This window comes from uncultured Azonexus sp., from assembly GCF_937982035.1.
Classification (GTDB): Bacteria; Pseudomonadota; Gammaproteobacteria; order Burkholderiales; family Rhodocyclaceae; genus Azonexus.
Window position 1 is genome coordinate 278,004 of record NZ_CALJNI010000004.1, and the last position, 112,137, is coordinate 390,140.

The 112,137-nt window shown below is 64.9% G+C and carries 110 protein-coding genes, 1 pseudogene and 1 riboswitch (2 of these 112 running past the window's edge); of the genes and pseudogenes, 79 read left to right on the plus strand and 32 right to left on the minus strand.

Going from position 1 to position 112,137, the window contains the following annotated elements; genetic code table 11:
* The 10 genes in view from Q0799_RS04085 to hypE are tightly spaced (at most 21 nt apart) and all read left to right on the plus strand, a layout consistent with a single transcriptional unit that may run on beyond the window.
* Nucleotides 1–129 carry the 3' portion of a rubredoxin gene (locus Q0799_RS04085; RefSeq protein WP_298394568.1) on the plus strand. 81 nt of this gene lie to the left of the window's left edge, so the window shows 129 of its 210 coding nt (coding positions 82–210); its start codon lies off the left edge, out of view; it ends in the stop codon at nt 127–129.
* Nucleotides 126–602, plus strand: coding sequence for a [NiFe]-hydrogenase assembly chaperone HybE (hybE, locus tag Q0799_RS04090; RefSeq protein WP_298394570.1), 477 nt, complete (start codon nt 126–128; stop codon nt 600–602). The genes Q0799_RS04085 and hybE (Q0799_RS04090) overlap by 4 nt, the downstream gene beginning before the upstream one ends.
* Nucleotides 599–1,498: a hypothetical protein gene (locus tag Q0799_RS04095; protein WP_298394573.1), complete on the plus strand. Its 900-nt coding sequence runs from the start codon at nt 599–601 to the stop codon at nt 1,496–1,498. The genes hybE (Q0799_RS04090) and Q0799_RS04095 overlap by 4 nt, the downstream gene beginning before the upstream one ends.
* A complete protein-coding gene (gene hypA / locus Q0799_RS04100) occupies nt 1,491–1,832 on the plus strand; it encodes a hydrogenase maturation nickel metallochaperone HypA (RefSeq protein WP_281981569.1) in 342 nt (113 codons plus the stop codon). Before Q0799_RS04095 ends, hypA begins: the two co-directional genes overlap by 8 nt.
* 17 nt (nt 1,833–1,849) lie before the next feature.
* The gene (gene hypB, locus Q0799_RS04105) at nt 1,850–2,899 is read left to right on the plus strand and encodes a hydrogenase nickel incorporation protein HypB (RefSeq protein WP_298395005.1); all 1,050 of its coding nucleotides are present in this window, start codon (nt 1,850–1,852) and stop codon (nt 2,897–2,899) included.
* Nucleotides 2,896–5,193: a carbamoyltransferase HypF gene (gene hypF / locus Q0799_RS04110; RefSeq protein WP_298394578.1), complete on the plus strand. Its 2,298-nt coding sequence runs from the start codon at nt 2,896–2,898 to the stop codon at nt 5,191–5,193. Before hypB ends, hypF begins: the two co-directional genes overlap by 4 nt.
* Nucleotides 5,190–5,687, plus strand: a complete 498-nt coding sequence (hybE, locus tag Q0799_RS04115; protein WP_298394581.1) for a [NiFe]-hydrogenase assembly chaperone HybE — start codon at nt 5,190–5,192, stop codon at nt 5,685–5,687. The genes hypF and hybE (Q0799_RS04115) overlap by 4 nt, the downstream gene beginning before the upstream one ends.
* Nucleotides 5,688–5,708: 21 nt before the next feature.
* On the plus strand, nt 5,709–5,957 hold the full coding sequence (locus Q0799_RS04120; protein ID WP_028993704.1) for a HypC/HybG/HupF family hydrogenase formation chaperone: 249 nt from the start codon (nt 5,709–5,711) through the stop codon (nt 5,955–5,957).
* Complete coding sequence (hypD, locus tag Q0799_RS04125) at nt 5,957–7,081, plus strand: hydrogenase formation protein HypD (protein WP_298394586.1); 1,125 nt, start codon at nt 5,957–5,959, stop codon at nt 7,079–7,081. The genes Q0799_RS04120 and hypD overlap by 1 nt, the downstream gene beginning before the upstream one ends.
* Nucleotides 7,074–8,126, plus strand: a complete 1,053-nt coding sequence (gene hypE, locus Q0799_RS04130; protein WP_298394589.1) for a hydrogenase expression/formation protein HypE — start codon at nt 7,074–7,076, stop codon at nt 8,124–8,126. Before hypD ends, hypE begins: the two co-directional genes overlap by 8 nt.
* Before the next feature lie 7 nt (nt 8,127–8,133).
* Here hypE and Q0799_RS04135 read toward each other — a convergent pair whose 3' ends face one another.
* Nucleotides 8,134–8,334: a hypothetical protein gene (locus tag Q0799_RS04135; RefSeq protein ID WP_281981556.1), complete on the minus strand. Its 201-nt coding sequence runs from the start codon at nt 8,332–8,334 to the stop codon at nt 8,134–8,136.
* Nucleotides 8,335–8,498: 164 nt separating this feature from the next.
* On the opposite strand from Q0799_RS04135, the gene Q0799_RS04140 reads away from it, so the two are divergent.
* From Q0799_RS04140 to Q0799_RS04155, 4 genes are read left to right on the plus strand one after another with little or no spacing between them, the layout of a single operon-like run.
* On the plus strand, nt 8,499–10,175 hold the full coding sequence (locus tag Q0799_RS04140; RefSeq protein ID WP_298394594.1) for a hydrogenase maturation protein: 1,677 nt from the start codon (nt 8,499–8,501) through the stop codon (nt 10,173–10,175).
* On the plus strand, nt 10,172–11,659 hold the full coding sequence (locus tag Q0799_RS04145; protein ID WP_298394597.1) for a sigma-54 dependent transcriptional regulator: 1,488 nt from the start codon (nt 10,172–10,174) through the stop codon (nt 11,657–11,659). The genes Q0799_RS04140 and Q0799_RS04145 overlap by 4 nt, the downstream gene beginning before the upstream one ends.
* Nucleotides 11,656–12,651 carry a HupU protein gene (locus Q0799_RS04150; protein ID WP_028993699.1) on the plus strand — a complete coding sequence of 332 codons (996 nt, stop codon included), beginning with the start codon at nt 11,656–11,658 and terminating at the stop codon, nt 12,649–12,651. Before Q0799_RS04145 ends, Q0799_RS04150 begins: the two co-directional genes overlap by 4 nt.
* A complete protein-coding gene (locus tag Q0799_RS04155) occupies nt 12,648–14,069 on the plus strand; it encodes a nickel-dependent hydrogenase large subunit (protein WP_298394601.1) in 1,422 nt (473 codons plus the stop codon). Before Q0799_RS04150 ends, Q0799_RS04155 begins: the two co-directional genes overlap by 4 nt.
* Here the strand turns inward: Q0799_RS04155 and Q0799_RS04160 are convergent, their stop codons facing one another.
* Nucleotides 14,070–17,393 (minus strand): PAS domain S-box protein, encoded by a 3,324-nt coding sequence (locus tag Q0799_RS04160; RefSeq protein ID WP_298394606.1) that lies wholly within the window; start codon nt 17,391–17,393, stop codon nt 14,070–14,072.
* 115 nt (nt 17,394–17,508) lie between these two features.
* On the opposite strand from Q0799_RS04160, the gene speG reads away from it, so the two are divergent.
* Nucleotides 17,509–18,045 (plus strand): spermidine N1-acetyltransferase, encoded by a 537-nt coding sequence (gene speG, locus Q0799_RS04165; protein ID WP_298394609.1) that lies wholly within the window; start codon nt 17,509–17,511, stop codon nt 18,043–18,045.
* A gap of 18 nt (nt 18,046–18,063) precedes the next feature.
* Here speG and Q0799_RS04170 read toward each other — a convergent pair whose 3' ends face one another.
* Together Q0799_RS04170 and ccoG are read right to left on the minus strand one after the other, a co-directional pair.
* Nucleotides 18,064–19,029, minus strand: coding sequence for an AAA family ATPase (locus Q0799_RS04170; protein WP_298394612.1), 966 nt, complete (start codon nt 19,027–19,029; stop codon nt 18,064–18,066).
* Between the two features lie 101 nt (nt 19,030–19,130).
* On the minus strand, nt 19,131–20,537 hold the full coding sequence (gene ccoG / locus Q0799_RS04175) for a cytochrome c oxidase accessory protein CcoG (RefSeq protein ID WP_298394615.1): 1,407 nt from the start codon (nt 20,535–20,537) through the stop codon (nt 19,131–19,133).
* A 62-nt stretch (nt 20,538–20,599) separates the two neighbouring features.
* Between ccoG and Q0799_RS04180 the strand changes: the two genes are divergently transcribed.
* The 10 genes from Q0799_RS04180 (at nt 20,600) to Q0799_RS04225 (ending at nt 29,461) form a co-directional block, all read left to right on the plus strand.
* Nucleotides 20,600–21,043 (plus strand): Rrf2 family transcriptional regulator, encoded by a 444-nt coding sequence (locus tag Q0799_RS04180; RefSeq protein ID WP_298394618.1) that lies wholly within the window; start codon nt 20,600–20,602, stop codon nt 21,041–21,043.
* A gap of 60 nt (nt 21,044–21,103) precedes the next feature.
* Complete coding sequence (nikR, locus tag Q0799_RS04185; protein WP_028993686.1) at nt 21,104–21,568, plus strand: nickel-responsive transcriptional regulator NikR; 465 nt, start codon at nt 21,104–21,106, stop codon at nt 21,566–21,568.
* A complete protein-coding gene (locus Q0799_RS04190) occupies nt 21,543–22,862 on the plus strand; it encodes an ATP-binding protein (RefSeq protein WP_298394623.1) in 1,320 nt (439 codons plus the stop codon). Before nikR ends, Q0799_RS04190 begins: the two co-directional genes overlap by 26 nt.
* Before the next feature lie 111 nt (nt 22,863–22,973).
* The gene (locus Q0799_RS04195) at nt 22,974–23,666 is read left to right on the plus strand and encodes a DUF4198 domain-containing protein (RefSeq protein WP_298394626.1); all 693 of its coding nucleotides are present in this window, start codon (nt 22,974–22,976) and stop codon (nt 23,664–23,666) included.
* Complete coding sequence (locus Q0799_RS04200; RefSeq protein ID WP_298394628.1) at nt 23,663–24,085, plus strand: hypothetical protein; 423 nt, start codon at nt 23,663–23,665, stop codon at nt 24,083–24,085. The genes Q0799_RS04195 and Q0799_RS04200 overlap by 4 nt, the downstream gene beginning before the upstream one ends.
* Nucleotides 24,082–25,071: a hypothetical protein gene (locus tag Q0799_RS04205; RefSeq protein WP_298394631.1), complete on the plus strand. Its 990-nt coding sequence runs from the start codon at nt 24,082–24,084 to the stop codon at nt 25,069–25,071. Before Q0799_RS04200 ends, Q0799_RS04205 begins: the two co-directional genes overlap by 4 nt.
* A 9-nt stretch (nt 25,072–25,080) precedes the next feature.
* Nucleotides 25,081–25,725, plus strand: a complete 645-nt coding sequence (locus Q0799_RS04210) for an energy-coupling factor ABC transporter permease (RefSeq protein WP_298394633.1) — start codon at nt 25,081–25,083, stop codon at nt 25,723–25,725.
* Nucleotides 25,722–26,276, plus strand: a complete 555-nt coding sequence (locus Q0799_RS04215; RefSeq protein ID WP_298394636.1) for a hypothetical protein — start codon at nt 25,722–25,724, stop codon at nt 26,274–26,276. The genes Q0799_RS04210 and Q0799_RS04215 overlap by 4 nt, the downstream gene beginning before the upstream one ends.
* Entirely contained in the window at nt 26,269–27,063 is a 795-nt protein-coding gene (locus Q0799_RS04220; protein ID WP_298394639.1) for an ABC transporter ATP-binding protein, read from the plus strand. Before Q0799_RS04215 ends, Q0799_RS04220 begins: the two co-directional genes overlap by 8 nt.
* A gap of 121 nt (nt 27,064–27,184) precedes the next feature.
* Complete coding sequence (locus tag Q0799_RS04225; protein ID WP_298394642.1) at nt 27,185–29,461, plus strand: NADP-dependent malic enzyme; 2,277 nt, start codon at nt 27,185–27,187, stop codon at nt 29,459–29,461.
* A gap of 49 nt (nt 29,462–29,510) precedes the next feature.
* Here the strand turns inward: Q0799_RS04225 and Q0799_RS04230 are convergent, their stop codons facing one another.
* On the minus strand, nt 29,511–30,098 hold the full coding sequence (locus Q0799_RS04230; RefSeq protein ID WP_298394645.1) for an SCO family protein: 588 nt from the start codon (nt 30,096–30,098) through the stop codon (nt 29,511–29,513).
* Nucleotides 30,095–31,441 (minus strand): UDP-N-acetylmuramate:L-alanyl-gamma-D-glutamyl-meso-diaminopimelate ligase, encoded by a 1,347-nt coding sequence (gene mpl, locus Q0799_RS04235; RefSeq protein ID WP_298394648.1) that lies wholly within the window; start codon nt 31,439–31,441, stop codon nt 30,095–30,097. The genes Q0799_RS04230 and mpl overlap by 4 nt, the downstream gene beginning before the upstream one ends.
* Before the next feature lie 50 nt (nt 31,442–31,491).
* Here mpl and Q0799_RS04240 point away from each other — a divergent pair, with 50 nt between their 5' ends.
* The 9 genes and pseudogenes from Q0799_RS04240 to Q0799_RS04280 form a co-directional block, all read left to right on the plus strand.
* Nucleotides 31,492–32,082, plus strand: coding sequence for a hypothetical protein (locus tag Q0799_RS04240; RefSeq protein ID WP_298394651.1), 591 nt, complete (start codon nt 31,492–31,494; stop codon nt 32,080–32,082).
* A gap of 39 nt (nt 32,083–32,121) precedes the next feature.
* On the plus strand, nt 32,122–32,604 hold the full coding sequence (gene aroQ, locus Q0799_RS04245; RefSeq protein ID WP_298394654.1) for a type II 3-dehydroquinate dehydratase: 483 nt from the start codon (nt 32,122–32,124) through the stop codon (nt 32,602–32,604).
* Between the two features lie 54 nt (nt 32,605–32,658).
* Nucleotides 32,659–33,111: an acetyl-CoA carboxylase biotin carboxyl carrier protein gene (gene accB / locus Q0799_RS04250; RefSeq protein WP_298394657.1), complete on the plus strand. Its 453-nt coding sequence runs from the start codon at nt 32,659–32,661 to the stop codon at nt 33,109–33,111.
* A gap of 8 nt (nt 33,112–33,119) precedes the next feature.
* Nucleotides 33,120–34,478, plus strand: a complete 1,359-nt coding sequence (gene accC / locus Q0799_RS04255) for an acetyl-CoA carboxylase biotin carboxylase subunit (RefSeq protein ID WP_298394660.1) — start codon at nt 33,120–33,122, stop codon at nt 34,476–34,478.
* 2 nt (nt 34,479–34,480) lie between these two features.
* Nucleotides 34,481–35,371 carry a 50S ribosomal protein L11 methyltransferase gene (prmA, locus tag Q0799_RS04260; RefSeq protein WP_298394662.1) on the plus strand — a complete coding sequence of 297 codons (891 nt, stop codon included), beginning with the start codon at nt 34,481–34,483 and terminating at the stop codon, nt 35,369–35,371.
* The gene (locus Q0799_RS04265) at nt 35,347–36,372 is read left to right on the plus strand and encodes a DUF3426 domain-containing protein (RefSeq protein WP_298394665.1); all 1,026 of its coding nucleotides are present in this window, start codon (nt 35,347–35,349) and stop codon (nt 36,370–36,372) included. The genes prmA and Q0799_RS04265 overlap by 25 nt, the downstream gene beginning before the upstream one ends.
* A gap of 8 nt (nt 36,373–36,380) precedes the next feature.
* Entirely contained in the window at nt 36,381–37,322 is a 942-nt protein-coding gene (locus Q0799_RS04270; RefSeq protein WP_298394668.1) for a carbohydrate kinase family protein, read from the plus strand.
* 79 nt (nt 37,323–37,401) lie between these two features.
* Nucleotides 37,402–38,163 (plus strand): GNAT family N-acyltransferase, encoded by a 762-nt coding sequence (locus tag Q0799_RS04275; protein WP_298394671.1) that lies wholly within the window; start codon nt 37,402–37,404, stop codon nt 38,161–38,163.
* A 200-nt stretch (nt 38,164–38,363) separates the two neighbouring features.
* A pseudogene (locus tag Q0799_RS04280) lies at nt 38,364–38,684 on the plus strand (lysophospholipid acyltransferase family protein); the annotation flags it as partial.
* A gap of 190 nt (nt 38,685–38,874) precedes the next feature.
* On the opposite strand, the gene Q0799_RS04285 reads toward Q0799_RS04280, so the two are convergent.
* Complete coding sequence (locus Q0799_RS04285) at nt 38,875–39,705, minus strand: symmetrical bis(5'-nucleosyl)-tetraphosphatase (protein WP_298394674.1); 831 nt, start codon at nt 39,703–39,705, stop codon at nt 38,875–38,877.
* Nucleotides 39,706–41,529: a glutamine--fructose-6-phosphate transaminase (isomerizing) gene (glmS, locus tag Q0799_RS04290; RefSeq protein ID WP_298394677.1), complete on the minus strand. Its 1,824-nt coding sequence runs from the start codon at nt 41,527–41,529 to the stop codon at nt 39,706–39,708.
* Nucleotides 41,530–41,650: 121 nt separating this feature from the next.
* On the opposite strand from glmS, the gene waaC reads away from it, so the two are divergent.
* Together waaC and waaA are read left to right on the plus strand one after the other, a co-directional pair.
* Nucleotides 41,651–42,604, plus strand: coding sequence for a lipopolysaccharide heptosyltransferase I (gene waaC / locus Q0799_RS04295; RefSeq protein WP_028993665.1), 954 nt, complete (start codon nt 41,651–41,653; stop codon nt 42,602–42,604).
* Nucleotides 42,601–43,869, plus strand: coding sequence for a lipid IV(A) 3-deoxy-D-manno-octulosonic acid transferase (gene waaA, locus Q0799_RS04300; RefSeq protein ID WP_298395008.1), 1,269 nt, complete (start codon nt 42,601–42,603; stop codon nt 43,867–43,869). Before waaC ends, waaA begins: the two co-directional genes overlap by 4 nt.
* Here waaA and Q0799_RS04305 read toward each other — a convergent pair.
* The 4 genes from Q0799_RS04305 to Q0799_RS04320 all read right to left on the minus strand — a co-directional run bounded on the left by Q0799_RS04305 (nt 43,835) and on the right by Q0799_RS04320 (nt 47,707).
* Complete coding sequence (locus Q0799_RS04305) at nt 43,835–45,151, minus strand: TolC family outer membrane protein (RefSeq protein WP_298394682.1); 1,317 nt, start codon at nt 45,149–45,151, stop codon at nt 43,835–43,837. The genes waaA and Q0799_RS04305 overlap by 35 nt on opposite strands.
* Before the next feature lie 8 nt (nt 45,152–45,159).
* Nucleotides 45,160–45,483 carry a rhodanese-like domain-containing protein gene (locus tag Q0799_RS04310; protein ID WP_298394685.1) on the minus strand — a complete coding sequence of 108 codons (324 nt, stop codon included), beginning with the start codon at nt 45,481–45,483 and terminating at the stop codon, nt 45,160–45,162.
* Nucleotides 45,483–46,136 carry a protein-L-isoaspartate O-methyltransferase gene (locus Q0799_RS04315; RefSeq protein WP_298394688.1) on the minus strand — a complete coding sequence of 218 codons (654 nt, stop codon included), beginning with the start codon at nt 46,134–46,136 and terminating at the stop codon, nt 45,483–45,485. The genes Q0799_RS04310 and Q0799_RS04315 overlap by 1 nt, the downstream gene beginning before the upstream one ends.
* Before the next feature lie 98 nt (nt 46,137–46,234).
* Complete coding sequence (locus Q0799_RS04320) at nt 46,235–47,707, minus strand: carbonic anhydrase (RefSeq protein WP_298394691.1); 1,473 nt, start codon at nt 47,705–47,707, stop codon at nt 46,235–46,237.
* A 123-nt stretch (nt 47,708–47,830) separates the two neighbouring features.
* Nucleotides 47,831–47,938: riboswitch (TPP riboswitch) on the plus strand.
* 55 nt (nt 47,939–47,993) lie between these two features.
* On the opposite strand from Q0799_RS04320, the gene thiC reads away from it, so the two are divergent.
* The 10 genes from thiC (at nt 47,994) to mgtE (ending at nt 58,789) form a co-directional block, all read left to right on the plus strand.
* On the plus strand, nt 47,994–49,910 hold the full coding sequence (gene thiC / locus Q0799_RS04325) for a phosphomethylpyrimidine synthase ThiC (RefSeq protein WP_298394694.1): 1,917 nt from the start codon (nt 47,994–47,996) through the stop codon (nt 49,908–49,910).
* A 15-nt stretch (nt 49,911–49,925) separates the two neighbouring features.
* On the plus strand, nt 49,926–51,305 hold the full coding sequence (locus tag Q0799_RS04330) for a chloride channel protein (RefSeq protein WP_298394696.1): 1,380 nt from the start codon (nt 49,926–49,928) through the stop codon (nt 51,303–51,305).
* Between the two features lie 2 nt (nt 51,306–51,307).
* Nucleotides 51,308–51,544, plus strand: a complete 237-nt coding sequence (locus Q0799_RS04335; RefSeq protein ID WP_298395011.1) for a YkgJ family cysteine cluster protein — start codon at nt 51,308–51,310, stop codon at nt 51,542–51,544.
* A 36-nt stretch (nt 51,545–51,580) separates the two neighbouring features.
* Entirely contained in the window at nt 51,581–52,402 is an 822-nt protein-coding gene (locus Q0799_RS04340; protein WP_298394699.1) for an undecaprenyl-diphosphate phosphatase, read from the plus strand.
* A complete protein-coding gene (locus Q0799_RS04345) occupies nt 52,390–52,956 on the plus strand; it encodes a YqiA/YcfP family alpha/beta fold hydrolase (protein ID WP_366940765.1) in 567 nt (188 codons plus the stop codon). Before Q0799_RS04340 ends, Q0799_RS04345 begins: the two co-directional genes overlap by 13 nt.
* Before the next feature lie 7 nt (nt 52,957–52,963).
* Nucleotides 52,964–54,865, plus strand: coding sequence for an RNB domain-containing ribonuclease (locus tag Q0799_RS04350; RefSeq protein WP_298394701.1), 1,902 nt, complete (start codon nt 52,964–52,966; stop codon nt 54,863–54,865).
* 8 nt (nt 54,866–54,873) lie between these two features.
* Nucleotides 54,874–55,749: a TonB family protein gene (locus Q0799_RS04355; protein WP_298394703.1), complete on the plus strand. Its 876-nt coding sequence runs from the start codon at nt 54,874–54,876 to the stop codon at nt 55,747–55,749.
* Between the two features lie 3 nt (nt 55,750–55,752).
* A complete protein-coding gene (gene aroE / locus Q0799_RS04360; protein ID WP_298394705.1) occupies nt 55,753–56,577 on the plus strand; it encodes a shikimate dehydrogenase in 825 nt (274 codons plus the stop codon).
* On the plus strand, nt 56,574–57,269 hold the full coding sequence (mtgA, locus tag Q0799_RS04365) for a monofunctional biosynthetic peptidoglycan transglycosylase (protein ID WP_028993653.1): 696 nt from the start codon (nt 56,574–56,576) through the stop codon (nt 57,267–57,269). The genes aroE and mtgA overlap by 4 nt, the downstream gene beginning before the upstream one ends.
* 77 nt (nt 57,270–57,346) lie before the next feature.
* Nucleotides 57,347–58,789: a magnesium transporter gene (mgtE, locus tag Q0799_RS04370; RefSeq protein WP_298394708.1), complete on the plus strand. Its 1,443-nt coding sequence runs from the start codon at nt 57,347–57,349 to the stop codon at nt 58,787–58,789.
* Here mgtE and sugE read toward each other — a convergent pair whose 3' ends face one another.
* The 4 genes from sugE to Q0799_RS04390 are packed head-to-tail and all read right to left on the minus strand — an operon-like array spanning nt 58,790 to nt 61,890.
* Nucleotides 58,790–59,128, minus strand: coding sequence for a quaternary ammonium compound efflux SMR transporter SugE (gene sugE / locus Q0799_RS04375; RefSeq protein WP_298394711.1), 339 nt, complete (start codon nt 59,126–59,128; stop codon nt 58,790–58,792).
* Entirely contained in the window at nt 59,125–60,408 is a 1,284-nt protein-coding gene (gene hemL, locus Q0799_RS04380) for a glutamate-1-semialdehyde 2,1-aminomutase (protein WP_298394714.1), read from the minus strand. Before hemL ends, sugE begins: the two co-directional genes overlap by 4 nt.
* Entirely contained in the window at nt 60,405–61,040 is a 636-nt protein-coding gene (thiE, locus tag Q0799_RS04385) for a thiamine phosphate synthase (RefSeq protein WP_298394717.1), read from the minus strand. Before thiE ends, hemL begins: the two co-directional genes overlap by 4 nt.
* Nucleotides 61,027–61,890 (minus strand): hydroxymethylpyrimidine/phosphomethylpyrimidine kinase, encoded by an 864-nt coding sequence (locus Q0799_RS04390; RefSeq protein WP_298394719.1) that lies wholly within the window; start codon nt 61,888–61,890, stop codon nt 61,027–61,029. The genes thiE and Q0799_RS04390 overlap by 14 nt, the downstream gene beginning before the upstream one ends.
* Before the next feature lie 224 nt (nt 61,891–62,114).
* Between Q0799_RS04390 and Q0799_RS04395 the strand changes: the two genes are divergently transcribed.
* From Q0799_RS04395 to Q0799_RS04420, 6 genes are all read left to right on the plus strand, one after another.
* Complete coding sequence (locus Q0799_RS04395) at nt 62,115–62,492, plus strand: response regulator (protein WP_298395017.1); 378 nt, start codon at nt 62,115–62,117, stop codon at nt 62,490–62,492.
* A 14-nt stretch (nt 62,493–62,506) separates the two neighbouring features.
* Nucleotides 62,507–62,872, plus strand: a complete 366-nt coding sequence (locus Q0799_RS04400; RefSeq protein ID WP_028993647.1) for a response regulator — start codon at nt 62,507–62,509, stop codon at nt 62,870–62,872.
* A gap of 5 nt (nt 62,873–62,877) precedes the next feature.
* A complete protein-coding gene (locus tag Q0799_RS04405; RefSeq protein WP_298394721.1) occupies nt 62,878–63,390 on the plus strand; it encodes a chemotaxis protein CheW in 513 nt (170 codons plus the stop codon).
* Between the two features lie 39 nt (nt 63,391–63,429).
* On the plus strand, nt 63,430–65,556 hold the full coding sequence (locus Q0799_RS04410) for a methyl-accepting chemotaxis protein (protein ID WP_298394724.1): 2,127 nt from the start codon (nt 63,430–63,432) through the stop codon (nt 65,554–65,556).
* A 19-nt stretch (nt 65,557–65,575) separates the two neighbouring features.
* Nucleotides 65,576–70,972, plus strand: a complete 5,397-nt coding sequence (locus tag Q0799_RS04415; RefSeq protein WP_298394726.1) for an Hpt domain-containing protein — start codon at nt 65,576–65,578, stop codon at nt 70,970–70,972.
* An 88-nt stretch (nt 70,973–71,060) separates the two neighbouring features.
* On the plus strand, nt 71,061–72,620 hold the full coding sequence (locus tag Q0799_RS04420; RefSeq protein WP_298394729.1) for a bacteriohemerythrin: 1,560 nt from the start codon (nt 71,061–71,063) through the stop codon (nt 72,618–72,620).
* Between the two features lie 9 nt (nt 72,621–72,629).
* Here the strand turns inward: Q0799_RS04420 and Q0799_RS04425 are convergent, their stop codons facing one another.
* Nucleotides 72,630–74,039, minus strand: a complete 1,410-nt coding sequence (locus Q0799_RS04425) for a deoxyribodipyrimidine photo-lyase (protein ID WP_298394732.1) — start codon at nt 74,037–74,039, stop codon at nt 72,630–72,632.
* A gap of 38 nt (nt 74,040–74,077) precedes the next feature.
* On the opposite strand from Q0799_RS04425, the gene Q0799_RS04430 reads away from it, so the two are divergent.
* The 6 genes from Q0799_RS04430 to Q0799_RS04455 all read left to right on the plus strand — a co-directional run bounded on the left by Q0799_RS04430 (nt 74,078) and on the right by Q0799_RS04455 (nt 78,171).
* Nucleotides 74,078–74,638, plus strand: a complete 561-nt coding sequence (locus tag Q0799_RS04430; RefSeq protein WP_298395020.1) for a YqgE/AlgH family protein — start codon at nt 74,078–74,080, stop codon at nt 74,636–74,638.
* Nucleotides 74,638–75,063: a Holliday junction resolvase RuvX gene (ruvX, locus tag Q0799_RS04435; protein WP_028993630.1), complete on the plus strand. Its 426-nt coding sequence runs from the start codon at nt 74,638–74,640 to the stop codon at nt 75,061–75,063. The genes Q0799_RS04430 and ruvX overlap by 1 nt, the downstream gene beginning before the upstream one ends.
* Nucleotides 75,050–75,556: a bifunctional pyr operon transcriptional regulator/uracil phosphoribosyltransferase PyrR gene (gene pyrR / locus Q0799_RS04440; protein WP_298394738.1), complete on the plus strand. Its 507-nt coding sequence runs from the start codon at nt 75,050–75,052 to the stop codon at nt 75,554–75,556. The genes ruvX and pyrR overlap by 14 nt, the downstream gene beginning before the upstream one ends.
* Nucleotides 75,549–76,508, plus strand: a complete 960-nt coding sequence (locus tag Q0799_RS04445) for an aspartate carbamoyltransferase catalytic subunit (RefSeq protein WP_281984706.1) — start codon at nt 75,549–75,551, stop codon at nt 76,506–76,508. Before pyrR ends, Q0799_RS04445 begins: the two co-directional genes overlap by 8 nt.
* A gap of 1 nt (nt 76,509) precedes the next feature.
* Nucleotides 76,510–77,754 (plus strand): dihydroorotase, encoded by a 1,245-nt coding sequence (locus tag Q0799_RS04450; RefSeq protein WP_298394745.1) that lies wholly within the window; start codon nt 76,510–76,512, stop codon nt 77,752–77,754.
* Nucleotides 77,755–77,895: 141 nt separating this feature from the next.
* Nucleotides 77,896–78,171 carry a helix-hairpin-helix domain-containing protein gene (locus Q0799_RS04455; RefSeq protein WP_298394749.1) on the plus strand — a complete coding sequence of 92 codons (276 nt, stop codon included), beginning with the start codon at nt 77,896–77,898 and terminating at the stop codon, nt 78,169–78,171.
* Between the two features lie 24 nt (nt 78,172–78,195).
* On the opposite strand, the gene Q0799_RS04460 is transcribed toward Q0799_RS04455, so the two are convergent.
* From Q0799_RS04460 to Q0799_RS04475, 4 genes are read right to left on the minus strand one after another with little or no spacing between them, the layout of a single operon-like run.
* Entirely contained in the window at nt 78,196–78,486 is a 291-nt protein-coding gene (locus Q0799_RS04460; RefSeq protein ID WP_298394752.1) for a DUF167 domain-containing protein, read from the minus strand.
* Nucleotides 78,486–79,019: a YggT family protein gene (locus Q0799_RS04465; RefSeq protein ID WP_298394755.1), complete on the minus strand. Its 534-nt coding sequence runs from the start codon at nt 79,017–79,019 to the stop codon at nt 78,486–78,488. Before Q0799_RS04465 ends, Q0799_RS04460 begins: the two co-directional genes overlap by 1 nt.
* The gene (gene proC, locus Q0799_RS04470; RefSeq protein WP_298394758.1) at nt 79,019–79,834 is read right to left on the minus strand and encodes a pyrroline-5-carboxylate reductase; all 816 of its coding nucleotides are present in this window, start codon (nt 79,832–79,834) and stop codon (nt 79,019–79,021) included. Before proC ends, Q0799_RS04465 begins: the two co-directional genes overlap by 1 nt.
* Complete coding sequence (locus Q0799_RS04475) at nt 79,831–80,523, minus strand: YggS family pyridoxal phosphate-dependent enzyme (RefSeq protein WP_298394761.1); 693 nt, start codon at nt 80,521–80,523, stop codon at nt 79,831–79,833. The genes proC and Q0799_RS04475 overlap by 4 nt, the downstream gene beginning before the upstream one ends.
* Nucleotides 80,524–80,578: 55 nt before the next feature.
* Here Q0799_RS04475 and Q0799_RS04480 point away from each other — a divergent pair, with 55 nt between their 5' ends.
* The 5 genes from Q0799_RS04480 to Q0799_RS04500 all read left to right on the plus strand — a co-directional run bounded on the left by Q0799_RS04480 (nt 80,579) and on the right by Q0799_RS04500 (nt 85,965).
* The gene (locus Q0799_RS04480) at nt 80,579–81,622 is read left to right on the plus strand and encodes a type IV pilus twitching motility protein PilT (RefSeq protein ID WP_028993621.1); all 1,044 of its coding nucleotides are present in this window, start codon (nt 80,579–80,581) and stop codon (nt 81,620–81,622) included.
* Between the two features lie 27 nt (nt 81,623–81,649).
* Nucleotides 81,650–82,786, plus strand: a complete 1,137-nt coding sequence (locus Q0799_RS04485; RefSeq protein ID WP_298394766.1) for a PilT/PilU family type 4a pilus ATPase — start codon at nt 81,650–81,652, stop codon at nt 82,784–82,786.
* A gap of 17 nt (nt 82,787–82,803) precedes the next feature.
* Nucleotides 82,804–83,493, plus strand: coding sequence for a DUF4197 domain-containing protein (locus Q0799_RS04490; protein ID WP_298394769.1), 690 nt, complete (start codon nt 82,804–82,806; stop codon nt 83,491–83,493).
* A gap of 60 nt (nt 83,494–83,553) precedes the next feature.
* Nucleotides 83,554–83,871, plus strand: a complete 318-nt coding sequence (locus tag Q0799_RS04495) for a hypothetical protein (protein WP_028993618.1) — start codon at nt 83,554–83,556, stop codon at nt 83,869–83,871.
* Nucleotides 83,872–83,976: 105 nt separating this feature from the next.
* On the plus strand, nt 83,977–85,965 hold the full coding sequence (locus Q0799_RS04500; RefSeq protein ID WP_298394775.1) for a UvrD-helicase domain-containing protein: 1,989 nt from the start codon (nt 83,977–83,979) through the stop codon (nt 85,963–85,965).
* Nucleotides 85,966–86,014: 49 nt separating this feature from the next.
* Here the strand turns inward: Q0799_RS04500 and Q0799_RS04505 are convergent, their stop codons facing one another.
* Nucleotides 86,015–86,464, minus strand: coding sequence for a c-type cytochrome (locus Q0799_RS04505; RefSeq protein WP_298394778.1), 450 nt, complete (start codon nt 86,462–86,464; stop codon nt 86,015–86,017).
* Nucleotides 86,465–86,679: 215 nt separating this feature from the next.
* Here Q0799_RS04505 and Q0799_RS04510 point away from each other — a divergent pair, with 215 nt between their 5' ends.
* Nucleotides 86,680–87,180, plus strand: coding sequence for a CinA family protein (locus Q0799_RS04510; protein WP_298394781.1), 501 nt, complete (start codon nt 86,680–86,682; stop codon nt 87,178–87,180).
* Between the two features lie 6 nt (nt 87,181–87,186).
* Here Q0799_RS04510 and Q0799_RS04515 read toward each other — a convergent pair whose 3' ends face one another.
* Together Q0799_RS04515 and ubiB are read right to left on the minus strand one after the other, a co-directional pair.
* A complete protein-coding gene (locus tag Q0799_RS04515) occupies nt 87,187–90,468 on the minus strand; it encodes a DEAD/DEAH box helicase (RefSeq protein WP_298394784.1) in 3,282 nt (1,093 codons plus the stop codon).
* Entirely contained in the window at nt 90,468–91,988 is a 1,521-nt protein-coding gene (gene ubiB / locus Q0799_RS04520) for a ubiquinone biosynthesis regulatory protein kinase UbiB (protein ID WP_298394787.1), read from the minus strand. The genes Q0799_RS04515 and ubiB overlap by 1 nt, the downstream gene beginning before the upstream one ends.
* 189 nt (nt 91,989–92,177) lie before the next feature.
* On the opposite strand from ubiB, the gene Q0799_RS04525 reads away from it, so the two are divergent.
* The 12 genes from Q0799_RS04525 to Q0799_RS04580 are packed head-to-tail and all read left to right on the plus strand — an operon-like array spanning nt 92,178 to nt 102,884.
* Nucleotides 92,178–93,677 (plus strand): diguanylate cyclase, encoded by a 1,500-nt coding sequence (locus Q0799_RS04525; RefSeq protein ID WP_298394789.1) that lies wholly within the window; start codon nt 92,178–92,180, stop codon nt 93,675–93,677.
* Between the two features lie 10 nt (nt 93,678–93,687).
* Entirely contained in the window at nt 93,688–94,209 is a 522-nt protein-coding gene (locus tag Q0799_RS04530) for a DNA-deoxyinosine glycosylase (RefSeq protein WP_298394791.1), read from the plus strand.
* A 31-nt stretch (nt 94,210–94,240) separates the two neighbouring features.
* Nucleotides 94,241–96,004, plus strand: coding sequence for an arginine--tRNA ligase (gene argS / locus Q0799_RS04535; RefSeq protein WP_298394794.1), 1,764 nt, complete (start codon nt 94,241–94,243; stop codon nt 96,002–96,004).
* An 8-nt stretch (nt 96,005–96,012) separates the two neighbouring features.
* Complete coding sequence (locus Q0799_RS04540) at nt 96,013–96,612, plus strand: SPOR domain-containing protein (protein WP_298394797.1); 600 nt, start codon at nt 96,013–96,015, stop codon at nt 96,610–96,612.
* Nucleotides 96,613–96,623: 11 nt separating this feature from the next.
* On the plus strand, nt 96,624–97,268 hold the full coding sequence (locus Q0799_RS04545) for a thiol:disulfide interchange protein DsbA/DsbL (protein ID WP_298394800.1): 645 nt from the start codon (nt 96,624–96,626) through the stop codon (nt 97,266–97,268).
* Between the two features lie 6 nt (nt 97,269–97,274).
* A complete protein-coding gene (locus tag Q0799_RS04550; protein WP_366940766.1) occupies nt 97,275–98,039 on the plus strand; it encodes an SDR family oxidoreductase in 765 nt (254 codons plus the stop codon).
* A 4-nt stretch (nt 98,040–98,043) separates the two neighbouring features.
* Entirely contained in the window at nt 98,044–98,247 is a 204-nt protein-coding gene (thiS, locus tag Q0799_RS04555) for a sulfur carrier protein ThiS (RefSeq protein WP_076095695.1), read from the plus strand.
* 13 nt (nt 98,248–98,260) lie between these two features.
* On the plus strand, nt 98,261–99,043 hold the full coding sequence (locus tag Q0799_RS04560) for a thiazole synthase (protein WP_121456534.1): 783 nt from the start codon (nt 98,261–98,263) through the stop codon (nt 99,041–99,043).
* Nucleotides 99,040–99,828, plus strand: a complete 789-nt coding sequence (gene trmB, locus Q0799_RS04565; RefSeq protein ID WP_298394822.1) for a tRNA (guanosine(46)-N7)-methyltransferase TrmB — start codon at nt 99,040–99,042, stop codon at nt 99,826–99,828. Before Q0799_RS04560 ends, trmB begins: the two co-directional genes overlap by 4 nt.
* A gap of 1 nt (nt 99,829) precedes the next feature.
* The gene (locus Q0799_RS04570; protein ID WP_298394825.1) at nt 99,830–100,783 is read left to right on the plus strand and encodes a recombination-associated protein RdgC; all 954 of its coding nucleotides are present in this window, start codon (nt 99,830–99,832) and stop codon (nt 100,781–100,783) included.
* Nucleotides 100,771–101,166 (plus strand): YchJ family metal-binding protein, encoded by a 396-nt coding sequence (locus Q0799_RS04575; RefSeq protein ID WP_366940767.1) that lies wholly within the window; start codon nt 100,771–100,773, stop codon nt 101,164–101,166. Before Q0799_RS04570 ends, Q0799_RS04575 begins: the two co-directional genes overlap by 13 nt.
* Before the next feature lie 8 nt (nt 101,167–101,174).
* The gene (locus Q0799_RS04580) at nt 101,175–102,884 is read left to right on the plus strand and encodes an ATP-binding protein (RefSeq protein ID WP_298394828.1); all 1,710 of its coding nucleotides are present in this window, start codon (nt 101,175–101,177) and stop codon (nt 102,882–102,884) included.
* Between the two features lie 4 nt (nt 102,885–102,888).
* On the opposite strand, the gene Q0799_RS04585 is transcribed toward Q0799_RS04580, so the two are convergent.
* Nucleotides 102,889–103,965, minus strand: a complete 1,077-nt coding sequence (locus Q0799_RS04585; protein WP_298394829.1) for an alkene reductase — start codon at nt 103,963–103,965, stop codon at nt 102,889–102,891.
* A 94-nt stretch (nt 103,966–104,059) separates the two neighbouring features.
* Complete coding sequence (locus Q0799_RS04590; RefSeq protein ID WP_298394832.1) at nt 104,060–104,641, minus strand: TetR/AcrR family transcriptional regulator; 582 nt, start codon at nt 104,639–104,641, stop codon at nt 104,060–104,062.
* A gap of 174 nt (nt 104,642–104,815) precedes the next feature.
* Here Q0799_RS04590 and Q0799_RS04595 point away from each other — a divergent pair, with 174 nt between their 5' ends.
* The 3 genes from Q0799_RS04595 (at nt 104,816) to Q0799_RS04605 (ending at nt 106,647) form a co-directional block, all read left to right on the plus strand.
* A complete protein-coding gene (locus Q0799_RS04595) occupies nt 104,816–105,733 on the plus strand; it encodes a hypothetical protein (protein WP_298394834.1) in 918 nt (305 codons plus the stop codon).
* A 90-nt stretch (nt 105,734–105,823) separates the two neighbouring features.
* Nucleotides 105,824–106,234, plus strand: coding sequence for a YidB family protein (locus Q0799_RS04600; RefSeq protein WP_298394836.1), 411 nt, complete (start codon nt 105,824–105,826; stop codon nt 106,232–106,234).
* A gap of 29 nt (nt 106,235–106,263) precedes the next feature.
* Complete coding sequence (locus Q0799_RS04605; protein ID WP_298394839.1) at nt 106,264–106,647, plus strand: VOC family protein; 384 nt, start codon at nt 106,264–106,266, stop codon at nt 106,645–106,647.
* Here Q0799_RS04605 and hemW read toward each other — a convergent pair.
* From hemW to Q0799_RS04635, 6 genes are all read right to left on the minus strand, one after another.
* A complete protein-coding gene (gene hemW, locus Q0799_RS04610) occupies nt 106,644–107,858 on the minus strand; it encodes a radical SAM family heme chaperone HemW (RefSeq protein ID WP_298394842.1) in 1,215 nt (404 codons plus the stop codon). The two genes, Q0799_RS04605 and hemW, sit on opposite strands and share 4 nt — an antisense overlap.
* A gap of 76 nt (nt 107,859–107,934) precedes the next feature.
* A complete protein-coding gene (locus Q0799_RS04615; RefSeq protein WP_298394845.1) occupies nt 107,935–109,626 on the minus strand; it encodes a crosslink repair DNA glycosylase YcaQ family protein in 1,692 nt (563 codons plus the stop codon).
* 46 nt (nt 109,627–109,672) lie between these two features.
* Nucleotides 109,673–110,260, minus strand: a complete 588-nt coding sequence (gene rdgB / locus Q0799_RS04620; protein ID WP_298394848.1) for an RdgB/HAM1 family non-canonical purine NTP pyrophosphatase — start codon at nt 110,258–110,260, stop codon at nt 109,673–109,675.
* Complete coding sequence (gene rph, locus Q0799_RS04625; RefSeq protein WP_298394851.1) at nt 110,257–110,973, minus strand: ribonuclease PH; 717 nt, start codon at nt 110,971–110,973, stop codon at nt 110,257–110,259. The genes rdgB and rph overlap by 4 nt, the downstream gene beginning before the upstream one ends.
* A 10-nt stretch (nt 110,974–110,983) precedes the next feature.
* Nucleotides 110,984–111,901 (minus strand): protein phosphatase 2C domain-containing protein, encoded by a 918-nt coding sequence (locus Q0799_RS04630; protein ID WP_298394854.1) that lies wholly within the window; start codon nt 111,899–111,901, stop codon nt 110,984–110,986.
* A protein-coding gene (locus tag Q0799_RS04635; protein WP_298394857.1) for a serine/threonine-protein kinase crosses the window boundary here: on the minus strand, nt 111,898–112,137 show its final stretch. Its footprint extends 708 nt past the window's final position; only the last 240 of its 948 coding nucleotides appear in the window; its start codon lies beyond the right edge, outside the window; it ends in the stop codon at nt 111,898–111,900. Before Q0799_RS04635 ends, Q0799_RS04630 begins: the two co-directional genes overlap by 4 nt.

Below are 112,137 nucleotides of genomic sequence, written 5' to 3' on the forward strand. Positions count from 1 at the left end.
TACGATCCGGCCGAAGGCGACGACGTGCGCGGCATTCCGGCCGGCACGCCCTTCGCCGGATTGCCCGACGACTGGTGCTGTCCCGGTTGCGACGCGCCCAAGCACAAGTTCATGGTCATCGCTGCGTGAAATTCTGGCCAGACGATCCGGCGGCCGACATCGAAGCCGTCTTTGCCGACATCGCGGCGACGCGCATGGCCGGCCTGCCGATCTGCAATCCGGCGCTGCAGGTCGAGGCCGTCGGCTTTCGCCTGGCCGGGCACGGTCACTGGACCGGCGCCCTGGTCACGCCGTGGGCGATCAACCTGCTCTGCCTGCCCGGCCACGCCGACTGGCCGGCGGCTGCTGCCGGCAGCCATTACGACTGGGCCTTTCCGTCCGGCGTCTATGAATTCATCGTCGCCGACGAGGCCCGGCTCGGCCGCTACCACCTCTGTTCGCTGTTCTCGCCAGCCGGCGAATTCGCCAGCCACGAGCAGGCCCGGCTGACCGCGCTGGCGGCGATCACCGCGCTGTTCAACGAGCCGCTCGCGGCGCCGCCGGAGCAGCCGGTGGACGTGCCACCGCCCAGTCGGCGCGCCTTTCTGGGATTGCGCGGATGAATCCGGCCGGCTCGCTGATCATCCGTGCCGCCTTCGCCGAAGGCGGCGTACACATCGACGCGGTCATTCTCGAACGGCCGGCGATGACGCGGCTGTTCGTCGGCCAGAACCCGGACGCCGCGGTCCGCCTGATCCCGCATCTTTACGCGCTGTGCGCTGAAGCACAGCGCGTCACCGCGCGTGCCGCCCTGGCCGCCGCCGAAGGGCGCAGCATCGTTTGCGATGCCACCGATAACCGCCTGCTGTGGCTGGAAGTGCTGCATGAAAACCTGTGGCGGCTGCTGCTCGACTGGCCGGTGGCCTGCGGCCTGCCGGCCGCGCGCGATGCCTTCATCGCCTGGCGCAGCGACCGTCTCGGCGTCGATGGCACGCTGGCGACCCGGCGGCTGATCGACGAAACTCTGTGCCCGTTGGTCGACCGCTGCCGGCGTATTCTTGATGATCGCGGCGTTGCGCCGAGCTGGCCGCAAGCCGATCCCGCCGCCTGGCTCGCCTGGTGGCAGGGCAGCGTATCGACCCGGCCCAGGACGCCGCCGCCGCACGACATTGCCGCCACCTACCTGGCCCGCGTCGCCGACGTCGCCCGGGCCGCCGCTGCGCTCGACGCCGGCCAGCCATTCCCGTTGCTCGCCGCCGGCGGCGACGGGCTGGGCGTGGCGCAGAGCGTCACCGCCCGGGGCATCCTGACGCACGCAATCGCCGTCGAGCAGGGGCGGGTGAAGCGGTATCATCTCGAAGCGCCGACCGACGCCTGTTTTGCCGGCCGCGAGGCGCTGGCGGCATTGCTCGCCGGGCGTCGTTTCGACGCCGCGGCAGCGGCCCGGATCGGCCTGGAAACAGCAATTCTGGCGCTCGATCCGTGCCTGCCCTACGAAGTGGAGTGGAAAGATGCATGAAATGTCGCTGGCCGAAGGCATCATCGAACTGGTCGAGGACACCGCGCGGCGCGAGAACGCCGCCCGGGTCGGCCTGGTCGTGCTCGAAATCGGCCAGCTGTCGTCGGTCGAACCGGAAGCGCTGCGCTTCTGCTTCGATGTTGTCACCAAGGGCGGCATCGCCGACGGCGCGGCGCTGGAAATCGTTGCCGTGCCCGGCGCCGGCTGGTGCATGCCGTGCGGGGCAACGGTGCCGATCAGCGAGCGTTACGGCGCCTGCCCGGTCTGCGGCAGCCATCAGGTGCAACCCACGGCCGGCACCGAGATGCGGGTGCGGGAAATCGCCATCGAATAAGAATCAGGAGACCCATGATGTGTACAGTTTGCGGCTGCGGTGACGGCGAAGTGAAAATCGAAGGCAGGGCGCACGCGCACCGCCATGTCCATGCCGACGGAACGGTGCACGAGCACGGCCACGCGCACGATCACGAGCATGCGCACAGCCACGACGGCGAAATTGCCGGCGCCCACGGCCACGCGCATACGCACGCCGACGGCACGACGCATGTGCACGAGCACGTCCACCACGGCGAGCATGCCCACGCACACGGTCATGACCACGATCACCACCACCACGGCGACCTCGACTACGGCAGCGGCCCGGCACGCGCCCACGTGCCCGGCATGAGCCAGGCACGCATGGTGCAGATCGAGCGCGACATCCTGTCCAAGAACGACGGCTACGCCGCCAAGAACCGCGCCTGGTTCGACGAGCACGGCGTCTTCGCGCTCAACCTGGTGTCCAGTCCGGGCTCGGGCAAGACGACGCTGCTGGTCAAGACCATCGAGGCGCTGCAGGCGCGGCTCGCCATCGCCGTCGTCGAAGGCGACCAGCAGACGACCAACGACGCCGAGCGCATCCGCGCGACCGGCGCCCCGGCGCTGCAGATCAACACCGGCAAGGGCTGCCACCTCGACGCGCACATGGTCGGCCACGCCATGGAACGCCTGCAGCCGGCCGACGGCTCGCTGTTCCTGATCGAGAACGTCGGCAACCTCGTCTGCCCGGCCGCCTTCGACCTCGGCGAGCAGCACAAGGTGGCCATCCTCTCGGTCACCGAGGGCGAGGACAAGCCGCTCAAGTACCCGGACATGTTCGCCGCCGCCGACGTGATGCTGCTCAACAAGTGCGACCTGCTGCCCTACCTGCAGTTCGACGCCGACCTCGCCGAAGCCAACGCCCGCCGCGTCAATCCGAAGCTGACGGTGTTCCGTGTTTCGGCGACCAGCGGTGAGGGCATGGCCGACTGGCTGGCCTGGATCGAAGCCGGCGTCGCCGCCCAGCGCGCCCGCCTGGCCGACAATGTCGCCGCGCTGAAGGCGCGCATCGCCGACCTGGAGCGACAGCTGGCGGCCAAGTGAGCGCTCGCCTGCTGCACATCCGCGGCCTCGTCCAGGGCGTCGGTTTCCGGCCCTACGTCTGGCGGCTGGCCGGCGAACTCGGCATCGCCGGCTGGGTGCGCAACGACGGCGACGGCGTCACGCTGCTTGCCGCCGGCGCGCGGCTGAACGACTTCCTCGCCCGGCTGCCGCGCGAAATCCCGCCGCTTGCCCGCATCGACGCCATCGACAGCGCGGCCAGCGACGAACGACCGATGCCTGGCTTCGTCATCCGCGACAGCGTCGCCGGCGCGGTGCGCACCGCCATCGGCCCGGACGCGGCGATCTGCCCGGACTGCATCGCCGACCTCTGTGACCCCAAGGGTCGCCGCTGGCGTTACGCCTTCACCACCTGCACCCATTGCGGTCCGCGCCATACCGTCAGCGCCGGCATTCCCTACGACCGCGCGCGGACCAGCCTGGCCGCTTTTCCGCTGTGCGCGCCGTGCACGAGCGAATACACCGACCCGGCCGACCGCCGCTTTCACGCCGAAACCACCTGCTGCCCGGATTGCGGACCGCAGTTGCAACTGCTCGATGAAAATGGCGCCGATCTTGCGGCCGGCGGTGACGATCCGATTGCCGCCACGCTCGCCCTGCTGCGCGCCGGCCGCATTGTCGCGATCATGGGCCTGGGCGGCTTTCACCTCGCCTGCGACGCGCGCAATGCCGACGCCGTCGCCGAACTGCGCCGACGCAAGGCGCGCGAGGCCAAGCCTTTCGCCGTGATGGGCCTCAACCCCGGCGCGCTCGCCGCTTTCGCCGAGCTCGGTGACGGCGAGCGGGCGCTGTTCGCCGATGTCGCCGCGCCCATCGTCCTCTGCCGCAAGGGCACCGCCGAACTGGCCGGCGTCGCCCCCGGCCTGCCCTGGCTTGGCGTCATGCGCCCGGCAACGCCTTTACACCTGCTGCTCTGGCACGAAGCCGCCGGTCGTCCGGCCAATACCGACTGGCTCGCCGAGGAAAACGAGCTGCTGCTGGTGATGACCAGCGCCAACCCGCAGGGCGAACCGCTGGTCACCGGCAACGCCGAAGCCTTGCAGCGCCTGAACGGCATCGCCGACGCCTTTCTGATGCACGACCGCGACATCGTCGTCCGCTGCGACGATTCGGTGGTCCGCGTGGCCGATGGCGCGCCGGCCTTCCTGCGCCGCGCCCGCGGTTACGTGCCGCTGCCGATTCCGCTCGCCGACGACGGCCCGCCGGTGCTGGCGCTCGGCGCCCACCTGAAGAACGCCGTCTGCGTGCTGCGCGGGCGTGAGGCCTTCGTCTCGCAGCACATCGGCAGCCTCGACAACGCGGCGACGCTGGCTTTCCTCGAAGAAACCGTCGCCCACCTGCTCGCCGTGCTCGACGTCAAACCGGCGCTGATCGTCCACGATCTGCACCCCGACTACGCGTCGACCGCGCTGGCCCTGCGTCTGGCCGGCGAACTCGGCGTGCCGTCGCGTGCCGTCGGCCATCATCACGCGCATGTTGGCGCGATCTGCGCCGAACATGGCGTCAACGGCCCGCTTTTGGCGCTGGCGCTCGACGGCGTCGGTCTCGGCCCCGACGGCGGCGCCTGGGGTGGCGAACTGCTGCGCGTCGACGGCGCTGACTGCCGTCGCCTCGGCCACTTGCGCCCGCTGGCGCTGCCCGGCGGCGACCGCGCGGCGCGCGAGCCGTGGCGGATGGCGATTGCCGCGCTGCACGGTGCTGGCCTCGGCGACCAGGTCGCCGGCTGGCTGGCGCGCACCTGGCCGGAACGCGAGGCCGGCCCGCTGCTGACGCTGCTCGACCGGCAACTGCGCTGCCCGCCGACTTCCAGCCTCGGCCGCTGGTTCGACGCCGCCGCCGGCCTGCTCGGCGTGCGCGATGTTTCGCTGTACGAAGGGCAGGCGGCGATGGAGCTCGAAGGCCGGGCGGCGGCGCACGGCCCGGTCGAACCCTTGGCCGGCGGCTGGCGGATAGCCGGCGATATCCTCGACTTCTCGCCGCTGCTACTGGCGCTGCTCGACTGCCGCGATGCCGGGCAAGGCGCCGCGCTGTTCCACGCCACCGTCGCTGCCGGCCTTGCCGAGTGGGCGATGTTTGCGGTCGACCGCGAAAAACTTGCGAAAATGGCGGTCGGCGGCGGCTGCGCGGCGAACGCAATCCTCCTAGACGCGCTGCGCCGCCGTTTGACGGCGGCCGGCATCGAAGTCCTCGAAGCGCGCGCCGTCCCCGCCGGCGACGGCGGCCTGGCGCTGGGTCAGGCCTGGGTCGCGCGGCGGATGCACGGAGAAAACGCATGAACGATCTGGCCAGCGCCGCCATCCACACCGACAATCCGGCGCCGTGCGTGCTCGCCCGTTACCGACGCTGGCAGGCCGCCCTGAACAGCGGCCACCCCGGTCTTTCGGTCGACATCGCCGGCTTCCGGCGCTATCGCGGCGACTGGATCGGCGCCGTCGTCACCCCGTGGTTCATCCACCTGCTGCTGCTCCCCGGCGGCGGCGAACTGTGGCGCGAACTGCCGTCCGAGCAGACGCTGCGTGTCGGCTTCCCGGCCGGCGATCTCGACCTGGTCAGCGAGCGCGGCGACGACCCGGACCTGCCGGCAAGCTTCTTCGTCCCCATCCTGGCGCCGGTCGACGAACTCGCCGATCAGGACGCTGCGCTGCGTACCGCGATGGACGCGCTGCATCTGCTTTTCGAACCGCCGGCCGCTGCGCCGGCGCCGACGAACCCCGAACCGTCGCCGGTTGACCGGCGCGGCTTCTTCCGCCGCCTGGCCGGGCGCGGTTGAACTCCTCCGAAAGGAAGCCCCATGTGTCTCGCTATTCCCGCCCAGGTCGTCGAACTGCGTGACGGCGACAACGCCGTCGTCGATCTTGCCGGCGTGCGCAAGGAAATCTCGCTGTCGCTGGTCGACGGCGTCGCCGTCGGCGACTACGTCATCGTCCATGTCGGCTACGCGCTGAACAAGCTCGACCCGGAAGAAGCCGAGCAGACGCTCAAGCTGTTTGCCGAAATGGGACAGCTGACCGCCGACGGCGACGGCCTGACGCTGCACTGATGAAATACATCGACGAATTCCGCGACGGCGAGGTGGCGCAGAAGATCGCCGCCAGCATCCGCGCCGAGGCCGACCCGAACCGCAACTACCATTTCATGGAATTCTGCGGCGGCCACACCCACGCCATCTCGCGCTACGGCGTCTCCGACCTGCTGCCGGCCAACGTGCACATGATCCACGGCCCCGGCTGCCCGGTCTGTGTGTTGCCGATCGGCCGCGTCGACCAGGCCATCCGCCTGGCGCTCGACGAGGGCGTGACCTTGTGCACCTACGGCGACTGCCTGCGCGTGCCGGCGTCCGACGGCTTGTCGCTGCTGAAAGCGAAGGCGAGGGGCGGCGACATCCGCATGGTCTACTCGAGCGCCGACGCCGTCACATTGGCGCAGAAAAACCCGGACAAACAGGTCGTCTTCTTCGCCATCGGCTTCGAAACGACGACGCCGCCTACCGCGGTGGCGATCAAGCAGGCCGCCGCGCTCGGCCTGAAGAACTTCTCGGTGCTCTGCTGCCACGTGCTGACGCCGTCGGCGATCTCCAGCATCCTCGAATCGCCGGAAGTGCGTCAGTGGGGCACCGTACCGCTCGACGGCTTCGTCGGCCCGGCGCACGTGTCGACGATCATCGGCAGCCGGCCCTACGAATTCTTCGCCGAGGAGTACCGCAAGCCCGTGGTCATCGCCGGTTTTGAGCCGCTTGACGTGATGCAGGCGATCCGCATGCTCATCCGCCAGGTCAACGAAGGCCGCGCCGAAGTCGAAAACGAGTTCTCGCGCGCCGTTGACCGCGACGGCAACCTGAAAGCGCAGGCCTTGGTCGCCGAGGTCTTCGAGATGCGCAAGCACTTCGAATGGCGGGGGTTAAACGTTTTACCGTACTCGGCGCTGCGCATTCGCGGCGCGTTCGCCGAATTTGACGCCGAAAGGCGTTTTTCCGTGAGCTATGCCTCTGTGCCGGATCACAAGGCCTGCGAATGCGGGGCGATCCTGCGCGGGGTCAAGCGGCCGCAGGACTGCAAGATCTTCGGAACGGTGTGCACGCCGGAGAATCCGGTGGGCTCGTGCATGGTCAGTTCGGAAGGCGCCTGTGCGGCGCATTACACCTATGGACGGTACAAGGATGTCTGAAACCCGCAAACCCTACATCCGCCCTCTCGACCTCAAGCACGGCCAGGTCGACCTGGCCCACGGTTCGGGCGGCCGGGCAATGGCGCAACTGATCGACGAGCTGTTCGCCCGCCATCTCGGCAACGAATACCTCGGCCAAGGCGACGACGGCGCCGTGCTGCCACTGCCGGGCGAGGGCCGGCTGGTCATGGCGACCGACGCTCACGTCGTCTCGCCGCTGTTCTTCCCGGGCGGCGACATCGGCTGCCTGTCGGTGCATGGCACGGTCAACGACGTTGCGGTGATGGGCGCCAGGCCGCTTTATCTGGCGGCCAGCTTCATCCTCGAGGAGGGCTTCCCGCTTGGCGACCTCGCCCGCATCGTGCAGAGCATGGCGGTGGCGGCGAGCGCCGCCGGGGTGCCGGTAGTGACCGGTGATACCAAGGTGGTCGAGCGCGGCAAGGGCGACGGGGTGTTCATCACCACCACCGGCGTCGGCGTCGTGCCGCCGGGGCGCGAGCTGTCCGGACGGCGGGCGCGGCCGGGCGATGTCATTCTGGTTTCCGGCACGCTCGGCGATCACGGCATGGCGATCATGGCCGAGCGCGAGAGCTTGGGTTTCGAGTCACCCATCGTCTCCGATACGGCGGCGCTGCATGGGTTGATCGAAACGCTGCTGGCCAGCGGCGTCGACCTGCGCGTGCTGCGCGACCCGACGCGCGGCGGGCTGGCGACGACGCTGAACGAGATTGCCCGCCAGTCGGGCGTCGGCATGATGCTGCAGGAGAAGGCGCTACCGGTGAAACCGGCGGTCAATGCCGCCTGCGAGTTGCTCGGGCTGGATCCGCTTTATGTCGCGAACGAAGGGAAACTGGTCGCCATCTGTGGCGAAAAAGATGCGGAAATGCTGCTATCGGTCATGCGCGCTCACCCGCTTGGGCAGGCGGCGGCCATCATCGGTCAGGTCGTCGCCGACGATCATCATTTTGTCCAGATGACCACGGCTTTCGGTGGGCGGCGAATGGTGGACTGGTTGTCCGGCGAGCAGTTGCCGCGGATCTGCTGAGGTGCTTTCAGTGTCGCTCGGCAAGCACCAGGCTGCGCACTTCGCCGACTTCGAGCAGCACCATCTCGCGGGCATCGGCAAGGTTGTCGGCGTTGCGGACATAGAAGAGGTCGCTGCGGCCATCGGGATAGCGGACGGCGGCGACATAGTCGACGCGTTGCCGGGGGGCGACGCGGGGGCGGGACGATTTGCGCTGAGTGGCGACCATGCTGGTGAACTCCCTGAAACATTTTTTCGCATCCTAGCGAAATGCAAGTGATTGAAAAATATAGCGAAGGTCATAGCTGTGCCCAAAATGAATAGGCGCTTGCCGGCAATCCCCGTGGTAGCGCCATTCACGCTTTTTGCCTCTTGGAAAAAAACCTACATAACATGCGGATATTATTCATAACGCACAGCTTCAACAGTCTGACGCAGCGCCTGTTCTGCGAATTGGCCGCGCGCGGACACGAGCTCAGCGTCGAGTTCGACATTGCTGACTCGGTGACCGAAGAGGCGGTGGCGCGCTTTCGGCCCGATCTTTTGCTGGCGCCGTTCCTCAAGCGGGCGATTCCGGCGTCGGTGTGGTCGGTGCTGCCCTGTTTCGTGGTGCATCCGGGCGTTCCCGGCGATCGCGGTCCGTCGGCGCTGGACTGGGCGATACAGCGCGGTGAACCGCACTGGGGCGTGACCGTGCTGCAGGCCGAGGCCGAAATGGATGCCGGCCCGGTCTGGGCCAGCGCGAGCTTTGCCATGCGCCCGGCGGCCAAGGCCTCCCTGTACCGCAACGAAGTCACCGAAGCGGCGGTGCGCGCCGTGCTGCAGGCGGTCGAACGTTTCGCCGCCGGCGACTTCGTCGCCCAACGTGTGCCCGGTGTGGCGCACCCCTTGATGGGCCAGGCCGACCGGAGAATCGACTGGAACACGCAGTCGACCGCCGATATCCTCGCCCGCCTGCACGCAGCCGACGGCTTTCCGGGCGTTGCCGACGAATTGTTCGGCGCGCCCTGCCACCTGTTTGATGCGCACCCGGAAAGTGAATTACGCGGCGCGCCGGGCGAGTTGCTGGCGCGGCGCGAGACGGCCGTCTGCCGGGCAACCGTCGACGGCGCAGTGTGGATCGGCCACGTCAAGCGCCCGGGTGGGATCAAGTTGCCGGCGACGCTGGCTTTTCCGGAAGCGGTCGGCTTGCCGGAAGTGACCCTGGCCGGCTGGCAGCGCGCGGTGCAGCCGACCTGGCAGGACATCGCCTGGTCGGCGGCCGACGGCGTCGGTTTCCTGTCCTTCGATTTCTACAACGGCGCGATGAGCACGGCACAGTGCAGGCGCCTGACCGAGGCATTCCGCTGGGCGACGACGCAGCCGGTGCGCGTCATCGTGCTGACCGGTGGCAGCGATTTCTGGTCGAACGGCATTCATCTGAACGTGATCGAATCCGCCGACAGTCCGCCGGACGAATCCTGGGCCAACATCAACGCCATCGACGATCTGGCCGAAGCCATCCTGCGCTGCACGACACAACTGACCGTCGCCGCCGTCGGAGGCAACACCGGGGCCGGCGGCTGTTTCCTGGCGCGCGCCTGCGATCGGGTGTGGGTGCGCGACAGCGTCATGCTCAATCCGCACTACAAGAACATGGGCAACTTGTTCGGTTCGGAGTTCTGGACCTATTTGCTGCCACCGCGCGTCGGTGCCGACGGCGCCGCGGCAATCATGCGCCATCGCCTGCCGATGGCGGCGGCCGAGGCGGTGCGTCTGGGCTTCTACGATGCCTGTCTGCCGGCGCCGGGCTTTGCCGTCGATGTCGCCCGCCGGGCCGTCGAACTGGCGCAGGATGCAGGTTTTGCGGGGCTGCTGACGGACAAGAATGCCCGCCGCGCCGCCGACGAGGCGGTCAAGCCGCTGGCGCAATACCGCGACGAGGAACTGGCGGCGATGCGCCGCAATTTCTACGGCTTCGACCCGGCCTATCACGTCGCGCGTTATCATTTCGTCCAGAAAAGCCCGCATTCGTGGACGCCGCGTCATCTGGCGCGGCACCGCGATCTCGACTGGAAGATTCCCGCATGAGCTTGCCCGTGTTGCGCCGCCTGCCCGCCGTCCTCGTCGTCGATGACGAGTTGCGCTCGCAGGAAGCCCTGCGGCGCACGCTGGAAGAGGATTTCGAGGTGTTCTGCGCGTCCAGCGCCGACGAGGGAATGGCGATCCTCGAAATGGAGGAAAGCACCGCCGGCATCCGCGTCATCCTCTGCGACCAGCGCATGCCCGGCACCACCGGCGTCCAGTTCCTCAAGGAAGTGCGCCAGCGCTGGCCGGACATCGTGCGCATCATCCTGTCCGGCTATACCGACGCCGAGGACATCATCAGCGGCGTGAACGAAGCCGGCATCTGGCAATACCTGCTCAAGCCCTGGCAGCCCGAACAACTGTTGCTGACCTTGCAGCGCGCCGCCGAGGTATGGCGTCTGCAGCAGGAAAACCAGCGCCTCAGCCTCGACCTGCGCACCGCCGAGCCGGTCCTGCGCCGCCGCGTCGACAGCAAGCAGGACAAGGCACGCAAGGTCTTCGGCCTGGCCGCGCTGGTGCGCGGGCCGGGCAGTCCGCTCGATCCGGTCTGCGATCTGGTCGGTCGCATCGCCCCGTACGACCTGTCGGTGATGGTCACTGGCGAATCCGGCACCGGCAAGGAAATGGTCGCCCGCGCCATCCACTACGAGAGCAATCGCGCCGACAAGCCCTTCATTACCGAGAACTGCGGTGCGGTGCCGGATACCCTGCTCGAATCGGAATTGTTCGGCTACAAGCGCGGCGCCTTCACCGGCGCCGTCGATGACCGCATCGGCCTGTTCCAGCAGGCCGACGGCGGCACCCTGTTCCTCGACGAGATCGGCGAAACCAGCCCGGCCTTCCAGGTCAAGTTGCTGCGCGCGCTGCAGGAAGGCGAGTTTCGCCCGCTCGGCAGCAACAAGTCGGTATCGGTCGATGTCCGGGTGATTGCCGCCACCAACCGCGACCTCGACGAGGATGTGCGGACCGGCCGCTTCCGCGAGGATCTCTACTACCGGCTGGCGACCATCCCGGTACATGTGCCGCCTTTGCGGCAGCGGCCGATGGATCTGCCGCTGCTGGCTGCGCGTATCCTGGAACAAAGCTGTGCCGCGCTGGGCAAGCCGGTGGCCGGGTTTGCCGCCGAGGTGCTAGCGGTGTTCGCGGCGTATTCCTGGCCGGGCAATGTGCGCGAACTGCAGAACGAAATCCTGCGCATGGTGGCGCTGGCCGATGGCCCGACCCTGGGCGCGGGATTGCTGTCGCCGCGCTTGCGCCAGGCGCCGGCAGTCGATGGCGGCAGCGTCGGCGCAAGCTGGACCGACGGCTTGTCCGGCAATCTGCGCGAGCGCATGGAACAACTCGAATTGCGCGTGCTGCAGGCTGCCATGCAGCGGCATCACGGCAACAAGTCGCGCGCCGCGCGTGAGCTCGGCCTGTCGCGCGTCGGCCTGCGCGCCAAGCTGGCGCGCTACGGTCTGGCTGACGAAGGGCAGGGGGACGAATGAAAGTCCTCTGGTTGCAAAGCGGCGGTTGCGGCGGCTGCACCCAGTCGCTGCTGTGCCACGAACCGCGGCCGCTCTTCGACGAGTTGCGCGACGCCGGCATCGACTTCGTCTGGCATCCGGCGCTGTCGGAAGCCAGCGGCGAAGAGGCATTGGCGGTACTGGAAGATTGCGCGGCCGGCCGGCGCGAATTCGATGTGCTTTGCGTCGAGGGGGCGATGCTGCGTGGGCCGAACGGTACTGGCAAGTTCCACCTGATGGCCGGCAGCGGCCGACCGTTGACCGAGTGGGTGCAGCGGCTGGCCGAGCAGGCGAAGTGGGTGTTCGCCATCGGTTCCTGCACCGCCTGGGGTGGGTTTTCGGCGAGCACGCCGGGTAATCCGCTGGAGGCCTGCGGCCTGCAGTACGACACCGACACGCCGGGCGGATTGCTCGGCAAGGGATTCATCTCCCGGGGCGGTCTGCCGGTGGTCAATATTGCCGGCTGTCCGACGCATCCGGGCTGGGTGGTCGATACCCTGGAAAAGCTGGCCATCGACGGCCTGCGCACCAGCGATCTCGACGAAATCGGCCGCCCGCTGTTGTACGCCGAGCAACTGGTCCATCACGGCTGCCCGCGCAACGAGTTCTACGAATTCAAGGCCAGCGCCGAAAAGCATTCCGACCTCGGCTGTCTGATGGAAAACCTCGGTTGCAAAGGTACGCAGGCGCACGCCGACTGCAACACGCGGGCCTGGAATGGCGCCGGTTCCTGCCTGAAGGGCGGCTACGCCTGCATCGCCTGTACCGAGCCAGGGTTCGAATCGCCCGGCCATGCCTTCCAGGAAACGCCAAAATTGGCCGGCATCCCGGTCGGCCTGCCGGTCGACATGCCGAAAGCCTGGTTCGTCGCACTCGCCGCGCTGTCCAAGTCGGCAACGCCGAAACGGGTGCGCGACAACGCCGTCGTCGACCACACCGTGGTCCGGCCGGGTGTGAAAAAGGGCGGCAAATGAAGCGCATCCAGGTCGGTCCGTTCAACCGTGTCGAAGGCGATCTGGAAATCGGTCTCGATATCGACGCCGGCCGGGTTGTCGCCGCGCGCGTCAATTCGCCGCTGTTCCGGGGCTTCGAGCAGATCCTCGTCGGCCGCGACCCGGCCGATGCCCTGGCCGTCGTGCCGCGCATCTGCGGCATCTGCTCGGTCGCCCAGTCGGCGGCGGCGGCCTCGGCACTGGCCGCGCTGGCCGGCGTGACGCCGCCGCCGAACGGGCAACTGGCGAGCCGGCTGGTGCTGGCGACGGAAAACCTGGCCGACCACCTGACGCATTTCCACCTGTTCTTCATGCCCGATTTTGCCCGTGCCGCCTATGCCGGGCGCCATTGGCACGATGAAGTCGCCCGGCGTTTCACCGCCCAGCAGGGCAGCGCCGTTGCTCCGTGGCTGCAGGCACGCGCCCGCTTTTTCAACCTGACCGGCTTCCTGGCCGGCCGCTGGCCGCACACCCTGGCGCTGCAGCCGGGTGGCAGCAGCAAGGCGATGACCGCCGCCGAACGCATCCGCATCCTGGCGCTGCTGCGCGAGTTCCGCGCTTTCCTCGAAGGCAGGCTGTTCGCCGATTCGCTTGAAGCCTTCGCCGGTCTTGCCGCCTTCGACGAGCTGCAGGCATGGGCGGCCAGTCGCGACGGCGATTTCGCCCTGTTCCTGCGCGCTGCCGGCGATCTCGGGCTGGAACGCTGCGGTCGCGCGGCCGACCGCTTCCTGTCCTACGGCGCCTACGGACTGTTTCCGGCCGGTCTGTGGCAACCCGATACGGGCGCTCAGGTGCTCGATCCGACAAAGATCGCCGAAGATGTCAGCCATTCGTGGCTATATGGCGACGTACCCTTGCCGCCGGCGCAGGGTGAAACCCGTGTCGATGCCGACAAGGCCGATGCCTATACCTGGTGCAAGGCCCCGCGCTACGGCGGTCAGGTGGTCGAAACCGGTGCTTTATCCCGACAACTCGTCGCCGGTCACCCCCTGTTGCGCGATCTGGTCGCCCGCCATGGCGGCAGCGTCACCGCCCGCATCGTCGCCCGCATGGTTGAAGTCGCTCGCATCGTTCCGGCGATGGAAAACTGGGTGCGCGCCATCGAGCCGGGCGAACCCTTCTGCCTGCCGGCGCCGCTACCCGACAGCGGCCAGGCCGTTGGCCTGGTCGAAGCCGCACGCGGCGGCCTGGGCCACTGGCTGAGCGTGAAGCGCGGTCGTATCGAGCGCTACCAGATCATCGCCCCGACCACCTGGAACTTCTCACCACGCGACGCCGCCGGCACACCCGGCGCCCTCGAACAGTCCCTGGTCGGCCTGCCTGCCGGCGACGATGCACCACCGACCGTGCAGCACGTGGTGCGCAGCTTCGACCCGTGCATGGTGTGCACGGTCCATTGATCACTGGCCGGGCTGACGTCCTTTCCTCAGCCACTTCAGCAACTTGGCGAACAATTCCTCCGGGGTGACCGGTTTCGGGATGAAATCATCCATGCCGGCTGCCAGGCATAGCGCGCGGTCCTCGGCGAAGGCGTTGGCGGTCATTGCCAGGATGGGGGTGTCGGCATATGCTGGATCCTGACGGATGGCCCGGGTTGCTTCGAGGCCGTTCATGCCGGGCATCTGAATGTCCATCAGGATCAATGCGAAATGCTGCCGGCTGCAGGCGGCGAGTGCCTGGATGCCGTCTTCGGCGACATCGACGATCAGGCCGGTATCGGCCAGCAGCATGATGCCGATTTCGCGGTTGATGGGTTCGTCCTCGACGAGCAGTATGCGCTGCCCGGCGAAACACTCGCCCAATTCCATTTCTGCCGAACTGTCCGGCAACAATGCCGTCGATTCCCGGGATGTCTTCCGGATGCGCAGGCGGACCGTCAGCCAGAAGTTGCTGCCCTGGCCGGGTACGCTGTCGACACCGGTCTCGCCGCCCATCATCATGGCCAGCTTGCGGGTGATGGCCAGGCCCAGCCCGGTGCCGCCATAGCGCCGGGTGGCCGAGTTGTCGGCCTGCTCGAAGGCGGTGAACAGGCGTGGCAGTGTGTCGGCGGGAATCCCGATGCCGGTGTCTTTGACCGTAAAGCGCAGCAGCGCAGCCTGTCGGGTCTGTTCAAGGATTTCGACATGGATGGAGATGCTGCCGGTCTCGGTGAATTTGACCGCGTTGGCCGCATAGTTGAGCAGCGCCTGCTGCAGCCGGGTCTGGTCGCCGAGCAGCGCGGGCAGTGCCGGTGGCAGGCTGATTTCCAGGTGCAGGCCTTTTTCCTGAAGCTTGTCCTGCAGGATGCTGGCAATGCTGTTGAGCATCGCCGGGATGTCCAGGCGGTTTTCCTCCAGGGAGAATTTTCCGGCTTCGATTTTTGACAGGTCGAGTACCGCGTTGATGATCTCCAGCAGGTGCCGGCTGGCGGTTTCGAGTTTGTCCAGTCGCTCGCTTTGCGGTTCGCTCAGTCCCGCCCGGCGGATCATGTAGGCCATGCCGGTGATCGCATTGAGCGGTGTGCGGATTTCATGCGACATGTTGGCGAGGAAGGCGCTCTTGGCCACGTTGGCGGCCTCGGCCGCTTCCTTGGCGCGCTGCAGGTCGCGGGTGCGTTGTTCAACCTGTTCTTCGAGATGCTGGCGATAACGCGCGAGTTCTTCGGCCGTGGCCTTTTCGCGGGTGATGTCGTAGCAGAAGCCGATGAAGCCGATGAATTCGCCTTTGCTATCGTAGCGCGGCGTACCGTCATCGCGTATCCAGCGATATTCCCCGTCGGCGTGACGCAGGCGATATTCCATCGAGAATGCTTGCCGGCGTTCGAAATGATCGACATAGACGGACAGGCAGTGCGTGAAATCGTCGGGATGCACGCCTTCTGCCCAACCATTCCCCAATTCGTGCGCCAGTGACTGCCCGGTGAAGTTCAGCCAGGTCGTATTGAAATAATTGCAGCCCTTGTCCAGGCCGGAGGTCCAGATCAGCGCGGAACCCGAGTTGGCCAGCGTGCGGAAATGCTGCTCGCTCTCGTGCAAGGCGGCTTCGGCCTGCTTGCGTTCGTTGATGTCGGCAATGATGCCGACCAGGCCAAGCACGCTGCCGTCCGGTGCATACAGTCGGCGGCCGGTCAGATGGCCCCAGAATTCGCTGTGGTCGTTGCGCCAGTAGAGGCGTTCCAGATCGACTGCGTCGATGGTGCTGGCCAGCAGCGCGAGCATCCGTTCTCTGCCGGTTTCCCTTTCGTCCGGGTGGATCAGCGATACATACTCACTGCCGATCAGTTGATGCAGCGGAATGCCAAACATTTCGGCCATGCGCTGGTTGGCATGGGTCAGCCGTCCCTGTTGATCGACCAGCAGGATGGCGACGCTGGATGCCTGGAAAATCTGTTCGAGCAGGGCTTCTCGCGCTGCCAGTTCGGCCTCGGCGGCCTTGCGTGCCCGCATGTCGGTACAGAAACCCATGACCTGTCCATCGGGCAGGATGGTGGTGCGCAGGGCGACGGGGATTTCGTGGCCGTCCCGGTGGCGAATGCACATTTCGGTATCGCGGCGACCGCCCTGCTTGATGATTTCGAACAGTTCGTCGTGTTGTGCGGCTTGCTGGTGCGGTGCCAGATCGGTCACCGACATGGTGAGCAGGCTTTCCCGCGGGTAGCCGGTCAATTCGCAGGCCGCCGGGTTGACCTCGCGGTAATGGCCGTCGGGATCGGCGATGAAGATTCCGACCGGTGCCGTTTCGACGTAGTTCCGGAAGCGCGACTGGCTGTTCAGCAGGCGCTCGGTGTCGCGCAGATGCTGCCGCCAGAAGCGGTCGATCAGCCAGCCGGCAAGCAGGGTGACGAGCAGGAAGACGGCGCCGAAAGCCCCGAGCTTTCGGGTTTCGTCCTGCCAGTTTTCCAGGTAGTCCTGCGGCGCCATGCCGACCGCGAGAATGAACGGCAGGTTGCGCATGCGCCGGAAGGCATAGGTGCGCTCAAAGCCATCCGGCGCGTTCGCGGTATGGAAACTGCCGCTGGCGACCCCGGCGTTGAGGAGGTCCAGGAAGGGTTGCGACACCGCCTTGTGCCCGACTTGTCCGGCTTCTCCCTCGACGTGGGGATAGCGGGTGATCAGGCTCAGGTCGTCAAGGCGGATGACGGCGCTGCCATGGGGCCCCAGGTTCAACCGGGACAGTTGCGTCGTCAAACGGGCGATCGGTACGGCGGCGGAAACGACCCCGGCAAAGCGGCCGTCCGGGTAGCGGTAGGAACGGGTGAAGGCAATGACCGGCAAACCGGAAACACGGCCGATGATGGGCGGGCTGAGCAGCATGTGTTGACCGGGGGCGGCCTGATGCCTGGCGAAGAAGGCCCGGTCGGCGTAACTGGCCGGGGCCTGAGGGGTGACGCCCTTGCCCCACAACACCCGCCCCTGTTGATCGGTGATCCGGAAGGCATCGACTTCGGGAACCCGTTCGGCCTGCACGCGCAGCATGTCGGCAATGCGGGCACCGTCGAGGCGCTGGTTGCGCAGATTTGTCTCCATGCTGTCGACCACGCCCAGCAGGGCAAGATCAATATGCTTGGCGGTTTCGGCAATGTTCGTTTCAAGCAGATTGGCCAGGTTGCCGGTGGCGTCGTATACCGCCTGGATGTCGCGTTCCTTGCTGTATTGCAGGCTCTGGATGCCAACGGCGAAAACGATGGCGTTGATCAGCAGGACGAATGCAAACAGCCAGCCCCGGAGGTGCCGGTGGGTGAGCATGGCGTCGGTGCTTGTGGGGGACAGGATCGAGCTCCGTGGCGGCGTGACAATTCGCTGACAGATTACACCTTCTGCCGGCGTTAGAATCGGGTTTGCATCTGTTGAAGGAGGCGCCATGCCTGAATCATTGATCCTGCGACCCCTGGAGCGCGAAGACCTGCGCTTCGTCCACGAACTGGACAACAACGAAACGGTCATGCACTACTGGTTCGAGGAGCCTTACGAGGCCTTCGTCGAACTAGCCGATCTTTACGACCGCCACATCCACGACCAGAGCGAGCGCCGCTTCATCGCCGAGACGGCGGGTGAGCGGGTTGGCCTGGTCGAGCTGGTCGAGATCAACCACATCCATCGCCGGGCGGAATTCCAGATCATCATCGCGCCGGCGCATCAGGGTAAAGGGTATGCGACCGCTGCCACGCGGTTGGCGATGGATTACGCCTTCACCGTGCTCAACCTGTACAAGCTCTATCTGATCGTCGACTGTGCCAACCTGCGCGCCGTCAATGTCTATGCCAAGCTCGGCTTCACCGAGGAAGGACGTTTGCGCGAGGAGTTCTTTGTCGACGGCGAATACCGCGACGTTCTACGCATGGCCATGTTTCAGCCGGAATACCTGCGCCGGCGCAAGGAGCTGGCGGCGACGACCTGAGGTCGTCGCCGGCCGTCGTCAGAAGCCGATCTTGCGGCTGCGCCCCATGCGGGCCTGGTCGAAGTCGCGGCTTTCCAGCCAGTTGCGGCCTTCCAGCTTGGCCGTGCCGAATGCCGACAGCAGGCGCTTCTTCATGTCGCGCGGCGGCAGCGAGGCCAGGCGGTCCAGCACGCCGTCGTCGGCGTCGGGCGGGAAGCCCCAGTCGTGCTCGTTGATGCAGTCGCGGTAAAGCGCGCGGGCGATGCTCAACGAAGCGTCGTAGTCGGGACGCGGCACTTCGTAGACGTTCATCCGGTTGAGGATGGGCTCCGGGATGCTGCGTTCGTCGTTGGCCGTGGTCACCCACAGGATGTGCGAGGCGTCGATGTCGATATCGACGAACTCGTCCTTGAAGGCGCGGGCGGTGTCGTGTTCGAGTAGGCTGTAGAGCGCGCCCATCGGGTCGTAGCGCGAATCGCCGCCGGCCTTGTCGATCTCGTCGAGGACCACGACGGGGTTGGCGTAGTCGCCATGGACCAGGGTCTGTGCGACCTTGCCGGGCTTGGCGTTGTTCCACTGCGCCGAGGCGCCGGAGAGGATCCAGCCGGCGGTGAGCGAGCTCATCGACACGAATTCGTGGCCGGTGCCCAGACGAGCCGCCAGTTCGCGGGCGAAATGGGTCTTGCCGATGCCGGGTTCGCCAAGCAGCAGGATGGGCGTGAAATGCATCGGCTCGCTACCGGCGACGGCCAGCGCCAGATGCTTCTTGATGTCGTCGATGACTTCGCCGAAGTTGGGGCAGGTGTCGTACAGGTCGTCGACCATGTCGGTGCCACTGGGGCGGATCAGGAAGCGGCCACCGCCGCGCTGCTTCATCTTTTCGTAGAGCGCGCCCAGGGCTTCGTTGCGGTTGCCGGTGGCCTCGTCGAGGGCGCGGTCGATGGCCGCGACGTCGTAGATGGTGCGCTCTTCGGCGACGGTGAGTCGGATGTCGGTGTGTGCCATGATGACTTCCTCCTGGACGGCTTGCCTGATTTAACGGAGCCAGGACGACCCGGCTTGAGTCGTCTCGGCTACACCGTCAACGAAGCATTTCCCGTGCCGGTTCATGGCATCCAGAACGAAGCCTTCTGGTCGACGTGGATTTCCGGGTTGTCGACGTCGCTGATGCGGAAGCTGATCGGATGCGAGCCGGCATCGGCGCTGCCGGGCTCGACCCGCACCGACAGGGCGATTTCCTGCATGCCGGCGGCCGGGACGCTGGCCCGGTTGGCGCCGCTGATGGCGATCCCGGGCAGGCCGCTGACCTCGATGCGGAAGTTGCGCGGCTGTTCGCTGGCGTTGGTCAGGTGCATGCGGAAGGCGTTTTCGATGTCGCCATTGTCGCTTTCCCGATAAAGCGCCGCGCGTTCCTTCTCGATGCCGACCTTGAGCGGGGCACGGGTCGCCAGCGACCAGGCGCTGACGCCGCCGATGAGCAGGAATGCACCAAGATAGAGCATCGGCCGTAGGCGCCAGGTGCGGCGGATGATTTCCTGGCGGCCGAAACCTTGCTCGACGGCGTTTTCGGTCGAGTAGCGGATCAGCCCGCGCGGATAGTTCATCTTGTCCATGACCTGGTCGCAGGCGTCGATGCAGGCGGCGCAGCCGATGCATTCGAGTTGCAGGCCGTCGCGGATGTCGATGCCGGTCGGGCAGACCTGGACGCAGATGCTGCAGTCGATGCAGTCACCCAGGCCGATGGCTTTGGGATCGGCATTTTTTGCCCGGCTGCCGCGCGCTTCGCCGCGTTGTGCGTCGTAGGCGACGATCAGCGTGTCGCGGTCGAACATCACGAACTGGAACTGGGCGTACGGGCAGATGTACTTGCACATGTGCTCGCGCAGGAAGCCGGCCATGCCGTAGGTGGCGCCGCCGTAGAACAGGATCCAGAAGATTTCCCAGGGGCCGGTGGCGCCGCTGGCGAAGCCGCCGAGCAGATCGCGGATCGGCGTGAAGTAGCCGACGAAGGTGATCCCGGTCCACAGCGCAATTGCCAGCCAGATGGCGTGCTTGAGCGATTTCTTCAGCAACTTGTCGCGGCTGTTCGGCGCCGCGTCTAGCTTGATGCGTTGCGGCCGGTCGCCCTCGATCCACTTCTCCACCCACAGGAACATCTCCGTGTACACCGTCTGCGGGCAACTGTAGCCGCACCACAACCGCCCGGCGACGGCGGTGAACAGGAACAGCGCCAGCGCCGACAGGAGCAGCAGGATGGTCAGGTAGATGGTGTCCTGCGGCCACAGCACCAGGTCGAACAGGTAGAAGCGGCGCTGTTCCAGGTCGAAGAGCACGGCCTGCCGGCCGTTCCAGGGAAGCCAGCACAGTCCGTAGAAGACGATCTGGGTGAGCCAGACGAAAGCCACGCGCCAGTTGTTGAACAGGCCGCTGACCGAGCGCGGGTAGACCTTGACGTTGGGGTCGGGCACCGGTTTGATTTCGATGGTCCGCTTGCCGGGGGATTGCTTTACCATGGGGTCCGAAGGGTCTTATATAACATGTATAATTTTTGCATCTTATCATCCGGAGGGGGCAGATGCGACTGAGCAGCTTCTCCGACTACAGCCTGCGTGTCCTGATGTACCTCGGCGTGCATGCCGGGCGCCTGGCGACCATCGGCGAAATCGCCGAGGCCTACGGCATTTCCGGCAACCACCTGACCAAGGTGGTGAATCACCTCGGGCGGCTGGCCTATATCGAAACGGTACGCGGCAAGGGCGGCGGCATCCGGCTGGCGCGACCGGCGGCCGGGATCCGGCTCGGCGAACTGATCCGGCAGACGGAAAACGACTGGGCGCTGGTCGAGTGCTTCGCCAGCGACGGCCATTGCCGGATCATGCCGGCCTGCCGCCTGCCGGCCATTCTCGACGAAGCGCTGGCGGCGATGCTGGCGGTGCTCGACCGCTACACGCTGGCCGACCTGCTGCATCACCCCGCCGAACTGGGGCGGATGCTTCCGCTGGCCGAGCCGGTGCCCTGATCTTGCATGCACGGGCGAATGGCGGCATTGTGGCAGGCGTGTTTTCTAGGAGCCTGATTGATGGAACGCTTCACCATTTCGCTGGATGATTCGCTGGCCCGGCAGTTCGACGAACTGATTGCCGCCCGCGGCTACGTCAATCGTTCCGAAGCCGTCCGCGACCTGATCCGCGGTGCGATCGAGCACGACCGACAGCGCGGCAAGCCGGCCGGTCAATGCGTGGCCAATCTGTCCTATGTCTACGATCACCACGAGCGCGAGCTGTCGGAGCGCCTGACCCGCTTGCAGCATGACCACCACGACCTGACCGTGGCGGCGATGCACGCCCACCTGGACCACGACAACTGCCTGGAAACGGTCATTCTCAAGGGGGCGACGGCCGACGTCCGGCAATTTGCCGACGCCCTGATCGCCGAGCGCGGCGTGCGCCACGGCCATCTCAACCTGGTGGCGCTGGAGGCCGAATACCACCACGCCCACGACGCCCATGGCAGTGACCATGTCCACTACCGCCCCACCCGCTGAATTCGCCGGCGGCGGCGAGCAGGCCTGGATCGAGGTGATCCAGAAGATGGACGAGGTCTATAACGACCTCCTCCAGTACGAAGTCGCCCTCGAAGAAAAGAACGCCGCGCTCGAAGAGTCGCACCAGTTCATCGAGAGCGTGCTCGCCTCGATGTCCGACATCCTCATCGTCTGCGACCGCAACGGCGGTATCGAAGAGGTCAATCCCTCGCTCTGCCACTTCGCCGGCAAAAGCATGGAAGAGCTGGCGCACACGCCGGTCTTCGACCTGTTCGCCGACGAAGTCGAGCGCGCCCGCGCCCGCGACCTGTTTGCCCGCTACGCCCGCGAAGGCGTGCACGATTGTGAGTTCTTCCTGCGTGCCGGTGACGGCTCGACCGTGCCGGTGTCGATGAACTGCACGCCGCGTGTGTCGCAGACCGGCAAGCTGATGGGCGTGGTGGTCACCGGCCGGCCGGTCGGCGAACTGCGCAAGGCCTACCACGCCCTGCGTCAGGCGCACGACGACTTGAAGCGCACGCAAAGCCAGCTGCTGCACGCCGAAAAGATGGTTTCGCTGGGTCGGCTGGTGGCCGGCGTCGCTCACGAACTGAACAATCCGATCAGCTTCGTGCTCGGCAACGTGCTCTCGCTGCAACGCTACGCCGGCCGTCTCGGCCGCTACATCGATGCGGTGCACGCCGGCGAGCTCGCCAGCCTGCCCGAACTGCGCCGGGAACTCCGGATCGATCGCATCCTGGCCGACATGCCGCAGCTGATCGACGGCATGATCGAAGGCGCCGAGCGTACCCGCGACATCGTCGACGCGCTCAAGCGCTTTTCCGCCGTTGACCGTGCCGCCCCCGAGGAGGTCGACGTCAACGAGGTGGTCGAGCGTGCCGTCCGTTGGGTTGCCCAGAGTGCCGCCGGCAAGTTCGCGGTCCGGGTCGATCTGCCGCCCGGCCTGCGCTGTCGCGGCTCGTCCGGCCAGTTGCAGCAGGTGGCGATGAACCTCGTCCAGAATGCCTGCGACGCCACCGCCGGTCAGGCGGATGCGCAACTGCTGGTCAGTGGCCGGGTCGCGGACGGGAAGCTGGTGCTGCGCTTCCTCGACAATGGTCCCGGTATTCCCGAAGCCAATCTGGCGCAGTTGTTCGAACCCTTCTTCACCACCAAGCCGGTCGGCCAGGGTACCGGTCTCGGCCTGTCGATCAGCTACGGCATCGCCGAACGCCACGGCGGCCATCTGCGCGCCGCCAACCGCCCGGAAGGCGGGGCGGAATTCACGCTGACACTGCCGGTGGAAAGTTGCTGACCACTTTGCTGTTTGTGTCGTAGTGCAAAGCTTGTACGCACAATGACTTATGGTGTGGGCACGGATTTTGTATGAAGATAATCAATATCTTCATATCGAGGTTGCTCGGTCATGCGTGCTCCGTTGCTTTTCCTGTTTTTGTGTTGCTCCTCGTTCGCTTGGGCGCATGATCTCTGGCTGGAACCCGACGGCAGCGAACTGGTGCTGCTCCAGGGGCATCGTCATTCCGCCCATGCCGGCGCCGAGACCGTTCCCTACGATGCGGCGCGGGTGGTTGGCGCGCGTTGCGTTGACGGCGAAGGCCGACAGCGGGCGCTGACGGTTCCGGCAGGCTCGCCGGTGCGCCTGCCGGGTGGCTGCGCCGTGCTGCAGGCACAGTATGTTTCCGGCTACTGGACGAAGACGGCCTGGGAAACCAGGAACGTGCCGAAAACCGGGATGAGCGGCGTGCTCCGTAGCTGGCATGCGGCCGACTCGGTGAAGCGTATCGGCCGCTGGCTGCCGGCGGCCGGCCAGCCGCTCGGGCAGGGCCTGGAAATCACGCCGCTGCGCGATCCGCTGACGCTGGCCAGTGGCGACAAATTGAGCTTGCTGGTCACCGACGACGGCCAGCCGGTCGCCGCTCTGCCGGTCGCCTATGGCGACGATACGCGCGGCGTCACCGGTGTCGACGGACGGATTGCGATCCGTCTGCGGCATCCGGGGGTGCAGCTGATTTCGACGACGCTGGAGACACCGCTGACCGACGGTAAGGCCGACCGCTCTCTGCGCAGCGCGACGCTGCAGTTCGAGATTGCCCGATGAAGCGCCTGTTAGCGGTCTTTCTGCTGGTCGCCGGCGTGGCGACGGCGCACGAGGTTCAGGTCAATACCGCTGGCGCGACGGCCACCGTGGTCACCTTGCGCTACGCCGACGCTCAGCCCTTTGCCTTCGAGGCCTACGAGCTTTATCCGGCCGGTAGCGAGACGCCCGCGCAGGTTGGCCGGACCGATGCTGCCGGCCGGGTCGTGTTCCTTGCCGATGTGCCGGGCGAATGGCGACTGAAAGCGTGGTCGGACGACGGTCACGGGGTCGACCGGCAGATTTCGGCAATTTCCGGCGAACTCGCAGTGACGCCGCCGGTTGCCGAAACGCCGCGGGCGGCACTGTGGCTTGGCGGTCTGGGAACGATTTTCGGCCTGTTCGGGCTGTGGCAGCTTTACCTGGGGAGGAAAAAACGATGAACACATCCGTCTTGCGCTCCGGTGCCTTGCTGGCGGCCGCTTTTGCCCAACCGGCACTGGCGCACCACGGCGTTGCCGGCGTGGGGGCCGCCGGCCTGCAGGGGCCGGGGGCGCCGATCGAGTCGGCGTCGTCGTCGGTGTTGCCGGCGGGGGCGGTGCTGGCTTACCTGAAAGTCGATGAGGCACGCTTCAAGCAATACGATTGGGCGGCGCCGAATGCCGACTACGCCCGCTTTTCCATGCTCGGGCTGGGGTACGGCGTGACCCCTTGGTTTTCGGCCTACGTGTTTGTGCCGCATCATGCCAAGGTCGAGGCGTCGGGCGGGCTCGATTCGCGCGGTTGGGCCGATGCCTCGGTGATGGGGCAGATCGGTTTCCGCTACGACCTGGACGGCTGGCAGCTGACGCCGGCCAATGAAAGCCTCGATGATCTGGAGGACTGGCATTTCAGCGTTTTTGCCGGCAGTACCTTGCCGACCGGCAGTGCCAATCACCGTCTGGCCGACGGCAGCATCGATGCCGGCAAATCGCTGGGCTTCGGCAAGCCGGCGTGGTCGTTCGGCGTGAGCGCGAGCAAGATGCTCGGCCAGACGCTGACCCTGAATCTGGAAGCATCGACCTTCCGCTTTCAGCCCTATACCTACGCCAATGGCGAGCGGGTGCAGTTCGGTGCCGAGAACCGCCTCAGCGCGGCTTTGTCCTGGCGCGCCCTGACCGTGCCGGACAAGGTTTTCCGCCTTGATCCCGTGCTGGAAGTGCAATACCTGGCACTCGGCCGCGACCGCGTCGATGGCGTCGGCGAGGACGGCACCGGCGGCCGCATGCTTTATGTGATGCCCGGGGTGCGTGCCTACTGGCACAATGCCAGCTTCGCGCTTGGCATCAAGAAGCCGGTGTGGACCCGGCTCAACGAATCGAATACGCAGCAGGGTGCCGAGGGTAAGGAAAAATACCGTCTGATCTTCTCCACTTCGCTGACGTTCTGACCCTGATCGATGCATATTCCCGACGGATTCCTGTCGCCGCAGACCTGGTTGCCCGCCTGGGGCGTGGCGGCTGCTGCCTGGACCTGGGCCGGTCGCGGGTTGGCCGGACGGCTCGACGAGACGCTGGTGCCGCGCCTGGCCATGCTGACGGCGCTGGCCTACGCGCTTGGCCTGATCATGCTGCCGCTGCCCGGCGGGACCTCCGGGCACGCGCTCGGGGTGGCGGTGCTGGCGCTGGTGTTCGGCGTGCGTCTGGCGTTTCTCGCGTACAGCGGCGTGCTGCTGCTCCAGGCGCTGCTGTTCGGCGCCGGCGGCATTACCGCGCTGGGGGTCAATGCGCTGGCGCTGGGCCTGGTCGGGGCGGTGGTGGCGGTTGCGCTGTATCGCTCGCTGGCGCGTTTCAACGAGGATGTCGCGGTGGTGGTGGCCGCTTTCGTTTCGCTGCAGCTCTCTGCCCTGATCGTTGCCCTGGTGCTCGGTCTGCAGCCGACCCTTGCCCGGCGCGACGACGGTGCCCCGCTGTTCTTCCCGCTCGGCCCGGAAATCACCGTGCCGGCCGTGCTCTTGCCGCATCTGCTGATCGGTGTCGGCGAGGCGGCGCTGACCCTGTTCGTCTGGCGTCTGGCGCGGCGCAAAGGCTGGGTCGCCGCATGAATCGCGCCCGCCTCTGGCTTGCCGGTTATGCCGGCGCCGTGCTGGCAATCAGCTTCATCCATGAGCCGTCGTGGCTGGCGTTCGGGCTGCTGGCCGCGTTGCTGGCGGCGGGAGCGTCGCGCTGGTCGCTGCTGAAACGGGCGGTGCTCGCCCTGCTGCTGTTCAACGCCAGCGTCAGCCTGGCCTATGCGCTGCTCGCCGCCTGGCGGGAGCAACCGGTGTGGGCGCCCTTGCTGTTGATCAACCTGCGGGTGCTGTTGCTGGTTTATCTGGGGTTCTGGGTGGTCGAGCGCGTGCGTCTGCTCGATGCCCTGCGCGGCTGGCCGTCGTTGTCCATGGTGGCGACGCTGACGCTCGGTCAGGTGGTTGTTTACCGGCGCCTGCTCGACGATTTCCGGGCGGCGTTCCGCAGCCGCAATCCGCTACCGCCAAAGCCGACAACCCTGCTCCGCCATGCCGGGGTGCAGGGTGGGGCCTTGATGGAAAAGGCTTTGCACGGTGCCGAACAATCGGCGCAGGCCATGCGCTCACGGGGGAGTTTCGATGGCTGAGCCGTTGCTGGAATTTAATGGGGTCGCCTACGCCTGGCCTGACGGCCGGTCGGTCTTCGCCGATCTGAGTTTCCGTATCGAAGCCGGTGAGAAGGTGGTGCTGCTCGGACCGAACGGGGCCGGCAAGTCGACGCTGCTGCGACTGGTCAACGGACTGCTGCAACCGACACGGGGCACGATTGCCTGGCAGGGGCGCATGCTGACCAAGGAGCTGCTGAGGCAACGCGATTTTGCCCGCCGCTTCCGTCAGGACAACGTGCTCTTGTTCCAACACCCGGAGGCGATGCTGTTCAATCCGACGGTGCGCGAGGAAATTGCCTACGGGCCCCGGCAACTCGGCCTGCCCGATGGCGATCAGCGGGTGGCGCGCTGGGCCGCCGAGCTGGGCCTGTCGGCCTTGCTTGACGAGGCGCCGTTCGCCCTCTCCGGCGGCCAGAAGCAGAAAGTCGCGCTGGCCTGCCTGCTGGTGCTCGATCCTTCCTTCCTGGCGCTCGACGAGCCGAGTGCATCGCTGGATCCGGCGACGGTCGGCTGGTTGATCGATACGCTGCTCGAATCGGGACGCACCGTGCTGGTCAGTACGCACAACCTCAGTCTGGCGGCCGAGCTGGGCGAGCGTGCGCTGATCCTGAACGGCGAAGGCCGCCTCTGTTACGACGGGCCGTTGACCACTGCGCTGCAGGACCTTGAACTGCTGCAGGCGGCCGGCTTGGCGCATCGTCACCGGCATCGGCATGGGGGGCAGGCGCATGCCCATCTGCACGTACACGACTGGGAGTCGTCCTGAGTTTTGCTGACGAGTGGAAAAATCCACCGGTCTAAGCAATAATTCATAATTACGAAACCCGTGCGGTGTTTTTTGGAGTAACCTGCAGGGTTTTCCCTAACACGTTTGCCGAGGAATTTCCGTGGAAAAGGATTTGCGCGAAGCCGCACTGGAATATCACCGCTGGCCCACCCCGGGCAAGATTTCTGTCCGCCCGACCAAGGGCCTGACCAACCAGCGCGATCTGGCGCTGGCCTACTCGCCGGGTGTCGCTGCCGCCTGTGACGCCATCGTCGAGGACGAATCGACCGCCGCGCTGTACACCTCGCGCGCCAACCTGGTCGGCGTCGTCACCAACGGCACCGCCGTGCTCGGTCTGGGCAACATCGGCCCGCTGGCCTCGAAGCCGGTCATGGAAGGCAAGGGCTGTCTGTTCAAGAAGTTTGCCGGTATCGACGTGTTCGACATCGAGCTGGCCGAGAACGACCCGGACAAGCTGATCGACATGATCGCCGCGCTCGAGCCGACGCTCGGCGGCATCAACCTCGAAGACATCAAGGCGCCGGAGTGCTTCTACATCGAGCAGAAGCTGAAGGAGCGGATGAATATCCCCGTCTTCCACGACGACCAGCACGGCACCGCGATCATTTCCGGCGCCGCCATGCTCAACGGCCTCAAGGTGGTCGGCAAGAAGATCGAAGAGATCAAGGTGGTGGTTTCCGGCGCCGGCGCCGCCGCTATCTCCTGCGTGAACCTGTGGTGTGATCTTGGCGTCAAGCGCGAGAACATCACCATCTGCGACTCCAAGGGCGTCATCTACGTCGGCCGTCCGGGCGGCATGGACGAAACCAAGGCCCGCTACGCCCAGGAAACCGACAAGCGCACGCTGGCCGACGCCATGGTCGGTGCCGACGTCTTCCTCGGTCTGTCGGCGGCCGGTGTGGTCAACCAGGACATGGTCAAGAGCATGGCCGAGAAGCCGATGGTCTTCGCGCTGGCCAACCCGACGCCGGAAATCATGCCGGAACTGGTCAAGGAAGTCCGCCCGGAGGCGATCATCGCCACCGGCCGTTCCGACTATGTGAACCAGGTCAACAACGTCCTCTGCTTCCCCTTCATCTTCCGCGGTGCGCTCGACGTCGGCGCCACCCGCATCACCGAAGAAATGAAGATGGCCTCGGTGCGCGCCATCGCCGAACTGGCCGAAGCCGAAGTCACCGACGAAGTGGCCATGGCCTACCCCGGCCACGACCTGACCTTCGGCCCGGAATACCTGATTCCCAAGCCTTTTGACCCGCGCCTGATCGTCAAGATTGCGCCGGCCGTCGCCCAGGCCGCCATCGATTCCGGTGTCGCCACCCGCCCGATCACCGACTGGGCCGCTTATCGTGCCAAGCTGTCGGAATTCGTCTATCACACCGGCGTCGGCATGCGCGCCATCTTCCAGGCCGCACGGCAGGCCCAGGGCAAGCGCATCATCTACGCCGAGGGCGAAGATGAGCGCGTGTTGCGTGCTGTTCAAGTGGTGATCGAGGAAAAATTCGCCCGTCCGATCCTGATCGGTCGCCCCGACATCATTGCGCTGCGCCTCGAGAAGGCCAATCTGCGGATCAAGCCGGGTGTCGATTTCGACGTCGTCAATCCGGAATCCGACGAGCGTTACCGTGAATGCTGGACCGCCTATCACAAGCTGATGGTGCGTCGTGGCGTCACCCCGGCGATCGCCAAGGAAACCCTGCGCCGCAAGCCGACGGTGATCGGTGCCATGCTGCTCAAGCTCGGCTACGCCGACGGCCTGATCTGCGGCATGACCGGCCAGTACAGCCACCACCTCGGCGTGATCAGCCAGGTCATCGGCAAGCGCACCGGCGTCAATACGCTGGCAGCGATGAATTACCTGATGCTGCCGGGCCGTTCGCTGTTCATCTGCGATACCCACGTCAACGAAAATCCGACGGCCGAGGAAATCGCCGAGATGACGCTGATGGCCGCCGAGCAGGTCAAGCGCTTCGGCAGCCACCCGAAGGCAGCGCTGTTGTCGCACTCCAACTTCGGCTCCGGTAACTCGGAATCGGCGCGCAAGATGAGCGTTGCCGCCGGACTGGTGTCGGCGATGTCGGCCGGCGAGCTCGAGGTCGACGGCGAAATGCACGGCGATTCGGCACTGAGCGAAGACGTCCGCCGCGAGGCCAACCCGGATTCGCCGCTCAAGGGCGAGGCCAACCTGCTGGTGATGCCGAACATCGACGCCGCCAACATCTCCTACAACCTGTTGAAGATGACCGCCGGCGAAGGCGTGACCATCGGCCCCATCCTGCTCGGCGCAGCCCGTCCGGTGCATGTGCTGACCTCGACGGCAACCGTTCGCCGCCTGGTCAACATGACGGCCCTGGCCGTCGTCGAATCGATGGAGCGCTGAGCCTTTTCTGGCCCAGCCAAGCAAAAGCCCCGCTCAGGCGGGGCTTTTTTCATTTCCCTTCCAGCAGTTGTAGCAGGTCGGTGACGATGGGCTCGATCGGGGCGTTTTCCGGAATCGCCAGGCGCAGCTGCCCCTTCGGGTCGATCAGGTAGGCGCCGGCGCTGTGGTCGATGACGTAGCCCATGCCGCCTTCCACTTCCTTCTTGCTGTAAATCACCTTGAACTGGCCGGCAACTTCGGCGATCTGCTGCTCGGTGCCGGAGAGGCCGAGGAAGGCTGGGTTGAACCATTTGACGTAGGTATCGGTGCGCTCGGGGGTGTCGCGTTCCGGGTCGACCGAGATGAACACCAGTTGCAGGCGCTCGGCATCCTTGCTGCGCAGGTTGCGGATCAGGCTGGCGTACTTGCGCAGGCTGCCCGGGCAGATGTCCGGGCAACTGGTGTAGCCGAAGAAGACCAGCACGGCCTTGCCATGAAAGTCCTGCAGGCTGCGCGCCTGGCCGGTGCCGTCGAACAGCGTGCCGGTCGGGAAGATGTTGCCTGCCGACAAGTCGGTGTGGCTGAAGCGTGGCGTATCACTGCCGCAGGCGGTGAGGGCGGCTGCGGCGAGCAGGCCGATGAAGGTGCGTCGTTTCATGAGGATAGGCTTTCCAGCAGTTTGTCGTGAATGCCGCCGAAACCGCCGTTGCTCATGACGAGCACGTGGTCGCCGGGGCGTGCGGCGGCAGCGATGGCGCTGACCAGGGTGTCGAGTTGATCGTGAACGCTCGCACGCTCTCCCATCGGGGCGAGCGCGGCGCTGGCATCCCAGCCCAGGTTGCCAGCGTAACAGAAGGCGGCGTCGACTTCGCGCAGGCTGTCGGGCAACTGGGACTTCATGGTGCCCAGCTTCATGGTGTTGGAGCGCGGTTCGAGCACCGCCAGGATGCGTGCCGGGCCGACCTTGCGGCGCAGTCCGGCGACGGTCGTGGCGATTGCCGTCGGGTGGTGGGCGAAATCGTCGTAAACGGTGATGCCCCGGACCACGCCGCGAACCTCCATGCGGCGTTTGACGTTGCCGAAGCGGCCGAGTGCTTCCAGGCCCTTGGCGAACGGCACGCCGACATGGCGCGCGGCAAGCAGGGCGGCGCAGGCGTTGGCGCGATTGTGCTCGCCGGTCAGTTGCCAGGCGGTACGGCCAATCTCGCCATCGCGGCCGAGCAGGATCAGTTCGCCGTCGGCGTCGTTACCGGTTGTGCGGTAGCCCTGGCTGTCGTTGAAACGTTCGACCGGTGTCCAGCAGCCGCGCGCCAGTACGCGTTCCAGGCTGGCTTCGGCGGCGTTGGCAACGATCAGCCCGGATTGCGGCAGGGTGCGCACCAGGTGATGAAATTGGGTTTCGATGGCGGCAAGATCGGCGAAGATGTCTGCGTGATCGTATTCCAGGTTATTCAGGATGGCGGTCCGGGGGCGGTAGTGGATGAATTTCGACCGCTTGTCGCAGAAAGCGGTGTCGTATTCATCGGCCTCGATGACGAAGAACGGGGTGTCGCCAAGGCGGGCCGAGACGCCGAAGTTCAGCGGCACGCCGCCGATCAGGAAGCCCGGGCTCATGCCGGCGTCCTCGAGAATCCAGGCCAGCATCGCGCTGGTCGTCGTCTTGCCGTGGGTGCCGGCGACGCCGAGTACCCAACGCCCTTGCAGGACGTTCTCGGCCAGCCACTGCGGGCCGGAAACGTAAGGCAGGCCGCGATCGAGGATGGCTTCGAGTAGCGGATTGCCGCGCGAGATGGCATTGCCGATCACGAAAATATCCGGGTTCAGTGCCAGTTGGTCGGCCGAGAAACCTTCGGTGAGGGCGATGCCGGCCTGCTGCAACTGGTCGCTCATGGGCGGGTACACGTTGGCGTCGCAGCCGGTGACGCGGTGCCCCGAGGCTGCTGCCAGCTGGGCGATGCCACCCATGAAGGTGCCGCAGATGCCGAGAATGTGAATGTGCATGTCACGTACTGTGGTTAGAATGAAGGCGATTTTACCCTGAGCGAGACATCATGCCCCGCCATGAAAGGCTGAAAACCGGGTCCGGTACCCGGGCCAGCATTGCCGCAGCCGCTGCCCGCCTGATGGCCGAGGACGGAATCAGCGATTTTCATCACGCCAAGAAAAAGGCGGCGCGCCAGTTGGGACTCCCCGAGCATGTCGCGTTTCCCGACAATGCCGAGGTCGAGGCCGAATTGCGCGCCTATCGCAGTCTCTATCAGGGTGAGGAGCACGCCGAGATGCTGCTGGCCATGCGCCAGACGGCGCTGGAACTGCTCGAGCTGCTGCACGCCTTCAACCCCTTCCTGACCGGTTCTGTGCTCGACGGCACGGCTGGCGAACATTCGCACATCGACATCCTGCTGTTTGCCGACAGCGCCAAGGAGGTCGAAATCTTCCTGCTCAACCGCGGTGTCGATGTCAGTCATGTGGAGCCGCGCAGCGACAAGGTCGAGGCCGTGTTGCGCATCGAGACCGATACGGTCGATGCCAATCTGGTGATCCTGCCGCCGCATCTCGAGCGGGTCAGTCTCAAGCACCGCGACGGCCGGCCGCGCGAGCGCATCCGGGCGGCCGAACTGGCTGATCTGCTGAGCGAGTAGACTGGACAAATTGCGGCGATTTGCGGCAAACTTGCCGCCATGACGAAGCGAAAAACTGCTTCCAAGCCGGCGGAAAAGGCTCGCATCCTGGTGGTGCATGGGCCTAATCTGAACCTGCTTGGGACGCGCGAACCCGAGCACTACGGTCGCCTGACCCTGGCCGACATCAACCTGACACTGGCGTGTCTGGCGGATAGTGTCGGGGTCGAGCTGGAAGCCTTCCAGAGCAATCACGAAGGCGCGCTGATCGAGCGCATCCACGCGGCCCGCGAGCAGGGCGTCCGCGCCATCATCATCAACCCGGCTGCCTACACGCACACCAGCGTTGCCCTGCGCGACGCGCTGGCGGCAGTCGCCATCCCCTTTGTCGAGGTGCATCTGTCGAACGTGCATGCCCGCGAACCTTTCCGGCATCACTCGTATTTCTCCGACCTGGCCGTCGGCGTCATCTGCGGCCTCGGCCACGAGGGCTATCGCCTGGCCCTCGAATACCTTCTCAACAAGATCAATCTGGATCAATAACGACAATTGTCGTGATCATGCGCCCAAAATGCGCGAAAAATTAGGGAGTCATTCATGGATCTGCGCAAGCTGAAGAAACTTATCGACCTCGTTCAGGAGTCCGGCATCTCCGAACTGGAAGTCACCGAAGGTGAGGAAAAGGTCCGTATCGCCAAGCATTTCGGTGCCGTGGCCGCGCCGGTACAATACGCCATGCCGGCTGCCATGCCCGCGGCTGCCGCAGCGCCGGCGGTTTCCTCGGTCAACCTCGATGACGAGGATGATGTGCCGGAAGGCCACGTCGTCAAGTCGCCCATGGTCGGCACCTTCTACCGCTCGCCGTCGCCCGGCGCCGATGCCTTCGTCCAGGTCGGCAGCGTCGTCAAGAAGGGCGATACGCTGTGCATCATCGAAGCGATGAAACTGCTCAACGAAATCGAGTCCGATGCCGACGGCACGGTCAAGGCCATCCTGCTCGACAACGGCGAGCCGGTCGAATTTGGCGAGCCCCTGTTTGTGATCGGCTGATCATGGCGATGTTCGAAAAAATCCTGATCGCGAACCGGGGGGAAATTGCCCTTCGGATTCAGCGTGCCTGTCGCGAACTGGGCATCAAGACCGTGGTCGTGCACTCCGAGGCCGACCGCGAGGCCAAGTACGTCAAGCTGGCCGACGAGTCGGTGTGCATCGGTCCGGCAGCATCGGCGCAAAGCTATCTGAACGTGCCGGCAATCATCTCGGCGGCTGAGGTGACCGATGCCCAGGCGATTCACCCGGGCTATGGTTTTCTCTCCGAGAATGCCGACTTCGCCGAGCGGGTCGAGACTTCCGGCTTCGTCTTCATCGGCCCGAAGGCAGAGACCATCCGTTTGATGGGCGACAAGGTATCGGCCAAGGACGCGATGAAGGCTGCCGGCGTGCCCTGCGTGCCCGGTTCGGACGGCGCCTTGCCGGAAGACCCCAAGGAGATCATCAAGATTGCCCGGGCAGTCGGTTACCCGGTGATCATCAAGGCGGCCGGTGGCGGCGGCGGGCGCGGCATGCGCGTGGTGCACACCGAGGCCGCCCTGCTGAATGCGGTCGGTACGACCCGTCAGGAAGCCGGTACCTTTTTCGGCAATCCCGCGGTGTACATGGAGAAATTCCTGGAAAATCCGCGTCACGTCGAAATCCAGGTGCTGGCCGACGAATACAAGAACGCCATCTATCTCGGCGAGCGCGACTGCTCGATGCAGCGCCGCCACCAGAAGGTGATCGAAGAGGCGCCGGCGCCGCATATTCCGGCGCGCCTGATCAGCCGCATCGGTGAGCGTTGCGCCGAAGCCTGCCGCAAGATCGGCTACCGCGGGGCGGGGACCTTCGAATTCCTCTATGAAGATGGGGAGTTCTATTTCATCGAGATGAACACCCGCGTTCAGGTCGAGCATCCGGTCACCGAAATGATCACCGGTGTCGACATCGTCCAGGAGCAGATCCGCGTCGCTGCCGGCGAGAAACTGCGTTATCGCCAGAAGGATATCGTGCTGCGCGGGCATGCGATCGAATGCCGCATCAATGCCGAAGATCCCTTCACGTTCGTGCCATCTCCCGGCACGATCGAGTTTTATCACCCGCCCGGCGGCCCCGGTATCCGTGTCGATTCGCACATCTACCAGGGCTATCGCGTCCCGTCGCATTACGATTCGATGGTCGCCAAGGTCATCGCTTATGGCGATACCCGCGAGCAGGCGATCCGACGCATGCGCATCGCGTTGTCGGAGATGAGCATCCAGGGGATCAAGACCAACATTGCCCTGCACCAGGAACTGATGCTCGATGCCCGCTTCAACGAAGGCGGCACCAGCATCCATTACCTGGAGCACAAGCTGGCCGACAAGAGCGAGGTCAAGCAGTAAGCATGGCCTGGCAAAACGTCAGTTTCCTGACCGATGCGGCCAGTGCCGAGCCGGTCTGCGACGCCCTGCTCGAGCTTGGCGCGCTGTCGGCCAGTATCGAGGATGCCGATGCCGGCACGCCCGACGAGCAGCCGCAGTTCGGCGAACCCGGTTCGGTGACCACACCGGGCTGGGCGCATTCGCGTGTCGTCGCCTTGTTCGAGCCGGACGCCGATGTCGCTGCGATGCTTGCCGATGCCGCCGCCCAGGCCGGTTTGGAAGCTGTCCCGGCATTCACCGTCGAGCCGGTCGAGGAACAGAACTGGGTGCAGTTGACCCAGGCGCAGTTCGATCCGATCCGCGTTTCCGGTCGCCTGTGGATTGTCCCGTCCTGGCATGAATCGCCGGACCCGGCGGCGATCAATCTGGTGCTCGACCCGGGCATGGCCTTCGGCACCGGTTCGCACCCGACCACCCGGCTGTGTCTGGAATGGCTGGAGCGCACCATTACCGGCGGCGAATCGCTGCTCGACTACGGGTGCGGTTCCGGCATCCTGGCCATTGCCGCGGCCAAACTCGGGGCGGCGGCGGTTGCCGGCGTCGATATCGACCCGCAGGCGGTCGATGCAGCCAATGCCAACGCGGCCAGCAATGACGTCGCTGCCCGTTTCGCCGACTCGGCAGAGACGCTGGCAGGCGAGTATGATGTCGTCGTGGCCAACATCCTCTCGAACCCGCTGCGTGTCCTTGCCCCAGCTATCTGTGCGCATGTCCGCGCCGGTGGCCGGCTGGCCCTGTCCGGCATCCTGCGCGAACAGGCCGAGGAAATCATTGCCGTCTACGCGCCTTGGATTCCGCTGCAGGTGGCCGATATGCGCGAGGACTGGGTATGTCTGGCCGGAGTAAAGCCCTGACCCGCACCCGTTGCCCGGCGTGTGGCACGGTCTTCCGTGTCACCTCCGAGCAATTACGCCTGAAGGCCGGCAAGGTTCGTTGCGGTCATTGTCAGACCGTTTTCAACGCCTTCGATCATCTGCAGATGGAGGAGCCGCCGCTGCCGGAAACGCAGCCTGCCACGGTGCCCGAACCGGAGTTCAGCCCGGTTGCCCTGCAGGAGACGTCGACGTCTCCGGAGACGTTTGAAGCGATCCCGGAGGATCGCTCTCCTCCCGCCAGCGAGCCGGAAACATCGCCTGTCGTGCCGGAATTTCCCGAAGTCCAGGAGATGCCGCCGGAGACGAGACCATCGCCAGAAGAAACGACCGTCGCCGAACCGGAACGCGTCGAAGCCTTGCCCGATCCCTTGCCGGAGAGTCCGGAGGAAACCACCCTGGCAGCCCGCGAGGCCGGCCTGGTGGCGGTTCGCGAACTGGCTGACAGCAACGCCTATAACCGCTGGTCGGCCGGCCCGCTGGCCAGCGACGGCTTCGGCGGTTTCGACGAAGCCGCCCAGAAATCGCCTGCCTGGCCTTACCTTCTGGTCTTCCTGATCGCCTTGCTGGTGCTGTGCGCTCAACTGGCCATGCATTACCGGACCGAAATCGTCCAGCGCGTGCCGGCACTGGGTGCTAGCTATGCTGCCTTGGGCATCGACGTCCCCCTGCCGCGCGATGTTGCCCTGGTCTCGATCGAGACCTCCGATCTGCAGGCCGACGCGGCCCGCGGCCTGTTCGTGCTGAACGCCACCCTGAAGAACCGGGCGCTGCATGCCCAGGCCTGGCCCAGTCTTGAACTGACGCTGACCGACATCAACGACCGGGTCGTTGCCCGACGGGTCATCGACGCCCCGGACTACCTCCCTGCCGGGGTATCCGCCGACGCCTTCCCGGCCAATGCCGAAACCGCCGTTCGCCTGTGGATCGAGGCCTCGGACATCGGCGCCACCGGCTATCGCCTCTACATTTTCTATCCCTGACCGACAACATGACGACACTGATCTGCGGCTCGCTGGCCTTCGACAACATCATGGTCTTCCCGGACCGCTTCAAGAACCACATCCTGCCCGAGCAGATCCACATCCTCAACGTCGCCTTCCTGGTCCCGGAAATGCGCCGCGAGTACGGCGGTTGTGCCGGCAATATCGCTTACAACCTGATGCTGCTCGGCGGCGACGCGAGCATCATGGCCACGGTCGGTGATGACGCCGCGCCCTATCTCGCCCGTCTCGACGAGCTGGGTCTGACGCGCCGGCATGTGCGTCAGGTGCCGGGTAGTTTCACCGCCCAGGCCTTCATCACCACCGATCTTGACGACAACCAGATCACCGCCTTCCACCCCGGCGCGATGGCTTTCTCGCACCTGAACAAGGTCGAGCAGGCCGGCGCCAAGCTCGGCATCGTTGCCCCCGACGGCCGTGAGGGCATGCTCCAGCACGCCCGCGATTTTTCTGCCGCCGGTGTGCCCTTCATCTTCGATCCGGGCCAGGGTCTGCCGATGTTCGACGGCGACGACCTGATGGATTTCCTGCGCCTGGCCGATTACGCCTGTTTCAACGATTACGAGGCCAGGCTGGCGTGCGACCGCACCGGCCGCAGCCTCGACCAGTTGGCGCAGGAGGTCAAGGCGCTGATCGTCACCCGTGGTGGCGAAGGGTCGGAAATCCATGCCGACGGTCAGCGTTACGACATTCCCTGCGTGGCGCCCGACGCCATCGTCGATCCGACGGGCTGTGGCGACGCCTACCGCGCCGGTCTGCTGTACGGCATCGCCAATGGCTGGGACTGGCCGACGACCGGCCGTCTGGCATCGGTCATGGGGTCGATCAAGATCGCCCATCGCGGTGGCCAGAATCACCGGCCAAGCCGTGAAGAAATCGGCGAACGCTATCGCCGCGCCTTTGGCTGCGCCCTGCCCGGACAAGGCTGAAATCCGCCTGTAATGCACGGGCAATAGGCGTGTAACACGCCTGTTCCATCCTGTTCCCCAGAAACACAAGGAGAACAAGATGGAACACATGCACAAGTCGGCGGCCCGCGTCCGTCCGGAAAAACGCAACCTGGCGGTGGGTTTTGCCCGCAGCGCCGGCGACATTCTCGAAGCCCAGCGCCTGCGTTACCGTGTCTTCGCCGGTGAAATGGGCGCCAACCTGCCCAGCCGCACGCCCGGCGTCGATCACGACATCTACGACCCATACTGCGAGCACCTGGTCGTGCGCGACACGCAGAGCGGCGACATCGTCGGTACCTACCGCATCCTGCCGCCGGAAAACGCGCGCCAGGTCGGCTACTACTCGGAAAACGAATTCGACCTGACCCGCCTCCAGCACCTGCGTTCGCGCATGGTCGAGATCGGTCGTTCCTGTGTTCATCCCGACTATCGCACCGGCGCCACGATCACCCTGCTGTGGTCCGGGCTGGCGCAGTACATGCTGGAGCACGGCCACGATTACCTGATCGGTTGTGCCTCGATCAGCATGGCCGACGGCGGCCATGCCGCGGCCAGTCTGTATAATCGGCTCGCTGCCGACCACCTCGGGCCGCAGGAGTATCGCGTCTTCCCGCGCTGCCCGCTGCCGCTGGCGGCCCTGCAGCAGGATCGCCCGGCCGAAGTGCCGCCGCTGATCAAGGGCTACCTGCGCGCCGGGGCCTGGATCTGCGGCGAACCGGCCTGGGATCCCGATTTCAATACCGCCGACCTGCCCATCCTGATGCCGATGGCCAAGGTTGCCGGTCGTTACGCCAAGCATTACCTGGGGCAGCCAGACTGAAAGAAACCTCGACCATCGTCCGCGCCTTCCGGCTGTTCCGGCTTTTCCTGCTGGTGCTCGCCGGCACGCTGGTTGCGCTGACCGTTTTCCGCATTTGCGGCGACCGGCGGCGGTTGCTGCTCAAGCAAAGCTGGTCGGCAGCCGTGCTCGACGCGCTGGGCATCGAACTGGAAGCCGATCTGACGCATCTGGCGCCGGGGGTGTTGCTGGTCGCCAATCACGTCTCCTGGGTCGACATCTTCGTCATCAATGCCGCCGTGCCGGCGGCCTTCGTGTCCAAGGAAGAAGTGCGGCGCTGGCCGGTGATCGGCTGGCTGGCCTGGAAAAACGACACCGTTTTCCTGCGTCGCGGCAGCCGCGGTCACGCCCGCGTCATCAACGAGGAAATCGCCGGCATTCTTGCTCAGGGCAAGGTCGTTGCGGTTTTTCCCGAGGGCACGACGACCGACGGCCGCAGCCTGCTGCATTTTCACGCGGCCTTGCTGCAACCGGCGCTGGCGGCCGGGCGACCGGTGTTGCCGGCGGCGATTTCCTACTGGGAGCTGAACGGCGAACGCAGCCTGGCGCCGCGTTACGACGGCGATATCTCGCTGGGGGAGTGCACGACCGCCATGCTCAAGCGTCGGCGCATCATCGCCCGCCTGGTGACGACGCCGCTGCGTGGCCTGCAGGGCGAGGAGCGCAAGCAGGTCGCGGCCGAGGCGCGCGAGGCTATCGCTTTAGCGGCTGGACTTCCGCTGGCGAGCAATCCACCTGAAACACCCGCCGGTCTTCGAGGCGAACCGCTGTCAGATGCCCGCCCCACAGACAGCCCGAGTCGAGCGCCAGCTGATTCTGCGTGATGCGCAGGCCCAGCGCCGACCAATGGCCGGTGACGAGAATGCTGCCGGCGCTCTTGCGATCGGGCACATCGAACCACGGTAAATAGCCGGCCGGCGCATTGACCAGTTTGCCCTTGGCCTTGAATTCCATCAGCCCTTTCTTGGTGCAGAAGCGCATCCGGGTCATCGCGTTGACGATCACGCGCAGCCGCGGCCAGCCTTTCAGGTCGTCGTCCCAGGCGGCCGGTTCGCTGCCCCAGAGATTGCGGACAAACTCCGGATAATCCTTGCCCTGCAGTTTGGCTTCGACTTCGCGGGCCAGTTCGCGGGCGCGTTTTGCCGACCATTGCGGCAGCAGGCCGGCATGCACCAGGCAGTAATCGCCTTCGACATGGCACAGGGGCTGACGGCGCAGCCAGTCCAGCAATTCGTCGCGGTCGGGCGCGTTGAGCACATCGTCCAGGGTGTCGTCCTTGCCCCGGAACTTGGCGCCACCCTCGGCGACCATCAGCAGGTAGAGATCGTGGTTACCGAGGACGGTGATCGCCGAGTCGCCGAAGGACTTGATCAGGCGCAGGGTTTCCAGCGACTTCGGGCCGCGATTGACCAGGTCGCCGACCAGCCACAGCCGGTCCCTGGCCGGGTCGAAGGCGCAGGCTGCGAGCAGGTTCTGCAGCGAATCGAAACAGCCCTGGATGTCGCCGATGGCGTAAGTGGCCATTTACTCGACCGTCACCGACTTGGCCAGGTTGCGCGGCTTGTCCACATCCGTTCCCTTGACCAGGGCCGCGTGGTAGGACAGCAGTTGCAGCGGAATGACGTGCAGGATGGGCGACAGCAGGCCGTAATGTTCGGGCAGGCGCAGCATGTGCACGCCTTCCGACTCGGGGATTTCCGAGTCGGCGTCGGCAAACACATAGAGTTCGCCACCGCGGGCGCGGACTTCCTGCAGGTTGGACTTGAGCTTTTCCAGCAGGTCGTCGGCCGGCGCCACTGAAATCACCGGCATGTTGGCATCGACCAGCGCCAGCGGGCCATGCTTGAGTTCGCCGGCCGGGTAGGCTTCGGCGTGGATGTAGGAAATTTCCTTGAGTTTCAGTGCGCCTTCGAGGGCGATCGGATAGTGGCGGCCACGGCCGAGGAAAAGCGCGTGTTGCTTGTCGGCGAAACGCCGCGCCCAGGCGGCGATGTCCTCTTCCAGCGTCAGCACCTTGTTGACCGCGACCGGTAGGTGGCGCAACTGGTCGATGTAGGCGCTTTCCTGATCGGCGCCGAGTCGGCCGCGCACCTTGGCGACCACCAGGGTGAGCAGGAACAATGCCGCCAGCTGGGTGGTGAAGGCCTTGGTCGAGGCGACGCCGATTTCCGGGCCGGCGCGGGTGATGAAACGCAACGCCGATTCGCGGACGATGGCCGATTCCGGCACGTTGCAGATGGCCAGGGTTTTGGCCTGGCCGAGCGACTTGGCGTGGCGCAGTGCGGCCAGGGTGTCGGCGGTCTCGCCGGATTGCGAGATGGCGACGATCAGTTGTCGCGGATTGGGCACCGAGGTCCGGTAACGGTATTCGCTGGCGATTTCAACGGTACAGGGGACACCGGCGACTGCTTCCAGCCAGTAGCGGGCGGTCATGCCGGAATGGGCGCTGGTGCCGCACGCAAGAATCAGGATGTGGTCGACATCGTTCAGCAAAGTGGCGGCTTCGGCGCCGAAAATACCGGGTTGTATGGTTTTGCTGCCACCGACGATTTCCAGGGTGTTGGCCAGCGCTTCCGGTTGCTCGAAGATTTCCTTCTGCATGTAGTGGCGGAAGTTGCCGAGTTCGACAGCGGCGGCGGAAAGTTCGGAAACATGCACCGGGCGCTCGACCGGGGTGCCGTCAAGGCGCTCGATGCGGACGCCGTCGCGGCTCAGTTCGGCGATGTCGCCATTTTCCAGATAGACCATGTTGCGGGTGACCTGGAGCAGCGCCGAGGCGTCGGACGCCGCGTAGTTGCCCTCGTCGCCGAGGCCGAGCAGGAGCGGCGAGCCTTCGCGCGAGACGATGACGCGGCCGGGCTGGCTGTGGTCGATGACGGCGATGGCGTAGGCGCCGACCAGTCGCCGGCAGGCGGCCTGTACCGCGTGGAACAGATCGGGTTCGCCTTTGAGCAGCGATTCGACCAGGTGAGCGATGGTCTCGGTATCGGTATCCGAAGTGAACACGTAGCCCTGCGCCGTCAGTTCGCTGCGCAGGCTCTCGTAATTCTCGATGATGCCGTTATGAACGACGGCGATGCTGCCGGAAACATGCGGGTGGGCGTTGCGTTCCGAGGGCACGCCGTGGGTTGCCCAGCGGGTATGGGCAATGCCGGTCGGCGATGCGGTATCGGCCGAGGCGCTTTCCAGTTCGGCAACGCGCCCGACCGAACGCACCCGCTCGATCCGGTCGGCGCCGATGACGGCCAGGCCGGCCGAGTCGTAGCCGCGGTATTCGAGCTTCTTCAGCCCTTCGACGAGGATGGGAACGATGTTCTTGTCGGCGGCTGCCGCGACGATGCCACACATGGTTGAGGTCCGTTGAGCGAAAGGCCGTATTTTAGCGCAAGCACCCCGTCTGCCGTCCGGGAAAGGAAAGGGCGGCGCCGGCGATCTATAATCGCGGTTTCGTCTTCTTGGTGCATGGCTGATGCGCATCCTGCTGGTCAAAACTTCTTCGCTCGGCGACGTCATACATAACCTGCCGGTGGCGACCGATATCCACCGTCAATTCCCGCAGGCGAAGCTTGACTGGTGCGTCGAGGAGAGTTTTGCCGCCGTGCCGCGCCTGCATCCGGCGGTCGGCCGGATCATTCCGGTGGCGGTCCGGCGCTGGCGCAAGGCCTTGCTCAAGGCCGAGACCTGGCGGGAAATCGGCGAATTCCGGCAGCGCATGCGCGAGGTCGACTACGACCTGGTGCTCGATACTCAAGGGTTGTTCAAGAGTGCCCTGCTCGCTTCCCGGGCCAATGGACCTTTGGCCGGTTACGACAGCGAGTCGGCCAGGGAGCCGCTGGCCGCCCGTTTCTACGACCGGCATTTCGGGGTTGCGCGCGACTTGCACGCCGTCGTGCGCAACCGCATGCTGGCAGCGGCGGCGCTCGATTATCCCGTTGCCGATGCGGTCGATTACGGCATCCAGGCGCCGGCCATCGCCCTCGACTGGCTGCCGGCAGGGCCGTATGCCGTCCTGCTCAGCGCCACCAGCCGCGACGACAAGCTGTGGCCGGAGGCGCACTGGATTGCGCTGGGGCAGGCGTTGCGCGCGCAGGGTCTGGGGGTCGTGCTGCCGGCCGGCAATCCGCAGGAGCGTGCCCGTGCCGCGCGTCTTGCCGCCGCCATTCCAGGCGCGCTGGCGGCGCCGCCGCTGCGCATCGATGCCCTGGCCACCCTGCTCGCCGGCGCGCGGGCGGTGGTCGGCGTCGATACCGGCCTGACACATCTTGCCGTTGCCCTGAAAACCCCGACCATTGCCCTCTATACGGCGACCGAGCCGGGACTGACCGGCGTTTACGGTGCCGGTTTCCATCGCAATCTCGGCGGTAAAGGGCAATGTCCGGCGGTCGCAGCGGTGCTGGCAGAATTGATGGCGGTTCCCGGCTGATGGCCCGTTTCGTCTACGCGCTGCTGCTCTACCTGCTGCTGCCGGCGATCCTGCTGCGATTGTTCCTGCGCGGGCGGAAACAGCCGGCTTACCGGGCGCATGTCGGCGAACGCTTCGGTATCTATGGTCGGCCGCCAGTTGCCCGGCACGGCCCGCTGATCTGGGTGCATGCGGTCTCGGTCGGCGAAACGCGTGCCGCCCAGCCCTTGATCGAGGCGCTGCAGGCGCGTTGGCCGGACGCCCGCATCCTGCTGACCGGCATGACCCCGACTGGTCGCGCCGCCGGTGCCGAGGTATATGGCGAGCGGGTGATCCAGGCCTATCTGCCTTACGATCTGCCAGATGCCGTCGGGCGTTTTCTCGATCATTTCTCGCCAAGTTTCGGCGTGCTCATGGAAACCGAGATCTGGCCGAATCTGCTGGCAGCCTGTGCCCGGCGCAAGCTGCCGGTGGCGCTGGTCAATGCCCGCCTGTCGGCGCGTTCGGCCAGGGGTTATGGGCGCTTTGCGGCACTGACCCGGCCGGCTTTCGCCCGCTTGTCCGCAGTTGCCGCCCAGACGGCTGCCGATGCCGGGCGGCTGGCGACACTGGGGGCGCCGTCGGTCGAGGTGTGCGGCAACCTGAAATTCGATGTCGAGCCGGCCGCCGAGCGCCGCCAGTTGGGCGAAAGCTGGCGTCAGGCGCTGGCTGGACGGGCAATCTGGCTGGCTGCCAGCACCCGTGAGGGCGAAGAGGCACTGCTGCTCGACGCCTGGTGCAGTGCCCCCGGCGATGTCTTGCTCGTCCTGGTGCCGCGCCACCCGCAGCGCTTCGATGAAGTGGCCAGCCTGCTGGCTGCGCGTGGCATCGCTTACCGGCGGCGCAGCGAGGGTTTGCCGACGGCGGATACCCGGGTCTGGCTCGGCGACAGCATGGGCGAGATGGCAGCTTATTACACGCTGGCCGATGTCGCATTCATTGGCGGCAGCCTGTTGCCGCTGGGTGGGCAGAACCTGATCGAGGCGGCGGCGTGTGGCTGTCCGGTGCTGGTCGGTCCGCACACCTTCAATTTCCTGAGTGCGACCGAGGATGCCATCGCCGCCGGTGCGGCCCGGCGGGTTGCCGATGCGCCGGCACTCGTCGGGCAGGTTCAGGGGCTGTTACAGGATGCCGGGCAACTCGCCGCCATGCGCCAGGCCTGCGGTGAGTTCGCCGCCGCCCACCGGGGCGCGACGGCGCGTACCTTGCGTCTTATTGAACGCTGCGCGGCTCAAGCAGGCTGTTGATCCGGGCCAGGTCGTCCTCGCCCAGCGCGCCGACGGCGGCCTTCAGGCGCAGTTGCGCCATCAGCGTGTCGAAGGTGGCCTTGGCCAGGTCGCGACGGGTGACGTAGAGCTGGTTCTCGGCATTGAGCACGTCGATGTTGATGCGCACGCCGACTTCGTAGCCCAGCTTGTTCGACTCCAGTGCCGACTGCGACGAGATCAGCGCGGCCTTGAGTGCATTGACCTGGGCCAGGCCGTTGGTGACGCCGAGGTAATGCTGGCGGGCGGCCAGCGTCGCGTTGCGGCGCGCGGATTCCAGTCCGGCACGGGCGGCTTCGCGGTTGGCCCCGGCTTCGCGCTGGCGGGAGGTGGTCAGGCCGCCCTGGAACAACGGGATGTTCAGTTGCAGGCCGATGTTGCTGTAATCGGAGTCGATGGCCGTATTGTTGAAGGTCTTGGCCTTGCCGCGATTGGCGACGATATCGACGGTCGGGTAGTGGCCGGCGCGCTGCTTGTCCACCTCGCGGGCGGCGATTTCGGCCTGGGCGAGCTGGATCTGCACCGGCAGCGCATCCTTTTCCGCGGCGTCGATCCAGTCCTGCAGCCGGTTCGGCTCGGGCGGGTTCAGTACGGCGTCCTTGCGTGGTGCGGCGAGGCTGTCCGGCATGCGGCCAAGCAGGATCTGCAGGCTCTGGCGGCGGATTTCGAGTTCGCTTTCGGCGGCGATCTCCTGTGCTGTGACCAGGTCGAAACGCGCCTGCGCTTCATGCGTATCGGTGATCGTTGCCGTGCCGACCTCGAAGGTCTTCTTGGCCAGTTCCAGTTGTTGTGCCGTGGCTTCCTTGTTGGCGCGGACGGCGCTCAGGTTTTCGCTGGCGTAGAGCACGTCGAAATAGGCCTGGGCGACGCGCAGGATCAGATCCTGGCGGGCCTGGACGAAATTGGCTTCGGCCTGGGCCACCTGCAGTTTGGCCTGATCGTAGGCCACCCAGTTCTGCCAGCGGAACAGGGGCTGCGACAGGGTCAGTTGATAGCCGTTGGTGTTGTACTGGTTATTGATCGTGCGTCCGCCCCGGGGTTCGACTTCACTGTCGTTCCACACCGTGTTGCCCGACAGTGTCAGACTGGGCAAAAGTCCGGCCCGTCCCTGCGGGGCCTTTTCGCGACCAGCCTCCAGCGTGGCGCGGGCGGCAGCGAAAACGGGATCGTTATCACGGGCTTCCTGATAAACCTGCATCAGGTCGGCAGCGGACAGCGGCGAGGCAAACAACGGGAAGGCTAGCAGCCAGGCAATTTTTTTCATGCGAGTCCTCAATAGCGGCTCATGCTGGTATCGACTTCGCAGGCCCAGGCTTCAACACCGCCAAGCAGATTGAAGAGCGATGTACAGCCTTTGCGTTCGAGAAACATCGCGACCTGCATGCTGCGCCCACCATGATGGCAGATGACGACGATGTCGCGATCAGGGTCGAGTTCCTCGCAGCGGACCGGGACCAGGTGCATCGGCATGTGCTCGCTGCCATCGATCCGGCAGAGCGCGACTTCCCACGGCTCACGGACATCGAGCAACAGGGGCGGCGGCCGCTTGTCGTCGGCCAGCCATTCCGCCAGTTGCTTTGCCCGTATCTGCTGCATCAGAGGCTGAATTCCTGTTTGGGCTGACCACCATCGAGTGCCGGAACCACGGTTTCGAACAGGTTGATCGTGTTGAACACGCCTTCGGCGACGCAGGTGATCAGTTGCGCTTCCATGACCGGCGCCTCGCCGACGACTGCGGCCAGTCGGCCGCCGACGCGCAACTGCTTGAGCACGGCGGGCGGAATCTGCGCCACCGAACCGGAAAACACGATTACGTCGAAGGGGGCGCGCTGCGGCCAGCCGGCGATGCCGTCGGCGCATTCGACGTTGACGTTGTCGATACCGGCACGCTGGAGGTTTTCGCGGGCGGTGGCGGCAATTTCCGGGCGGATTTCCAGGCTGACCACATGCTCGGCACGCGCAGCCAGGAGTGCGGCCATGTAGCCGCTGCCGGTGCCGATTTCCAGCACCTTGTCGCCCTTGCGCACAGCCAGTTCCTGCAGCAGGCGGGCTTCCACGCGCGGGGCCAGCATGACCTGGCCGTCAGCCAGCGGAATTTCCAGGTCGGCAAATGCCAGGTTGCGATAGGCGGCAGGTACGAAATCCTCGCGCTTGACGACGAAAAGCAGATCGAGCACCTGGGGGTCGAGTACCTCCCAGGGCCGAATCTGTTGTTCGATCATGTTGAAGCGCGCTTGTTCGATGTTCATGAAAATCTCCGCAGGCGTCATATTAGCATGAGCTAATATTTTGGTTCGGACAAAAGCCGATTATACCCGAGCCGCGGATGCGCGCTGCGCCTGCCGTGTCAGCGACTTTCCTTGATCAGGCGGTCGCCGGTGGGCTGGACCGGCCGTGCGTTGTTCCGGTACAGGCGGCTGAAGATGCGGACCTGGTCGTCGGAAACCTGTATCGGCTGCTTCATGACGATCCACAGGACGCCTTCGGTGCAGGGCGGCGTGCTCAGGGAGCCCATGAAAGTGTAGTAATGCCCCGATTCCGGTAGCAGGCGGGCAGGTTCGAGCACGGCCTTGGGCGGCTGGACCGGTGCCTGCTTTTCCAGCGGCAGGTGGTTCCACAGCGTCTGGATCTGCGGGTGCTCGGCACCGCGCTCGAAGAGTATCTCGACGACGGCCAGGCTGCCGTCCGTGGCGCGGTGCATCAACTGCGCCGACATCTCGTAGCGTTGCCCGTTGACCCGTGTTTCCCCCGGGCGCCGGAAGACGATCTGCTCGAGGTCGTAGGTCTTGCCGGTCAGCGAGAAACTGCTGTCGCCGACGTTCACGCTGACCGAATGGCCATCGTCCACGATGCGGAAGGTCGAGGCGCGGTAATCGAAGCGGATCGGCTCGAGATCGACCTTGATGCCATCGCGGATGTCGATCGGAGATTGCCGTTGCCCGCTTGCGCACAGCGCATTGCGCGGGTCGATGCGGGCCCAGTTGTCCGGGCCGCCGGCCCCCTCGTAGCTCCACTTTACCGGTGGCCGGATCGCCTGCTCGGCACGGACCAGTTCAAGCATGTAGCCACTCTGGGGGGGCGCCGGAGATTTGGCGGCCGGCTTCGGGGTCGGTCGCGGCGACGGTGCATTGTTGCGGACCACCTGTGTGGTCCCGCTGGGTACGTTGATCGTCGGGGGGGGCTTGCTCGCCGACGGGGCCGGAGTTTCGACAGGCGCAGGCGGCTGTTGCTCGGCAGCGGGTTTGCCTTCCATGGCTGCCCTGAGATTGGGGCGGATCGACGGTACGGGGGCGCCACCGGGGGTTTCGGCCGTTTTCACCGCAGGCGGTTTTTCGGTCTTGGCCAGTTCCTTCTTGAGCAGGGCCTCGTTGGCTTGCTGCAACTGGGTGGCGGCGTCGTTGGCCTTGTTGGCGAGTTCGGCGGCACTGTCCTTTGGCGGGCGGCAGACTTCGCGCAACACCCGGTCGTCCAGGGTGCCGCTGCGTACCGGCAGTTCGGCGCCGGCAATGTCTTCCTCGCGGATGGTGTCCTTGTCGGTCTGGCGATAGATGCGCTTGATGGTCCGGGCGCTGCGGGTCGAACAGTCGTAGCGGGTGATCGCCTCGATGATCTTGTAGGGCGTGCCGGTGCGGTTGTCGATCAGTTCGCGATCGAGCGTGACCCGGCTCTGCGCCTCGACGACGTTGCCGTTACGCTTCAGCGTGCTGCGGTCGAGTTCGATGCGGCGACCGGATTCGGCAGAAATGTTCTGCCAGCTCGGTGCAGCCGAAGCGACCCAGGGCAGGGTGGCCAGGGCGATGGCAATGGTCATCAGGCGCATGCTTTTTCCTTCTGTTTTTCTTGAAATACGGGCACTTGTCGGAGTTATTTCGACCAAATTCTGGAAATCTTGAGGCGCGCCGCACATTTCTTGCATTTTGCCTGTGTTTCCAGTAACTTGCAGCCCAGTCGTTAGGGGTGCCGATCGCGCTGCATCATGCCGGTCCGGCTGAGACATACCCTTCGAACCTGACCGGGTCATGCCGTCGTAGGGAAACGAACTCTGCTGTTGGAACCAGATCGCTCCTTGCTCGTCTTACCCTGCTGAATCCCCGCATGGAGCACTCATGAACGCCAAAGACACCTTCCTCGCCGCCAACGCCCACGTCGACGAGGCCGCCATCCAGCCGCTGCCCAATTCCCGCAAGATCTACGTCGAAGGCTCGCGGCCGGACATCCGGGTGCCGATGCGTGAAATCTCGCAAGCCGACACGCCGACCGGCTTCGGCGGCGAGAAGAATCCACCGATCTACGTTTATGACTGTTCCGGTCCCTACTCCGACCCGGCGGTGCAGATCGACATCCGCTCCGGCCTGCCGGCCATGCGTGCGCAGTGGATCGCCGAGCGCGGCGATACCGAGGAACTGCCCGACCTGTCGTCCGAATTCGGCCGTCAGCGCGCTGCCGACAAGGCGCTTGATGAACTGCGCTTCCCCGGCCTGCACCGTAAGCCGCGCCGCGCCAAGGCCGGTGCCAATGTGTCGCAGATGCACTACGCCCGTAAGGGCATCATCACGCCGGAAATGGAATACGTGGCGATTCGCGAAAACCTCAATCGCGCCGCCTACATCGAATCGCTGAAAGCGACCGGCCCGATGGGCGAGAAGATGGCCAAGCTGCTGACCCGCCAGCATCCGGGCCAGAATTTCGGCGCCAGCATCCCGGAAGAAATCACCCCGGAATTCGTGCGTTCCGAAGTCGCCCGCGGCCGCGCCATCATCCCGAACAACATCAATCACCCGGAAAGTGAGCCGATGATCATCGGCCGCAACTTCCTGACCAAGATCAACGCCAATATCGGCAACTCGGCGCTCGGCTCGTCCATTCAGGAAGAAGTCGAGAAGATGACCTGGTCGATCCGCTGGGGCGGCGACACGGTGATGGACCTGTCCACCGGCAAGAACATCCACGAAACGCGCGAGTGGATCATCCGCAACAGCCCGGTTCCCATTGGCACCGTGCCGATCTACCAGGCGCTGGAGAAGGTCAACGGCAAGGCCGAGGACCTGACCTGGGAAATCTTCCGCGACACGCTGATCGAACAGGCCGAGCAGGGCGTCGACTACTTCACCATTCACGCCGGCGTGCTGCTGCGCTACATCCCGATGACCGCCAACCGCATGACCGGCATCGTCAGCCGCGGCGGTTCGATCATGGCCAAGTGGTGCCTGGCGCATCACAAGGAAAGCTTCCTCTACACGCATTTCGAGGAAATCTGCGAAATCATGAAGGCTTACGACGTGGCCTTCAGCCTCGGCGACGGCCTGCGTCCCGGCTCGATCTACGATGCCAACGACGAAGCGCAGCTCGGCGAACTGAAGACGCTGGGCGAACTCACCGAGATCGCCTGGAAGCACGACGTGCAGACCATCATCGAAGGCCCGGGCCACGTACCCATGCATCTCATTAAAGAGAACATGGACCTGCAGCTCGAATACTGCAAGGAAGCCCCGTTCTACACCTTGGGCCCGTTGACCACCGACATCGCGCCGGGCTACGACCACATCACCAGCGGCATCGGCGCCGCGATGATCGGCTGGTACGGCACGGCGATGCTCTGCTACGTGACGCCGAAGGAACACCTGGGTCTCCCGGACAAGGACGACGTCAAGGAAGGCATCATCACCTACAAGCTCGCCGCCCACGCCGCCGACCTGGCCAAGGGCCACCCCGGCGCGCAGATCCGCGACAACGCCTTGAGCAAGGCGCGCTACGAGTTCCGCTGGGACGATCAGTTCAACCTCGGCCTCGACCCGGACAAGGCCAAGTCCTTCCACGACGAGACCCTGCCCAAGGAATCGGCCAAGGTCGCGCACTTTTGCTCGATGTGCGGTCCGCACTTCTGTTCGATGAAGATCACGCAGGATGTGCGCGATTTCGCTGCACAACAAGGCCTGAACGAGGAAGATGCCTTGCAGAAGGGGATGGAAACCAAGGCCGTCGAGTTCGTCAAGACCGGTGCCGAGATCTATCGCAAGCTGTAAACCGGGCTGACTCGCGTGCTGCCTGACCCGGGCTGGATGGTGACTGTCCGCCAGCGACTGGAAAGTCGTTTGCGGCAGGCGCAGGTCTATGTCCGCGCCAACCAGTATCACCTGCTCGCGCGTCTGCGCATCTGGGGCGGGCGCGTGGTGTTTTGGGGGTGCGGGATCGTCGTTGGCCTGGCGGCGGTGCTCTTCGCCCTGTTGAGCGATGGTGCGGCCGAGCGGTTTGCCCATGCGGCAGCGCTTTACCCGTGGATGCCCTTCATCGTCACGCCGCTGGCCGGCGCCGGGTTGCTTTGGCTGACCCGGACGTACTTCCCCGGGGCGCAGGGTAGTGGCATTCCGCAAGTGATTGCCGAGATGAAGCGACCGCCCTCCGGTCCGTGGCGACCGCTGGTTTCGCTGCGCATCGCTTTCGGCAAGATCATGCTGGGGGTGGCGGCGGTCGGTGCCGGCTTTTCCTTCGGTCGCGAGGGGCCGACCGTGCAGGTCGGTGCCAGCCTGATGGCGGCGGCCGGGCGTTTCATGCCGGCGACGCTGCGCATTCATCGCCAGCACCTGCTGGTCGCCGGCGGTGCGGCGGGGATCGCAGCGGCGTTCAACGCGCCGCTGGCCGGGATCGTCTTCGCCATCGAGGAATTGTCGCGCAGCGTCGAGTCGCGGATGAGCGGCGTGGTCATTACCGCCATCGTGCTGGCCGGGGTGATTGCCCAGTATTTCCTCGGCAACGACAACTATTTTGGCCGGGTCGTGGTCTTCGGCGAGAGTTCGGAACTGATGTACACCATCCTCGTCTGCGCCGTCGTCACCGGTTTTGCCGGCGGCCTGTTCGCGCGCATGCTGCTCATCTCGGTGATTGGCTGGCACGGCCGACTGGCGCGTTTTCGCGGCGCGCATCCCTATTGGTTCGTGGTCTTCTGCGGCCTCTTGCTGGCGTCTCTGGGCTGGGTTACCGGCGGCGTGATCTGGGGCAGCGGTTTTGCCGAGACCAAGTCGCTGTTGAGCGGCCAGGCCGATCTGCCCTGGTACTACGGTCCGGCCAAGTTCGTCGCGACTGTGGTTTCCTACCTGACCGGTCTGCCCGGCGGCATTTTTGCCCCGTCGCTGTCGATCGGCGCCGGCATCGGCCAGGATCTGGTGCCCTTGCTGGCCGGCCAGGCCTTCCCAACCACCATCGTCGTCCTGTGCATGGTCGGCTTCCTGGCAGCGGCAACGCAGGCGCCGATCACCGCCTTCATCATCGTCATGGAAATGGTCGACGGCTATTCGCTGGTGATTGGCCTGATGGCGACGGCGCTGATCGCGTCGGCGGTATCGCGCATGGTTTCCAAACCGCTCTATGCGACGCTGGCCGAACACATGATCCGCCAGCAATCACCGGCCGACAGCAAGTGAGTCTGGCGTGCCGGCCGGGTTGTGGTGCCTGCTGCATCGCGCCGTCGATCAGTTCCCTGGCCAAGCCGGCCGGTGTGCCTTGCCGGCATCTCGACGCCGAGCTGCGTTGCCGTTTGTTTGGCCAGCCCGAGCGCCCGGGCTGCTGTTCCGGTCTGCAGCCCTCGGCGGAAATGTGTGGAGAAAGTCGGGACGAGGCCTTGCGCTGGCTGGCCGATCTCGAAGCCATGACACGTCCATGAGGGTAAAATGCGCGCTCTTGTCATGGAACGCCCCGCATGGACCCGATTCTCCTTCTCAAAGCCCTGATCCTCGGTATCGTCGAGGGGCTGACCGAATTCCTGCCGATCTCGTCGACCGGCCACCTGATCATCGTCGGCAGCCTGCTCGACTACACCGACGAGCAGAGCAAGGTATTCAAGATCGTCATCCAGTTGGCCGCCATCCTGGCGGTGTGCTGGCTGTATCGCGAGCGGATCGTCAAGGTTGCCGGCGGCTTGCGTTCCGATCCGGTGCAGCAGCGTTTCGTCGGTCTGCTGGTGGTCGGTTTTCTGCCGGCGGCGGTGCTCGGGCTGATGTTCCACAGCACCATCAAGACCTACCTGTTCAATCCGCTGACCGTGGCCGGGGCGCTGATTGTCGGCGGCTTCCTGATCCTGTACATCGAACGCAAGGTCTACCAGCCGCGCATCAACAGCGTCGACGAAATGCGCTGGCCGGATGCGCTCAAGGTCGGTTTCGCCCAGGCGGTGGCGATGTTCCCCGGGACATCGCGGTCGGGGGCGACGATCATGGGCGGGCTGATTTTCGGCCTGTCGCGCAAGACGGCAACCGAGTTCTCTTTCTTCCTGGCCATTCCGACCATGTTCGCGGCGACCATCTACGACGTGTACAAAAACTGGGACATCCTGCGCCTGGAAGACCTGCCGGTGTTCGCCGTCGGTTTCGTTGCCTCCTTTGTCGCCGCCATGCTCAGCGTCAAGGCGCTGGTCCGCTACATTTCCAACCACGACTTCACCGTATTCGCCTGGTACCGCATCGTCTTCGGCGTGATCGTGCTGCTGACGGCGCAGATGGGCTGGGTGGAGTGGACGGCTTGATCCTCTACCTGCACGGCTTCTGTTCCTCGCCGGCTTCGTGGAAGGCGCGCCTGCTCGGGGCGGCGATGGCCGAGCGCGGCCTGGCCGAGAAGTTCCATTGCCCGCAACTGTCGCCGGTGCCGGCGCAGGCAATGGCCGACATGGGGCAATGGATCGAAGCGGCCAACGAGCCGGTGACCCTGGTCGGCTCGTCGTTGGGCGGTCATTACGTCAGTTTTCTGGCTGAAACATATGGACTGAAGGCGCTACTGATCAACCCGGCTGCCGTTGCCCGCATCGATGTCGGCAAGTTCGTCGGCGAACACGTCAATTACCACAGCGGCGAGCGTTTCGGTTTCACCGCCGAACACGCTGCCCAATTGTCGGCCCAGGTATTGCCGCCGACGCCGTCGCGCTACTGGCTGTGGCTGGAAACCGGCGACGAAGTGCTCGACTACCACGATGCCCAGGCTTTCTGGTTCGGCTGCCGGCAGAGCGTCTTCGAGGGCGGCGACCACAGCTTCACGCGCTTTCCCGAGATGTTGCCGCAACTCATTGAATTTGCCGGGCTATAATCCGCCGATGAATGTATTGTTTGAAGAAGACGGCGGCTTCAAGGCCGGCACCATCATGGCCGACAACGACAGCTCGTTGCAGGTCGAATTGCCGACCGGCAAGCGCAGCAAGATCAAGGCCGCCACCGTGTTGTTGCGTTTCGCGACTCCCTCCGCCGCCCACCTGCTTGAGCAGGCGACGCCGCTGGCCGGGGAGATCGAGGCCGATTTCCTGTGGGAGTGCGTCAGCGATGGCGAATTTTCGTTTCTGGATTTTGCCCGTGATTACTACGGACACGACCCCGCGCCGCTCGAAGCGACGGCGGTGCTGCTTGCCCTGCACGCAGCGCCCGTCTACTTCCACCGCAAAGGCAAGGGCCGCTTCCGCAAGGCGCCTGCCGACATTCTCGCAGCTGCTCTGGCCAATCTTGAAAAAAAGCGTCAGCAAGCGCTGGCGATGGAAGGCTGGCTCGCCGAGCTGAAGGAATTCCGCCTGCCGCCGGAAATCGGCGCCTTGACCGATGCCCTGCTCTACGCGCCGGATCGCAACAAGCCGGAAACCAAGGCCTTCGAGAGCGCCTGCGCCAAAACCGGCTTGTCCGCCGCGCAACTGCTGTTCAAGTGCGGTGCGATCAAGTCGGCCTACCACCTGCACTACAAGCGCTTCCTGCACGAGCAGTTCCCCAGGGGCACCGGCTTCCCGGCGCTTGAGGCGCCCGGCCTGCCGTCCGATCTGCCGAAGGCCGGCGTGCGCGCCTTCTCGATCGACGACGCCAACACCACCGAGATCGACGACGCGCTGTCGGTGACCTGGCTGCCCGGCATCGGCACCCGCATCGGCATCCACATCGCCGCGCCGGGGTTGGCCATCGAACACGGTTCGCCGCTCGACGGCGTTGCCCGCGCCCGACTGTCAACGGTGTACATGCCCGGCAACAAGATCACCATGCTGCCCGATGCCGTGGTCCAGAATTACACGCTGGCCGGTGGCGTCGATTGTCCGGCGGTGTCGCTGTATCTGACGGTCAACGACGTGTTCGAGGTGCTTTCCCACGAATCCTGCGTCGAACTGGTGCATATCGCCGACAACCTGCGTCACCATGACGTCGAACCCTGGTTCAACGCCGAGACGGTCGGCGGTGCCCTGCCGGACAAGCCCTTTGCCCGCGAACTGCTGCACCTGTGGCACTTCGCCAACGCCTGCGAAGGCCGCCGCGGCAAGCCGTCGGCAACGCAGGGCATCAACGACTACAACTTCGCCATCGTCGGCGATCTTGCCGACCCGGAAAGCTGTTCGGTCGAGATTTCCGAGCGCAAGCGCGGCAGTCCGCTCGACAAGCTGGTCGCCGAGCTGATGATCGTCGCCAATTCGACCTGGGGTGGCCTGCTCGCCGAGAAGAACATTGCCTGCCTGTACCGCGCCCAGACCCAGGGCAAGGTGCGCATGACCACCTCGCCGCTGCCGCACGAAGGCCTGGGCGTGCCGCAATACGCCTGGATGACCTCGCCGCTGCGCCGCTACTGCGACCTGGTCAACCAGTGGCAGTTGATCGCCTGCCTGCGCGGCAATCCGCCGCCTTTTCCGCAGAAGTCGGCCGAGCTGTTTGGGGCGATGCGCGATTTCGAACTGACCTACGCCGCCTACGCCGAATTCCAGCGTCTGATGGAGCGTTACTGGTGCCTGCGCTGGCTGCAGCAGCATCAGGTCGCCGAGATCGAAGCGACCGTGCGCCGCGAGCAACTGTGCAAGCTTGATCATCTGCCGTTGCTGGTGCGGGTGCCGTCGGCGCCGCCCGATCTGCTGCCGGGGCAGCGTCTGCGCCTGTCGGTCGAGCACATCGACCTGCTCGGTCCGGAAGTCGACATGCGTTTCCTGAACCTGCTTGATGCGGCCGATCCGGTGGAGGCTGAGGAGGACGTGTCGCAGTGAGCGGGAAAGTGCACCTGAGACCCTATCGTGTGCCGGGCAACGACCGGCGCCTGTGGTTGGCCATCGGGGTCTCGCTGCTGGTTCACGCGCTGCTGCTCAGTCTGCATTTCGCTTTTCCTGAAGCCTCGCAAGTGGCGCGCGAGAAGGCGCTCGACATCATCCTGGTCAATGCCCGGTCGCAACGGCCGCCGAGCGACGCCCAGGCGCTGGCGCAAGCCAACCTCGACGGCGGCGGCAACACCGACGCCGATCGCCGGGCCAGGACGCCGCTACCGCCGACCCGCCAGCAAGTCGACGGCAGCGATCTGCAGCAGATGCGCAAGCGGGTGCAGGAGCTTGAGGCCGCGCAACAGAAGATGCTGACCCAGGCCGCCAGCCTGGCCAAGGTGGCGACTGCCGAGACGCGCAGCGACCAGCCCGTACCTTCGCCGCTGAGCGGGCGCGATCTTGCCGATGCAGCGCGGGCGATGGCCCGGCTTGAGGGCGAGATTGCCAAGATGGCCGACGAGTACAACAAGCGGCCACAGAAGAAGTTTGTCGGCGCGCGTGCCCAGGAATACACGCTGGCGCCGTATTTCGACGCCTGGAAACAGAAGGTCGAGCGCATCGGCACCCTGAATTATCCGGATGAGGCGCGCGGCAAGCTTTACGGGCGCGTCGTCATCTTCGTTGAATTGCGGGTCGAGGACGGCAGCCTGTTCAACGCCGAAATTTCCCGCTCGTCGGGGCACAAGGTTCTCGACCAGGCGGCCATGCGCATTCTCCGGATGGCCGCGCCGTTCGGCCCGATCCCGCGCGAGGCGATGGGCGGGGCGACCATCCTGTCCTTTGCCCGGGAATGGAATTTCGTCCCGGGCGATACGCTCGACTCAAGCAGCCGCTGAACCATGACCGACCTTTACTGCGTTTTCGGCAACCCGATTGCCCATTCCAAGTCTCCGTTCATTCACGCTGCCTTCGCCCGGGAGACCGGTGAGTCGGTGATTTACGAGGCACGGTTGGCGCCGGTCGATGGTTTTGCCGAGGCGGTGCGAGCCTTCGTCGCGGCCGGTGGTCGAGGTGCCAATGTGACGGTGCCGTTCAAGGAAGAGGCCTTCCGCATGTGCGCGGCGTTGACGCCGCGGGCCAAGCGGGCCGGCGCGGTCAATACGCTGAGTTTCGTCGATGGGCAATGCTGCGGCGACAATACCGACGGTGCCGGCCTAGTTGCCGATATCGTCGACAACCTCTGCTTCTCGCCGGCCGGTCGGCGCATCCTGTTGCTTGGCGCCGGCGGTGCCGCACGCGGCGTCGTCGAACCGCTGCTGGCGACCCGCCCGGCGACGCTGGTGATTGCCAATCGCAGTAGCGACAAGGCGCAATTGCTGGCCGATGTTTTTGCCGATCTGGGTCCGGTCCGGGCGTCGAGTTTCGCTGATCTGGCGGGAAATTCCTTTGATCTGGTCATTAACGCCACCTCGGCCAGCCTGAGCGGCGCCACCCTGCCCCTGCCGGCCGGCTTGTTCGCTCCAGCCTCGCTGGCTTACGACATGATGTACGGCAAGGGGGAAACGCCTTTTCTCGCCCAGGCCAGGATGCAAGGGGCTGGGCGCTGTGCCGACGGCCTGGGCATGCTGGTGGGGCAGGCGGCCGAAGCCTTTTTTGTCTGGCGCGGCGTGCGCCCGGCGACGGCACCCGTGCTGGCCGAACTGCGGGCGGCGCTGGTCGGATGAAAGCCGTCGGCCGCTGGCTGAAGTGGGGGCTGCTGGCCCTGCTGGCGCTGGCTTTCGCCTGGCTGCTCTGGCTGTTCCTGTGGGTGATGTTCTGGGGGAGTTTCAATCCCGGCATGACCCGCTTCATGGAAATTCGCCTGGCCGAGTTGCGGCAGAAGAACCCGCAGGCCCAGTTGCGTCAGCAGTGGGTGCCGTACGAGAAGATTTCCGTGCATCTGAAGCGGGCGATCATCGCTGCCGAAGACGCCAAGTTCGTCGATCATGAAGGCTTCGATTGGGAAGGTATCCAGAAAGCCATTGAAAAGAACCAGAAGAAGGGGCGTTTCGTCGCCGGCGGCTCGACCATCAGCCAGCAACTGGCGAAAAACCTCTTCCTGTCGCCGAGCAAATCGTATTTCCGTAAGGCCAACGAGGCCGTGATCACCCTGATGCTGGAAAACCTGTGGAGCAAGCAGCGGATTTTCGAGGTTTATCTCAACGTGATCGAATGGGGTAACGGGGTTTTCGGTGCCGAGGCGGCGGCCCGTCACTATTACGGCGTCAGCGCCGCTCAGCTGGGGCCGGCCCAGGCCGCCCGGCTGGCCGGGATGGTGCCCAATCCGCGCTTTTACGACCGCAACCGCAATGCGCCGGGCCTCGGGCGTAAAACGGCGATCATCCTGGCGCGCATGCCGTCGGCGGTGCTTCCCTAGGGGAAATCCGCAGTAATTCGCCAAGTGGCAGCCTGCCTGGCGGTGCTAAAATGGTGCATCTTTTGCGGCACTGCACCATGAGCGAAGACAACCAACTGACCGATAGTGACGACCTGCAGGAGCGCCTGGCCGAGGTGCAGACCCTGCTCGCCCGGCACAAACTGGTCGAGGATCTGGTTCATCGTCAGGAAGGTCCGCGCCACGATCTGGTCGAAGACCTGGTGCACAAGCAGCACCTGCACGAACTCCAGCACAAGCTGGAGCCGATGCACCCCGCCGACATTGCCTACATCCTCGAAGCCCTGCCGCCCGACGAACGCTTGATCGTCTGGGATCTGGTCAAGGCCGAGCACGATGGCGATATCCTGCTCGAAGTCTCGGATGCGGTGCGCGAAAGCCTGATCGAGACGATGGCCCGCAACGAACTCGTTGCCGCCGCCGAAACCCTCGACGCCGACGAACTCGCGGACCTGGCTCCGGACCTGCCGCAAGGCGTTATCGATGACGTCTTCCGCAGCCTGCCGGCCGAGGAGCGCGAGCACCTGCGGGCGGCGATGTCCTACGCGGAAGACTCGGTCGGTTCGATCATGGACTTCGACATGGTCACCGTGCGCGAGGATGTGACGCTGGAAGTCGTGCTGCGTTACCTGCGCCGTTTCGAGGAATTGCCCGATCACACCGACCAGTTGTTCGTGATCGACCGCGAGGAACACCTGAAAGGCGTGCTACCGGTCAATGTGCTGCTGGTCAGCGACCCGGAAAGCGAAGTCGGCGCACTGATGAAATCGGATTTCGTCGAGTTCGAGCCGGACGACGATGCCGAGGACGCGGCCAAGGCCTTCGAGCGCTATGACCTGGTGTCGGCGCCGGTGGTTGATCCGGAAGGCAGGCTGCTTGGCCGTGTCACCGTTAACGACGTGGTCGACTTCATCCGCGAGGAAGCCGAACAGGAGCAACTGGCGCACGCCGGTCTGCGCGAGGAAGAAGACATCTTCGCCTCGGTCTGGGACTCGGTGAAGAACCGCTGGGCCTGGCTGGCGGTCAATCTGGTCACCGCCTTCATTGCCTCGCGCGTGATCGGCGCTTTCGAGGGGTCGATCGAGAAACTGGTGGCCCTGGCTGCGCTGATGCCGATTGTCGCCGGCATCGGCGGCAATTCCGGCAATCAGACGATCACCATGATCGTGCGCGCGATTGCCATGGGGCAGGTCCAGCCGGACGCCATGCGCCGCCTGCTGCGCAAGGAACTCGGCGTGGCCAGCATCAACGGCCTGATCTGGGGCGGTTTGCTCGGCGTCGCCGCCTGGTGGCTGTACGGCAGCTACCAGCTCGGGCTGGTGATGACCGCGGCGATGACGCTCAACCTGCTGCTTGCCGCGCTGGCCGGGGTCGGCATTCCGCTGATGCGGCAGAAGTTCGGCGCGGATCCGGCCATCGGCGGCTCGGTGATGATCACCGCGCTCACCGATTCCGGCGGCTTCTTCATCTTCCTCGGCCTGGCGACGCTGTTCCTGATGTGATCAGTGGCTGTCGGGCGTCAGCAGCTTGAGCCCGACGATGCCGGCAACGATCAGGGCGATGCTGGCCAGGCGCAGCGCCTCGCGCGATTCACCGAACAGGACCATGCCGCAGATGGCCGTGCCGACCGCGCCGATGCCGGTCCACACCGCGTAGGCAGTGCCCAGCGGCAGGGTTTTCAGCGACCAGCCGAGCAGGACGACGCTGACGATCATGGCGATGACTGTCGCCACGCTCGGCCACAGGCGCGAAAATCCTTCGGTGTATTTCAGTCCGACCGCCCAGCCGATTTCGCACAGGCCGGCGAAAAAGAGGACGATCCAGGCAGACGCGGTGCTCATTTTGCTTGTCCGAACCAGGCATCGGCGGCGGCGATGGTGCCGGCGATGTCGGCATCGCTGTGCGCGGCCGAGACGAAGCCGGCTTCGAAGGCCGACGGGGCGAAATAGTGGCCGGCGGCGATCATCGCGTGGAAGAAGCGGTTGAAGGCTTCCTTGTCGCAGGCCAGCACTTCGTCGTAGGTGCCCGGGCAGCGCTCGGCGAAATAGAGGCCGAACATGCCGCCGACGTTCTGAGCGGCAAAGGCGACACCGTGCTTGTTGGCGGCGGCAACCAGGCCATCGCACAGCGCCTTGGTTTTCGCCGTCAGCGTTTCGTAGAAGCCCGGCGCCTGGATCAGCTTCAGCGTGGCCAGGCCGGCGGCGGTGGCGATCGGGTTGCCGGACAAGGTGCCCGCTTGGTAGACCGGGCCGAGTGGGGCGATCTTTTCCATGATCTCGCGGCGGCCGCCGAAGGCGCCCATCGGCATGCCGCCGCCGACCACCTTGCCGAAGGTGGACAGGTCGGGGGTGATGCCGAACAGGCCCTGCGCGCTTTTCAGGCCGACGCGGAAGCCAGTCATCACTTCGTCGAAAATGAGCACGGCGCCGTATTGCGCGGTCAGGTCGCGCATGGCCTTGAGGAATTCCGGCGTCGGTGCGATCAGGTTCATGTTGCCGACCACCGGCTCGACGATCACGGCGGCGATCTTGTCGCCGTGCGCCTTGAAGGCTTCGGCCAGGCCCTGCGGATCGTTGTAGGTCAGGACCATGGTCGTTTCGGCGGTGCCGGCAGGGACGCCGCCCGACGACGGATTGCCGAAGGTGAGCAGGCCCGAGCCGGCCTTGACCAGCAGGTGGTCGGCGTGACCGTGGTAGCAGCCCTCGAACTTGACCAGGATGTCGCGGCCGGTGAAGCCGCGCGCCAGACGGATCGCGCTCATCGTTGCCTCGGTGCCCGAAGACACCAGGCGGACCATGTCGAGCGACGGCACCATCTCGCACAGCAGGTCGGCGATTTCGACCTCGCGTTCGGTCGGTGCGCCGAAGGAAAGGCCGTCAACGACGGCTTCCTGGACCGCGGCAATGACTTGCGGGTGGGCGTGGCCGAGAATCATCGGGCCCCAGGAGCCGACGTAGTCGGTGTACCACTTGCCGTCGGCATCCTGGACCTGGCTGCCGACGCCCTTCTTGAAGAACAGCGGCGTGCCGCCGACCGAGCGGAAGGCGCGCACCGGCGAATTGACGCCGCCGGGGATGTGTTTCTGGGCGCGGGCAAAGAGTTCTTCGTTACGTGAGGTCATGGTCGGGCTTTCGCAAAAAGTCGTTGATACTGGTCGGCGCGGGCTTCGATGTCCGGCGCCGAGAAAAGATCGGTGATGACGGCCAGCAGGTCGACGCCGGCATCGATCAGCGGTGCCGCGTTGTCAACGGTGATGCCGCCGATGGCGCAGACGGGCGCGTCGAGTTCGGTTTTGGCACGAGCGTAAAGCGCCAGCGGGGCGTGCGCGGCGTCGGGTTTGGTCGGCGATGCAAAGGCCGCGCCGAAGGCGACGTAGTCGGCACCCGCCGCAATCGCGGCGCGGGCTGCGTCGAGGTCGGCATAACAGGAGGCGCCGAGGATGCGCCCGGGGCCGAGGATGGCGCGGGCGATGCGCAGGTCGCCGTCGTCACGGCCGAGGTGCACCCCGTCGGCATCGACCAGCTGGCACAGCGCCAGATCGTCGTTGATCAGCAGCAGGGCGCCGTGGCGCCGGGTGACATCACGCAGCGCGTGGGCGCGGGCAACGCGTTCGTGCATGCGGCTGCGCTTGTCGCGCAACTGGACGATGCGGCAACCACCGGCCAGCGCAGCCTCGACCTGGCGCAGCAGTGTGGCGCCGTCATCGGTGTCCGGCGTCACCGCGTAGAGGCCGTGCAGCTCAGGCCGGCGCATCGCCTTTGTCCTTCTCTTGCTCTTCGCCGTCCTCGCGGGCCCAGAACATGCGGTCGGGAATGAACTGGCCCATGCCGGCGCGGAACCCCTTGTCCAGGGCCTGCCAGGTGTAATCCTGGGCATCGCGCACGGCTTCCTCGATGCTGGCACCGCCGGCGATGCAGCCGGCAATCGCCGAGGCCAGCGTGCACCCCGAACCGTGGTAGCTGCCCGGCAGGCGCTCCCAGCGGTCGTGGCGGAGCACGCCCTGGTCGTTGTAGAGGGTGTTGACCACCAGCGGCGTGTTTTCGTGGGTGCCGGTGATCAGCACGTACTGGGCGCCCATCTCGATCAGGCGGGCGGCGCAGACGTCGAGCGTCGGCTCGTTCTCGTCCTCGTCGCTTTCGGCCAGACGTCGGGCTTCCGGCGCATTGGGCGTGATGATGGTGGTCTGCGGCAACAGCATCTCGCGCATCGCGGCGATGATCTCCTCGCCGGACAGTTCGTCGCCGCGGCCGGAGGCCAGCACGGGATCGAAGATCAGCGGGATGTCTGGGTAATCGGAAACGATCTCGGCAACGGCCAGGACGTTTTCGACGCTGCCGAGCAGGCCGATCTTGAAGGCGGCGACCGGCATGTCTTCCAGCACCGTGCGCGCCTGCTGTTCGAGCAATTCGGCGCTGAGCGGCTGCAGGCTGCTGACGCCGGTGGTGTCCTGCACGGTGACGGCGGTCAGGGCGGTCAGCGGGTGGCAGCCCAGGCTGGCCAGGGTCAGGATGTCGGCCTGGATGCCGGCGCCACAGGTCGGGTCGCTGGCGGCAAAGACAAGAACCTGCGGCGGCGTGGCAGGGGTGGTGCGCGGTTTCTGCATCGGGAAAGGCACCGTTGGACGGTGCGGTACTTTCTGGTTGAATGCCCTGATTCTATCCGAATCCCGTTCTCTCCGAGTTTTGTCCGAGAGCCCGAAACAATGTACAGGCATTGCGGCACTTCCCGACTTCCGTAGTAAGATGACACCTATATGCCAAGTGCGCCAAGAAACACTCAGGGGGCAGGGAATTGACTGATTTATCGAGACTGCGCGGCGTTCGCGTCATGGTCATCGACGACAGCAACACGATACGCCGGAGCGCCGAGATATTTCTCGTCCAGGCCGGCTGCCAGGTCGTGCTCGCCGAGGATGGCTTCGATGCCCTGGCCAAGATCGCCGACCACCAGCCGGCCGTAGTGTTCTGCGACATCATGATGCCCCGCCTCGACGGTTATCAGACCTGCGCACTGATCAAGAAAAACCCCCGCTTCAAGACCACGCCGGTGATCATGCTGTCGTCCAAGGACGGCCTGTTCGACCGCGCGCGCGGTCGCATGGTCGGGTCCGACCAGTACCTGACCAAGCCCTTCACCAAGGACAGCCTGCTGCAGACGGTCGCGACCTTTGCACTGCCGGCGGAAACACAAACCATACAGTCGTAGTTCAGGGAGCACGCATGCCCGTCAAGAATATTCTCGTCATCGACGATTCGCCAACCGAACGCTTTTTTGCCGTCGATCTGCTCAGCAAGGCCGGCTACCTCGTGTCCACCGCCGAGAACGGCGAGGAAGGCATTGCCAAGGCCAAGGCCACCAAGCCCGACCTGATCCTGATGGACGTCGTCATGCCCGGGCTCAATGGCTATCAGGCGACCCGGACGCTGACCCGCGACGAGGAAACCAAGCATATCCCGGTCATCGTCTGTACCTCCAAGGGGCAGGAAACCGACAAGATCTGGGGGCTGCGTCAGGGGGCGGTCGATTATCTGGTCAAGCCGCTCAATCCCCAGGAATTGCTGCAACGTATCGCTGCCTTGCCCTGACCGACATGGCCCGCAAGAGCAGTCTGCGCGATTTTCAGGCTTACCTGGCCGGCCGGCTCAGTGAGGCGGCGCAGGGCCACCGGGGCGCTTCCTGGCTGGGGCTCGATGTCGCCGGCGAAGGCTGGCTGATCGATCTCTCGGATGGCGGCGAGATCGTGCAGGCTCCCCAGTTGGCCAGCGTGCCGCTGGTGCATCCCTGGTTCTCCGGGATCGCCAACGTGCGCGGCAACCTCTATGCGGTGACCGATTTCGCGGCCTTTCTCGGCGCGGCACCGACGCCGCGCAACGCCAACACCCGCTTGCTGCTGATCGGCGTCCGCCACGGATCGAATGCTGCCCTGCTGGTGTCGCGGATGCTCGGCCTGAAGAAACCGGAAAACTTCGAACCGATGGCGGTCGACGAGGCGTATCCGGTCTGGGGCCGGCAGCGCTTTACCGACAACGACGGCAAGGTCTGGCGCAAGCTGGCGGTTCGTGAACTGCTCGCCGATCGTGGGTTCATGAATATTGGAATTTAAGCGCGGGCTCCATTGAAGGAGCCCAAGTGGAGGGTAGAAATGGCTTTGAGCTTCAAACTCCCGAAATTCGGGGCATCGAAGAAGGACGTGTCGCCGCTGACCGTCACCGGTGACGAAGTGCCGGCACCGCCGGTCAAGAAGGCTCCCGGTCCGGGTTTCCTGGCCGGCAAGTCGGCCAACCAGCAGATGAAGATACTGGCCGGCGTTTTCTTTGCCGTCCTGCTCGTCATCGCCGTGCTGGTCGCCCGCGATAACCGAGATTCGGCCCAGGCGACCGCCTACGTCGCTGCCGCCGGTGAAATGCGCATGCTCTCGCAGCGCCTGGCCAAAGCCTCGTCGCTGGCCCTGCAGGGTGACCCGGTGGCTTTTGCCCAACTCAAGGAGTCGCGCGCAACCTTCGCCGACCTGATGGAAAAGGTCACGCGCGGTGGCGAACTCGGCAACGTCAGCGTCGGCGCTTCGCCGCTGGCCGTGCAGGCGCAGCTGGATGCGCTGAGCGAACGCTGGGCACAGTCCGAAAAGGATGCGGCGACGGTGATCGGTCAGGAAAAGAACCTGATCGAGCTCGGTCGCAACGTGGCGACCATCGACGACAAGAATGCCATCATGCTCGAGCTGACCGAGCAGGTTGCCGCGCTCAAGCTGCAGTCCGGGGCCGGTGCCCGCGACATCGCCGCCGCCAACCAGCTGGTGATGCTGACGCAACGGATCGCCAAGAACGCTTCGGCGCTGCTGGTCGGCGCCGAAATCAACCCCGAGGTGGCTTTCCTGCTCGGCAAGGACACCAACAACTTCCGTGAGTTGATGCAGGGGCTGGGGCGTGGGGCTGCCGATGCCGATATCCGGGCCAAGGTCGAAGCGTTGGAAACCGCTTTCAAGGATTACGAGGCCGCCATTTCCGGCATTCTCGGCAACATGCAGCCGCTGGTCCTGTCCAAGCAGGCCGGTTCGCGCATCTTCCGCGACAGCGAGGATCTGCTCAAGGCGACCGACGAACTGGCGCGCGGCTATCAGGAAACACTCAGCGGCCGCGGCGGCTTCATCGTCTCGGTGCTGGTTCTGGTACTGGTGGCGTTGGCGGCGCTGGCCAAGCTGGTGAAGGTCTATCGCGACGATGCCGAACGGCGTACCCAGGAAGTTGAAAAGCAGCGCCTGAGCTCGGAACAGGTCAACCGTGAAAATCAGGACGCCATTCTGCGGCTGATGAACGAACTCGGCGACCTCGCCGACGGCGATCTGACCGTGACCGCAACCGTCAGCGAGAACATCACCGGCGCCATCGCCGACTCGATCAACTACACGATTGAAGAACTGCGCGTGCTGGTCGGCCGCATCAACGATGCGGCGAACCGCGTGACGGCGGCGACTGAAATCGCCCGCCAGACGTCGGCCGAGCTGCTCACCGCGGCCGAACGTCAGTCGGTCGAAATTCAGGAAGCCGGTCAGTCGGCGCTGGACATGGCCCGCTCGATGACCGAGGTGTCGAGCAACGCCGCCCAGTCGGCGCAGGTGGCAAACCAGTCGCTGCAGGCCGCCGAAAAGGGGACGCAGGCGGTGCAGGACTCGATCAAGGGCATGAACGAAATCCGCAACCAGATCCAGGAAACCTCGAAGCGGATCAAGCGCCTCGGCGAAAGCTCGCAGGAGATCGGCGAAATCGTCGAACTGATTTCCGACATTACCGAACAGACCAACGTGCTCGCGCTGAACGCCGCCATCCAGGCCGCATCGGCCGGCGATGCCGGGCGCGGTTTCACGGTGGTTGCCGAGGAAGTGCAACGGCTGGCCGAACGTTCCGGCGAGGCGACCAAGCAGATCGCGGCCATCGTCAAGACCATTCAGACCGACACCCAGGACGCCGTATCCGCCATGGAACAATCGACCCAGGGTGTGGTCGAGGGCGCCAAGCTGTCTGACGCCGCCGGCCAGGCGCTGTCCGAGATCGGTCAGGTTTCCCGCGATCTGGCCGGCCTGATTCAGCGCATTTCCAGCTCCACCCAGAGCCAGGCCGATTCGGCCACCCAGGTGGCGCGGCTGATGCAGGACATCCTGCGCGTTACCGAACAGACCACGGCGGGTACGCAGCGTACCGCCGAGGCCGTTGACGAACTGTCCGCGCTGGCATCCGAACTCAAGGGCTCGGTCGCCGGTTTCAAGGTCGATTGAGCCACCAACGCGAGAGAGCATGAACGCGGCAACTGAATTCGATTTGGGCCCGCTGACGTGGGTCAAGGGCGAGATCGACCAGGCGCTGCAACGCGCCGGGGAGGCGCTCGACCTGTTCGTGGCGAATGCCGATGCGACGCAGTTGAAATTCTGTCGCACCCATGTGCACCAGGTCCATGGGGCGCTCGACATCGTCGGTCTGAACGGCATTACGGAGTTGACCGAGTCGCTCGAAGCCCTGTTGCTCGCGTTGGAAGAAGAACGCCTGCCGGCTGGTGAAGCGGCACAGTCGGTGGCCCATGAGGCGCTGGCCGGGCTGCGCCAGTATCTCGACGACCTGCTGGCCGGCGAGCCGCACCAGCCGTTGCGCATGCTCCCGCTCTGTTCCCGCCTGGCGGAAGTCCGCGGCTTGCCGCCGGTGCATCCGGGCGATCTGTTCTATCCCGACCTGAGCCTGCGCCCGCCGCGTTCGACCGTGACACCGCCGGCGCTGACGACGGAGGAAATGCACAAGGTCCTGCGCAAGCAGCGCACCCGTTTCCAGAAGGGCTTGCTCAAGTGGCTGACCCAGCCCGAGCAGAAAGCCAGCGGCCGGCAGGCGATGAGTGAAGCGCTGGCAGCGATCGAAGCGATTCAACCGACCCCCGGCGCGCGTTCGTTCTGGTGGGTCTCGCAGGCCTTCCTCGAGGCCCTGGATAATCCCGATATCTCGATCGAGCCGCTGGCCCGGCAACTGTGTGCGCGCATCGACCTGCAGATCCGTCGTCTGCTCGATGGCTCCGGCAAACTGGCCGAACGCGTGATGCGCGAGGCGCTGTACTACGTTGCCCGGACACCGGCCGGACCGGATTCGCTGGTTGCCCAGGCGCAGCATATTTTCGACCTGCCTGCGCATCTGCCGGCCGTGGCTTCGCTGCAGACCCTGCCCGATGCCCAGGAGCAGGCACTGCGACGCTTGCGCGAAGCACTCGTCAGCATCGAGGAGGTCTGGAACAAGTACTGTTCGGGCAGTCCCGGCAGTCTGACCTCCTTTGGCGAACTGGCCCAGACGGCAGCGCAGATCACCGGAGAAATCGGCCATACCGACCTGAAGCGGCTCGGTCAGGCGCTGGCGGCGATCGCCGGTTGGTTGCAGGACGACGTCAAACGGTTCAACGACGGCGTGGCGATGGAAGTGGCGACGGCCATCCTGCTGCTGCAGAACGCCCACGAAAACTTCCTGCGTCTCGGTGCCGACTTCGCCCAGCAGGTCGACCTGATGGTTGACCGCATTCATGCCTGCATTGCCGGGCGTGCGGCCACGGCCGGCGACATTCCGCTGCTCGACGAGATGACCCGGCGGGCGCAGGAGAGGCTGCTGATTGCGCAGGTTGGCCGGGAAATCCAGAGCAACCTGGCGCAGATCGAACAGACCCTGGATGCCTTCTTCCGGTCGCCCGCCAAGGGCTTTGACATGGCGGCGCTGGATGCGCCGCTCAAGCAGGTCGGCGGCGCGCTGGCCATGCTTGGGCATTTCTCCGCGGTGGCCAGCCTGAAGCGCACGACCGCGCATATCGAGGCTTTTGCCGCGGCCGGTTACCAGCCGCAGGATGCCGATTTCCAGCAGGTCGCCGACGAACTGTCGGCGCTCGGTTTCTTCATCGACGCGCTGCAACACGGTGAGACCAGTTACGATGCCTTCATCCGTCGCCTGCACGGCGATGAACTGGTGGCCGATACCGATGCGGCGGCCGAAGCGGCACTGACCGTCGAAGCCGAGCTGGCGCAACAGGCGCGTGAGGCCAAGGCGCTTGCCAGCGCGCTGCGCGAAGCACCGGACGAGCAGCGTCTGCAGGAACTCAAACAGAATCTCGAAGCCATCCAGAAAGACGCCGATCTGGTTGCCGACCGCGAACTGGGCGAATCCGCCAAGGCAGTGCTGGCGGCCCTGGAGTCGGGCGAGCAGGTCGATGTTGCCCTGTCCGGCCTGCGTGTCTCCCAGGTCGATGCGCCGCAACCGTCGGCGGAAACCCTGCAGCTGGCCAGTTCCAGCCACGAGGAAATCGACGCCGAACTGCTGGCCATCTTCATCGAGGAAGGCCACGAGGTGCTGGCCGAAATGGCCACCCAGAAGGCCCTGCTGACGGCCGATGTGCATGACCGCGAGGCATTGACGACGATCCGCCGGTGCACCCATACCCTGAAGGGGTCCGGGCGGATGGTCGGCCTGGTCGAACTCGGAGAAACCGCCTGGGCCGTCGAACAGACCCTGAATCTCTGGCTGCGCCAGGACATGGCCGTGACGCCCGAGTTGCTGGCGCTGATCGACGAAGAGCACAGGGTTTTCAGCGAATGGGTCGCCCTGCTTGAGAACGGTACCGGCCAGTTGCCGGACGCCGCCCACCTGGTCGCGCTCGCCGCCGCCCTGCGAGGCACCACCGAGCAGCCGGCGGAGTCGACACCGGCAGCCGTGCCGCTGGTCGAGGAGGCGGAAACGGTCGCTGCGCCCTTGCCGGAGGAGGTGCCGCCGGCAGTCGAGGCGACGCCCGTCGTCGACATCGACGAGCCTGTCGCCGATGTGGCATTCCCCGAACTCGAAGGCGGGTTCGAGCTGGAACTGGAAGAGCCCGAAGCGCTGTTTGCCGAAACCGAAGCGGAAACGGCGGCTCAGGGCACTGCGCAGACCTTGTACGACATCTTCCGCGAGGAAGCGCGCGGCCATCTGCAAACCCTGGTCGACAGCTTCGCCGCGCTGGAAGCCGAGCCGGTCGCGCCGACGACCTTCGAAATGACGCGGGCCGCCCATACGCTCGGCGGCATTGCCGCCACCGTTGGCCTGATGCCGCTGCATCACCTGGCCTATGCGCTGGAACATGCCCTGTTGCGGCGTGACACCTCGGCGCAGCCGGACAGTATCGAAGGTCTGGAAACCGTACGTCAGGCCATCCTGACGCTGGAAGAAATGTTCGCCGGACTGGCCGCGCAGCAGGCGCCGGAAGAACAGCCGCAACTGCTGGCGGCCCTGGAAGACATCTATCATCCCGGGGCAATCGTCGAGCCTGTCGCCACGCCTGACGAAGCAGGTGGCGGGGCGCAGATCATTCCGTTACCGGGCATGCGCCAGGATGCCGCCGAGATTCCGGTGCCGGTGGCAGACGAATTGCCGGCGCCGGTCGAGCCGGTTCGCCAGCTGACCGACGAACTGGACGAGCAGCTACTGCCGATCTTCCTCGAGGAAGCCGCGGATCAACTGCGTGAGCTGACCGAGCAATTGCGCGCCTGGCGCATCGGCCCCGGCGAGGAAGCGCCGCCGCGGGCGATTGCCCGCCTGCTGCACACCTTCAAGGGCAATGCGCGGATGGCCGGGGCGATGAACCTGGGCGAAGCGACGCATCTGCTCGAAGCCCGGGTTCAGGATGCGATCAAGGCCGGCACTGCCAGTGCTGCCCTGATCGACGAGATCGAGGCCGGTTGCGATGCCCTGGCCCTGGCCACCGAGCGGCTGCGTAGCGGCCCGGTCGAGGACGGCGTCGACGAAGCGCCGGCCGGCGGCGACGCCCCACCGGCCGACACCGTGCCGGTATTGGCAGGCGATCCCGAGACCGACGGCGAAGGCAGCGGCCAGCGGGCCATGCTGCGGGTGCGCGCCGATCTGGTCGACCGCCTGGTCAACGAGGCTGGCGAACTGTCGATCGCCCGGGCGCGGATCGAAGGCGAAATGCGCAGCCTCAAGGGCTCGCTGCTCGATCTCACGGAAAACGTCATTCGTCTGCGCCGCCAGTTGCGCGAAATCGAAATCCAGGCGGAAACCCAGATCCAGGCGCGCGTTGCCCAGGCGCATGAAGGCCAGGCCGAATTCGACCCGCTCGAACTCGACCGCTTCACCCGCTTCCAGGAACTGACGCGCTTCATGGCCGAGTCGGTCAACGACGTGGCGACCGTCCAGCAGAACCTGTTGAAGAACCTCGACGATGCCAATGCGGCGATCCTGGCGCAGGCACGTCTGAACCGCGGCTTGCAGCAGGAACTGATGGGCGTGCGCATGCTGCCTTTCGTCAGCCAGGCGGAGCGCCTGTACCGCATCGTTCGGCAGACCGCCAAGGAAGTCGGCAAGCGGGCCAACTTCGACATTGTCGGCGGCCATGTCGAAGTCGACCGCTCGGTCCTCGAAAAGATGATGGGGCCGATCGAGCACATGCTGCGCAACGCCGTGACCCACGGCATCGAAGCGCGCGAGCAGCGGCAGGCGGCGGACAAGCCGGAAACCGGTGAAATCACCCTCAAGCTGGCCCAGGAAGCCAACGAAATCATCCTGTCGCTGGCCGACGATGGCCGGGGGCTGGACCGGGCGCGTATCCGCGAACGCGCCGAAGCGCTCGGCCTGCTCCAGCCGGGGCAGGAAATCAGCGATGCCGCCCTGCTCGATTTTATCTTCCAGCCGGGTTTCTCGACCGCCACCGAACTGACCCAGGTCGCCGGCCGCGGTGTCGGCATGGACGTGGTGAAGACGGCGGTCGCCGCGCTGGGCGGACGGATCGAGATCATCTCCGAGCCGGGCCGGGGGACGGTTTTCAACCTCTACCTGCCGCTGACCCTGGCCGTCACCCAGACCCTGCTGGTCCGCGCGGGCAGCCAGATCTACGCCGTGCCGTCGACGATGATCGAACAGGTGCTGGAATTGAAGGAAAAAGGCCTGGGCGCGATCCGCGATGCCGGCGAGGCCGAGTGGCAAGGCAATCGCTATCCCTTCCATTTCCTGCCGCACCTGCTCGGCGATATCGCCGCCCTGCCCGAAGCTCACCGGCAGTACTGGGTGCTGCTGCTGCGTTCCGGTTCGCAACGCGTCGCGGTACTGGTCGACGAATTGCGTGGCAACCAGGAAGTGGTGGTCAAGAACATCGGCGCCCAGCTTGCCCGCGTGGTCGGGATTGCCGGCGCAACCGTGCTTGGTGACGGCCAGGTGGTGCTGATCCTGAATCCGGTGGCGCTGGCCAGCCGTGGCGTGCAGCCGGTGGTCGGCGAGATTGCGCCGGTCGAGCCGCAAGCCGCGCCGGTGCAGCAGCATCTGCCGACCATCATGGTGGTCGATGATTCGCTGACCGTGCGCAAGATCACCAGCCGCCTGCTGTTGCGCGAAGGCTATCAGGTCATCCTCGCCAAGGACGGTGTCGACGCGCTGGAGCACCTGCTCGACGCGCCGCCCGACGTGATTCTCTCGGACATCGAGATGCCGCGCATGGACGGCTTCGACTTCGTCCGCAACCTGCGTGCCGACGAGCGACTGCGCGACATACCGGTGATCATGATCACCTCGCGCACGGCCGACAAGCACCGCAATTACGCGCTGGAAATCGGGGCGAATCACTACCTCGGCAAACCCTACGACGAAGACGAACTGCTCGGTCTGCTGGCGACTTACTGCGGCCGGGATCACTGATCTCCTTCATGACGCGGAAAGTACCGCGTCATGAAGGAAGCTCCATATAATGAGAGTTCGTCTCATTTGGGGTTGATTGCAACTAGCGATGGACAAGGAACAGGAAATACTCGCCATCAGCCGCCTCGTCTTCGACCTGACGCGTCTCGATAGCGGCGATCTCGACGGCATGCTGGCCAGATTGAACGATCTGCTGAGCAGCCTGCCCGGCATCCGGGTGCTGCCGCACAGCCTGATCCTGCTCCGCAATTCCCGGGGCCTGCTGATCCAGGTCGGGCAGTTCGGTCTGCCGCCACCCTGGATGTGCATTGACGGGGACAGTTCGCCTTACCACCTGTCCAGCGGGGACGAGGAGCGGGTGAGTCTGGTGCGCGATGCCAGCGCCAGCCTGCCGCCGCTGATGCAGCGGGAACTGCCCGCCGGTGCCGCCTGTTTCATGCTGCCCTTGCGCGACAACGCCGCGCTGATCGGCAAAGCGCTGATGTTCGTCGATGCCGACTGGCAGCCCGACCCGGTTGAGTACGAGTTCATGGAGGATCTGGCGCAGGCCTTGTCGGTCCTGGTGTCGCGCCTGATCGTCAACGAAACCCTGCGCGTGCGCGAGGTCGAGCTCGAGGATGCCCGCACCGACGCCATTCGCCGGCTGGGCACGGCCTCCGAATACCGCGACAACGAAACCGGCATGCACATCATGCGCATGACCCACATCGCGACGGCGATTGCCAAGGCGATGAACCTGCCGCCCGACCAGCGCGAACTGCTCGCCATCTGCGCGCCGATGCACGATGTCGGCAAGATCGGCATTCCGGATGCGATCCTGCTCAAGCCGGGGCGCCTGCTGCCGGACGAATACGAAGTGATGAAGGGGCATACCAGCATCGGCAAGCGTCTGCTTGAGGGCGACGACAGCCTGATCCAGGCGGCCCGCGACATTGCCGCTTCGCACCACGAACACTGGGACGGCAATGGCTATCCCGACGGTCTGGCCGGTGAGGAAATTCCCCTGTTGGCGCGAATCTGTGCCGTGTCCGACGTCTTCGACGCACTGACCTCGCGCCGCCCGTACAAGGATCCCTGGCCGGTAGATGAAGCGATTGCCTGGGTCGCCGATAACGCCGGCAAGCAATTCGATCCGCAGGTCGTTGCCGGGTTCATGAAGGCGATTCCCGAAGTCCGGCGGATCCGCGAGCTATACCGCGACGACATCATCGATCCGAATCAGGTGCTGGACCTGCCGGAGCTGCCACCGCGTGAATTCGAATGGGTCCGCTGGGACGACAGCTTGCGCATCGGCATCGATGTCATCGATGAGCATCACCGTTATCTGTTCGACCTGACCAACGACCTCTACGAGGTGGTGTCGGGTCGGCGCGGTGCGCGTGAAGTGGCGCGGGTGATCAAGGCGCTCGACCTCTATGCGCAGGTCCATTTCCGCGCCGAGGAGCGCATGATGGATCATCACCGCTATGCTGCGTTTGACCGCCAGAAGCACCAGCATGGCGAATTCGAGCAGCGGCTGAGCGAGTTCTACGCCGAATTGCACGACAATCCGCTGACCGCCCAGTTCGATGTGCTGGTCTACCTGCGCACCTGGCTGGTCCGCCATATCCTGCACGAAGACGCCAGACTGCGCGAACTGCTCGCCTGACCCCGGCGTTTACGCTTTCTTCACCACCGCATAGCGCGCCAGCGTTTTTTCCCGTGCCGTCGCATGGTCGACAATCGGTCCCGGATAGTCGCGGCCGATGACGACGCCGAGCGCCTCCTGCTCCAGACGGCCCATGGTCCACGGTGCGTGGATGTATTTGTTCGGCACTTTGGCCAGTTCAGGCAGGTAGCGCCGGATGAACTTGCCTTCCGGGTCGAATTTTTCCGATTGCGTGACCGGGTTGAAGATGCGGAAATAGGGCTGCGCATCGCAGCCGCTCGACGCCGCCCACTGCCAGCCGCCGTTGTTGGCCGAGAGGTCGAAGTCGTTGAGTTGTTCGGCAAAGTAGCGTTCGCCGAGGCGCCAGTCGATGCCCAGGTCCTTGCACAGGAACGAGGCGACGACCATGCGCAGGCGGTTGTGCATCCAGCCGCTGTGATTCAACTGGTGCATCGCCGCATCGACCAGCGGGTAGCCGGTGCGTCCCTGCTGCCAGGCGGCCAGCCCCGCCGGCCAATCTTCCCAGCGGATGGCGTCGTATTCGGGTTTGAACGCGCGTTCGGCCGCATGTGGAAAGCGGTCGAGGATCATGAAATAGAAATCCCGCCAGATCAGCTCGTTGAGCCAGCTGTCGGCTTGCTCGGCCAGCGCGACGCTGACCAGCTCGCGGATCGAGAGCGTGCCGAACCGCAGGTGCACCGACAGGTAGCTGACCCCCTTGATCGCCGGGAAGTCGCGCAAGGTGCCATAGCGCTGGATGCGGCCGGCACGGAATTCGTCCCACAGCTTGCGGGCGCCGGCCATGCCGGGTTCGATGCCGAGCTCGCCGAGATTGCTCGGGCGGAAACCGAGATCGTCCAGCGTCGGCAGCGTTGCCGCCGGTGCCGGGGCAAACTGTCCGCTGCCGTTGCAGGGGGCGTGATCGGCGCTGCTCAGGCGTTTCAGCCAGGCGTTCTTGTACGGGGTGAACACCGTGTAGGGGCGGCCGGCGCCAGTCAGCAGTTCGTCGCGTTCGAAGATGGCCTGGTCCTTGAACTCGTGCAGGGCAATCCCTTGTTCGCCGAGCAAGCGGCCGACTTCGGCGTCGCGGCGTTTGGCCGCCGGCTCGTAATCGCGATTGACGAATACCGCCCGCGCGCCGATCTCTCGGGCCAGGCGGGGAATCTCCTCGACCGCGCGGCCGTGACGAACGATCAGCCCGCCACCGCGGGCACGCAAGGCGCTGTCGAGTTGGCGCAGGCTGCCGTGGATGAATTCGACGCGGCGATCGGTTCGCGACGGCAGCCGGTCGAGAATGTCGGTATCGAAAACAAAGGCGCAATGAACCGGCAGACCGCTGGCCAGCGCAGCGGCCAGCGCGGCATGGTCGTGATCGCGCAGGTCGCGCCGGAACCAGACGAGTGCTTTTTCGTGAATCATGTTTGGTTTGTGCCTCCATGGCGATTAAAATCGCCGGCATGGACAACGTCAACCTGACCGACAACTTTCTGATCGCCATGCCGGCGCTGGAAGACCCCTATTTTTCGAATGCGCTGGTCTATATCTGCGAGCACAACGAGAACGGCGCCTTGGGGATCATCGTCAACCGGCCGATCGACATGGATCTGGCCGGCCTGTTCGAGAAGATCGACATCAAGCTGGAACAGACGGCGCTGTCCGGCCTGCCGGTCTATTTCGGCGGTCCGGTGCAACTCGACCGGGGGTTCGTGCTGCATCGCCCGCTCGGTCACTGGCAATCGACGATGGCGATCAACGCCGAAGTCGGCCTGACCAGCTCGCGCGATGTGCTCGCCGCCGTTGCCAAGGACGGACTGCCGTCGGAGATCATCGTGTCGCTGGGCTATTCGGGTTGGGATGCTGGCCAGCTCGAAGAAGAACTGGCGCAGAATTCCTGGCTGACGGTACCGGCCAGATCCGACATCCTGTTCGATCTGCCGCCCGAGGAACGTTTGCCGGCGGCGATGCAGAAACTCGGCATCAGCTTTTCCCAACTTTCGGACGTTGCCGGGCACGCATAGTGGGCACGGTGCTGGCCTTCGACTTTGGCGAAAAGCGCATTGGTGTGGCGACCGGCGAGACGCTGCTGGCGTCGGCGCATCCGCTGACAGTGATCCGCGCCGAGTCGAACGATGCGCGCTTTGCCGAAATCGGCAAGCTGATCGCCGAATGGCAGCCGGAGCAGCTGGTCGTCGGCCTGCCCACGCATGTCGACGGAACGCCGCATGAAATGACCCGTCTGGCGACAAAATTCGCCGAACGTCTGCAAAAACGTTTCAATCTTCCGGTTTCCATGGCTGATGAGCGGCTCAGCTCGCTCGACGCCGAGGCGCGGCTGCGCGAGACCGGACGCAACGCCAAGTCGGCCAAGCCGCTGCTCGATGCGGTCGCCGCCCAACTGATTCTTCAAACCTGGTTCGAAAGTTCGCTGCATGCACCCCAATGACACCCTGCCCGACGCCGAAGCCCAGTGCCGGCAACTGGCCGAACTGATACGCCCGATGCTGGCGCAAGATCCGGCGCTGGTCGGCATCTACAGTGGCGGCGCCTGGATCGCCGAGCGCCTCAGTGAATTGCTCGGCCTCGATCGGGAAACCGGTTTGATCGACGTTTCCTTCTATCGCGACGATTTCGCCGAGAAGGGCCTGCATCCGCAGGTCAAGCCGACGCTGATCCCGTTCGACGTCGAGGGCCGCCACATCATCCTGGTCGACGACGTGCTGTACACCGGCCGGACGACGCGGGCGGCGATCAACGAACTGTTCGATTATGGACGTCCGGCCTCGGTGTCGCTGGCAGTGCTCGCCGACCGGGGCGGTCGGGAACTGCCGGTGGCGGCGACCTGGAAGGTCTGGGACGTCGCCCTCGAAACGAAGCAGAGCCTGGTGCTGGAAAAGCAGGATGACGGTCAACTCGCCTGGAGACTGGAAAATGCATAACCCGCAGTTGAACGACAGGGGTGAACTGACGCACCTGCTGTCGACGGAGGGTCTGCCGCGCGCAATCCTGACGCAGATCCTCGATACCGCCGAGTCGTTCATGGAAGTCTCGGCGCGCGAAGTGAAAAAGGTGCCGCTGCTGCGCGGCAAGAGCGTTTTCAACCTCTTTTTCGAGAACTCGACGCGCACCCGCACGACTTTCGAGATCGCTGCCAAGCGGTTGTCGGCCGACGTCATCAACCTCGACATCGGGCGTTCGTCGACGGCCAAGGGCGAGACCCTGCTCGACACCATCGACAACCTCTGCGCGATGCACGCCAACCTGTTCGTCGTCCGCCATGCCTCCTCCGGCGCGCCCTACCTGATTGCCGAGCATCTGCGCCGCATCGGCCGTGACGACATCCACGTCGTCAATGCCGGCGACGGCCGCCATGCGCACCCGACGCAGGGGCTGCTCGACATGTACACCATCCGCCACTACAAGAAGGATTTCTCCAACCTGCGCGTGGCCATCGTCGGCGACATCCTGCACTCGCGCGTCGCCCGCTCCGACATCCACGCGCTGACCACGCTAGGCGTCCCGGAAGTCCGCGCCATCGGCCCGGAAACGCTGCTGCCCAAGCACCTCGACAAGCTCGGCGTGCATGTCTTCCACGACATGGAAGCCGGCCTGAAGGATTGCGACGTGGTGATCATGCTGCGCCTGCAGAACGAACGCATGAACGGCGCGCTGCTGCCGTCGGCCGGCGAGTACTTCCGCCACTACGGCCTGACCCCGCAGAAGCTGGCGCTGGCCAAGCCGGACGCGATCGTCATGCATCCAGGGCCGATGAACCGTGGCGTCGAAATCCATTCGGCGGTCGCCGACGGGCCGCAGGCGGTGATCCTGCCGCAGGTCACCTTCGGCATCGCCGTGCGCATGGCGGTCATGAGTATTGTTGCGGGGAATTGAGATGAACATCCTGATTGAAAACGGCCGTGTCATCGATCCGGGCCAGGCAGTCGATCGCGAGGCCACCTCGCTGTTCGTCGTGGCCGGCAGGATCGCCGCCATTGGGGAAGCGCCGGCCGGTTTTGTCGCCGACGAGGTCATCGACGCTGCCGGTTGCGTGGTCTGTCCCGGCTTGATCGACCTCGGAGCCCGCCTGAACTCGATCGAGGCCGAACTGGCGGCAGCGGTCGCCGGCGGCGTGACCAGCGTCGTCGTCCCGCCCGATGCCGATCCGCCGCTCGACGAGCCGGAACTGGCCGACCGCCTCGTGCATCGCGGCCGGGAAATCGGCAAGGCCCGCGTCCTGCCGCTCGGCGCCCTGACGCTCGGCCTGCAGGGCGAGCGCCTGTCCGAACTGGCCGGGCTGAAGAAGGCCGGCTGTGTCGCCTTCTCGCAGGCCAAGGTGCCGGTGGTCGATACCGAGGCATTGCTGCGCGCGCTCGAATACGCGGCCAGCTTCGCTTTCCCGGTCTTCCTGCATCCGCAGGACCACTGGCTGTCGCGCAACGGCATCGCGCACGACGGCGAGGTCGCGGCACGGCTTGGTCTGGCCGGCATCCCGGTAGCCGCCGAGACCATCGCCATCGCCACCATCGTGCAACTGGTGCGCGATACCGGCTGCCGCGTGCACCTGACCCGCCTGTCGTCGGCGGCTGGCGTGGCGCTGGCCAAGGCGGCAATGGCCGAGGGGCTGCCGCTCAGCTTCGATGTCGGCGTCCATCACCTGTTGCTGACCGAAAACGACATCGGCTTCTTCAATACCCATGCCCGCTTTCAGCCGCCGCTGCGTACCCAGGCTGACCGGGCTGCCTTGTCGGCCGCTGCGGCCGAAGGATTTGCCGCGATCTGCTCGGACCACACGCCGGTTGGCGCCGACGACAAGCTGGTACCTTTCGGTGAAGCCAAACCCGGCGCCACCGGTCTGGAAGTGCTGCTGCCGTTGACACTGAAATGGGCGGAACAGGCGGGTATTTCGCTGAGCGCGGCGCTGGCCAGGATCACCAGTGCGCCGGCAGCCATCCTTGGCCTGGCCGGCGGCTCGCTGGCCATCGGCGCAGCGGCCGATATCTGCATCTTCGACCCAGCAGCCGAGTGGCAACTGACGCCCGAGGCGCTCAAGAGTCGCGGCAAGAATTCGCCCTGGCTGGGGTGCCGGATGAGCGGCAAGGTCCGCCGGACATTGGTTGGCGGGCGCATCGTGTATTGACTCCGGGCCTCCGGAAGAAGCGGCCGTCCGGCCGCTTTATTTTGTCGACAAATACATTGTCATATTCATATAGAATATTTCGGCGCAGCGGAAGGCCGCTGTGCAATCTCACCAACCAGGAATATTCAGGAGGAGGCTTCGATGAAACGCATTACCACCCTGTTGTTCGGCATGCTGGCAGGCATCGGCATGGCGATGGCCGCCGTCAATATCAATACGGCGACCGAGGCGGAACTGGACGCGGTCAAGGGCATCGGCCCGGGCAAGGCCCGGGCGATTGTCGAACACCGGGACAAGAACGGTCCGTTCAAGTCGGTTGACGATCTGACGAACGTCAAAGGCTTCGGCAAGAAGAGTATCGACAAACTGCGTCCGGAATTGACGACCGGCGCGGCAAGCAGTCCGGCCAAGAAATAGCCGGCCGGCGGTACCGGGGTCCGTTCAGCCGGCGAAAGCGGCGATGCGGGCCTCGGTGCTGCCGAGGATTTCCACGACCTTGTGGCGTGAAGTCTGACCGCTCTTGAGCGTGACCGCAGATCGGGGCAGGTCAAGTTGCTCGGCCACGAAACGGAGCAGCGCATCATTGGCCTTGCCGTCGACCGGTGGCGCCGCCAGGCGGATTTTCAGTGCCTCGCCGTGCAGGCCGGCGACTTCGGTTTTTTTGGCACCCGGCTGGATGTGCAGCGTCAGCGTCGCGCTGCCATCCTTGCCGAAGCGGTACCAGACGGACATCAGACGATCATCAGCACGACCTGCAGCAGCAGGATGACGACCAGTGGCGACAGGTCGACGCCGGCGATCAGCGGTACGAAACGGCGGATCGGGTCGAGGATCGGTCGCGCCAGTTGATTGACGGTCGGCGCGATCGGCGAATAGGGGTTGATCCAGGACAACACCGCCTGCAGGATGACGACGCCGATGGTGATGTAGATGGCCAGGCGGATCAGGCCGCGGATGGCCAGCATCAGGATCATTAGGACGGTGCCGAAGGCATCGGCGCTGAGTTCGACCGGCGTCACCGACAGCAGCAGGCCGGCGTACATCAGTTGCAGCCACAGCGCGGCCACCAGGCTGGCCCAGTCCACGCCGGCGACGCCGGGAACGATGCGGCGCAAGGGCTTGACTGCCCAGTTGGTGAGCTTGACGACGAAATCACCCAGTTGTCCGGCGAACGATACCCGCGCCATCTGCATGATGAAGCGCAGCAGCAACAGGGTGCAGAAAAAACTGACGACCGCGTTGATCAGGAAAAAGAAAGCCTGCATCACGCATCTCCTCCGAGCAGTTTGCCGAGTTCGCGGCCACGTGTTTCAGCGGCCAGGCAACCGGCGACGATGCCATCCTTGACGCCGCGTTCGAGCATCACCTTGAGTGCTGCCTCGGTGGTGCCGCCCTTGGAGGTGACGCGCTCGCGCAGCAGCGAAGCCGGTTCGTCGGAGGCAGCGGCCAGTGCGGCGGCACCCTGAACGGTTTCGATGGCCAGCTGGCGACCCTGGGCCGGCGTGAAGCCGAGTTCGGCGGCGGCCTGCTGCAGGGCTTCGATGAATAGGAAGACATAGGCCGGGCCGCTGCCGGAAATGGCGGTAACGGCATCCATCTGCGCTTCATCGTCGATCCAGACGGTGCTGCCGACGGCGCGCAGGACGCGTTCGGCCAGTGCCTTGCCGGCGCTGTCGACGTCGGGTAGCGCGCACAGGCCGGTGATGCCGGCACCGATCAGGGCCGGCGTATTCGGCATGCTGCGCACGATCTGCCGGTGGCCGCCGAGCCAGCGCGACAGCGCGCTCATGTCGAGGCCGGCGGCGATGCTGACGACGATGGCCTGGCCGAGCCGGCCGACCAATGGCGCCACCGCTTCGCGCATCTGCTGCGGCTTGACGGCGAGGACGAGGACGTCGGGCGCGTCGGGGGCATCGCCGGCCGCGGCGTGGCAATGGACGCCGTAGCTGGCGCTCAGCCGTGCCCGGGCGTCGGCACCCGGATCAATGACGTGGATGTCGGTTGCGGCAAAGCCCTGCTTCACCATGCCGCCAATCAGTGCGTTGGCCATGTTGCCGCCGCCCAGGAAGAGAATCTTCATGCGTAGTTTCTTTCACCAAAAATGGCCGTGCCGATGCGCACCAGGGTGGCGCCTTCGGCAATGGCTGCTTCAAGATCGTGGGACATGCCCATGGACAGCGTATCCAGCGCCAGGCCGGTGCGCTGCAGTTGTTCGAAAATCCCGCGCAATTGCCGGAACGGCAGGCGTTGCGCGGCAATGTCGTCGGTCGGTTCGGGAATCGCCATCAGGCCGCGCAGGCGCAAGCCGGGCAGCCGGGCCACCGCCTGGCACAGGGCAGCCGCTTCGGCGGGCGCGCAACCGCTCTTGCTGGCTTCGCCCGAGACGTTGACCTGGACGCACACATTGAGTGGCGGCATCGTCGATGGCCGCTGCGTCGACAGGCGTTCGGCAATCTTCAGCCGGTCCACCGAATGCACCCAGTCGAAATGTTCGGCGACCAGGCGCGTCTTGTTGCTCTGCAAGGGGCCGATGAAATGCCAGGTGAGTGAGTTGCCGGCGGCGCTCGCCAAAAGCTTGTCCACGCCCTCCTGGACGTAGTTTTCGCCAAAGTCGGTTTGTCCGGCGGCGGCAGCAGCCAGCACGTCGGCCAGCGGCTTGGTCTTGCTGACGGCGAGCAGGCTGATGCTGTCCGCCGGCCGCCCGGCCGCCCGCGCCGCTTGTGCGATGCGGTTTCGTACGGCTTGCAGGTTGTCGGCGATTGCGCTCATAATCCATTGGCAATTTCGATCGATCAAGTATACACGGGCTCCAAGGACCAATCGCATGGACATCACCGAACTGCTGGCCTTCAGCGTCAAGAACAAGGCATCCGACCTTCACCTGTCGTCCGGCCTGCCGCCGATGATTCGCGTCCATGGCGACGTGCGCCGCATCAACCTGCCGCCGATGGAGCACAAGGACGTGCACGGCATGGTGTACGACATCATGAACGACAGCCAGCGCAAGATTTTCGAGGAAACGCTGGAATGCGACTTCTCCTTCGAGATTCCCAACCTGGCCCGCTTCCGGGTTAACGCCTTCAACCAGCAGCGCGGTGCCGCCGCCGTCTTCCGGACGATTCCGACCAAGGTGCTGACGCTGGAAGAGCTGAACTGCCCGAAGATATTCAAGGACATTTCCGAGTATCCGCGCGGCATCGTGCTGGTCACCGGCCCGACTGGCTCCGGCAAGTCGACGACGCTGGCGGCGATGGTCAACCACGTCAATGAAAACGACTACGCACACATCCTAACCATCGAGGACCCGATCGAATTCGTCCATGAGTCGAAAAAGTGCCTGATCAACCAGCGCGAAGTCGGTCCGCAGACCCTGTCCTTCTCGAACGCCCTACGTTCGGCACTGCGTGAAGACCCGGATGTGATCCTGGTCGGCGAATTGCGTGACCTGGAAACCATCCGTCTGGCGCTGACTGCGGCCGAGACCGGCCACCTCGTGTTCGGCACCTTGCATACCTCGTCGGCCGCCAAGACCATCGACCGGGTGGTCGACGTCTTCCCGGCCGACGAAAAGGAAATGGTCCGCGCCATGCTGTCCGAATCGCTGCGCGCCGTCATCTCGCAGACCCTGCTCAAGACCAAGGATGGTCAGGGCCGCGTCGCTGCCCACGAGATCATGATCGGCACGCCGGCGATCCGCAACCTGATCCGCGAGAACAAGGTCGCGCAGATGTACTCGGCGATCCAGACCGGTCAGGCCCAGGGCATGCAGACGCTCGACCAGTGTCTGATCGACCTGGTCCGCCGCAACGTCGTGGCCAGCGGCGAAGCGCGCCTGCGCGCCGCCAACAAGGACGCCTTCCCGGCCTGATGCCGGCCAGTTGATTCGGGGGAATAAATGGAACGCGATCAGGCAATGAAATTCATGCACGATCTTCTGCGCCTGATGGCGCAGAAGCGTGGTTCGGACTTGTTCATCACCTCCGGCTTTCCGCCGGCCATCAAGATTGACGGCAAGATCACGCCGGTCTCCAACCAGGTGCTGACGTCGCAGCACACGGCCGAACTTGCCCGTTCGATCATGAACGACCGTCAGGCCGCCGAATTCGAGTCGACGCGCGAATGCAACTTCGCCATCTCGCCGACCGGCATCGGCCGCTTCCGGGTCAATGCGCTGGTTCAGCAGGGGCGCGTCGCCGTTGTCTGCCGGACCATCAACATGACCATCCCGACCCTCGACGACCTCGGCTTGCCGCAAGTGGTCAAGGACCTGGCGATGACCAAGCGCGGCCTGATCATCTTCGTCGGCGGCACCGGTACCGGCAAGACGACCTCGCTGGCGGCGCTGGTCGATTACCGCAACGAGAACAGCTACGGCCACATCATCACGATCGAGGACCCGATCGAATACGTGCATGAGCACAAGAACTGCATCGTCACCCAGCGCGAAGTCGGCGTGGATACCGACGACTGGGGGCCGGCGCTGAAGAACACCCTGCGCCAGGCGCCGGACGTCATCCTGATGGGCGAAATCCGCGACCGCGACACCATGGACTACGCCATCGCCTTCGCCGAGACCGGCCACCTGGCGCTGGCGACGCTGCACGCCAACAGCACCAACCAGGCGATCGACCGGATCATCAACTTCTTCCCCGAAGAGCGCCGTCAGCAACTGCTGATGGACCTGTCGCTGAATGTGCGGGCGATGGTCTCGCAGCGCCTGCTGCCGAAGAAGGACGGCAAAGGCCGGGTCGCCGCGGTCGAGGTGATGCTCAACTCGCCGCTGATTTCCGACCTGATCTTCCGCGGCGAGGTCCAGGAGATCAAGGAAATCATGAAGAAGTCGCGCGAACTCGGCATGCAGACCTTTGACCAGGCCTTGTTCGATCTCTACGACAACGGCAAGATCAGCTACGAGGACGCCCTGCGCAACGCCGACTCGCTGAATGACCTGCGCCTGCAGATCAAGCTGCACGGCAAGGAATCCAAGGACCGCGACCTGACCCAGGGCATCGGGCATCTCGATATCGTTTGAACATCCGGAGATTCATCATGCCTGCCATCGTCCGTCGTCTTGCGTTTGCGTTCGGTTTTTTCCTGTCCACGGGGCTGGTGCATGCAGCCGGCCTAGACGGCATCTCCAATGCCGATGCCGGTGCCGGGGTGCGTCAGGCGCTGGCCAAGGGGGCCGAGTATGCGGTCGGCTCGCTGGGCCAGAAAAATGGTTTTCTGGGCAACAGCAAGGTCAAGATTCCGCTGCCGGGCTATCTGGAAAAAGCCGAGTCCGGGCTGCGCATGTTCGGCATGGGCAAGCAGGCCGATCAACTGGTCGAGACCATGAACCATGCGGCGGAAAATGCCGTGGCTCAGGCCCTGCCCATCCTCTCCGATTCCATCAAGCGGATGACCCTGCAGGATGCCAAGGTCATCCTGACCGGCGGTGACGACAGCGTGACCGAATATTTCCGCCGCTCGTCGAGCGAGCAACTGGCGGTCAAGTTCCTGCCCATCGTCAAGTCGGCGACCAGCAAGCTGCAGCTGGCCGACCAGTACAACAAGTTCGCCGGCAAGGCGGCGAGTTTCGGCCTGGTCGACAAGAAGGACGCCGATATCGACAACTACGTCACGCAGAAGGCCATGGACGGTCTGTTCCTGATGATCGCCGAAGAGGAACGCAAACTGCGCGCCAACCCGGTGGCTGCGGGCAGCGCGATCCTGAAGAAGGTGTTCGGCGCGCTCTAAGTCGCTGTCGCGATTCAAGTTTTCGGCCGGGATGCCGTAGATCGGGTCAGGAGCCCGATCATGAAAACCTCACGCCTGATTTCCACCACGCAGCGCCATTCGCCGGAAGCGGCGGAACGGGCTCTGCTGGCCCAGGCGCACGCAGTCCGCCGGGTCGAGGCGATGGAGGGGGCGAGCAACGACCGCGAACGCTCCCTGCAGCAGGACATGGCCGAGGTCGATCCGCGCAGTGTCGGTCCCTATCAGGGCGTCGAACGGCGTCGCCAGGATGCGGAAAGACTGGCCGGGCAACTGGCTGGCCTGGGTCCGTTGGGCCTGTTGCTGCTGAACATGAACACCCGCGGCAAGCGTCCGGGAAAGATCGACGAGACGGTCTGAGCCGGCACTTGCCGGTGCATGCGGTAAAATGCGCAGCCGCGTCGAAGCTTGCCAGCACGGCACCGCGTCGACACCTTGTCATCCCGTACCAGGAATCCTGGCGCCATGTCCGGCCTCAATCCCCAGCAACGCGAAGCGATCCACTACCTCGACGGTCCCCTGCTTGTCCTTGCCGGCGCCGGTTCGGGCAAGACGCGCGTGATCACGCAGAAGATCGCCTATCTGGTCCAGGACTGCGGCTTCCAGCCGCGCAACATTGCCGCCATCACCTTCACCAACAAGGCGGCGAAGGAAATGCAGGAGCGCGTCGGCAAGCTGATGTCGTCGGGGATCGCCAACGAGCTGCAGATTTCGACCTTTCACTCGCTCGGGGTGCGCATCCTGCGCGAGGAAGCGAAGGCGCTCGGCTACAAGCCGCGCTTTTCCATTTTTGATTCGGCCGACTGCGCCGGCATCATCGGCGATTGTGCCAAGACGGTGGACAAGGCGACGCTGCGCCGGCTGCAGTCGATCATTTCCAACTGGAAAAACGCCTTGATCACGCCCGAGGCCGCCCGTCAGCTCGTCGCCAACGAGCACGAAGCGCTCGCTGCCGCTGCCTACCTGAGCTACGAAGCGACGCTGAAAGCCTACCAGGCGGTCGACTTCGACGACCTGATCGGCCTGCCGGTCAAACTGTTCAGCGAGCATCCGCAGATTGCCGAGAAATGGCAGAACCGACTGCGTTACCTGCTGGTCGATGAATACCAGGACACCAATGCCTGCCAGTACCAGTTGCTCAAGCTGCTGACCGGCGTCCGCGCCCAATTCACCGCGGTCGGCGACGACGACCAGGCGATCTACGGCTGGCGCGGCGCCGACATCGACAACCTGAAGAAACTGCCCAGCGAATTCCCGGCCCTCAAGGTGATCAAGCTCGAGCAGAACTACCGCTCGACCGTCCGTATCCTGAAGGCCGCCAACAACGTCATCTCGCACAACGAGAAACTGTTCGACAAGACCCTGTGGTCGGAACTCGGCCACGGCGACCCGATCTACGTCACCGCCAGCAAGGACAACGAGGCCGAGGCCGAGAGCGTGGTCATGAAGCTGCAGGCCCATCGCTTCGAGCATCGCGGCAAGTTCCGCGACTACGCCATCCTCTACCGCTCGAATCACCAGGCCCGGCTGCTCGAAACGCAACTGCGCAACCAGAAAATTCCCTATCTGCTCTCCGGCGGCCAGTCCTTCTTCGATAAGGCCGAGATCAAGGACCTGACCAGCTATCTGCGTCTGCTGGCCAACGAGGACGACGATCCGGCCTTCATCCGTGCGGCGACCACGCCCCGGCGCGGCATCGGCGCGGCCACCCTGCAGGTGCTCGGGCAATACGCCGGCGAGCGGCACGTCTCGCTGTTCCATGCGGCTTTCGAGGAAGGCTTTGCCCACCGCGTGCAGGCCCGGCAACTCGAACCCCTGCTCGAATTCTGCCGCTTCATCAATCGCATGCAGGAGCGGGCAAGCCGCGAGCCGGCGCAGCAGGTGTTGCCTGACCTGCTCAAGGCGATCGATTACGAAACCTATCTCTACGACACCGAAGAGCAGCGCACGGCGCAATCCCGCTGGGCCAATGTCTGCGAATTCGCCGAGTGGATCAACAAGAAGGGCGAGGAAGACGGCAAGACGCTGATCGACCTGGTGCAGAGCATCGCCCTGATCAACATGCTGGAAAAGCAGAACAGCGACGAGGTCGACGCCGTTCAGCTATCGACGCTGCATGCCGCCAAGGGCCTGGAGTACAAGCATGTTTTCCTGGTTGGCGTCGAGGAAGGCATCCTGCCCCACCGCGAGTCGCTGGACCCGGCCAAGCTGCAGGAGGAGCGGCGGCTGATGTATGTCGGCATCACGCGCGCCCAGCGCTCGCTGCACATCAGCTATTGCGAGAAGCGCAAGCAGGCGCGCGAACTGATTCCCTGCGAGCCGTCGCGTTTCATCGCCGAGATGGGTCAGGAAGACGTGCGTTTTTCCGGCGGCAAGCAGGCGGCGATGCCCGACCGGGCCACCGGTAGCGCCCGGCTCGATGCGATGAAGGCCTTGCTGGCCGCCAAGAAATGAAAAAAGGGAGGCTGCAGCCTCCCTTTCTGGAAATTGCTGGTGTTGCGGCTTACTTGACCTTGCTCAGGATGTAATCGACGGCACCCTTGATTTCGTCCTCGGACAGCTTGGCAGCGCCACCCTTCGGCGGCATCGCGCCCTTGCCGTTGATCACGGAAGCGTACAGGGCGGCATTGCCGGCGCCGAGGCGGGCAGTCCAGTCACCCTTGGCGTCGATCTTCGGCGCGCCGGCGGCACCGGAGTTGTGGCAGGCGCCGCAAACGCTGTTGTACACGGTCGGGCCATCCTTCGGCGCGCCGCCTTCTTCTGCCACTTCTGCCTTTGCCAGTTCGAAGCGGGCGACCGGCTGGATGCGCAGTTCGGCCTCGTCGGCGCCGGCGTTGTTGGTGGCGGCGGATTCGAAGGATTTGTTGGTCAGCGGAAAGATGATCGCGATCAGGACTGCGGCGACGATGATGGTCGCCCACATGATGCTTTTGGAAGAATGTTGCTCGGCCATGCTGAAGACCCCGTTTGCAAAAAGGACAAAGCCGAAATTATAACGGTTGGCGTATGATTAAGCGCAAAAAAAACCCCGCCATCGGCGGGGTACAAGTTCTCGAATGGGGGGAATTCGAGAGGAGGGGTTCAATGCCCTTGCAGTTTAGAACTTTGAAGTCCCTGGGTCTGTCGCGCTTTGGTACCGGTTCTGTAACCAATTGTTAGGATTGCGCCATGAATGAACTTGAAGCAATGGCCGGTCGCCTGGGCCGTCTACTGGAGCGCCGGGGGGAATGCCTGGCGGTGGCCGAGTCGTGTACCGGTGGCTGGGTGGCGCAGACGCTGACGGCGGTAGCCGGTAGTTCCGCCTGGTTCGATCGCGGTTTCGTCACTTATTCGAACGCCGCCAAGCGCGACATGCTGGGGGTGCCGGAAACGACGCTGGTCCGCCATGGCGCGGTTTCCGAGGCAGTCGCCCGGGCGATGGCCCAGGGGGTGCTGGCCCACAGTCTGGGCGACTGGTCCGTGTCGATCACCGGGATTGCCGGCCCGAGCGGCGGTTCGCCGGAAAAACCGGTGGGCATGGTGTGTTTCGCCTGGGCCGGACGGCAAGCCGGCTGTGTTGCCGCGACCTGTCAATTTGCCGGCGATCGGGCCGCAGTGCGCGAGCAATCGGTGCGCCATGCGCTGGCCGGGCTGATCTCCCTGATCGAAGCTCAGCCGGTCGTGGCGTGAGGGCGGTCAGCCCGGTAGCGGCTCGAACAGGGCGGCCAGATCGTCGTCGCCGAACTTGACGTCGACCTGATGATCCTCGGACAGGATGCCGGCGGCCAGTTCGGCCTTGCGCTCCTGGAGTGCCAGGATCTTTTCCTCGATGCTGCCGCTGACGATCAGCTTGTAGACGAACACCGGCTTGTCCTGGCCGAGGCGGTGGGCGCGGTCGGTGGCCTGATTCTCGACGGCCGGATTCCACCACGGATCGTAATGGATGACGGTGTCGGCAGCGGTCAGGTTGAGACCGACGCCGCCAGCCTTCAGGCTGATCAGGAAGATCGGGACTCCGCCTTCCTGGAAACGCCGGATCGGCGTTTCGCGGTCGACGGTGTCGCCGGTCAGCTTGGCGTAGCCCAGGCCGGCGGCATCAAGTTCCTGTTCGATCAGGGCAAGCATGCTGGTGAATTGCGAGAAGACCAGGATGCGCCGGCCTTCGTCCACCAGTTCGGGGAGCATGGCCATGAGCAGGTCGAGTTTGGCCCGCTCGTTGACCTTGCGTGCCGAGTTGGCCTTGACCAGTCGCGGATCGCAACAGACCTGACGTAGCTTGAGCAGGGCGTCGAGGATGACGATCTGGCTGCGCGCGAAGCCGCGCTGGGCGATCTCGTCGCGAACCTTGGCGTCCATCGCCGCGCGCACCGTTTCGTAGAGGTCGCGCTGTCCACCTTCCAGCTCGACGCTGCGCACGATCACCGTCTTCGGCGGTAATTCCTGGGCAACGTCCTCCTTCTTGCGGCGCAGGATGAAGGGCCGGATGCGGCGGGCCAGCAGGTCGCGGCGGTCGGTGTCCGCCTGCTTCTCGATCGGTGTGCGCCAGTGGCGGGTGAACTGCTTGCTGCTGCCGAGGAAGCCGGGCAGCAGGAAGTCGAACTGGCTCCACAGTTCGCCGAGGTGGTTTTCCAGCGGCGTACCGGTCAGGCACAGGCGGTGGCGCGCATCGATCTTGCGTACCGCTTCGGCGCTGCGGCTCTGGGCGTTCTTGACCGTCTGCGCTTCGTCGAGGATGAGCAGGTGGTAGCTGTGCTGCATCAACTCGTCGGCGTCGCGCCAGAGTAGCGGGTAGGTGGTCAGGACGACGTCGTGGCTGTCGATCTCGGCGAAGCGCTGTTTGCGTTCCGGACCGTGCAGCGAGAGCACGCGCAGGCTGGGCGCGAAACGCGCGGCTTCGCTCTTCCAGTTGAAGATCAGCGAGGTCGGCAGGATCACCAGGGCCGGTCGGTCGAGACGCCCCTGTTCCTTTTCCAGCAGCAGGTGGGCCAGGGTTTGCGCGGTCTTGCCCAGGCCCATGTCGTCGGCCAGGATGCCGCACAATTTCTGTTCGCGCAGGAACTGCAGCCAGGCCAGGCCTTCCTTCTGGTAGGGGCGCAGGTCGAGGCACAGGCCGGCCGGCGGCTGGATGTCGACGATGCCCTGCGCCGCCTGCAGGCGTTCGGCCAGGGCCATGACGTCGTTCTGGCCGCGAAATTCCCAGCGGCTGGTATCGGTCAGCTCGGCCAGACGCGGCGCGTCGAAACGCGACAGGCGCAAGGTCGGGCCGCCGCTGAAGCCGTCGAACAGGTCGATCAGCGTCGACGCCAGCGGCTTGATGCGGCCGGCCGGAACGCGCAGGCGCTTGCCGGCCGGGGTCAGCAGTTCGATCCTTTCGCTGTCCGGGATGCGTGACAGTTCGTAGCTTTCCAGCCAGCGCGGGTCGCGTCGGAACAGCGTGGACAGCAGGGGCGCCAGCGGCAGGCGTTCGCCTTCGACGAGAATGCCCATGTCGAGGTTGAACCAGCCGTCGTCGGCCTCGATCAGTTCGGCCTCCCAGGCGTCGACTTCGACCACGTGGTGGCGGAAATCCTCGGGGAACTCGATCTGCCAGCCGGCGGCGCGCAGCAGCGGCAGCTGGTGCTGCATGAAATCCGGCCAGGCGGCTTCGTCGGCCAGGCCGTGAATGCCCTCGGGCGGACTGCCGAAGGTGTTGAGCGTGTTCGCCGGAATCTTCTGCAGGCCGCTTTGCGCCAGGCTGGCCATGACCCGGGCCTCATCGTCCGGGCGGCGCTTGACGCGGACGGTTTCGCCTTCGGGCAGGGTGACGAACTCGTTCTTCTCGTCGGGGCGCAGATCGGCGTCGCCGTAGCGGAAGATCACATGAGCCACGTCGAAGGGGCCGCCGCTGAAGCTGTAGGGGTAGTGGCGCCAGGGGCGGTGGCCGTGCGTGTGCAGGGTTTCCAGATGAAGGACCGGCTGTAGCGGGGTTTCGATCAGGCGCAGGCGGGCGCTGGCATCTTCGGCCGGCAGCGGCAGTTCGGGTGCCAGTTCGGACAGTGCGTCGGCGACGACCGCGGCTTCCTTGGCCGACAGCGGCGGCAGGCTGAACAGGCGATTGACCACACCGGGGTTGCCGGTCACCGTCAACGGCCCGGTTTCGCCCTCGGTCAGGTCCACGTACCACGGCGGATCGACGGCGATGATCAGTTCGGTCGGCGGTTCGGGCTTCAGGTAGGGGCGCTGGAAGCCCTGACTGTCGATCTGCCAGCCGACGCTGGCCGGGCGGCTGTCGCCGCCGTGCAGCGGCAGCGCCAGATCGGCCTCCGGATAGAGACGGTTAGTGGCGGCCATCCGTTCGAGGATTTCGGCGCCGTGCTTGGGCCCCAGCCCGTAGGCGCGCAGGCCGCTGTCGTGGCCGCGTTCAGCCCAGATCAGGCGCAGGATGCCGAGGTCTTCCTCGGTGACGAACTGCGGCGGCGTGATCAGCGCGCGGTCGACCTTCCACCATTCCTCGGCGTTTTCCGGGTACTTGCCTTTACGCAGTTCGATGCCGAAACGCCGGCGGTCGGTCGTCCATTTGAGGATGTAATACAGTTGCTGGCGGGCGCTGGCCGGGCGGGCCTTTTTCTTGGCCACAGCGATCGACGCCCGACGCAGGTCTTCGACCCAGGAGAGCACGCTGCCACTGACCCGGGTTTTCGGGTTGCGCGTTTCGATCACCTTGAGCAGGGTCGCGGCGATGTGCTTGCAATGGTGGCCGACCGGGCAGGTGCAGCTGGCGACCAGCTGCATGTCGTCCCCCTGGGCGCGGATCAGTGCTTCGACGCGGTAGGGGCGGCGGGCCGACCCGGGCACTTCGGCGTGGATTTCGCCGTGCTCGACATTGAGGTCGCGAACCAGGTCGACATAAGGGCGTCCCTTGGCGATCTCGGCTTCGCCTAGCCAGTCGGCGATGTCCGCCTCGCTGAAGCTGTCGGTCAGTTCGTCGTAGTTCTGCATCACAGGTGCTGGCTGCCGAGCAGCAGGGCCAGCAGCAGGGCGATCAGCGCCAGCCAGACGTTTTGCCAGCGCCGGGCGCGGACCAGTTGTTCCATCTGCGGCTGCAGGCTGGGCTGCGGCGGCGCGCTGAGTGCCTGGTGCACCAGACGCGGCAATTGCGGCAGGGTGCGGGCCAGATACGGCGCTTCCTGTTTGAAGGTCTTGATCAGGCCGCGCCAGCCGACCTGCTCGCTCATCCAGCGCTCAAGGAAGGGCTTGGCGGTTTTCCACAGGTCAAGTTCCGGATCGAGCTGGCGGCCGAGGCCTTCGATGTTGAGCAGGGTTTTCTGCAGCATCACCAGTTGCGGCTGGATCTCGACGTTGAAGCGGCGCGAGGTCTGGAACAGGCGCAGCAGCACCTTGCCGAAGGAAATGTCCTTGAGCGGCCGGTCGAAGATCGGTTCGCAGACGGCGCGAATGGCCGCTTCGAATTCATCGACCCGTGTTTCCTTGGGCGCCCAGCCGGATTCGATGTGGGCTTCGGCGACACGCTTGTAATCGCGGCGGAAGAAGGCGAGGAAGTTCTGCGCCAGGTAGTTCTTGTCGGAATCGGTCAGCGTGCCGACGATGCCGAAATCGAGCGCGATGTAGCGGCCGTCGGCATGGACGAAGATGTTGCCGGGATGCATGTCGGCGTGGAAGAAACCGTCGCGGAAGACCTGGGTGAAGAAGATTTCGACGCCGGCGGCGGAAAGTTTCGAGAGGTCGATGCCGTCGGCGCGCAGCTTGTCGGTCTGCGAGATCGGCGTGCCGCGCATGCGCTCCATGACCATCACCGTCGAGGTGCAGAAATCCCAGTGCACTTCGGGAACGATCAGCAATTCGGAGTCGGTGAAGTTGCGGCGCAGCTGCGAGGCATTGGCGGCTTCGCGCATCAGGTCGAGTTCGTCGCGCAGGTACTTGGCGAATTCGGCGACCACTTCGCGCGGCTTGAGGCGCTTGCCGTCGGACCACAGTTTTTCCAGCAGCAGGGCGCCGCTGTCCATCAGCGCCAGGTCGTGCTCGATGACCGAGAGCATGTTCGGGCGCAAGATCTTGACGGCGACTTCATGGCCGCCGTCGCAGTCGTGCAGGCGCGCGAAATGGACTTGGGCGATCGATGCCGAAGCCACCGGCACCGGGTCGAATTCGGCGAATACCTCGCTGGCCGGGCGACCGTAGGCTTTTTCGATTTCCTTCAGGGCCAGCGCCGAATCGAAAGGCGGCACACGGTCCTGCAATTTGGCCAGTTCGTCGGCGATGTCGGTCGGCATCAGGTCGCGCCGGGTCGACAGCACCTGACCGAACTTGACGAAGATCGGGCCGAGCGCTTCCAGCGCCAGGCGCAGGCGTTCGGCGCGCGGTGCCGACAGGTTGCGCCAGAACTGCAGCGCGTTGGCCAGGCGGACCAGACGGCCGGAGGGCTCGTGCTCGAGCACCATTTCGTCCAGCCCGAAACGGCTGGCAACGGTGGCGATCTTGAGCAGGCGGAAAAGGCGCATGGGGGATAGGCCGGGATGCTGGCCGGAATTCGGTCAAACGGCGATGTTAACATGCCTGCACACATTGCGCTGCCGCTGGTCGCACAAGTGATAATTCGCTGTCAAATTGCTGGCCGGTTTCGGCTAAACTGGCTGCAAAAATCATGGCGGATGCAAACGGTGTCCGTCGCTCGGAATTCACACCTGCCCATGTCCGATCAACGCAATCCTTCCGTCATTGCCCGGGAAGCCCTGAAACGGCTGGCGTCGCGCCATCTCGCGCCGACCCCGGCCAACTTTCAGGCGTGTTACAACGAGATTGCCAATCTACCCAACGTCTCGCCCTTCCCCGAGCCGCCCCTGCGCCAGCTGGCGGCAGCACTCACGCCGCGCGGCGAAGCCCAGATCTCCCAGTTGAGCCGGCTCGATGCGGCGATTTCCGGGCGTAGCTGGCAAGGCGTGCAGGACGCCCTGCAGGGGTTCATCGCGGCGGGTGCCGCCAATGCATCGGCCACGCATCTGCCCTATGAGACGACGCAGGCACTGTTGCACTTGTTCGAGACGATGTTGCCGGCCTTCGGGCGTGACGACGTCCGTTTTGCCGAAGCCGTGGATACCTTGCTTGCGGCGCTGCGCGTCTCGCCCTGCGAATTCTCGCGACTGGATACGGTCCTGCGCGAATTCGCCGTGCTGGTTCCCTGTGCGGTCGAAGAACAGATCGAAATCCGCGAATCGCTGCTCAAGCTCCTGCAGCTGATCATCCAGAACATCGGCGAACTCAGCATCGACGATGCCTGGTTCAAGGGGCAGATCGACGGTCTGCTGGCGGCGGTCGAGCCGCCGCTGACCCTGCGTCACCTCGACGAGATGGAGCGGCGTCTGCGCGATGTCATGGAGAAGCAGAGCCGGGCGCGGGCGCGTTCGGTCGAGGCGCAGGAGGAAATGCGCCAGATGCTGGCGGCCTTCATCGAACGCCTGGGGACGATGAATTCTTCCAGCACGCAATTCCAGGAACGGATCGAGAACAGCGCCCGGCAGATCGAGCAGGTGTCGCGGATCGAGGATCTGGCGCCCCTGCTCCGCGATGTCGTCTCGGCGACCCAGGCCATGGCCGAGGAAACGGCGGTTTCCCGGGAGCAGTTGCGCGGCCTGCAGGACAAGGTGCTGGCGACCGAGGCAGAACTGATCCAGTTGCACCGCGAACTCGACAGCGCGAGCTCGCTCGCCCGTCACGACCCGCTGACCGACACGCTCAACCGCAAAGGTCTGGACGAAGCGCTGGAACGCGAGATTGCCGCGATGCGCCGGCGCAATTCGGCGCTGTCGCTGAGCCTGCTCGACATCGACAACTTCAAGCGGCTCAACGACCGTCTCGGCCATGAAGCCGGCGACAATGCGCTGATCCACCTGGCCAAGGTCGCCCGCGCCTGCATGCGTCCGACCGACACGCTGGCGCGTTACGGCGGCGAGGAATTCATCATCCTGATGCCCGATACCTCGCTGGAGCAGGGCATCGAGGCGATGGTCCGGTTGCAGCGCGAACTGACCAAGGCCTTCTTCCTGTCCGGCAAGGACAAGGTGCTGATCACCTTCAGCGCCGGCGTCGCCCAACTTGGCGAAGGCGAATCCGGCAGCGATGCGATCCGCCGTGCCGACCTGGCGATGTACCAGGCCAAACGCGCCGGCAAGAACCGCGTCATCGGCGGCTGAGTCGGCCGCGATGGCCGACGTCCGCAGTTTTCCGCCGGTGGCCGCGCCCGGCGCCCGCGTCCTGATCCTCGGCAGCATGCCCGGCCGCGCCTCGCTCGATGCCGGCCGCTATTACGCGCATCCGCACAACGCCTTCTGGCCCATCGTCGGCGAACTGATCGGTTTCTCGCCGGAATTGCCCTATCTGGCCCGGCTGCAGGCCCTGCAGGCCGCCGGGGTGGCGCTGTGGGACGTGATTGCCGCCTGCGAGCGCGAAGGCAGCCTGGACGCCGACATCGTTGCCGGTAGCGTGCGCGCCAACGATTTCCCGGCGTTTTTTACGGCGCATCCCGGAATCCGCGATGTGTTCTTCAATGGTGCTGCGGCCGAACAGGCGTTTCGCCGCCACGCCCTGCCCGAGCTGGCGGCCACCGGCCTGCGCCTGCAGCGCCTGCCGTCGACCAGTCCGGCGCATGCCGCACTCAACCGGGCGGCCAAGCTTGCCGCCTGGTCGGCGATCCTCAAGCCGTTGACGGGCGGCGAGGGCGTATAATCGCGCTTTTGCTATTTTCAGCCGCAGATCAATGGCCCAAGACGTCAAGACCCAGCTGACCGCCCTGTTGCAACAGGCGCTGGCCAGCGTAGCCCCGACCGCAACCGATACGCCGATTCAGCTCGAACGCCCGCGCGACCCGTCGCACGGCGATTTCGCCACCAACCTGGCGATGCAGCTGGCCAAGGCCCTGAAGAAGAATCCGCGGGAAATTGCCCAGCAACTGGTCAACGAACTGCCGCCGTCGCGGCTGGTGACGGCCGCAGAAGTGGCCGGCGCCGGCTTCATCAATTTCTGCCTCGACGCCGGCACCAAGACCGATGTGGTCAAGGCCGTGCTTGCCGAAAAGGAAAACTTCGGCCGCTCGACCGCCGGCGGCTGGCAGAAGGTCCAGGTCGAGTTCGTCTCGGCCAACCCGACCGGCCCGCTGCACGTCGGCCACGGTCGCGGCGCCGCCTACGGCGCCTCGCTGTCCAGCCTGCTGACCTTCGCCGGCTGGGACGTGACCCGCGAGTACTACGTCAATGACGCCGGCCGGCAGATGGACATCCTCGGCCTGTCGACCTGGCTGCGCTATCTCGAACAGCACGACGTGATCGTGCCCTTCCCGCCGAACGCCTACCAGGGCAGCTACGTGCGCGACATGGCGGCGCAACTGAAGAATGCCCACGGCGACAAGTACGTGCGCGCCGCCGATGCGGTACTGGCCGGCACCCCGGGCCTGCCCGAAGCCGGACGCAGCGACGACGAAGCCAAGCAGCAGCGCGAACTGCATCTCGACGCGCTGATCGCCAAGGCCAAGGAATTGCTCGGTGCCGACTGGGAATACGTGCACCAGCACGCGCTCAATGAACAACTGGCCGACTGCCGCGACGATCTCGAACAGTTCGGCGTGCATTTCGACGTCTGGTTCTCCGAGAAGGCGCTCTACGACACCGGTCTGGTCGCGCGCTGCGTCGACCTGCTGGAGAAGAAGGGCCACCTCTACGTGCAGAACGGCGCCCGCTGGTTCAAGTCGACCACCTTCGGCGACGAGAAGGACCGCGTCGTCCAGCGCGAAAACGGCCTGTACACCTACTTCGCCTCCGACATCGCCTATCACCTGAACAAGTTCGAACGCGGCTTCGACAAGGTCATCAACATCTGGGGTGCCGACCATCACGGCTACATCCCGCGCGTGACCGGCGCCGTCAAGGCGCTCGACCTCGACAGCGACAAACTGCAGGTGGCGCTGGTTCAGTTTGCCGTGCTCTATCGCAACGGCCAGAAGGCCTCGATGTCGACACGTTCCGGCGAATTCGTGACCCTGCGCGAACTGCGCGGCGAAGTCGGCAACGACGCCTGCCGCTTCTTCTACGCGCTGCGCAAGTCCGACCAGCACCTCGACTTCGACCTCGATCTCGCCAAGAGCCAGACCAACGAGAACCCGGTGTACTACATCCAGTACGCCCACGCCCGCGTCTGCTCGGTGATCAACCAGTGGGGCGGCGACCTGGCCGGCCTGGCCGATGCCGACCTGGGCTTGCTCAACAACCCGCGCGAACTGGCGATTGCCAACCAGCTCGGCCAGTTCCGCGAAGTGATCGAGACCGCGGCCCGCGACCTGGCGCCGCACATGATCGCCTTCTACCTCAAGGATCTGGCCGGCGAATTCCACGGCTGGTACAACGCCGAGCGCATGCTGGTCGACGATGCCGCCCTGCGCGATGCCCGCGTCGCCCTGGCTGCCGCCGTTCGCCAGGTGATCCGCAACGGCCTGGCGATTCTCGGCGTCAGCGCGCCTGAATCGATGTAAGGAAAACCATGACGACCCGCGACATGAAATCCACGAAACGCCCGCCGGCGAAGAAAAAATCCGGCGGCGGCACCCTGATCGGCATGTTCATCGGCCTGGTCCTCGGCGTTTGCCTGGCCGCCGGGGTGGTCTGGTACATCAACAAGGCGCCGTTGCCGTTCAACAACCAGGTGCAGGGCGGCGAGCGTCCGGCGCTGGCGCAGCCCGGCCAGCCGCTGGCGCTGCCCGGCAAGCCCGGTGACCCGGTGCCGGAGAAGCGTTTCCAGTTCTACGACATCCTTCAGGGCAAGGCCGATGCCGAGCCCGACAAGGTTGCACCGGCGCCGGCCGTTCCCGAAACCGCCAAGCCGGAGGCTGCCAAGGAAGGTGGCAAGGAAAGCCGGGTTCCCCTGTTCCTGCAGGCCGGTTCGTTCAGCACGGCGCAGGATGCCGACAACCAGAAGGCCAAGCTGGCCTTCATGGGCATCCAGTCGTCAGTGCAGCAGGTCATGATCGAGGACAAGACGCTTTACCGTGTCCGCATCGGTCCCTATTTCAAGCTCGATGAATTGAACAAAGTGCGCGCCGATCTTGCCAAATCCGGCATCGAAGCCCAATTGTCCAAATAAAGGAGTCAGGTATGGAATTCAGCCGTCGACGTTTCGTCACTTCCGCCATCGCCATGGGCGCCAGCCTCGGTGTTGCCGGCCCGCTGGCCGCGCAGACCGCGGGTCGCGATTTCGTCATGATCAATCCGGTGCAGCCCACCGACGATGCCGCCAAGATCGAAGTCGTCGAATTCTTCAGCTACGGCTGCCCGCACTGCGCCGACTTCAACCCGCTGCTCAATCTGTGGGCTGCCGGTCTGCCGGCCGACGTGGTGCTCAAGAAAGTGCCGGTCAGCTTTGGCCGTGCCGCCTGGGGTAACGCCGCCAAGCTGTACTACGCACTCGAGATCACCGGCGACCTCAAGCGTCTGGAAGCCGATGTGTTCAAGGCCATTCACCAGGAACGCACCAACCTGTTCGACGAAAAGACCGCCGCCGGATGGGTGGCTGCGCGCGGTGTCGATCGCAAGAAATTCACCGATGCCTTCGGTTCCTTCGGTGTCCAGAGCAAGGTGCGTCGCGGCGACCAGATGGCTGCCGCTTTCAAGATCGAAGGCGTGCCGGCGCTGGCCGTCGATGGCAAGTTCCTGATCGCGACCCTGCAGTTCGAGCAGCAACTGGCCGTGGCTGACAAGCTGATTGCCCGGGTGCGCAGCGAGAAAGCCGGCAAGAAGTAATTGACCTTGAAAGTCTTCATCACGGGCGCCTCGTCGGGTATCGGCGAGGCGCTTGCCGTTTACTACGCGGAAAACGGCGCCCAGCTCGGCCTCGCCGCGCGCCGCCCGGATTTTCTGGCGGCGCTGAATGAGCGTCTCGGCGGCGGACACGCCTGTTATCCGCTCGACGTTACCGATGCGGCGGCGCTGCACGATGCTGCGACCGATTTCATCGCCCGTTTCGGCGCGCCCGACATCGTCATCGCCAACGCCGGCGTGTCGGCCGGCACGCTGACCGAGTGCGAGGAAGACCTGGCGGTTTTCCGCCGGGTCATGGACATCAACGTCTTCGGCATGGCTGCGACCTTTGCGCCGTTCATTCCGGCGATGAAGGCGGCCGGTGGGCAGCGGCGGCTGTGCGGGATCGCCTCGGTCGCCGGCATTCGCGGTCTGCCGGGGGCGGAAGCCTATTCGGCGTCGAAGGCGGCGGCGATTGCCTACCTCGAGAGCCTGCGCCTGGAAATGCGCCCGCAGGGCATCAAGGTCGTGACCATTGCGCCGGGCTACATCGAGACGCCGATGACGGCGGTCAATCCCTACCAGATGCCCTTCCTGCTGCCGGCACCGGAAGCGGCCCGGCGCTTCGCGGCGGCCATCGAACGCGGCGTGTCGTATACCGTGATTCCCTGGCCGATGGGCATCGTCGCCAAGCTGCTGCGCCTGCTGCCGAACTGGCTCTATGACCGCCTTTTCGTCGCCGCCCCGCGCAAGCCGCGCGGCTTGCTAAAATAGCGCGATGCCCGAACTCAAGATCAATGGCGAAAGCCGCCAATTTCCCGACCCGCTGACCGTTGCCGGCCTGATCGAGCAACTGGGTTACGCGGGCAAGCGCATCGCCGTCGAGAGAAACGGCGAAATCGTCCCCAAGAGCCAGCACGCGGCAACGCCGCTGGTGTCGGGCGATCAACTCGAAATCGTCGTCGCCGTCGGCGGCGGCTGAAAGGGAGTATTCCATGCATCAACTGACCATCGCCGGCAAGGCGTATCGTTCGCGTTTGCTGGTCGGTACCGGCAAGTACAAGGACTTTGCCGAGACCCGCGCCGCCATCGACGCCTCCGGCGCCGAGATCGTCACCGTCGCCGTGCGCCGCGTGAACATCGGCCAGGACGCCAGCCAGCCGAGCCTGCTCGACGCTGTGCCGCCGTCGCAATTCACCATCCTGCCCAACACCGCCGGCTGCTACACGGCCGACGACGCCGTGCGCACGCTGCGCCTGGCGCGCGAGCTGCTCGACGGCCACCCGCTGTGCAAGCTGGAAGTCCTTGGCGATCCGACCAACCTCTTCCCGAACATGCCGGAAACGCTGAAAGCCGCCGAGACGCTGGTCAAGGAAGGTTTCGAGGTCATGGTCTACTGCGCCGACGACCCGATCCAGTGCAAGATGCTCGAAGAGATCGGCTGCGTTGCGGTGATGCCGCTGGCCTCGCTGATCGGTTCGGGCATGGGCATCGTCAATCCGTGGAACCTGCGCCTGATCATCGACAACGCCAAGGTGCCGATCATCGTCGACGCTGGCGTCGGCACCGCCTCGGACGCGACCATCGCCATGGAACTCGGCTGCGACGGCGTGCTGATGAACACCGCCATTGCCCACGCCAAGGATCCGGTGCTGATGGCCAGCGCCATGAAGAAGGGCATCGAAGCCGGCCGCGAGGCTTTCCTGGCCGGCCGCATGGCCCGCAAATACTACTCGGCCGACCCCTCGTCGCCGACCACCGGACTGATCGGTTCATGAGCGACGACCTGCTGATCCACCCCGCCGCCGAAGGCGACGAAGGCGAATACACCGCCGGCCGCCACGGCCACATCAAGAGCTTCGTCCGTCGCGCCGGCCGCATGTCGGAAGCGCAGCAGCGCTACTACGGGACGATGCTGCCCAAGATCGGCATTGCCTACCAGCCGGAAAACATCGACCTGACGGCGGTGTTCGGCCGCGTCGCGCCGAAGATCCTCGAAATCGGCTGCGGCATGGGCGAAACCACGGCGCGCATCGCCGAGGCCCACCCGGAGAACGACTACTTCGGGCTGGAAGTCCATGTGCCCGGCGTCGGCGCGCTGTGCAAGCTGATCGCCGAGAAGAACCTGAGCAACCTGCGCATCGGCAATCACGACGCGGTCGAAGTGGTGCGCGACATGCTCGCTGAAGGTTCGCTCGACGGCATCCACATCTTCTTCCCCGATCCCTGGCACAAGACGCGGCACAAGAAGCGCCGGCTGATCCAGCCGCCCTTCGTCGCGCTGCTCGCCTCGCGCCTGAAGCCGGGCGGCTATATCCACTGCGCCACGGATTGGGAAAACTACGCGCTGCAGATGCTCGACGTGCTCGGCCGCGAGCCCAGCCTGGACAACAGCGTCGCCAACCCGTCGCCCGAAGCGCTGGCGACCGCGCTGGAAGCCGATTCCGCCGCCGGTCTGGCCGGCTTCGCCCCGCGTCCGGAATACCGGCCGCTGACCAAATTCGAGAACCGCGGCCTGCGTCTGGGCCACGGTGTCTGGGATCTCGTATTCAGGAAACGCTGACATGTGGTTCAAGAACCTGCAGATCTACCGCCTGCCGACGCCGTGGGCGGTCGACCTGGCCAAGCTCGACGAGCAACTGGCGCGCGGTGAATTCACCCGCTGCCCCTCCAACCAGCCGATGTCGCGTGGCTGGGTGTCGCCGCGTAAAGATGGCGCGCTGATCTACAGCAACAACCGCCAGTGGCTGATCGCGCTGGCCGTCGAGCAGCGCCTGCTGCCATCGTCGGTGGTCAATGAAACGGCGCAGGAACGCGCCGAGCAGATCGCCGACCAGCAGGGTTACCCGCCCGGCCGCAAGCAGATGAAGGAAATCAAGGAGCGCGTCGTCGAGGAACTGATGCCGCGTGCTTTCACCAAGAAACGTAGCAGCTTCGTCTGGATCGACCCGACCAACGGCTGGTTCGTCGTCGACGCCGGCAGCCCGGCCAAGGCCGAGGAAGTCATCGAACACCTGCGCCACTGCCTCGACGAATTCCCGTTGAAGCCGCTGCACACGCAACTTTCGCCGCAATCGGCGATGGCCGACTGGTTGGCCGGCGGCGACGCGCCGGCCGGTTTCACCATCGATCGCGATTGCGAACTGAAATCGGTGGCCGAGGAAAAGGCGGCGGTGCGTTATGTCCGCCATCCGCTGGAAGGCGACGAAGTGAAGGCTCACCTTGCTGCCGGCAAACTGCCGACGCGCCTGGCCTTGACCTGGGACGACCGAATCAGCTTTGTCCTCACCGAAAAGCTGGAGATCAAGCGCCTGGCCTTCCTCGATCTGCTCAAGGAGGAAGCCGAGAAAAGCGCCGAACGCGCCGACGAGCAGTTCGACGCCGATTTCGCATTGATGACCGGCGAGCTGGTGCGCTTCCTGCCGCAACTGATCGAAGCCCTGGGCGGCGAGCAGACCGAAGCCGAAGCGCCCGCGTCGGCACCGGCGGCGGCCGGTACCCCGCCGTGGGAAGCCTGAAACCCAACGAAGCCTGTCCCTGCGGCAGCGGCAAGTCGTATGCCGCCTGCTGCGGGCCGCTGCATGCCGGCGAAAAAACCGCGCCAACCGCCGAAGTGCTGATGCGCTCGCGCTACGCCGCCTACGTGCTCAAGCTCGAAGATTACCTGCGCGCCACCTGGCACGCCTCGACCCGTCCGAGCGAGCTTGATCTCGCTGCCGACGACAGCAAATGGCTCGGCTTGGAAGTGCGTGCTCACCGGCAGCAGGACGAAACACATGCGACGGTCGAATTCGTCGCCCGTTACCGCGTCGCCGGTCGCGGATATCGTCTGCACGAGTTGAGCAGATTCATCAAGGAAAACGGCATCTGGATGTATATTGACGGCATGATCAACCCCTGATCGAAGCCGTGCGACTTGCCGCCCTGATCCTCGCTTGTCTGTTTGCGTGCAGCCCTGCCATTGCCGAGCCGCGGGAGTTGCGCGTCGGCATTTACCAGAACAATCCCAAGGTTTTCGTCGACGCCAGCGGCCGACCGCAAGGCATCTTCGTCGACCTGCTCGAAGAGGTGGCTCGCACGGAGGGCTGGGAACTGCGCTACATTCGCTGCGACTGGCTGGATTGCCTGCAACTGCTGGCCGGCGGCGAACTGGACCTGATGCCCGACGTGGCATATACCGAACCCCGGGAAAAACTCTACGACTTCCACACGATCCCCGCGCTGTTGAGCTGGTCCCAGCTTTACCGGCGGCCGGCGGTCCATGTGCTCAGCTACATGGACCTCGACGGCAAGCGTATCGCCGTACTCGAAGGCTCGGTCCAGCAGCGTTTCCTGGCCGAACTGCTGCAGGCATCCGGACTGCAGGCGACCTTGCTGACGGCGCCGTCGCTCGATGAGGCCTTCGCCATGACTGCGCGCGGCGAGGCCGATGTCGTGGCGGCCAACCAGCACTTTGGCGACCGGCACATGGACCGGCTTGGCTTGCGCGATACCACCATCCTGTTCAACCCGGCCCGCCTGTATTTCGCCGCACCCAAGGGCAGCGACGCCACGGTGCTGCAGGCCATCGACCGCTGGCTGCGCAACAATCGCAATGGCGACGACGCAAGCTACAAGAAGATCCTGCTCAAATGGGGGCGCGGGGAATCGGTCGCCGGTCTGTCGTCTACGGTCTGGTCGGTGGGGGGCGGACTGCTTGCCCTGCTGTTGCTGTTCATCGCCGGCAATTTCTGGCTGCGCCGCGAAGTCGCCCGCAAGGTTGCCTCGCTGAAGGCCAGCGAGCAGGAACTGGCCCGCCATCGCGACCGACTCGAGGAAATGGTCGCCCAGCGTACAGTCGAACTGGACAAGGCAAGGCGCGATGCCGAGCGTACGGCCGAGATCAAGAGCGAGTTTCTGGCCAACATGAGCCATGAAATCCGCAATCCCCTGAACGGAATGCTCGGCCTGGCCCAGGTCGGCCTGCGTCGCTTCGAGCAGGCCGAGGTACAGCAGGCCTTCGCCCGCATCATCGATTCGGGGAAACTGCTGCAGCGGGTGATCGACGACATTCTCGACTTTTCCAAGATCGAGGCCGGCAAGCTGCATATCGAAGCCCACGAATTCTCGCTGGACGACATGCTGGCCCACGTCCTGTTGCTGACCCGGGCCCAGGCCGAAGGCAAGGGCCTGTCCCTGGAGCTCGAACGCCAGCCCGATCTGCCCCGGCGTTGCGTGGGCGATGCCCTGCGCATCGAACAGGTGTTGTTGAATCTGCTGACAAACGCGGTGAAGTTCACCGATGCCGGTTCGGTCAGATTGCGGGCGGGGACGGCCGACGGGATGCTGGTTTTTTCGGTGGCCGACACCGGCATCGGGATCAGCGAAGCCGAGCAGGCCAGGCTGTTCCAGCCTTTCGCGCAGGCCGATTCATCGATCAGCCGGCGTTTTGGCGGCACCGGCCTGGGGCTGGTGATCAGCCATCATCTGGTGCAACTGATGCACGGCCGCCTCGAACTGACCAGCACGCCCGGCAAAGGCTCGCTGTTCACCATCCGCCTGCCTTACGTACCGGCCAGTTCGCCGCCGGCCGAGGCGGAGGTGCAGGCCGGTACGACGCCGCACCCCCCGGCCGGTTAGTCGCTTACGCCAGCGCCGGATAGTCGGTGTAACCCTCGGCGCCGCCGCCGTACAGCTTGTCGGCGCGCAGTTCGTTCCACGGCGCGCCTTCGCGCAGGCGGCGGACGAGGTCCGGGTTGGCGATGAAGCCGCGGCCGAAGGCGATCAGGTCGGCACCGCCGTCGGCGATCACCTGCTCGGCCAGCGCCTTGGTGTAGCCGTTGTTCACCAGCCACGGCCCCTTGAAGGCGCGGCGCGCGGCGGCGTAGTCGAAGCTGGCCGCCGGCGTGCGCGTGCCGCCGGTTTCGCCTTCGATGATGTGCAGGAAGGCCAGGCCGTAGCCGGCCAGCTTGTCGATCACGTAGCCGTAGAGCGCCTGCGGGTTGCTGTCGAGCGGCGCGGTGAAGGTGGTCAGCGGGCTGAGGCGGATGCCGGTGCGGCCGGCGCCGATCTCGCCGACGATGGCGCCGACCACCTCGAACAACAGGCGGGCGCGGTTTTCGATGCTGCCGCCGTAGGGGCCGCTGCGGTCATTGACGCTGTCGCGCAGGAACTGTTCGAGCAGGTAGGTGTTGGCGGCGTGGATCTCGACGCCGTCAAAGCCGGCGGCGATGGCGTTGCGCGCCGCCTTGCGATAGTCCTCGACCAGGCCAGGCAGCTCGTCGTCGCGCAGGGCGCGCGGCGCCGACACCGGCACGAAACCGTCGCGGGTGAAGGTGCTCGCCTCGGCGGTGCGGGCAGTCGACGACACCGGCGCGGCGCCGTCCGGCAGCAGCGAGACATGCGAAATGCGACCGACGTGCCACAACTGCAGCACGATCTTGCCGCCCTCGGCATGCACGGCGTCGGTCACGGCGCGCCAGGCGGCGACCTGCTCGGCCGACCAGATGCCCGGCGTGTCGAGGTAGCCCTGCGCCATCGGCGAAATCGGGCTGGCCTCGGCGATGATCAGGCCGGCGGTGGCGCGCTGGCGGTAATACTCGACGGTCAGCGGGCCGGGGCAGTTGCCGGCAAGGGCGCGATTGCGCGTCAGCGGCGCCATCACGATGCGGTTGGCGAGGGCGATGTCGCCGATCTGGATCGGGTCGAACAAAGTGGTCATGTCGATTCTCCTGAGGTTGATTAGACCGGTCGTCTAGTTTCTTGCATCAAAAAATGGCCGTCGACGGACGGCCCGGAATTAAATCAACGGTTGATCAGCAACTGAGCAACCGCCGGGTGAACTGCAAGGCATTCTCCAGCGGCTGCGCCTGGCGCTGCAACTTGGCCAGCAGGCTGGCGCCCAGCCACAACTGGTACAACGTCTGCGCCGTCGCGGCGGCATCGAGCGGCGGGATCGAACCATCGGCCATGCCTGTTTCGAGCAACTGGGCAATGCGGCTGACGATCTGCCCGGTGCCGTCGCGCAGCGTCTCGCGCATCGGATCGGACAAATCCGCCACCTCGCCGCCCAGCTTGACCACCAGGCACTGCTGCTCGGCGCACGCCGCCTGCTTGTCCAGCCAGCGCTGCCAGTAGCACGCCAGCCGCTCCTGCGCACTCAGCGCCTCGGCCGCGAACAGCGCATCGAGATCGGCCAGGTAGCGCGCAAAGTAGTCCTCCAGCAGCGCCTGCCCGTACTGCTCCTTGGACTCGAAGTAATGGTAGAACGACCCCTTGGGCACCCCGGCCGCGGTCAGAATCTCGTTCAACCCGACACTGGCAAAGCCCTTGCCGGCAATGATGCGCTGGCCGGTTTCAAGGACATGCTGGCGGGTGTTGTCGTGACGGGTTTTCATGGGGGGATTGTGCGCTTGATTAGACCGGTCGTCTAATTTTTCTGGAGCTGTTTAACAGCATTTTTGCTTTTCCAATAAGGATAATGTCTATGGTATTTCTCAAATAAACTAGTCACCCTTCCTGTGAACAAAGTCTTTTTAGTTAAACAAATATCCAACTGCTGAGTGCATCCCATGAATGACGCAAATCGAATTAAGTACGCCTTGTACCTGAGAGAGTGGGAATTTCATGGTGGAGATAAAGCTTACCTGCGTAGAACAGCCGACAACGTCCCCCCCTTGGATTACAGCGCTGACATGAAGGGGCATCTATTCTGTCCTGAGTGTTGTGCCCCGCTGTTTAGATCCCCTGAAGGTAGGGATTATGCAGCCGACGGAAGAAGAGCTTTCTATGCCCACACCAGAGGGGTAGACACTGAGTGTAGCCTTCGCGTAAAGCAGGCAGAGGGTAAGCGATATGAAAATGAGGAGGAGGCAAGGCAGGCTATCGAGGATGGCGAGTTGGTCCTCATTCAATCATTCATGACAGAGAAGCCAGTCCCCCCTGAGGTGGATGGTCCAGGTGTTTATGACAGGGAACCCAACGAAGACATCAATGGGCTCCCCACTTTAGTGGCGATTGGTCGTCATAGAGGGGAGGTGTTTAATCTCCCTCGCAGGATTACTACTGTGAGAGGTCTTTGTCGGAGATTTGAAGAAAATTTGTACAAGTACTTTCTGCTTCCTGAGCAGCAGGTTGCTAGAACTCTTGAGGATCAACTCATAGATGTTCGCGATGTAAGTGAGGCTTGTGATGTTCCTAGGTTGTATTTTGGACGCATTGTTCACTCCAAAAATATGGGGCATGGGCCTCAAAACATCAGAATGACTTTCCTTGAGTACCCTGGAAAGGAAGGGCAAAAGGATTTCTGCCTTAAAGCTACAGACGCTTCCAGTCGCGATCACGGTATCGATGACGATTCTGTGCATCGAATAGTGATCATGTATGGGAGGGTTACCGAAAGCGGTATCGGGCTGTGTATATCGAGGTTGGGATGGGGAGAGTTTGCCTTGCTGCCAGAGAGATATGACTATCTCTTTGAAGAGCGGTGAGTGGCCTATGTCCTTTGTCATCACAATTCTTAACCAACCCTCCACCCCGCCCCGGTACGATGGGGGCTTTCCCCCCCTCAGGAGCGAATCATGGGTCTTCTCGATCAGGTAGTCGGCGGGCTGGCCGCCAATGCACTCGGTGGCAAGGGTAACGGGCTGGCCGAGATGGCCATGCAGTTGGTCAATCAGTATCCGGGCGGCATCGGCGGGCTGGTGCAGGCTTTCCAGCAGGGCGGGTTGGGCGAGATCATCAATTCCTGGGTGTCGACCGGCAAAAATCTGCCGATCTCGGGCGATCAGTTGAGTTCGGTGCTCGGTGGCGACTTCCTCGGCAAGCTGGCCGGGCAGGCCGGGATGGCGCCGCAGGAAGCGGCGAACGGGCTGGCCGATTTCCTGCCCGGTCTGGTCGATCAACTGACGCCGGGCGGCAAGCTGCCGGAAGGCGGCGACCTGCTGGCGCAGGGGCTGGGCATGCTGAAGAAGGGCGGGCTGTTCGGCTGAGGCCGGGCGGCGTCTGCCGGGAGCGTCCGATGAAATTCGGCTACACCATCCTTTACGTCGACGACGTCCGCCGGACGCTCGACTTCTACGTTGCCGCCTTCGGGCTGAGCGTGCGCTTTCTGCATGAGAGCGGCGATTTCGGCGAGCTGGAGACCGGCGGCACGGCGCTCGCCTTTTCCTCGCGGGCGTTGATGCGCCAGCTGGGCAAGCAGCCGTCGGCGCCGGTCAGCGGTGCGCCCAGTTTCGAGATTGCTTTCGTCTGCGACGATGTCGCGGCGGCGGTCGACCGCGCGGTGGCGGCCGGGGCGCGCCTGGTGCAGGCGCCGGAGGCGATGCCCTGGGGGCAGACGGTGGCTTACGTGGCCGACCTGGAGGGTTTCCTGGTCGAGCTGTGTACGCCGGTCGGCGGCTAGAGGAAGCGTTCCAGCAGCACGTTGAGGAAGCGCCGGCCCTTGGCGGTCGGCGCGATCTTTTCCGGGCCGATGTCGAGCAGGCCGTCGGCTTGCGCTGCCTTGAGTTGCGGCAGGATCGCGGTCAGCGGCCGCGAGGTGCGCAGTTCGAACAGGCTGGGGGCGAAGCCGTCGGCCAGGCGCAGCGCGTTCATCATGAATTCGAAGGGCAGTTCGGCGGCGGCGACGTTGTGTTCTTCCTGGATCGGTCGGCCGGCGCGGACGTTTTCCAGATAGGCCTTGGGGTGCTTGTGGCGCATCTGGCGCAGCACGCGGTCGTGCAGCGTCAGCTTGGAATGGGCGCCGGCGCCGATGCCGAGGTAGTCGCCGAAATGCCAGTAGTTGAGGTTGTGTAGGCACTGCCGGCCGGGCTGGGCGAAGGCCGAGGTTTCGTAGTTGGCGTAGCCGGCGGCGGCCAGCCGGGCCTCGATGGCTTCCTGCATGTCGGCGCACAGGTCGCCTTCGGGCAGGTCGGGCGGGAAGGCGGCGAAGTGCGTGTTCGGCTCCAGCGTCAGCTGGTAGCAGGAGAGGTGCGGCGGCGCGAAGGACAGCGCGGTGTCGATGTCGGCGAGCGCTTGCGCCTGCGTTTGATAAGGCAGGCCGTACATCAGGTCGAGGTTGAAGCGCTCGAAGTGCTCGCCGGCCAGTTGCGCCGCGCGTTTCGCTTCGGCGCTGCCGTGGATGCGGCCGAGCGCCTTGAGGTGTTCGTCGTTGAAGCTCTGGATGCCGAGCGACAGCCGATTGACCCCGGCAGCGCGAAAGCCAGCGAACTTGCCAGCCTCGACCGTGCCGGGATTGGCTTCGAGCGTGATCTCGGCCTCCGGCGACAGCATCGCCAGCGCCCGGAAGGCGCCGATCAGCTCGTCGATGGCGCCCGCCGACAGCAGGCTGGGCGTGCCGCCGCCGAAGAACACCGTCTGCACCGGCCGGCCCCAGATCAGCGGCAGCGCCGACTGCAGGTCGGCGATCAGCGCATCGACGTACTCCCGCTCGGGAATCTCGCCGCCGTTCTCGTGCGAGTTGAAGTCGCAATACGGACACTTGCGCACGCACCACGGGATATGGACGTAGAGCGAGAGGACCGGGGATTTGCGGAATTCGAGCGGTTTTTCGGGGTTTTTTGCGGTCGACCGTGAGGTTTCGGCAAAAATCGGGATGGTGCGGGTTGGAGTCATGAAATCGGATTCAATAGCGGATTAATCCATAGAAACCCATAGAAACCCATAGATGCCCATAGATGCCCATAGGGGCTCACAAAGATTGGTTCTCGCCCAATGTGTAGAAGGTCCAGCGCCTCACTCCGTGTTGTGCCAAACGGCCATCATTTTTCAGGCGCTGAAGCAACGCCTTGGCCTGGTTTTCGCTCAGGTGGCATAAAGCCATGACTTCACTGCGCTGAATGCGACCATGTTGCCGAACGTAGTTGAGCACCATTTCCGGTTGTTGTACCTGACTGAAACCGACTTGCCGGGTATAGGCTAGTTTGTCTCCCTTGGCGTGGTACATGTCTACCGAGAGCGTGTAGCTACGGCTGCGCGTATTGCCGTGTGCCTCCACCAAGCCAGCCTCCAGCAACTGTTCCAGTGTGCGTCTCGCCCGTGTTGAGTCACGCTGAATGTGGAGTGCCAGTTCCTCGGCGTTCAGTCGCTTGTGCTCGCGTAATGCGGCCAAGGCAATCAGACTGTCTATGGGCAACGGGGTTCCGCTTTGGCGCCCCTCCTGTTCAACCAGCCACTGTAAAAAAACTTCATCCGCGGCCACGGTCGCCAAGCGCAGGATGACACTGTTGTCATCGGTTCGGCTGTAGTCTGGCTCCGGGCGGCCAAAACGCAGCATGCCGCGGTAAATCTTGTCTACGCCACGCCCCGAGCGCTCGACGACGCCGATACGCTTCATGGCGTCGGCCAGCGCCCGGTTGCGCGGACGGGGTTCGGTGGTCAGCAGGTTGCTCAGAGTGACTCCTTCCACTAGTCCGCCGGGATTGCTGATGGTCAGGCCTTCATCGTCCAGCCGCACATGCACCGCACTCAAACGGTGGTAATCGCGATGTACCAACGCATTGGCCAGGGCTTCACGAAACGCACCCATGTCCACTTTGGGTACCGGCACGCGAAATAGACCGACCTGAATTTCCTTTTCCGGGTTGTATGGGCGGAAATTGGTTTCCAGCCAATCCAGCGCCTTCAATAGCGGATAACGCCGGAACTCGTTGAAAGCGACCGCTTCCCTTGCCAGTACCTGAAAGGCGAATTCATGGGTCGGCACCTTATCGCGCAAGGCATTTTCCCGACCGATGACGAGCAGGCCCGTCAGGGTCGGCACGCGTTCGCCAGTGGCGTTTCGTGTTGTAAATCCCAGGGCGCCATCCATGGCTTCATCGTCCAGATCCAGCAAGACCCGGTCGCCCCCGTACTGCTCCACCGTCTGGCGCAGGCGCTCGCGCTCAAGCGGGTCGAGATCGGACAGTACGGCACCTGCCACCGCTTGCGCCGACGCATCCACCAGGCCAAAACGGCTGGCGCGGCTGCTGCGTTCGTGGGGTAGCAGGGCGACGCACTCGGGCGTGCCATCCGGTTTGAGGCGCCGACGCAGGTACTTGCCGGCGGTCGTCGCTACTTCGGAAGCCGCTTGACCAACGCGAATCCGTGCAAGCTGGTGGCCGGCGAGCGTTATCGCCTCGACCGTAACTGACAACGACGGTGATGTTCTGGCTGCTACCAACCCCGGTAAGCCGGTCAGATTCTGATGTGTTTCGTGTAGGCCCGTCGGCGTGCCATCGTCCTCGACGCCCAGCCAGAGTTCGCCGCCATCGGTGTTGGCGAGACAAACCAGGGCTTCGACCAGTTCGTCATCGGACAGACGTTTGCGGTCGCTCTTGAATTCGACAGTGAGGGCTTCTTGGGCCGGCAAGGCTGGAAAACGCTTTGGCTGATCCGGGCTCATGTTGCTTTCCTCCTTGGTTTCCTCGCCCTCGCTATTTCTTTGAGGCTCAGAGCTCCGGCAGCCGCTCGATCAGTTTCTGCATGGCCCGGCCGCGGTGCGAGACGCGGTTTTTCGTGTCGGCGTCGAGTTCGGCGGCGGTCTGGCCGAATTCCGGGACGAAGAACAGCGGGTCGTAGCCAAAGCCGCCGTCGCCGCGGTATTGGTCGACGATTTCGCCGTGCCATTCGCCTTCGGCGATGATCGGTTGCGGGTCGTCGGCGCTGCGGCAGAGGACCAGGCAGCTGACGAAGTGGGCGCGGCGGTCAGCCTGGCCGGCGAGGTCGGCGAGCAGCTTTTCGTTGTTGCGGGCGTCGGATTTCGGTTCGCCGGCATAGCGGGCGGAGATCACGCCGGGGGCGCCGCCGAGCGCCTTGACGCACAGACCGGAGTCGTCGGCGAGCGCTGGCAGGCCACTGTGCTGGGCGGCGTGGCGGGCTTTGGCCAATGCGTTCTCGACGAAGGTGCAGTGCGGTTCCTCGGCTTCCGGAATGCCGAGCTGGCCTTGCGGGATGACTTCGAAGCCGAGCGGCGCCAGGAGCGCGTTGAGCTCCTTCATCTTCTTGGCGTTGTTCGAGGCGAGGACGAGCTTTTTCATGCGGCGAGCGCGCTTTGCTGTTCGGCGACGAGCTGGCGGATGCCCATCTGGGCGAGGTCCATCAGCACGTTCATCTGTTCGCGGGTGAAGGGTTCGCCTTCGGCCGTGCCCTGGACTTCGACGATGCCGCCTTTACCGGTCATGATGACGTTCATGTCGGTGTCGCAGTTGGCGTCTTCCGGGTAGTCGAGGTCGAGCACGGCGCTGCCTTCGTAGATGCCGACCGAGATCGCGGCGACATGGTCCTTGACCGGGTTGGCCGCCAGCTTGCCGGCCTGCACCAGCTTCTCGCAGGCTTCGTAGAGGGCGATCCAGGCGCCGGTGATCGAGGCACAGCGGGTGCCGCCGTCGGCCTGCAGGACGTCGCAGTCGAGGGTGATCTGGCGTTCGCCGAGCGCCTTGAGGTCGGTCACGGCGCGCAGGCTGCGGCCGATCAGGCGCTGGATTTCCTGGGTGCGGCCGGTCTGCTTGCCCTTGGCCGCTTCGCGCGCGCTGCGGGTGTGCGTCGAGCGTGGCAGCATGCCGTATTCGGCGGTGACCCAGCCCTGGCCCTTGCCGCGCAGGAAGGGCGGCAGGCTTTCCTCGACCGAGGCGGTGCACAGCACGCGCGTGTCGCCCATCTCGATCAGCACCGAACCTTCGGCGTGGCGGGTGAAGTTGCGGGTGATGCGGACGGCGCGGAGTTGATCCGGCTGGCGCTGGCTGGGACGCATGGGGATTCCTTTATTTCTTCGGGTTGTACTTGTCGATGGCGGCGCGGATTTCCTCGATTGCCGCCTCGATCTCGTCGTCGGAAAGATCGCTCTTGTAGCTCGGGTTGCGGCCGAACTCTTCGAGTTTGGTGGTGACCTCGTCGACCGGCATGGTCTGTGTCGAAATGGCGCTGCTCAGCGCTTCGACGTAATTGTCTTCCCAGTGCACGGCGACCACCGACAGGTTGTCGCCATGCAGGCCACCGCGTGCTTCGGCCTGGTTCATCAGCAACGGTGCCGCCTGCAGCAGGTTCTGGCCGTGCAGCGCCGGGGCGATTTTCTCGCCTGCGATCACGCCCCACAGACCGTCGCTGCAAAGGAGGACGATGTCGCCGTGTTCGAGCGGGGTCTTGCGCGAGAAATCGATTTCCGGTGCCGACGGGCTGCCCAGGCAGCTGTAGATCTTGTTGCGATCCGGGTGGCGCTCGGCCTGGGCCTCGGTGATCAGGCCTTCTTCGAGCAGCAGGCGGATGCGCGAGTGATCCTTGGTCTGGGCGATGATCCGGCCGCCGCGCATCAGGAACAGGCGCGAGTCGCCGGCGTGCGCCCAGTAGGCGACGTTGTCCTGGATGATGCAGGCGACGCAGGTGGTTCTCGGCGAGTCCGACAGGCGGTGTTTGGCCGCGTAATCGAGGATGGCGTGGTGGGCATTGGTCATCGCCTTCTGCAGGAAGCGGAAGGGATCGTCCAGGTGCGGCCTGGCTTCGTGCTGGAAGGCGCTGGCCAGGCTCTGGACGGCGATCTGGGCCGCGATCTCGCCGTGATGATGCCCGCCCATGCCGTCGGCGACGACCATCAGCAGCGCGTCGCGGGAATAGCAGTAGGTGGTGCGGTCTTCGTTGTTGTTGCGACCACCCTGGCGGCTGTCCTGGTAGATGGTGAATCTCATCTCGGGGGGCTCCGGAATTTACCCACGAAACGCCCAAGCCAGTTACCCGGTGGACGGATGTGCGGCGGATGGATGTCGGCCACCAATGCCTTCTGCAGCGCAAAGACGCTCTGCGGGCGATACAGGTGGTTGAGGTTGAGGCACCAGTCGATGATTTCCAGCAGGCGGTCGGAGAACTGGCCTTCCCAGCGCACCATGGCCGGGGTCAGGGTGTCCTTCTTCAGGCGCTCGTCGGC

Coding starts and splice junctions, on each gene's coding strand:
- Q0799_RS04095 (WP_298394573.1), top strand. CDS start 599: ATGAATCCGGCCGGCTCGCTGATCATCCGTGCCGCCTTCGCCGAAGGC.
- Q0799_RS04570 (WP_298394825.1), top strand. CDS start 99,830: ATGTGGTTCAAGAACCTGCAGATCTACCGCCTGCCGACGCCGTGGGCG.
- hemL (WP_298394714.1), bottom strand. CDS start 60,408: ATGACCTCACGTAACGAAGAACTCTTTGCCCGCGCCCAGAAACACATC.
- Q0799_RS04415 (WP_298394726.1), top strand. CDS start 65,576: ATGAACGCGGCAACTGAATTCGATTTGGGCCCGCTGACGTGGGTCAAG.
- Q0799_RS04320 (WP_298394691.1), bottom strand. CDS start 47,707: ATGCGCCTGATGACCATTGCCATCGCCCTGGCCACCCTGCCCTGGGTC.
- Q0799_RS04350 (WP_298394701.1), top strand. CDS start 52,964: ATGAATGTATTGTTTGAAGAAGACGGCGGCTTCAAGGCCGGCACCATC.
- Q0799_RS04135 (WP_281981556.1), bottom strand. CDS start 8,334: ATGGTCGCCACTCAGCGCAAATCGTCCCGCCCCCGCGTCGCCCCCCGG.
- proC (WP_298394758.1), bottom strand. CDS start 79,834: ATGAAGATTCTCTTCCTGGGCGGCGGCAACATGGCCAACGCACTGATT.
- Q0799_RS04275 (WP_298394671.1), top strand. CDS start 37,402: ATGGAACACATGCACAAGTCGGCGGCCCGCGTCCGTCCGGAAAAACGC.
- Q0799_RS04120 (WP_028993704.1), top strand. CDS start 5,709: ATGTGTCTCGCTATTCCCGCCCAGGTCGTCGAACTGCGTGACGGCGAC.
- Q0799_RS04190 (WP_298394623.1), top strand. CDS start 21,543: ATGTCCACTACCGCCCCACCCGCTGAATTCGCCGGCGGCGGCGAGCAG.
- glmS (WP_298394677.1), bottom strand. CDS start 41,529: ATGTGTGGCATCGTCGCGGCAGCCGCCGACAAGAACATCGTTCCCATC.
- Q0799_RS04500 (WP_298394775.1), top strand. CDS start 83,977: ATGTCCGGCCTCAATCCCCAGCAACGCGAAGCGATCCACTACCTCGAC.
- thiS (WP_076095695.1), top strand. CDS start 98,044: ATGCCCGAACTCAAGATCAATGGCGAAAGCCGCCAATTTCCCGACCCG.
- Q0799_RS04465 (WP_298394755.1), bottom strand. CDS start 79,019: ATGCAGGCTTTCTTTTTCCTGATCAACGCGGTCGTCAGTTTTTTCTGC.
- waaC (WP_028993665.1), top strand. CDS start 41,651: ATGCGCATCCTGCTGGTCAAAACTTCTTCGCTCGGCGACGTCATACAT.
- Q0799_RS04150 (WP_028993699.1), top strand. CDS start 11,656: ATGAAAGTCCTCTGGTTGCAAAGCGGCGGTTGCGGCGGCTGCACCCAG.
- Q0799_RS04400 (WP_028993647.1), top strand. CDS start 62,507: ATGCCCGTCAAGAATATTCTCGTCATCGACGATTCGCCAACCGAACGC.
- Q0799_RS04210 (WP_298394633.1), top strand. CDS start 25,081: ATGCATATTCCCGACGGATTCCTGTCGCCGCAGACCTGGTTGCCCGCC.
- Q0799_RS04490 (WP_298394769.1), top strand. CDS start 82,804: ATGCCTGCCATCGTCCGTCGTCTTGCGTTTGCGTTCGGTTTTTTCCTG.
- trmB (WP_298394822.1), top strand. CDS start 99,040: ATGAGCGACGACCTGCTGATCCACCCCGCCGCCGAAGGCGACGAAGGC.
- Q0799_RS04215 (WP_298394636.1), top strand. CDS start 25,722: ATGAATCGCGCCCGCCTCTGGCTTGCCGGTTATGCCGGCGCCGTGCTG.
- Q0799_RS04155 (WP_298394601.1), top strand. CDS start 12,648: ATGAAGCGCATCCAGGTCGGTCCGTTCAACCGTGTCGAAGGCGATCTG.
- Q0799_RS04195 (WP_298394626.1), top strand. CDS start 22,974: ATGCGTGCTCCGTTGCTTTTCCTGTTTTTGTGTTGCTCCTCGTTCGCT.
- Q0799_RS04485 (WP_298394766.1), top strand. CDS start 81,650: ATGGAACGCGATCAGGCAATGAAATTCATGCACGATCTTCTGCGCCTG.
- Q0799_RS04540 (WP_298394797.1), top strand. CDS start 96,013: ATGACGACCCGCGACATGAAATCCACGAAACGCCCGCCGGCGAAGAAA.
- hypE (WP_298394589.1), top strand. CDS start 7,074: ATGTCTGAAACCCGCAAACCCTACATCCGCCCTCTCGACCTCAAGCAC.
- nikR (WP_028993686.1), top strand. CDS start 21,104: ATGGAACGCTTCACCATTTCGCTGGATGATTCGCTGGCCCGGCAGTTC.
- mpl (WP_298394648.1), bottom strand. CDS start 31,441: ATGCACATTCACATTCTCGGCATCTGCGGCACCTTCATGGGTGGCATC.
- Q0799_RS04560 (WP_121456534.1), top strand. CDS start 98,261: ATGCATCAACTGACCATCGCCGGCAAGGCGTATCGTTCGCGTTTGCTG.
- Q0799_RS04170 (WP_298394612.1), bottom strand. CDS start 19,029: ATGGCACACACCGACATCCGACTCACCGTCGCCGAAGAGCGCACCATC.
- hypA (WP_281981569.1), top strand. CDS start 1,491: ATGCATGAAATGTCGCTGGCCGAAGGCATCATCGAACTGGTCGAGGAC.
- Q0799_RS04420 (WP_298394729.1), top strand. CDS start 71,061: ATGGACAAGGAACAGGAAATACTCGCCATCAGCCGCCTCGTCTTCGAC.
- Q0799_RS04585 (WP_298394829.1), bottom strand. CDS start 103,965: ATGACCACTTTGTTCGACCCGATCCAGATCGGCGACATCGCCCTCGCC.
- Q0799_RS04445 (WP_281984706.1), top strand. CDS start 75,549: ATGCATAACCCGCAGTTGAACGACAGGGGTGAACTGACGCACCTGCTG.
- Q0799_RS04590 (WP_298394832.1), bottom strand. CDS start 104,641: ATGAAAACCCGTCACGACAACACCCGCCAGCATGTCCTTGAAACCGGC.
- hypD (WP_298394586.1), top strand. CDS start 5,957: ATGAAATACATCGACGAATTCCGCGACGGCGAGGTGGCGCAGAAGATC.
- Q0799_RS04525 (WP_298394789.1), top strand. CDS start 92,178: ATGTCCGATCAACGCAATCCTTCCGTCATTGCCCGGGAAGCCCTGAAA.
- Q0799_RS04160 (WP_298394606.1), bottom strand. CDS start 17,393: ATGCTCACCCACCGGCACCTCCGGGGCTGGCTGTTTGCATTCGTCCTG.
- sugE (WP_298394711.1), bottom strand. CDS start 59,128: ATGAGCACCGCGTCTGCCTGGATCGTCCTCTTTTTCGCCGGCCTGTGC.
- Q0799_RS04340 (WP_298394699.1), top strand. CDS start 51,581: ATGGACCCGATTCTCCTTCTCAAAGCCCTGATCCTCGGTATCGTCGAG.
- Q0799_RS04285 (WP_298394674.1), bottom strand. CDS start 39,705: ATGGCCACTTACGCCATCGGCGACATCCAGGGCTGTTTCGATTCGCTG.
- pyrR (WP_298394738.1), top strand. CDS start 75,050: ATGCACCCCAATGACACCCTGCCCGACGCCGAAGCCCAGTGCCGGCAA.
- Q0799_RS04205 (WP_298394631.1), top strand. CDS start 24,082: ATGAACACATCCGTCTTGCGCTCCGGTGCCTTGCTGGCGGCCGCTTTT.
- Q0799_RS04270 (WP_298394668.1), top strand. CDS start 36,381: ATGACGACACTGATCTGCGGCTCGCTGGCCTTCGACAACATCATGGTC.
- Q0799_RS04395 (WP_298395017.1), top strand. CDS start 62,115: ATGGTCATCGACGACAGCAACACGATACGCCGGAGCGCCGAGATATTT.
- Q0799_RS04230 (WP_298394645.1), bottom strand. CDS start 30,098: ATGAAACGACGCACCTTCATCGGCCTGCTCGCCGCAGCCGCCCTCACC.
- Q0799_RS04180 (WP_298394618.1), top strand. CDS start 20,600: ATGCGACTGAGCAGCTTCTCCGACTACAGCCTGCGTGTCCTGATGTAC.
- argS (WP_298394794.1), top strand. CDS start 94,241: ATGGCCCAAGACGTCAAGACCCAGCTGACCGCCCTGTTGCAACAGGCG.
- hemW (WP_298394842.1), bottom strand. CDS start 107,858: ATGACTCCAACCCGCACCATCCCGATTTTTGCCGAAACCTCACGGTCG.
- hybE (WP_298394581.1), top strand. CDS start 5,190: ATGAACGATCTGGCCAGCGCCGCCATCCACACCGACAATCCGGCGCCG.
- Q0799_RS04505 (WP_298394778.1), bottom strand. CDS start 86,464: ATGGCCGAGCAACATTCTTCCAAAAGCATCATGTGGGCGACCATCATC.
- hypB (WP_298395005.1), top strand. CDS start 1,850: ATGTGTACAGTTTGCGGCTGCGGTGACGGCGAAGTGAAAATCGAAGGC.
- Q0799_RS04545 (WP_298394800.1), top strand. CDS start 96,624: ATGGAATTCAGCCGTCGACGTTTCGTCACTTCCGCCATCGCCATGGGC.
- Q0799_RS04450 (WP_298394745.1), top strand. CDS start 76,510: ATGAACATCCTGATTGAAAACGGCCGTGTCATCGATCCGGGCCAGGCA.
- mgtE (WP_298394708.1), top strand. CDS start 57,347: ATGAGCGAAGACAACCAACTGACCGATAGTGACGACCTGCAGGAGCGC.
- Q0799_RS04455 (WP_298394749.1), top strand. CDS start 77,896: ATGAAACGCATTACCACCCTGTTGTTCGGCATGCTGGCAGGCATCGGC.
- Q0799_RS04265 (WP_298394665.1), top strand. CDS start 35,347: ATGTCTGGCCGGAGTAAAGCCCTGACCCGCACCCGTTGCCCGGCGTGT.
- speG (WP_298394609.1), top strand. CDS start 17,509: ATGCCTGAATCATTGATCCTGCGACCCCTGGAGCGCGAAGACCTGCGC.
- Q0799_RS04495 (WP_028993618.1), top strand. CDS start 83,554: ATGAAAACCTCACGCCTGATTTCCACCACGCAGCGCCATTCGCCGGAA.
- Q0799_RS04515 (WP_298394784.1), bottom strand. CDS start 90,468: ATGCAGAACTACGACGAACTGACCGACAGCTTCAGCGAGGCGGACATC.
- Q0799_RS04460 (WP_298394752.1), bottom strand. CDS start 78,486: ATGTCCGTCTGGTACCGCTTCGGCAAGGATGGCAGCGCGACGCTGACG.
- Q0799_RS04480 (WP_028993621.1), top strand. CDS start 80,579: ATGGACATCACCGAACTGCTGGCCTTCAGCGTCAAGAACAAGGCATCC.
- ccoG (WP_298394615.1), bottom strand. CDS start 20,537: ATGGTAAAGCAATCCCCCGGCAAGCGGACCATCGAAATCAAACCGGTG.
- Q0799_RS04600 (WP_298394836.1), top strand. CDS start 105,824: ATGGGTCTTCTCGATCAGGTAGTCGGCGGGCTGGCCGCCAATGCACTC.
- Q0799_RS04140 (WP_298394594.1), top strand. CDS start 8,499: ATGCGGATATTATTCATAACGCACAGCTTCAACAGTCTGACGCAGCGC.
- Q0799_RS04530 (WP_298394791.1), top strand. CDS start 93,688: ATGGCCGACGTCCGCAGTTTTCCGCCGGTGGCCGCGCCCGGCGCCCGC.
- Q0799_RS04240 (WP_298394651.1), top strand. CDS start 31,492: ATGCCCCGCCATGAAAGGCTGAAAACCGGGTCCGGTACCCGGGCCAGC.
- Q0799_RS04615 (WP_298394845.1), bottom strand. CDS start 109,626: ATGAGCCCGGATCAGCCAAAGCGTTTTCCAGCCTTGCCGGCCCAAGAA.
- mtgA (WP_028993653.1), top strand. CDS start 56,574: ATGAAAGCCGTCGGCCGCTGGCTGAAGTGGGGGCTGCTGGCCCTGCTG.
- Q0799_RS04510 (WP_298394781.1), top strand. CDS start 86,680: ATGAATGAACTTGAAGCAATGGCCGGTCGCCTGGGCCGTCTACTGGAG.
- Q0799_RS04475 (WP_298394761.1), bottom strand. CDS start 80,523: ATGAGCGCAATCGCCGACAACCTGCAAGCCGTACGAAACCGCATCGCA.
- Q0799_RS04605 (WP_298394839.1), top strand. CDS start 106,264: ATGAAATTCGGCTACACCATCCTTTACGTCGACGACGTCCGCCGGACG.
- Q0799_RS04220 (WP_298394639.1), top strand. CDS start 26,269: ATGGCTGAGCCGTTGCTGGAATTTAATGGGGTCGCCTACGCCTGGCCT.
- aroE (WP_298394705.1), top strand. CDS start 55,753: ATGACCGACCTTTACTGCGTTTTCGGCAACCCGATTGCCCATTCCAAG.
- prmA (WP_298394662.1), top strand. CDS start 34,481: ATGGCCTGGCAAAACGTCAGTTTCCTGACCGATGCGGCCAGTGCCGAG.
- Q0799_RS04595 (WP_298394834.1), top strand. CDS start 104,816: ATGAATGACGCAAATCGAATTAAGTACGCCTTGTACCTGAGAGAGTGG.
- aroQ (WP_298394654.1), top strand. CDS start 32,122: ATGACGAAGCGAAAAACTGCTTCCAAGCCGGCGGAAAAGGCTCGCATC.
- ubiB (WP_298394787.1), bottom strand. CDS start 91,988: ATGCGCCTTTTCCGCCTGCTCAAGATCGCCACCGTTGCCAGCCGTTTC.
- Q0799_RS04410 (WP_298394724.1), top strand. CDS start 63,430: ATGGCTTTGAGCTTCAAACTCCCGAAATTCGGGGCATCGAAGAAGGAC.
- Q0799_RS04200 (WP_298394628.1), top strand. CDS start 23,663: ATGAAGCGCCTGTTAGCGGTCTTTCTGCTGGTCGCCGGCGTGGCGACG.
- Q0799_RS04315 (WP_298394688.1), bottom strand. CDS start 46,136: ATGAACATCGAACAAGCGCGCTTCAACATGATCGAACAACAGATTCGG.
- accC (WP_298394660.1), top strand. CDS start 33,120: ATGTTCGAAAAAATCCTGATCGCGAACCGGGGGGAAATTGCCCTTCGG.
- thiC (WP_298394694.1), top strand. CDS start 47,994: ATGAACGCCAAAGACACCTTCCTCGCCGCCAACGCCCACGTCGACGAG.
- Q0799_RS04425 (WP_298394732.1), bottom strand. CDS start 74,039: ATGATTCACGAAAAAGCACTCGTCTGGTTCCGGCGCGACCTGCGCGAT.
- Q0799_RS04405 (WP_298394721.1), top strand. CDS start 62,878: ATGGCCCGCAAGAGCAGTCTGCGCGATTTTCAGGCTTACCTGGCCGGC.
- thiE (WP_298394717.1), bottom strand. CDS start 61,040: ATGCGCCGGCCTGAGCTGCACGGCCTCTACGCGGTGACGCCGGACACC.
- Q0799_RS04430 (WP_298395020.1), top strand. CDS start 74,078: ATGGACAACGTCAACCTGACCGACAACTTTCTGATCGCCATGCCGGCG.
- rph (WP_298394851.1), bottom strand. CDS start 110,973: ATGCGTCCCAGCCAGCGCCAGCCGGATCAACTCCGCGCCGTCCGCATC.
- Q0799_RS04305 (WP_298394682.1), bottom strand. CDS start 45,151: ATGAAAAAAATTGCCTGGCTGCTAGCCTTCCCGTTGTTTGCCTCGCCG.
- Q0799_RS04310 (WP_298394685.1), bottom strand. CDS start 45,483: ATGCAGCAGATACGGGCAAAGCAACTGGCGGAATGGCTGGCCGACGAC.
- accB (WP_298394657.1), top strand. CDS start 32,659: ATGGATCTGCGCAAGCTGAAGAAACTTATCGACCTCGTTCAGGAGTCC.
- Q0799_RS04630 (WP_298394854.1), bottom strand. CDS start 111,901: ATGAGATTCACCATCTACCAGGACAGCCGCCAGGGTGGTCGCAACAAC.
- Q0799_RS04390 (WP_298394719.1), bottom strand. CDS start 61,890: ATGCAGAAACCGCGCACCACCCCTGCCACGCCGCCGCAGGTTCTTGTC.
- rdgB (WP_298394848.1), bottom strand. CDS start 110,260: ATGAAAAAGCTCGTCCTCGCCTCGAACAACGCCAAGAAGATGAAGGAG.
- Q0799_RS04145 (WP_298394597.1), top strand. CDS start 10,172: ATGAGCTTGCCCGTGTTGCGCCGCCTGCCCGCCGTCCTCGTCGTCGAT.